General features: G+C 60.0%; 89 protein-coding genes (1 of these 89 running past the window's edge). 51 read left to right on the forward strand and 38 right to left on the reverse strand.

The genetic code is table 11. The features are described from left to right. From HCU66_RS13700 to HCU66_RS13710, 3 genes are all read left to right on the forward strand, one after another. Positions 1–411 (forward strand): carbohydrate porin (locus tag HCU66_RS13700; RefSeq protein ID WP_205888992.1); only part of this gene is annotated, 411 nt, incomplete at its 5' end. A gap of 62 nt (positions 412–473) precedes the next feature. Then, the gene (gene ptsP, locus HCU66_RS13705) at positions 474–3,008 is read left to right on the forward strand and encodes a phosphoenolpyruvate--protein phosphotransferase (protein ID WP_205888993.1); all 2,535 of its coding nucleotides are present in this window, start codon (positions 474–476) and stop codon (positions 3,006–3,008) included. A 2-nt stretch (positions 3,009–3,010) separates the two neighbouring features. Further along, positions 3,011–3,301: a PTS sugar transporter subunit IIB gene (locus HCU66_RS13710; protein ID WP_205888994.1), complete on the forward strand. Its 291-nt coding sequence runs from the start codon at positions 3,011–3,013 to the stop codon at positions 3,299–3,301. Positions 3,302–3,387: 86 nt separating this feature from the next. On the opposite strand, the gene HCU66_RS13715 is transcribed toward HCU66_RS13710, so the two are convergent. Beyond that, positions 3,388–5,013: a glucan biosynthesis protein D gene (locus HCU66_RS13715; RefSeq protein WP_205888995.1), complete on the reverse strand. Its 1,626-nt coding sequence runs from the start codon at positions 5,011–5,013 to the stop codon at positions 3,388–3,390. Between the two features lie 410 nt (positions 5,014–5,423). Between HCU66_RS13715 and HCU66_RS13720 the strand changes: the two genes are divergently transcribed. Further along, positions 5,424–5,609 carry a hypothetical protein gene (locus tag HCU66_RS13720; RefSeq protein WP_205888996.1) on the forward strand — a complete coding sequence of 62 codons (186 nt, stop codon included), beginning with the start codon at positions 5,424–5,426 and terminating at the stop codon, positions 5,607–5,609. A gap of 139 nt (positions 5,610–5,748) precedes the next feature. Next, the gene (locus HCU66_RS13725) at positions 5,749–5,922 is read left to right on the forward strand and encodes a hypothetical protein (protein WP_205888997.1); all 174 of its coding nucleotides are present in this window, start codon (positions 5,749–5,751) and stop codon (positions 5,920–5,922) included. A gap of 103 nt (positions 5,923–6,025) precedes the next feature. Here the strand turns inward: HCU66_RS13725 and HCU66_RS13730 are convergent, their stop codons facing one another. The 5 genes from HCU66_RS13730 to ydcS all read right to left on the reverse strand — a co-directional run bounded on the left by HCU66_RS13730 (position 6,026) and on the right by ydcS (position 11,700). Then, positions 6,026–7,450 (reverse strand): gamma-aminobutyraldehyde dehydrogenase, encoded by a 1,425-nt coding sequence (locus HCU66_RS13730; protein WP_205888998.1) that lies wholly within the window; start codon positions 7,448–7,450, stop codon positions 6,026–6,028. Positions 7,451–7,618: 168 nt separating this feature from the next. After that, positions 7,619–8,443 (reverse strand): ABC transporter permease, encoded by an 825-nt coding sequence (locus tag HCU66_RS13735; protein ID WP_205888999.1) that lies wholly within the window; start codon positions 8,441–8,443, stop codon positions 7,619–7,621. Then, a complete protein-coding gene (locus HCU66_RS13740) occupies positions 8,433–9,380 on the reverse strand; it encodes an ABC transporter permease subunit (RefSeq protein WP_205889000.1) in 948 nt (315 codons plus the stop codon). Before HCU66_RS13740 ends, HCU66_RS13735 begins: the two co-directional genes overlap by 11 nt. A gap of 1 nt (position 9,381) precedes the next feature. Further along, positions 9,382–10,419: an ABC transporter ATP-binding protein gene (locus HCU66_RS13745; RefSeq protein ID WP_205889001.1), complete on the reverse strand. Its 1,038-nt coding sequence runs from the start codon at positions 10,417–10,419 to the stop codon at positions 9,382–9,384. Between the two features lie 129 nt (positions 10,420–10,548). Further along, positions 10,549–11,700 carry a putative ABC transporter substrate-binding protein YdcS gene (ydcS, locus tag HCU66_RS13750; RefSeq protein WP_205889002.1) on the reverse strand — a complete coding sequence of 384 codons (1,152 nt, stop codon included), beginning with the start codon at positions 11,698–11,700 and terminating at the stop codon, positions 10,549–10,551. Positions 11,701–12,015: 315 nt separating this feature from the next. Here ydcS and HCU66_RS13755 point away from each other — a divergent pair, with 315 nt between their 5' ends. The 15 genes from HCU66_RS13755 to HCU66_RS13825 all read left to right on the forward strand — a co-directional run bounded on the left by HCU66_RS13755 (position 12,016) and on the right by HCU66_RS13825 (position 28,532). Continuing rightward, complete coding sequence (locus HCU66_RS13755) at positions 12,016–12,708, forward strand: tellurite resistance TerB family protein (protein ID WP_205889003.1); 693 nt, start codon at positions 12,016–12,018, stop codon at positions 12,706–12,708. Positions 12,709–12,970: 262 nt separating this feature from the next. After that, a complete protein-coding gene (locus HCU66_RS13760; protein WP_205889004.1) occupies positions 12,971–14,593 on the forward strand; it encodes a methyl-accepting chemotaxis protein in 1,623 nt (540 codons plus the stop codon). Further along, positions 14,593–15,129, forward strand: a complete 537-nt coding sequence (locus tag HCU66_RS13765; protein ID WP_205889005.1) for a chemotaxis protein CheW — start codon at positions 14,593–14,595, stop codon at positions 15,127–15,129. The genes HCU66_RS13760 and HCU66_RS13765 overlap by 1 nt, the downstream gene beginning before the upstream one ends. Then, the gene (locus HCU66_RS13770; RefSeq protein WP_205889006.1) at positions 15,126–16,391 is read left to right on the forward strand and encodes a CheR family methyltransferase; all 1,266 of its coding nucleotides are present in this window, start codon (positions 15,126–15,128) and stop codon (positions 16,389–16,391) included. The genes HCU66_RS13765 and HCU66_RS13770 overlap by 4 nt, the downstream gene beginning before the upstream one ends. Continuing rightward, positions 16,388–17,071: a chemotaxis protein CheW gene (locus HCU66_RS13775; protein WP_205889007.1), complete on the forward strand. Its 684-nt coding sequence runs from the start codon at positions 16,388–16,390 to the stop codon at positions 17,069–17,071. Before HCU66_RS13770 ends, HCU66_RS13775 begins: the two co-directional genes overlap by 4 nt. Continuing rightward, the gene (locus tag HCU66_RS13780; protein WP_205889008.1) at positions 17,068–19,353 is read left to right on the forward strand and encodes a hybrid sensor histidine kinase/response regulator; all 2,286 of its coding nucleotides are present in this window, start codon (positions 17,068–17,070) and stop codon (positions 19,351–19,353) included. The genes HCU66_RS13775 and HCU66_RS13780 overlap by 4 nt, the downstream gene beginning before the upstream one ends. After that, positions 19,350–20,360 (forward strand): chemotaxis response regulator protein-glutamate methylesterase, encoded by a 1,011-nt coding sequence (gene cheB / locus HCU66_RS13785; protein ID WP_205889009.1) that lies wholly within the window; start codon positions 19,350–19,352, stop codon positions 20,358–20,360. Before HCU66_RS13780 ends, cheB begins: the two co-directional genes overlap by 4 nt. Before the next feature lie 48 nt (positions 20,361–20,408). After that, the gene (locus tag HCU66_RS13790) at positions 20,409–21,410 is read left to right on the forward strand and encodes a diguanylate cyclase domain-containing protein (RefSeq protein WP_205889010.1); all 1,002 of its coding nucleotides are present in this window, start codon (positions 20,409–20,411) and stop codon (positions 21,408–21,410) included. A gap of 286 nt (positions 21,411–21,696) precedes the next feature. Further along, positions 21,697–22,792 (forward strand): peptide chain release factor 2 gene (prfB, locus tag HCU66_RS13795; protein ID WP_205889011.1). Its coding sequence is split into 2 segments (ribosomal slippage): positions 21,697–21,768 and positions 21,770–22,792, totalling 1,095 coding nucleotides; the frame shifts between segments, so codons are not numbered across the junction. 100 nt (positions 22,793–22,892) lie between these two features. Continuing rightward, positions 22,893–24,395 (forward strand): lysine--tRNA ligase, encoded by a 1,503-nt coding sequence (gene lysS, locus HCU66_RS13800; RefSeq protein ID WP_205889012.1) that lies wholly within the window; start codon positions 22,893–22,895, stop codon positions 24,393–24,395. A gap of 102 nt (positions 24,396–24,497) precedes the next feature. Beyond that, positions 24,498–25,214 carry a TetR/AcrR family transcriptional regulator gene (locus HCU66_RS13805; protein WP_205889013.1) on the forward strand — a complete coding sequence of 239 codons (717 nt, stop codon included), beginning with the start codon at positions 24,498–24,500 and terminating at the stop codon, positions 25,212–25,214. A 78-nt stretch (positions 25,215–25,292) separates the two neighbouring features. Beyond that, positions 25,293–25,847 carry a hypothetical protein gene (locus tag HCU66_RS13810; RefSeq protein WP_205889014.1) on the forward strand — a complete coding sequence of 185 codons (555 nt, stop codon included), beginning with the start codon at positions 25,293–25,295 and terminating at the stop codon, positions 25,845–25,847. A 63-nt stretch (positions 25,848–25,910) separates the two neighbouring features. Beyond that, complete coding sequence (locus tag HCU66_RS13815; RefSeq protein ID WP_205889071.1) at positions 25,911–27,161, forward strand: flavohemoglobin expression-modulating QEGLA motif protein; 1,251 nt, start codon at positions 25,911–25,913, stop codon at positions 27,159–27,161. 130 nt (positions 27,162–27,291) lie between these two features. Further along, positions 27,292–28,206, forward strand: a complete 915-nt coding sequence (locus HCU66_RS13820) for an alpha/beta hydrolase (protein ID WP_205889015.1) — start codon at positions 27,292–27,294, stop codon at positions 28,204–28,206. Continuing rightward, positions 28,203–28,532, forward strand: a complete 330-nt coding sequence (locus tag HCU66_RS13825; protein ID WP_205889016.1) for a PA3694 family proteiin — start codon at positions 28,203–28,205, stop codon at positions 28,530–28,532. The genes HCU66_RS13820 and HCU66_RS13825 overlap by 4 nt, the downstream gene beginning before the upstream one ends. A 69-nt stretch (positions 28,533–28,601) precedes the next feature. On the opposite strand, the gene HCU66_RS13830 is transcribed toward HCU66_RS13825, so the two are convergent. Beyond that, positions 28,602–28,946, reverse strand: coding sequence for a pilin assembly protein (locus HCU66_RS13830; RefSeq protein ID WP_205889017.1), 345 nt, complete (start codon positions 28,944–28,946; stop codon positions 28,602–28,604). A gap of 219 nt (positions 28,947–29,165) precedes the next feature. On the opposite strand from HCU66_RS13830, the gene ppc reads away from it, so the two are divergent. The 6 genes from ppc to HCU66_RS13860 all read left to right on the forward strand — a co-directional run bounded on the left by ppc (position 29,166) and on the right by HCU66_RS13860 (position 35,840). Next, positions 29,166–31,796 carry a phosphoenolpyruvate carboxylase gene (ppc, locus tag HCU66_RS13835; protein WP_205889018.1) on the forward strand — a complete coding sequence of 877 codons (2,631 nt, stop codon included), beginning with the start codon at positions 29,166–29,168 and terminating at the stop codon, positions 31,794–31,796. 300 nt (positions 31,797–32,096) lie between these two features. Beyond that, positions 32,097–32,744 (forward strand): adenylate kinase, encoded by a 648-nt coding sequence (gene adk, locus HCU66_RS13840; protein ID WP_105344930.1) that lies wholly within the window; start codon positions 32,097–32,099, stop codon positions 32,742–32,744. A 94-nt stretch (positions 32,745–32,838) separates the two neighbouring features. Then, complete coding sequence (gene tsaB, locus HCU66_RS13845; protein ID WP_205889019.1) at positions 32,839–33,513, forward strand: tRNA (adenosine(37)-N6)-threonylcarbamoyltransferase complex dimerization subunit type 1 TsaB; 675 nt, start codon at positions 32,839–32,841, stop codon at positions 33,511–33,513. 308 nt (positions 33,514–33,821) lie between these two features. Beyond that, positions 33,822–34,127, forward strand: a complete 306-nt coding sequence (locus HCU66_RS13850; RefSeq protein WP_205889020.1) for a hypothetical protein — start codon at positions 33,822–33,824, stop codon at positions 34,125–34,127. After that, positions 34,127–34,987, forward strand: a complete 861-nt coding sequence (locus HCU66_RS13855; protein WP_205889021.1) for a DUF72 domain-containing protein — start codon at positions 34,127–34,129, stop codon at positions 34,985–34,987. The genes HCU66_RS13850 and HCU66_RS13855 overlap by 1 nt, the downstream gene beginning before the upstream one ends. A gap of 31 nt (positions 34,988–35,018) precedes the next feature. Next, positions 35,019–35,840, forward strand: a complete 822-nt coding sequence (locus HCU66_RS13860) for an isocitrate lyase/PEP mutase family protein (protein WP_205889022.1) — start codon at positions 35,019–35,021, stop codon at positions 35,838–35,840. A 35-nt stretch (positions 35,841–35,875) separates the two neighbouring features. Here the strand turns inward: HCU66_RS13860 and HCU66_RS13865 are convergent, their stop codons facing one another. Beyond that, entirely contained in the window at positions 35,876–36,496 is a 621-nt protein-coding gene (locus HCU66_RS13865; protein ID WP_205889023.1) for an energy transducer TonB, read from the reverse strand. A 93-nt stretch (positions 36,497–36,589) separates the two neighbouring features. Between HCU66_RS13865 and HCU66_RS13870 the strand changes: the two genes are divergently transcribed. Continuing rightward, complete coding sequence (locus HCU66_RS13870; protein ID WP_241015490.1) at positions 36,590–37,372, forward strand: class I SAM-dependent methyltransferase; 783 nt, start codon at positions 36,590–36,592, stop codon at positions 37,370–37,372. Between the two features lie 127 nt (positions 37,373–37,499). Here the strand turns inward: HCU66_RS13870 and HCU66_RS13875 are convergent, their stop codons facing one another. Next, complete coding sequence (locus tag HCU66_RS13875) at positions 37,500–38,144, reverse strand: TetR/AcrR family transcriptional regulator (protein ID WP_205889024.1); 645 nt, start codon at positions 38,142–38,144, stop codon at positions 37,500–37,502. A gap of 93 nt (positions 38,145–38,237) precedes the next feature. Between HCU66_RS13875 and HCU66_RS13880 the strand changes: the two genes are divergently transcribed. Both HCU66_RS13880 and HCU66_RS13885 read left to right on the forward strand, forming a co-directional pair. Then, a complete protein-coding gene (locus tag HCU66_RS13880; RefSeq protein ID WP_205889025.1) occupies positions 38,238–39,338 on the forward strand; it encodes an efflux RND transporter periplasmic adaptor subunit in 1,101 nt (366 codons plus the stop codon). Positions 39,339–39,344: 6 nt separating this feature from the next. Continuing rightward, positions 39,345–42,416, forward strand: coding sequence for an efflux RND transporter permease subunit (locus tag HCU66_RS13885; RefSeq protein WP_205889026.1), 3,072 nt, complete (start codon positions 39,345–39,347; stop codon positions 42,414–42,416). Between the two features lie 79 nt (positions 42,417–42,495). Here the strand turns inward: HCU66_RS13885 and HCU66_RS13890 are convergent, their stop codons facing one another. The 3 genes from HCU66_RS13890 to HCU66_RS13900 form a co-directional block, all read right to left on the reverse strand. Beyond that, positions 42,496–44,904, reverse strand: coding sequence for a glucose/quinate/shikimate family membrane-bound PQQ-dependent dehydrogenase (locus tag HCU66_RS13890; protein ID WP_205889027.1), 2,409 nt, complete (start codon positions 44,902–44,904; stop codon positions 42,496–42,498). A gap of 214 nt (positions 44,905–45,118) precedes the next feature. Next, positions 45,119–46,501: a carbohydrate porin gene (locus HCU66_RS13895; RefSeq protein ID WP_205889028.1), complete on the reverse strand. Its 1,383-nt coding sequence runs from the start codon at positions 46,499–46,501 to the stop codon at positions 45,119–45,121. 246 nt (positions 46,502–46,747) lie between these two features. Further along, positions 46,748–47,953 (reverse strand): benzoate/H(+) symporter BenE family transporter, encoded by a 1,206-nt coding sequence (locus HCU66_RS13900; RefSeq protein ID WP_205889029.1) that lies wholly within the window; start codon positions 47,951–47,953, stop codon positions 46,748–46,750. 349 nt (positions 47,954–48,302) lie between these two features. Here HCU66_RS13900 and HCU66_RS13905 point away from each other — a divergent pair, with 349 nt between their 5' ends. The 3 genes from HCU66_RS13905 to HCU66_RS13915 all read left to right on the forward strand — a co-directional run bounded on the left by HCU66_RS13905 (position 48,303) and on the right by HCU66_RS13915 (position 50,730). Next, on the forward strand, positions 48,303–49,691 hold the full coding sequence (locus HCU66_RS13905) for an aminotransferase-like domain-containing protein (protein WP_205889030.1): 1,389 nt from the start codon (positions 48,303–48,305) through the stop codon (positions 49,689–49,691). 161 nt (positions 49,692–49,852) lie between these two features. Continuing rightward, positions 49,853–50,083 carry a VF530 family protein gene (locus HCU66_RS13910; protein WP_205889031.1) on the forward strand — a complete coding sequence of 77 codons (231 nt, stop codon included), beginning with the start codon at positions 49,853–49,855 and terminating at the stop codon, positions 50,081–50,083. A 2-nt stretch (positions 50,084–50,085) separates the two neighbouring features. Beyond that, on the forward strand, positions 50,086–50,730 hold the full coding sequence (locus HCU66_RS13915) for a Pr6Pr family membrane protein (RefSeq protein WP_205889032.1): 645 nt from the start codon (positions 50,086–50,088) through the stop codon (positions 50,728–50,730). 55 nt (positions 50,731–50,785) lie between these two features. Here HCU66_RS13915 and HCU66_RS13920 read toward each other — a convergent pair whose 3' ends face one another. Together HCU66_RS13920 and HCU66_RS13925 are read right to left on the reverse strand one after the other, a co-directional pair. Then, on the reverse strand, positions 50,786–51,577 hold the full coding sequence (locus HCU66_RS13920) for a siderophore-interacting protein (protein WP_205889033.1): 792 nt from the start codon (positions 51,575–51,577) through the stop codon (positions 50,786–50,788). Next, on the reverse strand, positions 51,574–52,149 hold the full coding sequence (locus HCU66_RS13925) for a PadR family transcriptional regulator (protein WP_205889034.1): 576 nt from the start codon (positions 52,147–52,149) through the stop codon (positions 51,574–51,576). Before HCU66_RS13925 ends, HCU66_RS13920 begins: the two co-directional genes overlap by 4 nt. 473 nt (positions 52,150–52,622) lie before the next feature. On the opposite strand from HCU66_RS13925, the gene HCU66_RS13930 reads away from it, so the two are divergent. From HCU66_RS13930 to HCU66_RS13955, 6 genes are all read left to right on the forward strand, one after another. Next, positions 52,623–53,117, forward strand: coding sequence for a CS1 type fimbrial major subunit (locus tag HCU66_RS13930; RefSeq protein ID WP_205889035.1), 495 nt, complete (start codon positions 52,623–52,625; stop codon positions 53,115–53,117). An 81-nt stretch (positions 53,118–53,198) separates the two neighbouring features. Then, positions 53,199–55,721, forward strand: coding sequence for a TcfC E-set like domain-containing protein (locus HCU66_RS13935; protein ID WP_205889036.1), 2,523 nt, complete (start codon positions 53,199–53,201; stop codon positions 55,719–55,721). 17 nt (positions 55,722–55,738) lie between these two features. Further along, complete coding sequence (locus tag HCU66_RS13940) at positions 55,739–56,998, forward strand: hypothetical protein (protein ID WP_205889037.1); 1,260 nt, start codon at positions 55,739–55,741, stop codon at positions 56,996–56,998. A 46-nt stretch (positions 56,999–57,044) separates the two neighbouring features. Beyond that, positions 57,045–57,785, forward strand: coding sequence for a molecular chaperone (locus tag HCU66_RS13945; RefSeq protein WP_205889038.1), 741 nt, complete (start codon positions 57,045–57,047; stop codon positions 57,783–57,785). Between the two features lie 59 nt (positions 57,786–57,844). Then, a complete protein-coding gene (locus tag HCU66_RS13950) occupies positions 57,845–58,345 on the forward strand; it encodes a CS1 type fimbrial major subunit (RefSeq protein ID WP_205889039.1) in 501 nt (166 codons plus the stop codon). 71 nt (positions 58,346–58,416) lie between these two features. Beyond that, positions 58,417–59,661 (forward strand): hypothetical protein, encoded by a 1,245-nt coding sequence (locus HCU66_RS13955; RefSeq protein WP_241015491.1) that lies wholly within the window; start codon positions 58,417–58,419, stop codon positions 59,659–59,661. A gap of 65 nt (positions 59,662–59,726) precedes the next feature. On the opposite strand, the gene HCU66_RS13960 is transcribed toward HCU66_RS13955, so the two are convergent. From HCU66_RS13960 to HCU66_RS13970, 3 genes are all read right to left on the reverse strand, one after another. Next, positions 59,727–64,778 (reverse strand): NEL-type E3 ubiquitin ligase domain-containing protein, encoded by a 5,052-nt coding sequence (locus HCU66_RS13960; protein ID WP_205889040.1) that lies wholly within the window; start codon positions 64,776–64,778, stop codon positions 59,727–59,729. 150 nt (positions 64,779–64,928) lie between these two features. Continuing rightward, positions 64,929–68,072: a transglycosylase domain-containing protein gene (locus tag HCU66_RS13965; RefSeq protein WP_205889041.1), complete on the reverse strand. Its 3,144-nt coding sequence runs from the start codon at positions 68,070–68,072 to the stop codon at positions 64,929–64,931. 289 nt (positions 68,073–68,361) lie between these two features. Next, a complete protein-coding gene (locus HCU66_RS13970) occupies positions 68,362–68,820 on the reverse strand; it encodes an REP-associated tyrosine transposase (protein ID WP_205889042.1) in 459 nt (152 codons plus the stop codon). Positions 68,821–69,277: 457 nt separating this feature from the next. Between HCU66_RS13970 and HCU66_RS13975 the strand changes: the two genes are divergently transcribed. Genes HCU66_RS13975 through HCU66_RS13985 form a run of 3 tightly spaced genes read left to right on the forward strand, consistent with a single transcriptional unit; the run spans position 69,278 to position 73,282 of the window. Then, complete coding sequence (locus HCU66_RS13975; RefSeq protein WP_205889043.1) at positions 69,278–70,219, forward strand: glycosyltransferase; 942 nt, start codon at positions 69,278–69,280, stop codon at positions 70,217–70,219. Position 70,220: 1 nt separating this feature from the next. Further along, complete coding sequence (locus tag HCU66_RS13980) at positions 70,221–71,729, forward strand: glucosyltransferase domain-containing protein (RefSeq protein WP_205889044.1); 1,509 nt, start codon at positions 70,221–70,223, stop codon at positions 71,727–71,729. Further along, entirely contained in the window at positions 71,726–73,282 is a 1,557-nt protein-coding gene (locus tag HCU66_RS13985; protein ID WP_205889045.1) for a glycosyltransferase family 39 protein, read from the forward strand. The genes HCU66_RS13980 and HCU66_RS13985 overlap by 4 nt, the downstream gene beginning before the upstream one ends. A 140-nt stretch (positions 73,283–73,422) precedes the next feature. Here the strand turns inward: HCU66_RS13985 and HCU66_RS13990 are convergent, their stop codons facing one another. From HCU66_RS13990 to HCU66_RS14010, 5 genes are read right to left on the reverse strand one after another with little or no spacing between them, the layout of a single operon-like run. Next, positions 73,423–74,829 (reverse strand): ATP-binding protein, encoded by a 1,407-nt coding sequence (locus HCU66_RS13990; RefSeq protein WP_205889046.1) that lies wholly within the window; start codon positions 74,827–74,829, stop codon positions 73,423–73,425. Further along, on the reverse strand, positions 74,826–76,634 hold the full coding sequence (locus tag HCU66_RS13995; RefSeq protein WP_205889047.1) for a DAHL domain-containing protein: 1,809 nt from the start codon (positions 76,632–76,634) through the stop codon (positions 74,826–74,828). Before HCU66_RS13995 ends, HCU66_RS13990 begins: the two co-directional genes overlap by 4 nt. Next, the gene (locus tag HCU66_RS14000) at positions 76,631–77,590 is read right to left on the reverse strand and encodes a cytochrome-c peroxidase (protein WP_205889048.1); all 960 of its coding nucleotides are present in this window, start codon (positions 77,588–77,590) and stop codon (positions 76,631–76,633) included. The genes HCU66_RS13995 and HCU66_RS14000 overlap by 4 nt, the downstream gene beginning before the upstream one ends. 44 nt (positions 77,591–77,634) lie before the next feature. Beyond that, on the reverse strand, positions 77,635–79,497 hold the full coding sequence (locus tag HCU66_RS14005; RefSeq protein ID WP_205889049.1) for a putative bifunctional diguanylate cyclase/phosphodiesterase: 1,863 nt from the start codon (positions 79,495–79,497) through the stop codon (positions 77,635–77,637). Then, positions 79,494–81,797, reverse strand: a complete 2,304-nt coding sequence (locus HCU66_RS14010) for an EAL domain-containing protein (RefSeq protein WP_205889050.1) — start codon at positions 81,795–81,797, stop codon at positions 79,494–79,496. Before HCU66_RS14010 ends, HCU66_RS14005 begins: the two co-directional genes overlap by 4 nt. 209 nt (positions 81,798–82,006) lie before the next feature. Here HCU66_RS14010 and nosR point away from each other — a divergent pair, with 209 nt between their 5' ends. The 4 genes from nosR (at position 82,007) to HCU66_RS14030 (ending at position 85,173) form a co-directional block, all read left to right on the forward strand. After that, positions 82,007–83,359: a response regulator c-di-GMP phosphodiesterase, NosR family gene (gene nosR / locus HCU66_RS14015; RefSeq protein WP_205889051.1), complete on the forward strand. Its 1,353-nt coding sequence runs from the start codon at positions 82,007–82,009 to the stop codon at positions 83,357–83,359. Between the two features lie 192 nt (positions 83,360–83,551). Then, positions 83,552–83,986: an NUDIX hydrolase gene (locus tag HCU66_RS14020; protein WP_205889052.1), complete on the forward strand. Its 435-nt coding sequence runs from the start codon at positions 83,552–83,554 to the stop codon at positions 83,984–83,986. 36 nt (positions 83,987–84,022) lie between these two features. Continuing rightward, complete coding sequence (locus tag HCU66_RS14025; protein WP_205889053.1) at positions 84,023–84,661, forward strand: LysE family translocator; 639 nt, start codon at positions 84,023–84,025, stop codon at positions 84,659–84,661. 2 nt (positions 84,662–84,663) lie between these two features. After that, positions 84,664–85,173: a GNAT family N-acetyltransferase gene (locus HCU66_RS14030; RefSeq protein ID WP_205889074.1), complete on the forward strand. Its 510-nt coding sequence runs from the start codon at positions 84,664–84,666 to the stop codon at positions 85,171–85,173. 120 nt (positions 85,174–85,293) lie between these two features. Here the strand turns inward: HCU66_RS14030 and metR are convergent, their stop codons facing one another. Then, positions 85,294–86,211 carry a transcriptional regulator MetR gene (metR, locus tag HCU66_RS14035; RefSeq protein ID WP_007898547.1) on the reverse strand — a complete coding sequence of 306 codons (918 nt, stop codon included), beginning with the start codon at positions 86,209–86,211 and terminating at the stop codon, positions 85,294–85,296. A gap of 120 nt (positions 86,212–86,331) precedes the next feature. Between metR and metE the strand changes: the two genes are divergently transcribed. Then, positions 86,332–88,644, forward strand: a complete 2,313-nt coding sequence (metE, locus tag HCU66_RS14040; RefSeq protein ID WP_205889054.1) for a 5-methyltetrahydropteroyltriglutamate--homocysteine S-methyltransferase — start codon at positions 86,332–86,334, stop codon at positions 88,642–88,644. A gap of 40 nt (positions 88,645–88,684) precedes the next feature. Here the strand turns inward: metE and HCU66_RS14045 are convergent, their stop codons facing one another. Continuing rightward, on the reverse strand, positions 88,685–94,240 hold the full coding sequence (locus tag HCU66_RS14045; protein ID WP_205889055.1) for a dermonecrotic toxin domain-containing protein: 5,556 nt from the start codon (positions 94,238–94,240) through the stop codon (positions 88,685–88,687). 114 nt (positions 94,241–94,354) lie between these two features. Beyond that, positions 94,355–94,816, reverse strand: a complete 462-nt coding sequence (locus tag HCU66_RS14050) for a hypothetical protein (RefSeq protein WP_205889056.1) — start codon at positions 94,814–94,816, stop codon at positions 94,355–94,357. Between the two features lie 223 nt (positions 94,817–95,039). Between HCU66_RS14050 and HCU66_RS14055 the strand changes: the two genes are divergently transcribed. Then, positions 95,040–96,059, forward strand: a complete 1,020-nt coding sequence (locus HCU66_RS14055) for an alpha/beta fold hydrolase (RefSeq protein ID WP_205889057.1) — start codon at positions 95,040–95,042, stop codon at positions 96,057–96,059. 137 nt (positions 96,060–96,196) lie between these two features. On the opposite strand, the gene HCU66_RS14060 is transcribed toward HCU66_RS14055, so the two are convergent. From HCU66_RS14060 to HCU66_RS14110, 11 genes are all read right to left on the reverse strand, one after another. Continuing rightward, positions 96,197–96,526, reverse strand: coding sequence for a GlpM family protein (locus HCU66_RS14060; protein WP_176466865.1), 330 nt, complete (start codon positions 96,524–96,526; stop codon positions 96,197–96,199). A gap of 8 nt (positions 96,527–96,534) precedes the next feature. Next, positions 96,535–97,863 carry a two-component response regulator AauR gene (gene aauR, locus HCU66_RS14065; RefSeq protein ID WP_205889058.1) on the reverse strand — a complete coding sequence of 443 codons (1,329 nt, stop codon included), beginning with the start codon at positions 97,861–97,863 and terminating at the stop codon, positions 96,535–96,537. Further along, complete coding sequence (gene aauS, locus HCU66_RS14070) at positions 97,860–99,761, reverse strand: two-component sensor histidine kinase AauS (RefSeq protein WP_205889059.1); 1,902 nt, start codon at positions 99,759–99,761, stop codon at positions 97,860–97,862. Before aauS ends, aauR begins: the two co-directional genes overlap by 4 nt. 161 nt (positions 99,762–99,922) lie before the next feature. Next, positions 99,923–100,657 (reverse strand): amino acid ABC transporter ATP-binding protein, encoded by a 735-nt coding sequence (locus HCU66_RS14075; RefSeq protein ID WP_205889060.1) that lies wholly within the window; start codon positions 100,655–100,657, stop codon positions 99,923–99,925. Continuing rightward, on the reverse strand, positions 100,654–101,325 hold the full coding sequence (locus HCU66_RS14080) for an amino acid ABC transporter permease (RefSeq protein ID WP_205889061.1): 672 nt from the start codon (positions 101,323–101,325) through the stop codon (positions 100,654–100,656). Before HCU66_RS14080 ends, HCU66_RS14075 begins: the two co-directional genes overlap by 4 nt. After that, positions 101,325–102,071 carry an amino acid ABC transporter permease gene (locus tag HCU66_RS14085; protein ID WP_205889062.1) on the reverse strand — a complete coding sequence of 249 codons (747 nt, stop codon included), beginning with the start codon at positions 102,069–102,071 and terminating at the stop codon, positions 101,325–101,327. The genes HCU66_RS14080 and HCU66_RS14085 overlap by 1 nt, the downstream gene beginning before the upstream one ends. Before the next feature lie 191 nt (positions 102,072–102,262). Then, positions 102,263–103,177, reverse strand: coding sequence for a glutamate/aspartate ABC transporter substrate-binding protein (locus tag HCU66_RS14090; protein WP_205889063.1), 915 nt, complete (start codon positions 103,175–103,177; stop codon positions 102,263–102,265). A 430-nt stretch (positions 103,178–103,607) separates the two neighbouring features. Further along, complete coding sequence (gene glpD, locus HCU66_RS14095; protein ID WP_205889064.1) at positions 103,608–105,146, reverse strand: glycerol-3-phosphate dehydrogenase; 1,539 nt, start codon at positions 105,144–105,146, stop codon at positions 103,608–103,610. A 267-nt stretch (positions 105,147–105,413) separates the two neighbouring features. Next, positions 105,414–106,169: a DeoR/GlpR family transcriptional regulator gene (locus HCU66_RS14100; RefSeq protein WP_095632280.1), complete on the reverse strand. Its 756-nt coding sequence runs from the start codon at positions 106,167–106,169 to the stop codon at positions 105,414–105,416. A 95-nt stretch (positions 106,170–106,264) separates the two neighbouring features. Continuing rightward, positions 106,265–107,770, reverse strand: a complete 1,506-nt coding sequence (gene glpK / locus HCU66_RS14105; RefSeq protein WP_205889065.1) for a glycerol kinase GlpK — start codon at positions 107,768–107,770, stop codon at positions 106,265–106,267. A gap of 76 nt (positions 107,771–107,846) precedes the next feature. Continuing rightward, a complete protein-coding gene (locus tag HCU66_RS14110) occupies positions 107,847–108,698 on the reverse strand; it encodes an MIP/aquaporin family protein (RefSeq protein WP_205889075.1) in 852 nt (283 codons plus the stop codon). Positions 108,699–109,067: 369 nt separating this feature from the next. On the opposite strand from HCU66_RS14110, the gene ybaK reads away from it, so the two are divergent. After that, a complete protein-coding gene (gene ybaK, locus HCU66_RS14115) occupies positions 109,068–109,538 on the forward strand; it encodes a Cys-tRNA(Pro) deacylase (protein WP_205889066.1) in 471 nt (156 codons plus the stop codon). A gap of 104 nt (positions 109,539–109,642) precedes the next feature. Beyond that, the gene (locus tag HCU66_RS14120) at positions 109,643–110,425 is read left to right on the forward strand and encodes a PhzF family phenazine biosynthesis protein (RefSeq protein ID WP_205889067.1); all 783 of its coding nucleotides are present in this window, start codon (positions 109,643–109,645) and stop codon (positions 110,423–110,425) included. Between the two features lie 109 nt (positions 110,426–110,534). On the opposite strand, the gene HCU66_RS14125 is transcribed toward HCU66_RS14120, so the two are convergent. Beyond that, a complete protein-coding gene (locus HCU66_RS14125) occupies positions 110,535–111,644 on the reverse strand; it encodes an ABC transporter ATP-binding protein (protein WP_205889068.1) in 1,110 nt (369 codons plus the stop codon). Then, the gene (gene argF, locus HCU66_RS14130; RefSeq protein ID WP_205889069.1) at positions 111,641–112,561 is read right to left on the reverse strand and encodes an ornithine carbamoyltransferase; all 921 of its coding nucleotides are present in this window, start codon (positions 112,559–112,561) and stop codon (positions 111,641–111,643) included. Before argF ends, HCU66_RS14125 begins: the two co-directional genes overlap by 4 nt. Before the next feature lie 397 nt (positions 112,562–112,958). Between argF and HCU66_RS14135 the strand changes: the two genes are divergently transcribed. Then, positions 112,959–113,237 (forward strand): hypothetical protein, encoded by a 279-nt coding sequence (locus HCU66_RS14135; RefSeq protein WP_007938924.1) that lies wholly within the window; start codon positions 112,959–112,961, stop codon positions 113,235–113,237. Positions 113,238–113,372: 135 nt separating this feature from the next. After that, positions 113,373–115,343, forward strand: partial view of a molybdopterin oxidoreductase family protein gene (locus HCU66_RS14140; RefSeq protein WP_205889070.1) — the 5' portion only. It continues 138 nt past the right edge of the window; only the first 1,971 of its 2,109 coding nucleotides appear in the window; its start codon is at positions 113,373–113,375; the stop codon falls past the right edge of the window.

The raw sequence follows: 115,343 nt of genomic DNA on the forward strand, positions 1-115,343 counted from the left end.
GACTGGCAAGTGACGCCGCGTTTCGGCGGGCAAGTCGAAGCGGTCTACCAGAAAGACATTCGTCCGGACGGTTCCGACCAGAACTGGATTTCCCTCGGGATTCGCCCGGCCTATGCGATCACCGAGCAGTTCAAACTGGTGACCGAGCTGGGTCACGATCAGGTTGAAGCCACGGGCGGGACGCGCAAGCTGAGCAAGTTCACCTTCGCCCCGACCTGGTCGCCCAAGGGCCCGGAATTCTGGGCGCGCCCCGAGGTGCGTCTGTATTACACCTATGCCAGCTGGAACGAGGCGGCCAAACGGGCGGCCAATGAACTGGCGGCGGGTTCGGCGTTGTCCGACACCGGCGCCTTCGGCACGGCGCGACACGGTTCGAACGTCGGATTGCAGGTCGAGTATTGGTGGAAATAAGCGATGCTGTCGGGGCCTCGCGCTCCATCGGCTCTTCAAAGAACAAAACAGCAGGTGACGTCATGGCCACACCCCAACAATTGCAACTGCTGGCACCCTTGTCCGGCGTGCTGATGCCGCTGGACCAGGTGCCCGATCAGGTGTTTTCCAGTCGCGTGATCGGCGACGGTCTGTGCATCGATCCGACTTCGCCCATCTTGTGCGCGCCGCTGGCCGGAGTGATCAGCAATGTGCAGGCCAGTGGGCATGCCGTCAGCATCACCGACGATAACGGCGTGCAGGTGTTGATGCACATCGGTCTCGACACCGTGAACCTGGCCGGCAAGGGCTTCACCCGGTTGGTGGAGGAAGGTCAGCGGGTTGAGGTAGGGCAGGCGCTGATCGAGTTCGATGCCGATTACATTGCCTTGAACGCCCGCAGTTTGTTGACCTTGATGCTGGTGGTCAGCGGTGAGCCGTTCACCTGGCTGACGCCTGAAACGGGCGTCGTGGAAAGTGGTCAGCCGCTGTTGAGTCTGAGTTCAGCTGAAGGGGTGGCCGATGAGCGAATGCTGGAGGAGGACGAGGCGCTGTTCTCCAGACCGGTGACGCTGCCCAATGTCAACGGCTTGCATGCCCGTCCTGCGGCGGTGTTTGCCCAAGCCGCGAAAGGCTTTTCGGCGAGTATTTGCCTGCATAAACAGCAGGACAGCGCGAACGCCAAATCCCTGGTGGCGATCATGGCCTTGCAGACCGCTCACGGCGACATCGTGCAAGTCAGCGCGGCGGGTGCGGATGCCGAAGTGGCGATCAAGACCCTGGCCGAGTTGCTGGCCACCGGTTGTGGGGAAGCCGTAACGATGACGGCGGAGGTTGAGACGGTTGCGGCTGATGATTCATCGCTGAAGGTGTTACGTGGCGTCTGTGCCTCGGCGGGGTCGGCGTTTGGTCAGGTGGTGCAGATTGCGCAGCAGACCCTAGAAGTCATTGAATCCGGTCGGGGCGTGCAAGTTGAGCGCGAGCTCCTGTCCCGGGCGTTGGCTACAGCGGTTCTAGATCTGCAGCAGTTGCGTGACCAGGCCACGGGTGACGCCCAGGCAGATATCTTCAAGGCGCATCAGGAACTGCTCGAAGACCCCAGCCTGCTGGATCAGTCCCTGGCGTTGATCGATGCAGGCAAAAGCGCCGCTTTCGCCTGGCGTGCGGCCACCGAGTCGACCGCAGCCTTGTTCAAAAGCCTGGGTAATGCCTTGCTGGCCGAACGGGCCGCGGACCTGGCCGACGTGGGTCAACGGGTGCTCAAGCTGATTCTCGGCGTCGAGGATCATGCGTTGGAGTTGCCGGAAGGGGCAATTCTGATTGCCGAGCAACTGACCCCCTCGCAAACGGCAGGCCTGGACACGCGCAAGGTGCTGGGGTTTGCCACGGTTGGCGGCGGTGCCACCAGCCATGTGGCGATTCTTGCGCGAGCTTTCGGTTTGCCGGCGATCTGCGGTTTGCCGGTTCAGGTGCTGGCGCTGGCCAATGGCACCCGGGTTCTACTCGATGCCGACAAGGGCGAGTTGCAGCTGGATCCAGAACTGGCCGTCATTGAGCAGTTGCAAGCCAACCGTCAGCGACAAAAGAAGCGCCAGCAGTACGAGCTGGCCAATGCAGGGCTGGCGGCCTGTACCCGCGATGGGCATCACGTAGAAATCACCGCCAATATCGCTTCGCTGGCCGAAGCCGAACAGGCCATGGCGCTGGGCGGCGAGGGCGTCGGTCTGTTGCGTTCGGAGTTTCTTTATCTGGATCGCAACCACGCGCCGAGCCATGACGAGCAGGCCCGCATCTACAGTGCCATTGCCCGCGCCCTGGGGCCGGCGCGCAATCTGGTGGTGCGCACGCTGGATGTCGGCGGTGACAAACCGTTGGCCTACGTGCCGATGGATCGCGAAACCAACCCGTTCCTGGGCATGCGCGGAATTCGTTTGTGCCTGGAGCGTCCGCAGCTGTTGCGCGATCAGTTCAAGGCGATTTTGAGCAGCGCCGGGCTGGCCCGTTTGCACATCATGTTGCCGATGGTCACGCAGCTGTCGGAGTTGCGGCTGGCCCGTCAGCTGCTTGAAGAAGAGGCGCTGGCAGCAGGGCTTACGGAATTGCCGAAGCTGGGGATCATGATCGAAGTGCCGGCCGCGGCGCTGATGGCGGATCTGTTTGCGCCCGAGGTGGATTTCTTCTCCATCGGCACCAACGACCTGACCCAATACACCCTGGCCATGGACCGCGATCACCCAAGGCTGGCGAGTCAGGCCGACAGTTTTCATCCGTCGGTGCTGCGCTTGATCGCCGGTACCGTGAAAGCCGCTCATGCCCATGGCAAATGGGTTGGCGTGTGTGGCGCCCTGGCTTCGGAAAACCTGGCGGTGCCGCTGTTGCTGGGGCTCGGCGTGGATGAGCTGTCGGTCAGCGTGCCGCTGATTCCGGCGATCAAGGCGGCGGTTCGCGAAGTCGACCTGCTGGACTGTCAGGCCATCGCCCAGCAAGTACTGGGGCTGGAAAACGCCGAGCAGGTGCGCGAGGCATTGCGCCTGCACCACGAGGCCACGGTCGATACTTCACTGGTTCTGGAGAACTGAACATGTTCGAGAAAATTCAGCGGGCGTTCTGGAAAGCGTTGACCCCGGATCTGGTGGTGGATGAGCCGAAAGCGGTGATTCAGCCTGTTTCGGGTTTGGCCGCGAATGTTGTGGCCGCACTGGGCGGTGTGGATAACCTCAAGTCGCATCAGCCCGTGGCGCTGACCCGGATGCGGGTGGAGTTGCGGGATGTGATGCGGATGGATCGCCAGGCGTTGACGGCGGCGGGGGTACCAGGAGTCATGATGCTGGAGGGTGGGGTGGTTCACCTGATCACCGGTCTGCAGCCATAACCGGAGCTTTGTGATGAGGGGGCTTGTCGGACCGCCTCATCGCCCTGTTGAGTCGCGCCGGGGCCATTTCAGACCCCAGCCAACTCTCAGGTGTATTTGCGCTTCTCCGGCGCCGGCGGGAAATACTGGTACAACCAGGTTTCGCTCAACGTGCGGTCATTGGTACGAATGAACAACCGCAGCTCCACCGGCGCCACGCTGTCATTGGTCGGGTACCAGTCGAAGGTGATTCGGTAGCCTTTGATGTCATCGAGCACCAGCACATTGAAGTCCTTCACCTGGCCGTTCGAGCAGGTCACCACCGGTTCGATCCCCGCGCCTTCGGGCAAGCGGTCCAGACCGCCACCGGTGAAGTCCACGGCAAAGCGGCGTGCCCATACTTCTGGGTAATGTTCGCCCGGCGCCCAGCCTTCGATGAAACCGCCCATGCCCGAACGGGTCGCGTTGACCCGTGCCAACGGTGTGCTCACTGGTGGCAGTGCGCTCCAGTACAGCTTGTAGCCGTAGTTCAAGGAATCTCCGGCCGCGACCGGTTTTTTCGGCGTCCAGAACGCGACGATGTTATCCAGGGTTTCGCCGGTCGTAGGAATTTCCAGCAAATCGATGGAGCCTTCGCCCCATGCGGTCGTAGGTTCTACCCACAGGCTTGGGCGCTTGCTGTACCAGTCGACGGTGTCCTGATAACTGGCGAATTCATGGTCGGTCTGCACCAGGCCGAAGCCTTTCGGATCGGTGTCGGCGAAGGCATTGAATTGCAGGGTGGCCGGGTTGTTCAGCGGGCGGCAGATCCACTCGCCATTGCCGCGCCACATGGCAAGGCGATCGGAGTCGTGGAGTTGCGGGTGAATGGTGTCGCACATGCGCCGTTCATGGGTGCCGCAGCTGAACATGCTGGTCATCGGTGCGATGCCCAGTTGCTCGATGGCGGTGCGGGCATTGACGTGGGCGTCGACCTCCATCACCACGCGTTCGGCCTGGCAATCGATGTCAAAACGGTAGGCCCCGGTGGCGCTCGGTGAATCGAGCAGGGCGTACACCACGAAACGGGTGCTGTCCTTGGCCGGTGTCTCGAACCAGAATTTGGTGAAGTCCGGGAATTCTTCGCGCTTCTTGGCGTAGGTGTCGATCGCCAGGCCGCGGGCCGATAAACCGTACTGACCGGTGGCATCGACCGCACGGAAATAACTGGCGCCGAGGAACGACAACACATCGTGCTTATCCAGCTCCGGGGCCTTGAACAGCTTGAACCCGGAGAACCCCAGATCGCCCTTGAGCTGCTGAGTGTCGACGGTGGTTTTTTCATAGTTGAACAGCGAAGGCCGGAAATGTACCTCGCGCGCCAGTCGCGTCTTGGGGTCGACGCTGTACATGCGCACCGGCTGCTTGAAACCCATGCCGACGTGGAAAAACTGCACGTCCAGCTGACCTTTCAGATCCTTCCACAGCGAGTGATTGCCGTCGTAGCGGATCGCGTTGAAGTTCTGCGGCGTCATGGTCGCCAGCGTCGGCGGCAGCACCTGTTTGGTGTCCTGATACGGCTTGCCGGCGAGCTGTTTGGCCTGGCTCTTGAGCGCGTCGAAGTCGAACGCCTGGGCGTCGCCATCGGCAGCGCCGCTGCCGGCCCAAGCGTTGGCGGCCAACAGGCCGGTGGCCGAGAGACCGGTGTAAGCCGCGATGGCCATGGAGGCTTTGAGCAAATTTCTGCGGTGCATAAGTACAACCTGTCGTGAACAATCCCGCGCCGTTCCTGGCACGTGCTGGATCAGAAATAACGGTTCGGACATGCCTTGGCCAAACGCAACGGACTTTAAAGAGATGGCAATTAGCTTAAACCGTTCGGTTGCAGAGCAAAAATGATTGATGGCACCGCGACAGCGCGGCAATGAAACAAGACATGTCAGGTTACGTTTCCCACAGTGCTTTCTGATTTATAGGGCATATCTGCTTTTTTCGACTAATTACTCTAAAAACCGCTTTTCAGCACCGATTTAATTTCTATTCTATGGGCATGACCGGTTTCGGCCCTTCAGGCCGGTGGGTTCAGCGAACACAAGGTGGCCGCTGGAAGTGATAGGGCGATGCGGTTTTGAAGTTTTCTCTGACGTATAGAAGGACATCGTCCATGTCGAAAGTACAAGGCATCACCCAGATGTTAGGAATCTTCCCGTGCCTGGCTACAGGGCGGCGAAGGCGTCGGCTCAGTTCGGAGGAATTGAAGTTGGTGGAGCGCTATCGCGAGTTGTCGGAGAGCGACCGGATTGCGATGCGCTATCTGGTGGATGCGATGCGGAGTGTGTCGCGGTTTTGAGGTGTTAAGGGATTCGGCCGTGACGCCGGTGCCGCGGTCGAATTCTTCAGCAAATAGAAACTCGTTCATGATGAGCAGCGGTTGTGCTTTGCACGCTGTTCCATGTGCTATTTCATCGAGCAACGTTCAGGAAATTATTATGTCGACAATCAAGAGCAATGAAGGCCAGGACACGATTCCCGAGCCAATTCGTAAGAAAAAAGACAAGGTCGGCAGAACCGGCGCTCCTGATCAGTTCGATGCCGCACGGGGTAAAGCAGATATCAAATGGCGTACCGACGATTTGATGGCATTGCTGCGAGGTGAAGGCTGATGATGTTGGTCGACATGAATGTCGATCTAACACCATCAACCCTGCCCACAGAAGAGATGTGGGCAGGGTTGATTTCGGAGCGAGGCTTACTCGCGAAGCATTTTTAATGCTTGAACATCACATGCCGCACAACCGTGTAATCCTCCAGCCCATACATGGACATGTCCTTCCCATACCCGGACAGTTTCTGACCGCCATGCGGCATTTCGCTGACCAGCATGAAGTGGGTGTTCACCCAGGTGCAGCCGTACTGCAGACGTGCAGACAGGCGGTGGGCGCGGCCGACGTCGGCGGTCCAGACCGACGATGCCAGGCCGTAGTCTGAATCGTTGGCCCAGGCCAGCGCCTGCGCTTCATCGGTGAATTTGGTGACTGATACCACTGGCCCGAATACTTCGCGGCGTACGATCTCGTCGTTCTGTTGCGCGTCGGCCAGCACCGTCGGTTCAAAGAAGAAGCCATCGCCTTCCACGGCCTTGCCGCCGGTGATCAAACGAATGTGCGGTTGCGCCACGGCACGTTCGACCAGCCCGGTCACGCGGTCGCGATGTTGCGCGCTGATCAACGGGCCCAGTTCCGTCGATGGGTCATCCTGCAAGCCGTATTTGAGGCTGCTGACCGCGGCGCCGAGCTTCTCGACGAAGGTGTCGTAGATGCCGGCCTGGGCGTAGATGCGGCAGGCGGCGGTGCAGTCCTGGCCGGCGTTGTAGAAACCGAAGGTGCGAATGCCTTCCACGGCGGCGTCGATGTCGGCGTCGTCGAAGATGATCACCGGCGCCTTGCCGCCCAGTTCCATGTGCATGCGTTTGACGTTGCCGGCGGTGCTGGAAATGATGTTCGAGCCGGTAGCGATGGATCCGGTCAGCGACACCATGCGCACTTTCGGGTGAGTGACCAGTGGGGTGCCGACCGTAGGACCTCGGCCGTACACCAGGTTAAGCACGCCCGCCGGGAAGATGTCCGACGCCAGTTCTGCCAGGCGCAAGGCAGTCAGCGGGGTTTGTTCCGATGGCTTGAGCACCACGGTGTTACCGGCGGCCAGGGCCGGGGCGATTTTCCAGGCGAGCATCATCAGCGGGTAGTTCCACGGCGCGATGGAGGCAATCACGCCCACCGGGTCGCGGCGGATCATCGAGGTATGGCCGGGCAAGTATTCACCGCCCAACGCACCGCTCAGGCAACGGCTGGCGCCGGCGAAGAAACGGAACACGTCGGCAATTGCCGGGATCTCGTCGTTCAGCGCGGCGTTGTAGGGTTTGCCACAGTTGTCCGACTCCAGTTTGGCCAGCTCTTGGCCATGGGCTTCGATGATGTCGGCAAGTTTGAGCAGCAGCAGCGAGCGTTCTTTCGGCGTGGTTTGCGACCAGGCTTCGAAGGCACTGTCGGCGGCCCGCACGGCAGCGTCGACTTGGGCTTCGCTGGCTTCGTTGATTTCTACCAGCACACGACCGAGGGCCGGGTTGAACACGGCTTGGGGAGGGCCTTCACCGTTGACGAGTTGGCCATTGATCAAGAGTTTGGTTTGCATGGTTTTGTCCTCCGAAGTTGTTGTTTTCTGTCGGAATCGAATCCTGTAGGAGCGGGCTTGCCCGCGAAAACGGTGTGTCAGCCAACATCAATGTTGATGTGATGGCCTATTCGCGGGCAAACCCGTTCCTACAGGATCCGGTTTCCACATTGGGAAATAGGTTGTCAGTTATTTTCCGCCGCTACCGGCCACACTCTCGCCACCACGGGTCAGGTAATACGCGCCGAGAATCGGCAGCATGGTCACCATCATCACCAGCATCGCCACGACGTTGGTCACTGGCACGTCCCGTGGGCGGCTGAGCTGGTTGAGCAGCCACAACGGCAAGGTGCGTTCGTGGCCGGCGGTGAAGGTGGTGACGATGATTTCATCGAACGACAGCGCAAACGCCAGCATGCCGCCGGCCAGCAACGCCGAGCCGAGGTTCGGCAGAACGATGTAACGGAAGGTCTGCCAGCCGTCAGCGCCGAGGTCCATCGAGGCTTCGATCAAGCTGTAGGAAGTACGGCGCAACCGGGCGATGACGTTGTTGTAGACGATCACCACACAGAAAGTCGCATGACCGATGACGATGGTGAGCACTCCCGGCTCGATCCCCAGGGTCTTGAAGGTCGCCAGCAGCGCAATCCCGGTGATGATCCCCGGCAATGCAATCGGCAGAATCAACATCAGCGAGATGCCTTGCTTGCCGAAAAAGTCCCGCCGGTACAACGCCGCCGAGGCGAGGGTGCCGAGGATCAGCGCAATCAGCGTGGCGATGGCGGCGATCTGCAGCGACAGCTTGATCGCCTCCAGTACGTCGGGCCGGGCGAACGCCACGCCGATCCACTTCAGGGTGAAGCCCTTGGGCGGAAAGCTGAACGCCGCGTCTTCAGTGTTGAAGGCGTAGAGCAAGATGATCAGGATCGGGAAATGCAAGAACAGCAACCCACCCCAGGCTGCGATGCGCAGGCCCAGGGATGCCCGGTCTTGAGAGGAAGAGTCAGAGCGCATCGAAGGCCCCCAGGCGTTTGACGATGGACAGGTAAATGGCGATCAATATGATCGGCACCAGGGTGAAGGCTGCCGCCATCGGCATGTTGCCAATCGCCCCTTGCTGGGCGTAGACCATGCTGCCGATGAAGTAACCCGGCGGGCCCACCAGTTGTGGCACGATGAAGTCGCCCAGAGTCAGGGAAAACGTGAAGATCGAACCGGCCGCGATCCCCGGAATCGACAGCGGCAGAATCACTTGCATGAAGGTCTGACGCGGCTTGGCGCCGAGGTCTGCCGAGGCTTGCAGCAAAGAGGGCGGCAGGCGTTCCAGCGAGGCCTGGATCGGCAGAATCATGAACGGCAGCCAGATATAGACGAACACCATGAACCGCCCCAGGTGCGAGGTCGACAAAGTACTGCCGCCCACTCCCGGCATCCCGAGCACGAATTGCAACACCGGCCCCAGATTCAGATACTGAACAAACCACTGGGCCACGCCGCCCTTGGCCAGCAGCAAGGTCCAGGCGTAGGCCTTGACGATGTAACTGGCCCACATCGGCATCATCACCGCGATATAGAAAAACGCCTTGGTGTTGCCACTGGTGTAGCGCGCCATGTAGTAGGCGATCGGGAACGCCACCACGGCACTGGCGAGTGACACGACGATGGCCATGCTCAGGGTGCGCAGGATGATGTCGAAGTTCGACGGCTGGAACAGCGCTGCGAAGTTCGCCAGGGTCAGGTCGGGGGTGACCGCCATGGTGAAGTCATCGAAGGTGTAGAAGCCTTGCCACAGCAAAGTCAACAGCGAGCCGAGGTAGATCGCGCCAAACCACAGCAACGGCGGCACCAGCAGCAGTGACAGGTACAGGTTCGGCCGCCGGTACAGCAGGTTGGAAAACCGGCGCACCGGCGAGCTGCTGATCGGAGTTTGAGGACTCGCCACGCTGTTCACCTCACATCCCATTCACAATATTGTCGTGCAGCGCAATCATCGCTTCACGCGCCCAACGAGCGCTGATGCGTTGCCCGGTCTGGTGTTGCGCGCTGGCGTCCAGCCACTGGACGTTGGCCTGGCTGATGTTCAGGGTCTGGCCGTTTTCCAGTTTCAGTTCATAGCGCGTGGCGCTGCCCTGGTACTGGATGTCGTGCAGCAGGCCGGTGACTTCGATTTCATGGCTGGCCAGCGGGCCTTCGGCGAAACGCACGTGTTCGGGGCGGATCGAAAACGGCTGTGGATTGCCGCTCAACTGCCGCGCCAGATCGCCGCGAATCACGTTGGAGGTGCCGACGAATTCGGCGACGAAAGTGGTTGCCGGTTTCATGTACAGGGTGCGCGGCGTGTCGACCTGTTCGATGCGGCCCTTGTTGAACACGGCCACGCGGTCGGACATCGACAACGCTTCGGTCTGGTCGTGAGTGACGAAAATGAAGGTGATGCCGAGCTGGCGTTGCAGTTTCTTCAACTCGCCTTGCATTTGTTCGCGCAGTTTCAGGTCCAGTGCCCCAAGCGGTTCGTCAAGCAACAACACGCGAGGACGGTTGACCAACGCGCGGGCCAGGGCCACGCGCTGGCGTTGGCCGCCCGAGAGTTGCACCGGCTTGCGCTCGCCGTAGCCGTTGAGGGCGACCATGTCGAGGGCTTCTTCGGCGCGTTTGTGCCGTTCGCTCTTGCCGACGCCTTTGACTTTCAAACCGTAGGCGACGTTGTCGAGTACGTTCATGTGCGGGAACAGCGCGTAATCCTGGAACACGGTGTTCACGTCACGCTGATACGGCGGCAGCCCGGCGGCCTCCAAGCCATGAATGCGGATGGAGCCGGTGCTCGGCTGTTCGAAACCGGCGATCAGGCGCAGGCAGGTGGTTTTGCCCGAGCCGGAAGGGCCCAGCAGGGAAAAGAACTCGCCGTCCTGGATGTCGATGGAAACCCGGTCAACGGCCTTCACCTCGCCGAACTGACGGGAAACGTTGGTGAACTGGACTGCAAGCGTCATGGGTGTGGTGCTCCAAAAAAGCGGGGGCCATCACAGCGGCCCCTGCCTGGACTTCTGAAATCTTCAGTGATGATCGTTCCCACGCTCCGCGTGGGAATGCAGCCCGTGACGCTCTGCGTCACCTCTGCATTAGCGGCCCCCCATAATCGCGATGTAATCCTGGGTCCAACGGCTATAAGGCACAAACTTGCCCCCCTCAGCCTGCGGGGTTTTCCAGAAGGCGATCTTGTCGAACTGTTCGAAGCCGTTGGTCTTGCAACCCTCGGCCCCCAGCAATTCACTTGCCTTGCACGCCGCCGGGACCGCCGGCAGCGAGCCGAACCAGGCGGACACATCGCCCTGGACTTTCGGCGTCAGCGACCAGTCCATCCACTTGTAAGCACAGTTCGGGTGCTTGGCTTCGGCGTGCAACATGGTGGTGTCGGCCCACCCGGTGGCGCCTTCTTTGGGGATGGTTGAGGCGACGGGCTGTTTTTCGTTCATCAGGCCGTTGACTTGATACGGCCAGGAACTGGAAGCCACCACGCCTTCGTTCTTGAAGTCACTCATCTGCACGGTGGTGTCGTGCCAGTAGCGGTGGATCAATTTTTGTTGACCGCGCAGCAGATCGAGCACGGCCTTGTACTGTTTTTCGTCGAGCAGGTAAGGGTCCTTGATGCCCAGTTCCGGCTTGACGGTTTTCAGGTACAGCGCCGCGTCCGCGATGTAGATCGGGCCGTCATACGCCTGCACGCGGCCCTTGTTGGATTTGCCATCGGGCAGCTTCTGCTCTTCGAGTATCACGCCCCAACTGGTTGGCGGCTGTTTGAACACGTTGGTGTTGTACATGAGCACGTTCGGCCCCCATTGGTACGGGGTGCCGTAGGTCTGCTTGTCGACCACGTACCACGGCGCATCCTTCAGGCGCGGGTCGAGATTCTTCCAGTTGGGGATCAGTGCGGTGTTGATCGGCTGTACCCGTTTGCCGGCGATCAGGCGCAGGGAGGCATCGCCGGACGCCGTTACCAGGTCGTAACCGCCCTTGGCCATCAGGCTGACCATTTCATCGGAGGTGCCGGCCGTCTTGACGTTGACCTTGCAGCCGGTTTCCTTCTCGAAACCGCTGACCCAGTCGTAGGCCTTATCGGTTTCGCCCCGTTCGATGTAGCCGGGCCAGGCGACGATATCCAGCTGACCTTCGCCGGCGCCGACGGCTTTCAGCGGCTCGGCGGCCTGCAGGCTGGCGCTGGCCAGCAGTGCTGTGGTGATTGCACTGAGCAGTGCGGTCTTGTGTTCGAACATGGGGTTTCCCTCTTCTTTAATTAGGGTCGGGACAGCGTTGAACGGGGTGATGCGCCGTAAGTGGCTTGTTATTAGCGTAGTGCGCTTTGTGGGAGGTTGACTGGGGCTTGGCTGTATTGTGGATTTATCCAGCCTAGTGCCCGGTTTCGCAGTCGACAAATCTTCAAGGCGGCATTCGATGAAATAGATCGTGTGGATGTGTTTGCGCAAAATGAGCAACATCTGGAAGCACTCTCGCGAAGACGCGAGGGGCACTTTCGATCCAGGCTGGTGGCGTTAATGATCCGGTTAACCCGAATTCGTGGAGGCAGCAAAATGAACACCCGTGGATTGCTCGATCAGTTACTCAAATCCGGTCAGGATCTGTTGCAGAACAAGGCCGGTGGCGTCCCGAACAAAGGGGCCAGCGGCAGTTCAGGCGGCCTCGGCAGCCTGATATCGGGGGCGGGCGGCGGTGCGCTGGCGGCTGGCGCCATGGGCCTGCTGCTGGGCAGCAAGAAGGCGCGCAACGTCGGCGGCAAGGTCGCAATCTACGGCGGCCTCGCGGCATTGGGTGTTATTGCCTACAAGGCCTATGGCAACTGGCAGGCTCAGCAGGGCACAGCACCGAAGACGGAACCGCAAACCCTCGATCGCTTGCCAGCGGCCCAGGTCGAGCAACACAGCCAGGCGATACTCAAGGCGCTGGTGGCTGCCGCCAAGGCCGATGGTCATGTCGATGAGCGCGAGCGCCAATTGATCGAAGGCGAGTTCAGCAAACTCGACAACGATCAGGAACTGCAGCACTGGCTGCACGCCGAACTCAACAAACCCCTGGACCCGACCGACGTCGCCCGCGCCGCCAGCACGCCGGAAATGGCGGCTGAAATGTACATCGCCAGTGTGATGCTGGTGGATGAGGAGAATTTCATGGAGAAGTCCTATCTCGATGAGCTGGCAAGACAGTTGAAACTGGAGCCGGGGTTGACGGTGGAGTTGGAGAAACAGGTGCGGCAGGCTTCGGTGTAGGTCTTTAGATCGCTTTCGCGGGCAAGCCTTGCTCCTACAGTGAATTGTCGAACACACCATTGTTGTTCAACGCTGACCCGTAGGAGCGAGGCTTGCCCGCGAAGGCGTCTTCAGCCACACCGCATAACCCAATAATCAATCCATAGGAACTGTGGCAGGGGGTTCCTCAGGAACACCGCGTTATCGTTCTTCGCAAGCAAGCCCGCTCCCACAAGCCCTCGGCTATACTCCCCCGCAATTTGACCCGCTCCGAGGACTGACTGTGAAGAACTGGACGTTGCGCCAACGCATTTTGGCGAGCTTTGCGGTAATTATCGCGATCATGCTGTTGATGGTCGTGGTGGCTTTTTCTCGGCTGATGAAGATCGAAGCCAGCGAAGAAAGGGTCCGCACCGATGCGGTTCCCGGGGTGTATTTCAGTTCGATGATGCGTGGCGCCTGGGTCGACAGTTATAACCTGACCCAGCAGATTGTCGGTCTTTCGGGAAATCGCCCACTGACTGCCGCCGACCAGGTCATGTACAAGAGCTTCGAAGAACGCTTGAACGAGCAAATGACCCAATACCGCAAGACCATTTTCCTGGCGGACGATCAGGCCATCTTCGACGAGTTCGAAGCGCGTCATCAGACCTTCAATCAAGAACTGACGAACGTCCTCGATCTCTACCAGCGCAAGGAATACGAGCAAGCGCGTCTTGCTCTGGAGCAAAAGCTCACACCCGCCTGGGTCAACGGGCGCAAGCAGTTGAATAGCCTCATCGAGCGTAATCATGATGTGGCTGAAAAAGCCACGCTGGCCATCGGTGACGCGGTGACGGCCGCCAAAATCAGCATGGGTGTCTCTTTGCTGGTGGCAATCATCGTCGCCGGCCTCTGCGGTCTGCTGTTGATGCGCGCGATCATGGCGCCGATGAATCGCATCGTGGATATCCTCGAAGTCATGCGCACCGGCGATCTCAGCAGTCGCCTGAATCTGGATCGCAAGGACGAGTTCGGCGCGGTGGAAACCGGCTTCAACGACATGATGACCGAACTCACCTCGCTGGTGTCCCAGGCCCAGCGCTCCTCGGTGCAGGTCACCACGTCGGTCACGGAAATCGCCGCGACCTCCAAGCAGCAACAGGCCACCGCCACCGAAACCGCGGCCACCACCACCGAAATCGGCGCCACCTCGCGGGAAATTGCCGCCACCTCGCGAGACCTGGTGCGCACCATGACCGAAGTCTCCACCGCCGCCGATCAGGCATCAGTGCTGGCCGGTTCCGGTCAACAAGGCCTGGCGCGCATGGAAGACACCATGCACTCGGTGATGGGCGCGGCGGATCTGGTCAACGCCAAACTGGCGATCCTCAACGAGAAGGCCGGCAACATCAATCAGGTGGTGGTGACCATCGTCAAAGTTGCCGACCAGACCAACCTGTTGTCCCTGAACGCCGCCATCGAAGCCGAAAAGGCCGGCGAATATGGTCGCGGATTTGCCGTGGTCGCCACCGAAGTGCGGCGTCTGGCGGACCAGACCGCCGTGGCCACCTACGACATCGAGCAGATGGTGCGCGAGATCCAGTCGGCGGTGTCGGCGGGGGTCATGGGCATGGACAAGTTCTCCGAGGAAGTGCGCCGCGGCATGTCCGAGGTGCAGCAGGTGGGCGAGCAGTTGTCGCAGATCATTCATCAGGTTCAGGCGCTGGCGCCGCGGGTGTTGATGGTCAACGAAGGCATGCAGGCCCAGGCCACCGGCGCCGAGCAGATCAACCATGCGCTGGTGCAGTTGGGCGATGCCAGCAGCCAGACGGTCGAGTCCCTGCGCCAGGCCAGTTTCGCCATCGACGAACTGAGCCAGGTGGCCGTGGGGCTGCGTGGCGGTGTTTCGCGATTCAAAGTCTGATGAGCGAACTTACAGCCAAGCGCGGCGCGGCGATGCTGGCGAAGCAGTCGTTGTTTCTGGTGTTCCGCATCGGCAACGAGCGCTACGCCTTGCAGGCCATCGAGGTGGCCGAAATGCTGCCACTTCTGCCGTTGAAACCCATTCCCCGTGCGCCGGACTGGGTGGCGGGTGTGTTCGGCTGGCGTGGCGCGGTGGTGCCGGTGATCGACCTCAGTGCCCTGACGTTCGGTCAACCGGCCCAGGTGCGCACCAGCACGCGGCTGGCGCTGGTGCACTATCGGCCGGATGCGGCGACGCCTGCGCAATTGCTCGGGTTGATTCTGGAGCAGGCCACCGACACGTTGCGTTGCAATCCGGCGGACTTTCAGCCTTATGGCCTGGACAATCGCCAGGCGCCGTACCTCGGCCCGGTGCGCGAAGATGCCCAGGGTTTGCTGCAATGGGTACGGGTTGCCGATTTGCTGGACGCACAGGTTCGCGCCTTGTTATTTCCCTCGCCGCCGCTGGACCTGGCGCAGTTTGAGGAGCAGGGATGAGCAACGATCAGCGGTTTTTCGATTTCCTCAAGGAACGTATCGGCCTGGATGTGGGCTCGGTCGGCCCGGCGATCATCGAACGCGCGGTGCGCCAGCGCATCACGGCGGCTCGGGCGCTGACGGCCGATGACTACTGGCACACCTTGCTGGGCTCACGCGACGAACAACAGGCGCTGATCGAAGCGGTCATCGTCCCCGAAACCTGGTTTTTCCGGTACCCGGAATCCTTCGTCACGCTGGCGAAGCTGGCGGCCAAGCGGCTGGCGGCGATCAATAACATGCGCGCCCTGCGGATCCTCAGTTTGCCGTGTTCCACCGGCGAAGAACCGTACTCCATCGCCATGGCCCTGCTCGATGCCGGGCTGGCGCCGCACCAGTTCAAGGTCGACGGCATGGATGTCAGCCCGCTGTCGGTGGAAAAGGCCAGGCTCGCGCTGTATGGCAGGAATTCGTTTCGCGGCCAGGACATCGAGTTTCGCGATCGGCATTTCACAACGGAAAACGACAACTATCGCCTCAGCGGGCGCGTGCTTGAGCAGGTGCGTTTGCAGGTCGGCAATCTGCTGGATCCGGCATTACTGGTCAACGAACCGCCCTATGACTTCGTGTTCTGTCGCAACCTGCTGATCTATTTCGACCAGCCGACCCAGCAGCAAGTGTTCGAAGTGCTCAAGCGTCTGACCCACGTCGACGGCGTGCTGTTTATCGGCCCGGCGGAGGGCAGTCTGCTGGGCCGTTTCGGCATGCGTTCGATTGGTATCGCGCAGTCGTTTGCCTTCAGTCGTCAAAGTGCGCCCGAGCCGCTGGCGTCCTTCGCGCCGATGCCGTTGCCGGTACAGCAGCCGGTGCGCAGCGTGACTCCGCCGCCGGTGCGCAGTCGGCCTTTCGCGACAGTCGTGCCGATGTCTCAAACTCCCAAAGCTACCCCTTCGGACGCCGCCACGCTGCTGGCGAACATCGCCGCGCTGGCCAACGAAGGCAAAAGTGCCGAGGCCCGCGCCGCGTGCGAAAGCTATTTGCGCAGTCACGAGCCAGTGGCCCAGGTGTTCTATTGGCTGGGGCTGCTCAGCGATGTCGCCGGCAGCGCACTGGAGGCCCAGGGTTTTTATCGCAAGGCGTTGTACCTCGAACCGCAACACCCCGACGCGTTGATGCACCTGGCCGCCTTGCTGCAGTCCCAGGGCGACACGGCGGGCGCCAGACGATTGCAGGCCCGCGCCGCCCGCAGCGAGCGCGCCGCAGACAGTGAGCGTAAACGATGAACGCCTCTGACACCTTGAGCGTTACCCATGAAGATGCCCAGGCCATCGACGACTGCTGGAACCGTATCGGCATCCACGGCGACCAGTCCTGTCCACTGCTGAGCGAACACATTCATTGTCGCAATTGCGCGGTGTATTCGGCCGCCGCCACCCGCTTGCTCGACCGCTACGCCTTGCAACAGGAAGATCGCGAGCACGTGTCCACGGGGGGCGAGAGCGAGGTGAAAACCCGCTCGCTGCTGATGTTTCGCCTCGGCGAAGAATGGCTGGGCCTGGCCACCCGCAGCCTGGTCGAAGTGGCGCCGCTGCAAGCGATTCACTCCTTGCCGCACCAGCGCTCCCGGGCGTTGCTCGGCGTGGCGAATGTGCGCGGTGCCTTGGTGGCGTGCCTGTCGCTGGTGGAGCTGTTGGGGCTCGACGGCACCGGTGGCGTGGCGTCCGGCGCGCGAGTGATGCCGCGGATGCTGATCATCGCCGCCCATGGTGGGCCGGTGGTGGTGCCGGTGGACGAAGTGGACGGGATTCACGCCATCGATCAGCGCATTCTCGATGCCGCGTCCCAGTCCGGCACCCAGACCAGCGCCAAATACACCCGTGGCGTCTTGCAATTCAACGGTCGCAGCCTGCGTTGGCTGGATGAAGAACAGCTGTTGTCCGCCGTGACCCGGAGCCTCACATGACCCCCGAGCAAATGCGTGATGCCTCCTTGCTGGAACTGTTCAGCCTGGAAGCCGAGGCCCAGACTCTGGTGCTGAGCGCCGGCCTGCTGGCGCTCGAGCGCGATCCGACCCAGGCCGATTACCTTGAGTCGTGCATGCGCGCGGCTCACTCGCTCAAGGGCGCGGCGCGGATTGTCGGGGTCGATGCCGGGGTCAGGGTCGCCCATGTGATGGAAGATTACCTGGTCAGCGCCCAGGAAGGGCGCCTGTACCTGCGGCCCGAACACATTGATGCGCTGTTGCAAGGCACCGATCTGCTGACGCGGATTGCGACGCCGGACAACGCTCCGCCGCCTGCAGATATTGACGCTTACGTCGTCTTGATGGGACGGCTGCTTGAACACATGGCAGCAGCCCCCATGGCGCCGCCGATGGCAGAGCTTCAGCTCGAACCGCTAACGCCCAAGGTCGAGCCGCCCGTGCCGGTCGCCACCGAAGCTCCCCAGGCAGAGCCCGCCGAGCCAGAGCCCAAAACCAAACGCACCACCGAAAGTGGCGAGCGCGTATTGCGCGTCACGGCCGAGCGCTTGAACAGCCTGCTCGACTTGTCGAGTAAATCACTGGTGGAAACCCAGCGGCTCAAGCCGCACCTAGCCACCATGCAGCGCCTCAAACGCATGCAGAGCAATGGCCTGCGGGCGCTGGAAAATCTCAACGTCCACCTCAAGGACCATCCCTTGAGCCTCGAAGCCCGGGAAGCCTTGGGCGATGCCCGCCGATTGTTGGCCGAGTCCCAGCAATTGCTGGTGGAAAAAAACGCCGAACTGGACGAGTTCGCCTGGCACGCCAGCCAGCGTGCGCAGGTGCTGTACGACACGGCGCTGGCCTGTCGCATGCGGCCGTTCGCCGATGTGCTGAGCGGGCAAGTGCGCATGGTCCGAGACCTTGGCCGCAACCTGGGCAAACAGGTGCGGCTGGAGATCGAGGGCGAAACGACTCAAGTCGACCGCGACGTACTGGAAAAGCTCGAAGCGCCGCTGACGCACCTGCTGCGCAATGCGGTGGATCACGGCATCGAAACCCCGGAACAACGGAGGTTGGCGGGCAAGCCTGAGGAAGGCCTGATCCGTTTGCGAGCGTCCCATCAGGCCGGTCTGCTGGTGCTGGAACTGAGCGATGACGGCAACGGCGTCGACCTGGAAAAGCTGCGCCATAACATCGTCGAGCGGCAGTTATCCCCAGTCGAAACCGCCGCCCAGTTGAGCGAAGAGGAGCTGCTGACGTTCCTGTTCCTGCCGGGCTTCAGTCTGCGTGACACGGTCACTGAAGTGTCCGGGCGTGGCGTGGGGCTGGATGCGGTTCAGCACATGGTCCGTCAGTTGCGTGGTGCCGTGGCGCTGGAGCAAACGGCGGGCGAGGGCAGTCGTTTCCATCTCGAAGTGCCGCTGACATTGTCGGTGGTGCGCAGCCTGGTGGTGGAGGTTGGTGACGAGGCGTATGCCTTCCCGCTGGCGCACATCGAGCGCATGTGCGACCTGGCGCCGGAGGACATCGTTCAGGTCGAAGGCCGGCAACACTTCTGGCACGAAGGCCGGCATGTCGGGCTGGTCGCCGCCAGCCAGCTATTGCATCGCCCGGCGAGCCAGAACAGCGCGCAGACCCTCAAAGTCGTGGTGATCCGCGAGCGCGAGGCGATCTACGGGGTGGCGGTCGAGCGGTTTATCGGCGAGCGAACGCTGGTGGTGCTGCCGCTGGACGAGCGCCTGGGCAAGGTGCAGGACATTTCCGCCGGAGCCTTGCTCGATGACGGTTCGGTAGTGCTGATCGTCGACGTCGAAGACATGCTGCGGTCGGTGGACAAACTGCTCAATACCGGGCGTCTGGAGCGCATTGCCCGACACGCCAACCAGGCTGTCGAAGCAGCGCGCAAACGGATTCTGGTGGTGGACGACTCGCTGACCGTGCGTGAGTTGCAGCGCAAGCTGCTGCTCAATCGCGGCTATGACGTCGCCGTGGCGGTGGACGGTATGGATGGCTGGAATGCCCTGCGTTCGGAGGATTTCGATCTGCTGATCACCGACATCGACATGCCGCGCATGGACGGCATCGAGCTGGTGTCTTTATTGCGTCGCGACAATCGCCTGCAATCGCTGCCAGTGATGGTGGTGTCCTACAAGGACCGCGAAGAAGACCGTCGCCGTGGACTGGACGCCGGCGCCGACTATTATCTGGCCAAGGCCAGTTTTCATGATGACGCCTTGCTGGATGCAGTCGTTGAGCTCATTGGAGGGGCGCGGACATGAAAATCGCCATCGTCAACGACATGCCCATGGCGATAGAGGCCTTGCGCCGCGCTCTGGCGTTCGAACCGGCGCACGAGGTGGTCTGGGTCGCCGGCAACGGGGTCGAGGCGGTGCAACGTTGCGCCGAATACACCCCGGACCTGATCCTGATGGATTTGATCATGCCGTTGATGGACGGCGTGGAGGCGACCCGGCGGATCATGGCCGAAACGCCGTGCGCGATCGTCATCGTCACCGTCGACCGCCAGCAGAACGTGCACCGGGTGTTCGAAGCCATGGGCCACGGTGCACTGGATGTGGTCGATACGCCCGCGCTGGGTGCCGGCAATCCTCAGGAAGCCGCCGCTCCGCTGCTGCGCAAGATCATGAACATCGGTTGGTTGATTGGCGACAAGGGCAATCGAGAGCGATCGGCACCGAGCCCGCACCGCCACTCGGCCTCGCGCCAGCACCTGGTGGCCATCGGTTCATCCGCGGGCGGGCCGGCGGCGCTGGAAGTGCTGCTCAAGGGCCTGCCACGGGATTTTCCGGCAGCCATCGTACTGGTCCAGCATGTGGATCAGGTATTCGCCGCCGGCATGGCCGAATGGCTCGCCAGCGCCAGCGGCCTGGACGTGCGCCTGGCCCAGGAAGGCGAACCGCCGCAAAGCGGCACGGTCCTGCTGGCCGGTACCAACCATCATATTCGCCTGCTGAAAAACGGCACGCTGGCCTACACCGCCGAACCGGTCAACGAGGTCTATCGGCCTTCGATCGATGTGTTTTTCGAGAGCGTGGCCAGTTACTGGAGCGGTGACGCCGTGGGCGTTCTGCTAACCGGTATGGGGCGTGACGGCGCCCAGGGGCTTAAACTCATGCGCCAACAGGGCTACCTGACCATCGCTCAGGACCAGAACAGCAGTGCCGTATACGGAATGCCCAAAGCGGCCGCCGCCATCGACGCGGCCATGGAAATCCGTCCACTGGACAAGATAGCGCCACGATTGCTGGAGATTTTCCAAAAATGACTATCATTAGCAGCAATCGTGGCCCAAGCAGTACTCAGGTGACCGCACATGAATGAATTACAGCTCGACGACTTCAAAACCGACGAAAACGCCGCCATGGTGTTGCTGGTGGACGATCAGGCGATGATCGGCGAAGCGGTGCGCCGTGGTCTGTCGAGCGAAGACAACATCGACTTCCATTTCTGCGCCGACCCGCACCAGGCCATCGCCCACGCGGTGCGCATCAAGCCGACGGTGATCCTGCAGGACCTGGTCATGCCCGGCCTCGACGGCCTGAGCCTGGTGCGCGAATACCGTAATCATCCGGCGACCAAGGATATTCCGATCATTGTCCTGTCGACCAAGGAAGATCCGCTGATCAAGAGCGCGGCGTTTGCCGCCGGGGCCAACGATTACCTGGTCAAACTGCCGGACAACATCGAACTGGTGGCGCGCATCCGTTATCACTCGCGTTCCTACATGACCCTGCTGCAGCGTGACGCGGCGTACCGCGCGCTGCGGGTCAGCCAGCAGCAGTTGCTCGACACCAACCTGGTGCTGCAACGCTTGATGAACTCCGACGGCCTGACCGGGCTGTCGAACCGCCGGCATTTCGACGAATACCTGGAACTGGAATGGCGACGCTCGCTGCGTGACCAGACGCAACTGTCGCTGTTGATGATCGATGTCGACTACTTCAAGTCCTTCAATGACAGCTTTGGCCACCTTGAAGGCGATGAAGCCCTGCGCAAAGTCGCCACGGCGATTCGCGACGCCAGCGCCAGGCCCTCGGACCTGCCGGCCCGTTACGGCGGCGAAGAGTTCGTCCTGGTCTTGCCCAACACCTCGCCGATCGGTGCGCGGCTGGTGGCGGAAAAACTGCGCCAGACCGTGGCCGGGTTGAAGATCCCGCACATTTTCCCGACCGAAGGTTCGTGCCTGACCATCAGCATCGGCCTGTCGACCATGACCCCGCAGCCGGGCAGCGATTGCCGGCAATTGATCTCGGCGGCGGACAAGGGGCTGTACCTGGCGAAGAACAATGGGCGTAATCAGGTGGGGATTGAGTAAGGCTTTGACCGTAGCGCTGTAGCAGCTGCCGAGCCCGCGAGGCTGCGTTCGGCCGCGCAGCGGTCGTAAAATCAGGCAACGCGGTCATTCAGGCAAACCGCGTACACAGGATTGGCGAGGACTGCGTCCTCGAACGCAGCCTCGCGGGCTCGGCAGCTGCTACGGGCCACCAGCGTTATTATTCCGTAAACCATTCGCCGCTAAAGCCGCCAGGCGGGCTGCCGTGACAGCGTGATTACGTTATACTCGCCGGCTTTCAAAAGTTCGCCAACGAGTGCTGCCCGCCATGGAAATCAACCCGATCCTTAACAGTATCAAGGACCTGTCCGAGCGCTCCGAAACTATTCGGGGGTATCTTTGACTACGATCAAAAGCATGAGCGTCTGACTGAAGTCAATCGCGAGCTTGAAGATCCGAGTGTCTGGAACAACCCTGAGTACGCTCAGAACCTGGGTCGCGAGCGTTCGCAGCTGGCCCAGATCGTGGAAACCCTCGATGAAATGTCCAGCGGTCTGGCCGATGCCAAGGACCTGCTGTTGATGTCTGCCGAGGAAGAAGACCAGGCCGCCGTCGACGACGTGGCCCTTGAGGTGGAGCGCCTGCGCGAAGCCCTCGAGAAGCTTGAATTCCGTCGCATGTTCAGCGGTGAGATGGATCAGAACAACGCCTACCTGGACATCCAGGCCGGCTCCGGCGGTACCGAAGCCCAGGACTGGGCCAACATCCTGCTGCGCATGTACCTGCGCTGGGCGGACAAACGCGGTTTCGACGCGACCATCATGGAACTGTCGGCCGGTGAAGTCGCCGGTATCAAAGGCGCGACCGTGCACATCAAGGGTGAATACGCTTTTGGCTGGCTGCGTACCGAAATCGGCGTGCACCGTCTGGTGCGCAAGAGCCCGTTCGACTCCGGCAACCGTCGCCACACCTCGTTCTCGGCCGTGTTCGTGTCGCCGGAAATCGATGACAACATCGAAATCGACATCAACCCGTCGGACCTGCGCATCGACACCTACCGCTCCTCCGGTGCCGGTGGTCAGCACGTAAACACCACCGATTCGGCCGTACGGATTACCCACGTACCGACCAACACCGTGGTCAGCTGCCAGAACGAACGCTCCCAGCACGCCAACAAAGACACCGCGATGAAAATGTTGCGGGCGCGCTTGTACGAGCAGGAAGTGCAGAAACGCAATGCCGCTTCCCAGGCTCTGGAAGACACCAAGTCGGACATCGGCTGGGGTCACCAGATCCGTTCGTACGTACTCGATGCCTCGCGGATCAAGGATCTGCGCACCAACATCGAACGCAGCGACTGCGACAAGGTGCTCGACGGCGACATCGACGAATACCTGGTGGCCAGCCTGAAACAAGGGCTTTAAGGCCCGCACTACAAGGTCACCGCGATCTTGTAGGAGCGAGGCTTGCCCGCGAACCCCGGCGAATGCCGGGGGCAACGAACCTGATGGAATATTTAAAGACATGAGCGACCTACAACTCGACCCGCAAGCCCTGCAACAGGAAGAAAACTCCCTGATCGCCCTGCGCAAGGAAAAGCTTGCTGCCGAGCGCGCCAAGGGCCAGGCCTTCCCCAACGACTTCCGCCGCGACGCTTACTGCGAAGACTTGCAGAAGCAGTACGCGGACAAGACCAAGGAAGAGCTGGCAGAGGCTGCGATCCCGGTCAAGGTTGCCGGTCGTCTCATGCTCAACCGTGGCTCGTTCATGGTGATCCAGGACATGTCCGGGCGCATCCAGGTTTACGTCAACCGTAAAACCCTGTCCGAAGAAACCCTGGCCGCGGTGAAAACCTGGGACCTGGGCGACATCATTGCCGCCGAAGGCACCCTGGCCCGTTCCGGCAAGGGCGACCTGTACGTTGAAATGACCAACGTGCGCCTGCTGACCAAATCCCTGCGCCCGCTGCCGGACAAGCACCACGGCCTGTCCGACACCGAGCAGCGTTACCGCCAGCGCTACGTCGACCTGATCGTCAATGACGACGTGCGCCAGACCTTCCGCGTGCGTTCGCAAGTGATTGCGCACATCCGCAGCTTCCTGATGAAGCGTGACTTCCTGGAAGTGGAAACGCCGATGCTGCAAACCATTCCGGGTGGCGCGGCGGCCAAGCCGTTCGAAACTCACCACAACGCGCTGGACATGCAGATGTTTCTGCGTATCGCGCCGGAGCTGTACCTCAAGCGTTTGGTTGTCGGCGGCTTCGAGAAAGTCTTCGAAATCAACCGCAACTTCCGTAACGAAGGCGTTTCGACCCGGCACAACCCCGAGTTCACCATGCTCGAGTTCTACCAGGCCCACGCTGACTACGAAGACAACATGGACCTGACCGAGGAACTGTTCCGCGAGCTGGCGCAGCTGGTTCTGGGCAGCACCGACGTGCCTTACGGCGACAAGGTGTTCCACTTCGGCGAACCGTTCGTGCGTCTGTCGGTGTTCGACTCGATCCTCAAGTACAACCCGGACCTGACGGCCGATGACCTGAACGACATCGACAAGGCCCGCGCCATCGCCAAGAAAGCCGGCGCCAAGGTGCTGGGCTTCGAAGGTCTGGGCAAGCTGCAGGTGATGATTTTCGAAGAACTGGTCGAGCACAAGCTGGAACAGCCGCACTTCATCACCCAGTACCCGTTCGAAGTGTCGCCGCTGGCCCGTCGTAACGACGAGAACCCGAACGTCACCGACCGTTTCGAGCTGTTCATCGGTGGCCGCGAAATCGCCAACGCCTACTCCGAGTTGAACGACGCGGAAGACCAGGCCGAGCGTTTCATGGCGCAGGTGGCCGACAAGGACGCCGGTGATGACGAAGCCATGCACTACGACGCCGATTTCGTTCGCGCGCTGGAGTACGGCATGCCGCCGACCGCCGGCGAAGGGATCGGCATCGATCGCCTGGTGATGTTGCTGACCAACTCACCGTCGATCCGCGACGTGATCCTGTTCCCGCACATGCGTCCGCAAGCGTAAGTGTTTCAACTAAAAAGCCGCCGATAACAGGCGGCTTTTTATTGCCTGTCTGGTACAAACGTATCAATTGGTTACTTTTGACGTTAGAGAGGAATACCTGTCGTGAATCGTGCAATTGCTCAAGAAGGTGCAGCGGATATCGCCACTGCGGTCGCTGAAAGTGTTCAGTACCAGGGCCGCAAGGCCAGCCGACAGGGCAGCGAACAGCGTCGACAGGACATTCTCGACGCGGCGATGCGCATTGTCGTGCGCGATGGCGTGCGGGCCGTGCGTCACCGTGCGGTGGCCGCCGAGGCCTGTGTGCCGCTGTCGGCCACCACCTACTATTTCAAGGACATCGATGACCTGCTCACCGATACCTTTGCGCAATACGTGGAGCGCAGCGCGGCGTATATGGCCAAGCTGTGGGTCAACAACGAAGGCTTATTGCGTGAGATGGTGATCAGTGGCGACGGCAGCCCTGAGTCGCGCTCGCAACTGGCGGACGATATTGCGCGGCTGATGACGGACTATGTTCACCGGCAATTGGTCAACCGTCGCGAACACTTGATGGCCGAGCAGGCGTTCCGTCAGGAAGCGCTGTTGAACCCGCGTCTGGCGGAGTTGGTGCGCTCCCATCAGCAGATTCTCTTGCAGGGGACTTGCCAGCTTTTCCAGGTATTGGGTTCCCGAGAGCCACAGCAGGATGCCAAAGTGTTGACGGCTATTATCGGACGGATGGAATATCAGGGCCTGCTCAACGACGCCGAGCCTGCTGGCGAAGAGGAAATGCTCGGCATCCTGACCCGCTACATGCACTTGGTACTGGCGTCGGTGTAGCAACTGATCGTAACTGATCGTTCCCACGCAGATCGTGGGAACGATCATGAGGCGAAGAGTGTTCATAGGGAGTGTTGAATGAAAGCCTGGCGTGTCGTTGTGATCGCCTTGTCGTTCCTGCTGCTCAGTGGCTGCCTGGTGACCTTCAAGGAGCCGCTGCCCGCCAGCGAGCCCGCGCCCAAGGGATTGCTCGGCAACTGGACCAGCACCAACGCCTGGGGCGAGCCGATGAACCTGGAACTGACACGCATCGGCGACAACCGCTATCAGGCGGTCAGCTACTTCAAGGCCAAACCCCATGAGCGCGAAGCCTATCCCTTCACGGTGTCGCGCCACGGCAATCGCTGGTACCTGTCGGCGAAGGTGCCGGCGCAGTTCGGCGGGAACTTCACCATCGCCGGTTTCGAGCTCAACGATAAGCACGAACTGGTGGTCTACAACCTCGACCTCGAGCAGATCAAACAGGCCATGGGGCAAGAAGCCCTCAGTGGCGAAGGCTTCCAGACCGACGACGGCGACGGAATGTTGATCAACAACAGCCTGGATCAGGTGTTCGCCTACCTCGACGACCCGGCCAATTCCGATGTCTTCGTTGAAGCGGTGCGCTATCAGCGCCTGGCCAAAACCAAATAAACCCAGCACGTAACGGTTTTACTACAGGAGTTTCGGGTGGACGAATACCAGCAGACGATACGCATGCTGTCCGATCGCATTGTGCTGGCGCAGACGCCGATTCGCGTTCTGGATGCGGTCAAGTGGGATGACAGCATTCGCAAAGGGTTCCTCAAAGGCAAGGGCAAGGAAATGCCGGCCGTGGACCGCGACTACTACCTCAATCGACCGCTGGCGTTCGACTCCAGCAAAGTGAAGCTGGAATTCCAGAACATCGAGCGCGACATCACCCGCCAACTCGGCCAGTTCAACCCGGTCGGGCAGATCATGCGTCGTATGTGCAAGGAATACCGCATGGTGATCCGCATGCTCGAAGCCCGTGGCACCGAGGATTTCGGGCTGATTTCCCAAGAGTTGTACGGCGCGGCGTCCGATGCGTTTCACGCCGGCGACCCAACCTTGGCTGATCTGGGGCTGATGCTCTCCGATTACCTGAACAACATCGCCGGCCGTGGCGACCTCAAGGACGAACCCAAAGTCCTTACCGCCAAGGAAGCCGTCGACCTGCTGCAACATCGGTTGAACAAGGTGTTTGGCGAAAACGAGGAAACCATTCGGGTGTTCGAGTCCGACGGGATCGTCGCCGATGCGGCGGCCGGCGCCGATTACATCAAGATCCGCACCGACGCGATGTTCAACAACCGCGACGTGCGTGCGCTGGAAGTCCATGAAGGGCTGGTGCATGTGGGCACCACGCTCAACGGCCTGAATCAGCCGATCTGCACCTTCCTGTCCAAGGGCCCGCCGTCGTCCACCGTGACTCAGGAAGGGCTGGCGATCCTGATGGAAATCATCACGTTCGCCTCCTACCCAAGCCGCCTGCGCAAACTGACCAACCGCACCCGCGCCATTCACATGGTGGAGGAGGGCGCGGACTTCTTGCAGATCTTCGAGTTCTTCCGGGAGCAAGGCTTTGAAATGGCCGAGAGCTACGGCAACGCCAGTCGCGTGTTCCGCGGCTCGGTGCCCACCGGTCTGCCATTTACCAAAGACTTGTCCTACCTCAAGGGCTTCATCATGATTTACAACTACATTCAGTTGGCCGTGCGCAAAGGCAAGCTGGAGCAGATACCGCTGTTGTTTTGCGGCAAGACCACGCTGGAAGACATGCGGACCTTGCGCCAATTGGTGGACGAAGGCCTGGTGGTGCCGCCCAAGTACCTGCCCGAGCAATTCCGCGACATGAATGCGCTGTCGGCGTGGATGTGCTTCTCCAACTTCCTCAACCACCTGAGCCTGGACCGGATCGAGGCGGATTACTCCAACATCCTTTGATTCAGATCGTTCCCACGTTCTGCGTGGGAATGCCGCCATGGACGCTCCGCGTCCACGGTGACGCAGAGCGTCAGGGTATGCATTCCCACGCGGAGCATGGGAACGATCACTCACATTGAGGCTTCACCGGATGAGAATCCTCGCCATCATCTGCCTGCTCCTGACCCTCGGCGGTTGCGGCTCTTTGCTGTTCTACCCCGAGCCCGGCCAGCCGTTCACTCCGGCAAAAGCCAAACTCGACTATCGCGACGTCATCCTGACCACTGCCGACGGCCTCAAGCTGCATGGCTGGTGGCTGCCGGCCAAACAAGGCGTCGAAGTCAAAGGCACGGTGCTGCATCTGCACGGCAACGGCGGCAATCTGGCGTGGCATCTGGGCGCGACCTGGTGGTTGCCGGAGCAGGGCTATCAGGTGTTGCTGGTGGACTATCGCGGGTACGGGTTGTCCGAAGGCAAACCGGCGTTGCCGGCGATTTATCAGGACATCGACGCCGCCTTCAAATGGCTCGATCAGGCGCCGCAGGTCAAGGGCAAGCCGCTGATCCTCCTCGGCCAGAGCCTTGGCGGTTCGATGGCCGTGCATTACCTGGCTCAGCATCCCGAGCGCCAGCGGCAACTCAAGGCGTTCGTGCTCGATGGCGTGCCGGCCAGTTACCGCGATGTCGGGCGTTTCGCCCTGAGTACATCCTGGATGACCTGGCCGTTCCAGGTGCCGTTGTCCTGGCTGGTGCCGGACGGCGACAGTGCGATCCATTCCATGACCCGGCTCAACGGCGTACCGAAACTGATCTATCACAGTATCGATGATCCGCTGGTGCCCCTTTCCAACGGCATCCGCCTGTATCAAGCTGCGCCGCCGCCGCGGGTGCTGCAATTGACCCGGGGCGGTCATGTGCAAACCTTTGCCGACCCGGTCTGGCGAAAAGTCATGCTGCGCTATCTTGAAGATCCGCAGCATTTCAACGGCCTGCGCCGCCTGGCTGAGGTCCCGAATTACCCCGCACCCCCGAATTCTGAAGATGAACCACCAGAGAGTCCGCAATGAGTGAAGAACGTAACGCCATCCCGCTGATCATCACCGGTATTTGCAGCATCCTCGGCACCGTCGGTGCCTTGTGGTGGTACGGCTACCTGCACTTCGCCAAACCCGAGGATGCGCTGCTGCTCAGCGACTTCACCATGCTCAAGACCGTGCCGGGCGAAGACTACAAAGTCTCTCTGGAACCGGCCGCGCAAGTGGCCCAGTGCATCGATGGCGTGCTGGTGATGTTTGACACCGAACAGAAAGGCCTGACCGGCGTACTGGTCAACAACAAGAAAAAAGCCGTGCGCTGCATGGGCCAGGAAACCCCGCAAAAACTCGAACAATAAACATCCCGTAGGACGGCATAGAAAATGCCTCGCCTGATCCACTCAGGCGGGGCTTTAATGACGTGGCAATCAGTGTTTTTGCTTGTCGTTATCGGCCGCCAAATCATGCAAATGACGACGGGACAAGGCGAGAAAACGCGGGGTCGGGCCGATGTCTTCGTACAGCGGATCGCCTTCTTCGTCGGTGGCGACCACCGTTGGCCCTTTCACATACGGAAAGCTCGCTTCGAGCTCTTCCAGAGCGGCGCCGATCAATTCTCCGAGCAGTTCTTCAGGGTGCCGTTTGGGGTACATGTCGATAATCGCCGCCAGCCGTGCGGCGGCTTCCACGTCCAGACGAATCGTGTAGCCGGAGTCGGTCAGGCGACCCTTGGCGTTTTCTTCCCAGTGCTTGGCGAGTTCGCGGATTTTCATAATGACCTCATTGCGCACCTGCTCGTGGCAGGCCGGGTGAGTGTCCGGCGGTGGCCGGTGTAAGCCGTTGTACGGCTTGAAGTTGAGATTAGCTGCAACGTTTGGGGTTTGCAGTCCCCCCCTTCGTTTACTTGTAAGAACCGCTTTACAACGGCACTCTCTATTCAAAGCCTCTTATACCAAAGCATAGCCGCCCGGATTTTCGCTGGAGAACTGCTGATGACTGATATAGATGCACGCTTGCGCGAGGACGTTCACCTGTTGGGTGAACTGTTGGGCAATACCATTGGCGAGCAGTATGGAGACGGCTTTATCGACAAGATCGAGCAAATCCGCAAAGGCGCCAAGGCCGACCGTCGCGGTTCGATGGATGCCGAACTCAGCGCCAGCCTCAACCAGTTGAGCGAAGACGAATTGCTGCCGGTGGCGCGGGCGTTCAACCAGTTCCTCAACCTGGCCAATATCGCCGAGCAATATCAGTTGATTCACCGCCGCGAAGAGTCGCAACCCGCGCCATTCGAGGCCCGGGTGTTGCCGGAGCTGCTCGCTCGCCTGCTGACGGCGGGCCATGACGCCGAATCCCTGGCCCGGCAATTGAGCCGAGTGGAAATTGAGCTGGTGTTGACGGCGCACCCCACCGAAGTGGCGCGCCGCACACTGATCCAGAAGTACGATGCGATCGCCGCGCAACTGGCCGCTCAGGATCATCGCGACCTGACGACTGCCGAGCGCGAGCAGATCAAGACGAAGCTGCAGCGGCTAATCGCCGAAGCCTGGCACACCGAAGAAATTCGCCGCACCCGCCCGACGCCGGTGGACGAAGCCAAATGGGGCTTTGCGGTGATCGAGCATTCACTGTGGCAGGCGATTCCCAACTATTTGCGCAAGGCCGATCAAGCCCTGCATGCCGCCACCGGCCTGCACCTGCCATTGGAGGCCGCACCGATTCGCTTTGCCTCGTGGATGGGCGGCGACCGCGACGGCAACCCCAACGTCACCGCCGCCGTGACCCGCGAAGTGCTGCTGCTGGCGCGCTGGATGGCCGCCGATTTGTACGTGCGCGATGTCGATCACCTCGCCGCCGAGCTGTCGATGCAGCAGGCCAGCGACGCCCTCAAAGCCAAGGCTGGCGACAGCGCCGAGCCTTACCGCGCGGTACTCAAACAATTGCGCGAACGCCTGCGCGCGACCCGTAACTGGGCCCACGCCTCCCTGACGGCAACCACGCCGGCGTCCGCCGATGTGCTGCAAAACAACCGCGACCTGCTGGACCCGCTGGAGCTGTGCTACCACTCGCTGCATGAATGCGGCATGGGCGTCATCGCCGACGGCCCGCTGCTCGATTGTCTGCGTCGCGCGGTGACGTTCGGGCTGTTTCTGGTGCGCCTGGATGTGCGACAGGACTCCTCGCGCCACACCGCGGCCATGACCGAAATCACCGATTACCTCGGTCTTGGCCGTTATGAAGACTGGAGCGAAGAGGAGCGCATCGCCTTTCTGATGCGTGAACTGAGCAATCGCCGGCCGTTGCTGCCGGCCTACTTCAAGCCGTCTGCCGACACCGCCGAAGTATTGGCGACGTGTCGGGAAATCGCCGCGGCACCGGGGGCTTCCCTCGGTTCTTATGTGATTTCCATGGCTGGTGCCGCTTCCGACGTGCTGGCCGTGCAATTGCTGCTCAAAGAGTCCGGTGTGTTGCGACCGATGCGCGTGGTACCGCTGTTCGAAACCCTCGCCGACCTCGACAACGCGGGCCCGGTGATCGAAAAACTGTTGCTGCTGCCGGGCTATCGCTCGCGCCTGCAAGGGCCACAGGAAGTGATGATCGGCTATTCCGACTCGGCCAAGGACGCCGGCACCACGGCGGCGGCCTGGGCGCAGTATCGGGCGCAGGAGCGCCTGGTGGATATTTGCCGGGAGCAGCAAGTGGAACTGCTGTTGTTCCATGGTCGCGGCGGCACCGTGGGCCGTGGCGGCGGTCCGGCGCACGCGGCGATTCTGTCGCAGCCGCCAGGGTCGGTGGCGGGGCGATTCCGCACCACCGAGCAGGGGGAAATGATTCGTTTCAAATTCGGCCTGCCGGACATCGCCGAGCAGAACCTCAATCTGTACCTGGCGGCGGTGCTGGAAGCGACCTTGCTGCCGCCACCACCGCCTGAGCCTGCCTGGCGCCATCTGATGGACGAACTGGCCGCCGACGGCGTCAAGGCTTACCGCGCCGTGGTGCGGGAAAATCCGCAGTTTGTCGAGTATTTCCGCCAGTCCACCCCGGAGCAGGAGTTGGGGCGTTTGCCGTTGGGCAGCCGCCCGGCCAAGCGCCGCGCCGGCGGGATCGAAAGTCTGCGCGCCATTCCGTGGATCTTCGGCTGGACCCAGACGCGCCTGATGCTGCCGGCCTGGCTCGGCTGGGAAACGGCGCTGAGCAAGGCGCTGGAGCGCGGCGAAGGCGTGTTGCTGGGGCAGATGCGCGAGCAATGGCCGTTCTTCCGTACCCGCATCGACATGCTGGAAATGGTGCTGGCCAAGGCCGACGCCGATATCGCCCAGTCTTACGATGAGCGTCTGGTCGAGCCGGATCTGCTCCCTTTGGGTGCGCATTTACGCGACCTATTGTCGCAGGCCTGTTCGGTAGTCCTGGGGTTGACCGGTCAGTCGCAGCTACTGGCACATAGCCCAGATACCCTTGAATTCATCCGCCTGCGCAACACCTACCTCGACCCGCTGCATCTGTTGCAGGCCGAGCTGTTGGCCCGTTCGCGGCAACAGGACGAAGCCCAGGGCAGCCCGGTAGAACAGGCATTGCTGGTGTCTGTGGCGGGGATTGCCGCCGGTTTGCGAAATACCGGCTAAGGTTTTCGTCGTGGGGAACAGGCACCCGGCGCGAGCGTCGGGTGCCTGCCGGCGAGCGGTCGAAAAGGTCTGTCACGCGACAGTTAATGATGGGGTTGCGACTTGGGGTACCCCTTCGCAGGGGCTCGTCAGGCGCAGGTTTCTCCGACTTTCGGCGGCTTGTGTGGGCAGGGACGGCTGTGTATCTTGATCAGCCTTTGGCCGTTTGGGCGGTCACGACCCTTTTTTTGAGATTGGCCCCACGGGGCGAATCCACTGTTTTGTTTGAGTTTCTAAATAAAAAATTGAGGAGCACATCTAATGCGCGTCATTCTGCTGGGAGCTCCCGGGGCCGGTAAAGGTACTCAGGCTAAGTTCATCACCGAAAAATTCGGCATTCCGCAAATCTCTACCGGCGACATGCTGCGTGCTGCTGTCAAAGCCGGCACCGAGCTGGGCGTCAAAGCCAAGAGCATCATGGATGCCGGCGGTCTGGTCTCCGACGACCTGATCATCGCCCTGGTCAAGGACCGTATCGCGCAGCCTGACTGTGCCAAGGGTTTTCTGTTCGACGGTTTCCCGCGCACCATTCCGCAAGCTGAAGCGCTGGTAGAGGCTGGCGTGGAACTGGACAACGTGGTCGAAATCGCCGTCGATGACGAAGAAATCGTTCAGCGTATCGCCGGTCGTCGCGTTCACGAGGCCAGCGGCCGCGTGTACCACACCGTCTACAACCCGCCGAAAATCGCTGGCAAAGACGACATCACCGGCGAAGAGCTGGTGCAGCGCAAGGACGACACCGAAGAAACCGTGCGTCATCGCCTGTCGGTCTACCACTCCCAGACCAAACCACTGGTGGAGTTCTACCAGGGCCTGGCCGCTGACAAGGGCAAGCCGAAATATAGCCATATCCCAGGTGTTGGCTCGGTAGAAGCGATTACCGGCAAGGTGCTTGAAGCACTGAGCTGAAAAGTCTGATCGGCTTCCTCTTCTACGGCCCGCTTGCGGGCCGTAGTTGTTTATACTGGCGCACTTTTTCTGACCTCTTGTTACGGAAACATCGATGAGCACCTTGCTGGCCCTGGACACCGCGACCGAAGCTTGCTCCGTTGCCTTGCTGCATGACGGCAAAGTCACGAGCCATTACGAGGTGATCCCGCGCCTGCATGCGCAGAAGCTGCTGCCGATGATTCAGCAACTGCTGGCCGATGCCGGGACCACCCTGCAAGCGGTCGATGCCATTGCGTTCGGTCGTGGACCGGGCGCGTTCACCGGTGTGCGAATCGCCATCGGCGTGGTACAGGGCCTGGCGTTTGCGCTGGACCGTCCAGTGTTGCCGGTCTCCAATCTCGCCGTACTCGCCCAGCGGGCCTATCGCGAACACGGCGCCAGCCAGGTCGCGGCGGCCATCGATGCGCGCATGGATGAAGTGTATTGGGGTTGCTACCGCGAAACGGCGGGGGAGATGCGACTGGTGGGCAACGAAGCGGTATTGCCACCCGAAGCCGCCGCGTTGCCGGCCGATGCCAGCGGCGAATGGTTCGGCGCGGGCACCGGTTGGGGGTATGCCGAGCGCATTGCCGTCAGCTTGAGCGGGCAGGACGCGGGCATGCTGCCCCACGCCGAAGACCTGCTGACCCTGGCGCGTTTCGCCTGGGAACGCGGTGAAGCGATCATGGCCGATGAAGCGCAGCCGGTGTATCTGCGCGATAAAGTGGCGACGCCGAAAGCGCGTTGATCCCGGTTGTCCTTGTGCCAACAGGGCCTTCTGTGGCGAGGGGGCTTGCCCCCGTTGGGTCGCGAAGCGGCCCCAAAAACAACCACCACATTCCCCCTGATGCACCGCATCGGCTGACTTGCGACTGCTTCGCAGCCGAACGGGGGCAAGCCCCCTCGCCACAATCAGCATTTCAGCTCCAGCCAATCATCAGTTTTATCCGCCGCTTTTAAACCTTTTCCATTTTCTGTGTTCTAGTTATCACTCGGCGGTTTGCGAAGTGGCCTGAGCGCCACTAAACTGCCATCACTGATACCGAGCATACACTTATGCGTATAGACGGCGTTTCCTCTCAGTCCTACCCGATCAAGCGCAAGCCCCGCAAAGGCCATGTGTCTGAGGACGCCTGCGTCGATATCGACGGCGAGCTGGAATTCCCTACCGAAGAGCAATTGGCCGCCCGTGCTGCCAAAGCCTGCGCGCAACGCCTGAGCAATCTCCCCGCGCGTCAACAAGACATGATTTATCACCGCGCCATGAGCAAAAGCGTGGCGATGGCACTGGCCAGTTACCTGAGTACCGCCACTTTTGTCGATTGGGATGCGGATGTACTGGGTCTCGACCTGTACATCTGATGCGGCTGCCTTATTACCTCGGCTGCCCGTCCTGGAGCGAAAACGCCTGGCGTGACTACTTGTATCCACAGGACGCCAGGCCCACCGAGTTTCTTGATCTTTATTCTCAAGTGTTCAACGCCGTGGAAGGCAATACGACCTTCTACGCGAGCCCGGCTGCCGCCACCGTGCAGCGCTGGGCCGAGACCATGCCCGCACACTTTCGCTTCACTGCCAAGTTTCCCGGCGACATCAGCCACAGTGGCGACCTGCGCGAACAACTGACCGCCGTCGAGACCTTCCTGCAATTGCTCAGCCCTCTGGGTGAACGGGTTTCACCTCTCTGGCTGCAATTGTCCAAAAGCTTCACCCCGCAACGACTGTCGGAGCTGGCCGGTTTTATCGACGCCGTGGACCGGCCCTTGGCGGTCGAAGTGCGGCATGACGAGTTCTTTGCCAAGGGCGATGCCGAGCGAATGCTCAATCGTCTGCTGCTGGATCGTGGCGTCGAGCGCATCTGCCTCGATCCGCGCGCGCTGTTCAGCTGCACCTCGACCGACCCTTCGGTACTCCACGCCCAATCGAAAAAGCCCAGGGTGCCGCCTCGCCCCGCGGCGTTCACTCAGTTTCCGCAGGTGCGTTTCATTGGCCATCCGGACCTGGAAGCCAACGATCCGTTCCTGGTGCCGTGGGTCGAGAAAATCGCGGTCTGGATCGAAGAGGGTCGCACGCCCTATATCTTCCTGCACACCGCCGATAACCTGCTGGCGGCAAGACTGGCACAACGTTTTCACGCCAAACTGATGCTGCGTTTGCCTGGCCTGCCACCGCTGCCTGAGCTATACAGAGAACCCGCCGCCGAGCAACTTGGCTTGCTCTGAAGCGGGTTTTCCCTTTTTCAGGAGTCTGCCAATGGATGCGCAAACCCTTCGAGCCCAGGCGTTCAAAGCACTGCACGAACGCGAGGGCGTATTTGTCATTCCCAACCCGTGGGACGCCGGCTCGGCGAAAATGCTCGCCAGCCTTGGCTTCGAGGCACTGGCGACCACCAGCGCCGGTTATGCCTTTTCCCAGGGGCGTCCCGACGGTGGGTTGACGCTCGACGATACCTTGGCGAACGTTCGGGCGATTGTCGCGGCAACCGATCTGCCTGTCGCGGTCGATCTGGAAAACGGTTTCGCTGACGATCCCGCCGAGTGCGCACACAGCATTTTGCGCGCAGCTCAAGCGGGTGCCGTTGGTGGTTCGATCGAAGATGCCACAGGGCGTGAAGACGGTCCGATCTACTGTTTCGAACATGCCGTCGCGCGCATCGAAGCGGCCGTCGCAGCGGCTCGCAGCTTGCCTTTTCCCTTTGTGCTGACGGCCCGTGCCGAGAACTATCTGCATGGCAATCCGGACCTCGACGATACCATTCGCCGTTTACAGGCCTTCGCCGAGGCGGGGGCCGATGTGCTTTACGCGCCAGGCTTGCGCAGTGCTGAAGAGGTCTTGGCGGTGGTCCGCGCCGTGGCGCCGAAACCGGTCAATGTACTGATGTCCGGCGGGCTTAAACTGACGGTCGAGCAGTTGAGTGAAATGGGCGTCAAACGCATCAGCGTCGGTTCGGCCCTGGCCCTGGCGGCGTATGGCGAATTCTTCCGTGCCGCCGAGGAAATCCAGCAGCACGGGACCTTCGGCTTCACTTCCCGGTCGATGCCGTTCCAGAAGGCCAATCAATTGTTCAAAGGCTGACGAGGTCGGGCCGTGGTGGCTGGGCCGCTGAGAGGTTATGCGGCGATGCGCAGGTTTTGCAGCACGATCGGGCGCGCCCAGCCGTTATCGAAGTCGAGTTGTTTCTGTTGTTCCACCAGTTCTTGCGGTGAGAACGGCGGAAACGGCTTGTCCAGCAGGTCGAGTTCGAACTCGGCGATCGGCAAGTGCAGCGGACGCGGTTGCGGTGCGGTGCCAAGGGCTGGCAGCGGTTGACCGGCGGTGAGCACGATCGGGCGAACCCAGCCGCTTTCGAAGTCTTGTTGTTTCTGTTGCGCGACGATTTCTTCCGGCGGGAACGGCGGGAACGGTTTGTCGGCCAGGTCCATTTCGAACTCGGCAATCGGCAGGAACAGTGGTTCCGGCGGGCGGACTACGGTTTCTTTCACATCACATTCGCGCTGGGAAACGATGTGCGCCAACAGCTCACTGCCGACGGTCGGTTCGACCGGGCTGTCGAGATCGACCGGCGGAAAGTTGAGAGACGCTGGCACCACATCGCCCGACTGATCGGCCAGGGCCTGGGCAAAAAAATCCTGCCACAGGTGACTGACGCCACTCAGTGCTTGGGAATTTCGCAGGCCAAAATCGCCGTGGGGCGAGATGTAACCTATCGATGTGCGTTCAATGCCTGACATTTCTCTCGGTCGACGCTCAGCTCTGGCAAAATGCTCGATAGTTGGGTTATCGGCCGTTTTTGCCGATCATTAATTTTTTGAGCGTGTTTTCCCATGATTGAGCAACCTGCGGCCTGCCGCATCCATGTCGAGGCCTTGGGCGCGACTTTCCAGCCACAGGCCGAGCAATGGGCCGAGCGCCTGGGGTTGCCGTTGCAGGTGGAGGATGGCGAGTTCGCCTTGCAGGTGGGCGAGCAGGGGTTGCAGTTGCAACAGCTGGGGCCGGACGCACCGGGGCCGGTGCGGGTGGACTTCGTCGAGGGTGGCGCGGCCCATCGTCGGTTGTACGGTGGCGGCAGCGGTCAGATGATCGCCAAGGCGGTCGGTATCGCCCAGGGCGTGCGCCCGCGGGTGCTGGACGCCACGGCGGGGTTGGGCAAGGACGCGTTCGTGCTGGCCAGCCTGGGCTGCGAGATGAGCCTGATTGAGCGTCAGCCTTTGATCGGCGCCTTGCTTGAAGATGGCCTGGCGCGCGGCGCGGAAGACTTCGACGTGGCGCCGATCGTGGCGCGGATGCATTTGCTCAAGGGCAATTCGATCGAGGTGATGCGCAACTGGGAAGGCGAGCCGCCGCAGGTGATCTACCTCGACCCGATGTTTCCCCATCGCGAGAAAACCGCATTGGTGAAGAAGGAAATGCGCCTGTTCCGACCGCTGGTCGGCGATGACCCGGATGCCCCGGCCCTGCTCGAAGCGGCGTTGGCCCTGGCCAGTCACCGGGTAGTGGTCAAGCGCCCGCGCAAGGCGCCGTGCATTGACGGGCCCAAGCCGAGCCACGCGCTGGATGGCAAATCCAGCCGGTATGACATTTATCCGAAGAAGGCGTTGAAGCCTTGAGTCGAGACTGATCGTTCCCACGCTCTGCGTGGGAATGCCTCAATGGACGCTCTGCGTCCGCTTCTGGGACGCTCTGCGTCCCGGGCTGCATTTCCACGCAGAGCGTGGGAACGATCATCACTATCTATCAGGCCGACTCTGGCCGATAAGCCCGCATAAACAACTCCACCACTTCCCGCACATGGGCTTCGGCCGCATCCCCGGTCACCGGTTCGCCGCAGCCATACAGCAAGCGGAAATTCCCCGCGCCCTTGAGCAGGCAGAAGAAATGTTCGGCGGCATTGCGTGGTTTATCGATGCTCAACACGCCGCTCTGATCGATCTTGCCCAGCAACCGCTCCATGCCGTGCAACATGCGTTCCGGCCCGGCCTCGAAGAAGATCTGCGAGAGTTTCGGGTCCTGGCTGCCCAGGGTCATCATCAGCCGGTGCAGGTTCACCGATTCGTCACTGTTGATCAGTTGATGAAAGCCACGCGCAATGTTCAGCAGCACGGTTTCCACCGCAATGCCGTCCGGCAATTCAAAAAACAGTGGTGGCAGTTGTTCCTCGCATTTGGCCACCACGGCGGCGGAGAACAACGTCTCCTTGTCGGTGAAATGGCTGTAGACCGTCAGCTTCGACACACCGGCCTCAGTTGCCACGGCATCCATGCTGGTACTGGCGTAGCCCTTACTCAGAAACAGAATTTTCGCCGCGTTGAGGATAGCCTGGCGTTTGGCCAGATCCTTGGGGCGGCCCGGACCGCTGGGAGTTGAAAGATTGTCAGACATTTTTCGCTTTAATACTGGACTGGTGAGTTTGCTATTAATAACATACTGGTCAGTATAAATATTCCAAGCACCATTAGCGAAAGGTCGTTCACCATGTTCCGCCATGCCTTGTCCCTCGCGTTGCCGGTCAGTCTGGCTTTTTTATTGTCTGCGTGTGGCCACGAAGAGGCGCCTCAAGTCACCGTCCGCCCGGCCATGGTCGTGCAGCCAGAGCCTTCGGCCCAGGCAATGGAAAGTTATCCCGGTGAAGTTCGCGCGCGCTATGAGCCGGACCTGGCCTTTCGCATCGGCGGCAAAGTCAGCCGACGACTGGTCGAAGAGGGGCAACGGGTCAAGGCCGATCAGCCTCTGGCGGAACTCGATCCGCAGGACGTGCGTCTGCAACTGGAAGCCACCCGTGCCCAGGTCGCGGCTGCCGAAGCCAATCTGAACCTGGTGCGCGCCGAGCGTGATCGCTACAAGACCCTGATGGAACGGCAGATGGTCAGCCGTTCACAGTACGACAACGCGGAAAACCTCTACCGCTCCGGTGAGGCCCGCCTCAAGCAAATCAAAGCCGAATTCAACGTCTCGACCAATCAGGCCAGTTACGCGGTGCTGCGCGCGCCACAGGATGGCGTGGTGGCCAAGCGTGCGGTTGAGGTCGGGCAAGTGGTGGCGGCCGGGCAAATCGTATTTACCCTCGCCACCGATGGCGAGCGTGAAGTGTTGATCAGCCTGCCGGAACAGAGCTTCGGCCGCTTCAAGGTCGGGCAGCCGGTCTCGGTGGAACTCTGGACCCAGCCCGATCAACGTTTCCCCGGGCGCATCCGCGAGTTGTCGCCGGCCGCTGATCCGAAATCCCGCACCTTCGCCGCCCGTATCGCGTTTACCGCCGGCAAGGTTCCCGCCGAACTCGGCCAGAGTGCCCGGGTGTTCATCCAGACCGCCGAAGTGGTGCCGTTGTCGGTACCGCTGTCGGCGCTCACCGCAGAAAACGGTGCCACTTACGTATGGGTGGTGGGCGCCAACAACACCTTGAAAAAAGCCCCGGTGCGGGTCGGTGCATTCAGCGAGAAAACCGTGCCGGTGCTCGAAGGCCTGAACGCCAGCGACTGGGTGGTGGCCGCCGGTGTGCATGTGCTTCACGACGGGCAACAAGTGCGCCCGGTGGATCGCTCCAACCGCGTGGTCAATCTGGCGCACAAGGAGTAATCCCCGATGGGTTTCAATCTTTCCGAATGGGCGCTGCGTAACCGCCAGATCGTCCTGTTCCTGATGCTCTTGCTGGCCGTCGTCGGTGCGTTGTCTTACACCAAGCTCGGCCAAAGCGAAGACCCGCCGTTCACCTTCAAGGCCATGGTGATTCGCACCAACTGGCCGGGAGCCACGGCCGAGGAAGTGTCGCGCCAGGTCACCGAGCGTATCGAAAAAAAACTGATGGAAACCGGCGAGTACGAACGGATCACCTCGTTCTCCCGCCCGGGCGAGTCCCAGGTGACATTCATGGCTCGGGACTCCATGCACTCGGTGGAAATCCCGGAGCTCTGGTATCAGGTCCGGAAAAAAATCAGCGACATCCGCCATACCCTGCCACCGGGCATTCAGGGGCCGTTTTTCAACGATGAATTCGGCACCACCTTCGGCAACATCTACGCCCTGACCGGTGACGGATTTGATTACGCGGTGCTCAAGGATTACGCCGACCGCATCCAGATTCAGCTGCAACGGGTCAAGGATGTGGGCAAGGTCGACCTGCTCGGGCTGCAGGACGAGAAGATCTGGATCGAACTCTCCAACGTCAAACTGGCTACCCTCGGCTTGCCGTTGGCGGTGGTGCAGCAGGCCCTTGAAGAACAGAACGCGATGTCCACCGCAGGTTTCTTCGAAACCACCAGCGAGCGTTTGCAGCTACGGGTCTCGGGGAATTTTCAGACGGTCGACGAGATCAAGAACTTCCCGATCCGCGTCGCTGATCGCACATTCCGCATTGGTGATGTGGCGAACGTTCGTCGCGGTTTCAACGATCCACCGGCGCCGCGCATGCGTTTCATGGCTGAAGACGCCATCGGTCTGGCCGTGGCCATGAAGGAAGGCGGCGATATTCTGATACTGGGCAAGGCGCTGGAAATCGAGTTCGCCCGGATCCAGGAAAACCTTCCGGCCGGCATGCAGTTGCGCAAAGTGTCCGATCAACCCGCCGCGGTGAAAACCGGTGTTGGCGAGTTCGTTCAGGTGCTGGTGGAGGCCCTGGCGATTGTGTTGCTGGTGAGCTTCTTCTCCCTCGGCGTGCGCACCGGCATGGTGGTGGCGCTGGCGATTCCGCTGGTGTTGGCGATGACCTTCGCCTGCATGTATTACTTAGGGATAGGCCTGCACAAGATTTCCCTCGGCGCGCTGGTGCTGGCGCTGGGCCTGCTGGTGGACGACGCGATCATCGCCGTGGAAATGATGGCGATCAAAATGGAGCAGGGCTTCGACCGGGTGAAGGCTGCCAGCTATGCCTGGACCAGCACCGCGTTCCCGATGCTCACCGGTACGCTGATCACCGCGGCCGGCTTCCTGCCGATTGCCACCGCGCAATCGGGCACCGGCGAATACACCCGCTCGATCTTCCAGGTAGTGACCATCGCGCTGCTGGCGTCGTGGGTGGCTGCTGTGGTCTTTGTGCCTTATCTGGGGGAAAAACTCCTGCCGGACCTGGCGAAAATTCACGCCGCCAAACACGGCACCGGCGACGGCCAACCCGACCCTTATGGCACACCGTTCTATCTGCGTGTCAGACGGCTGGTGGAGTGGTGCGTGCGTCGGCGCAAAACGGTGATCGTCCTGACCATCGTGATGTTCGTCGCCTCCGTGGTGCTGTTCCGTTTCGTGCCGCAGCAGTTCTTCCCGGCTTCGGGGCGGCTGGAGTTGATGGTCGATCTGAAACTGGCCGAAGGGGCGTCTTTGAGCAACACCGCCGAAGAGGTCAAACGCCTCGAAGGCCTGCTCAAGGATCACGCCGGGATCGACAACTACGTGGCGTATGTTGGCACCGGTTCGCCGCGGTTCTACCTGCCGCTGGATCAACAATTGCCTGCAGCGAGCTTCGCGCAGTTTGTCGTCCTGGCCAAAACCATCGAAGACCGCGAAACCCTGCGCACCTGGCTGATCGAAACCCTCAACGAACAATTCCCGGCCCTGCGCTCGCGGGTCACGCGGCTGGAGAATGGCCCGCCGGTTGGTTATCCGGTGCAGTTCCGGGTCACCGGTGAACACATTGCGGACGTCCGCGCCCTGGCGCGTAAAGTCGCGGCCAAGGTTCGCGAGAACCCACACGTGGCCAACGTGCATCTGGACTGGGAAGAACCGAGCAAAGTCGTGTACCTGAACGTCGATCAGGACCGTGCGCGGGCACTGGGCGTGAGCACGGCGAACCTCTCGGGTTTCCTGCGAAGCTCGCTGACCGGTGCCAGTGTCAGCCAGTACCGCGAAGACAACGAATTGATCGAGATCCTGCTGCGCGGCACGGTGCATGAGCGTACCGAACTGGCGTTGCTGCCGAGCCTGGCCGTGCCGACTGATAACAATCGCAGCGTGGCCCTGTCGCAGATCGCAACGCTGGAATACGGCTTTGAAGAAGGCATTATCTGGCACCGTAACCGCCTGCCCAACGTGACGGTTCGCGCCGACATCTACGGCAAGGAACAGCCGGCGACACTGGTGCAGCAAATCATGCCGACCCTCGATCCGATCCGCGCTGAACTGCCGGACGGCTACCTGCTGGACGTCGGCGGTACCGTGGAAGACTCGGCCCGTGGGCAGAACTCGGTGAAGGCCGGGGTGCCGTTGTTCATCGTGGTGGTGCTGACGTTGCTGATGCTGCAACTGCGCAGTTTCTCACGCACGGTGATGGTGTTTCTGACGGCGCCACTGGGATTGATCGGCGTGACGCTGTTCCTGATGGTGTTCCGTCAGCCGTTCGGCTTCGTCGCCATGCTCGGGACCATCGCGTTGTCCGGGATGATCATGCGTAACTCGGTGATTCTGGTGGATCAGATCGAGCAGGACATCGCTGCCGGGCTCAAGCCTTGGCAGGCGATCATCGAGGCGACGGTGCGACGTTTCCGGCCGATTGTGTTGACCGCGCTGGCGGCCGTGCTGGCGATGATTCCATTGTCGCGCAGTGTGTTTTTCGGGCCGATGGCGGTGGCGATCATGGGCGGGCTGATTGTGGCGACGGCGTTGACGCTGCTGTTCTTGCCGGCGTTGTATGCGGCGTGGTTCCGGGTGAAAAAAGACCCCGCCTGACTTGTCGGCCTGAAACACTCGAGCACAAAAAAGGCGACTCCCTCACAGGAGTCGCCTTTGTCTTAACCGCCGCTACCGCTTATTCCGACAGTTTGTACGCAATCACATAGTCACCTTGCTTGGTGCCCAGCGAGCCATGACCGCCGGCAACGACGAGCACGTATTGCTTGCCGTCTTTACCGGTGTAGGTCATCGGCGTGGTTTGCGCGCCGGCTGGCAGGCGGCCTTCCCACAGCTGTTTGCCGTTTTTCACGTCGTAGGCGCGCAGGTACTGGTCGAGGGTGCCGCTCAGGAAGGCTACGCCACCGGCGGTGGTGAAGGTGCCGCCCAGGCTGGGAACGCCCATGCTCAGGGGAATCGGAACCGGCGAGCTGTCGCGCACGGTGCCGTTCTTGTGCATCCAGATGGTTTTGTTGGTGGTCAAATCGACCGCCGCCACGTAGCCCCAGGCCGGCGCCTGGCACGGCAGGCCCATTGGCGACAGCAGCGCTTCAAGGATCACCCCGTATGGCGCGCCTTTGTTGGGCTGCACGCCTTCGGTTTCGCTCACCCTTGGGCCTTGTTTGGCGATCTCGGCGGCCGGGATCAGTTTCGATTTGAACGCCATGTAGCTCGGGTTCACGAAAGCAATCTGACGCACCGGGTCAACCGACATACCGCCCCAGTCGAACACGCCGAAGTTACCCGGATAAACGATCGAGCCTTGCAGCGACGGCGGCGTGAACATGCCGTCGTAACGCAGGGATTTGAAGTCGATCCGGCACAGCATCTGATCGAACGGGGTCACGCCCCACATGTCGCGTTCCTTGAGGGTCGGCGGCACGAAGTTCAGGTCGGACATCGGCTGGGTCGGCGACGTGTAATCGCCTTCCACTGCGCCTTGCGGCACCGGAATTTCCTTGATCGGCACAATCGGTTTGCCGTTGCTGCGGTCCAGCACGTAGATGCTGCCTTGCTTGGTGGACGCGAGCACCGCCGGTTTCACACCGTCCGCGGTTTTCAGGTCCATCAGGGTTGGCTGGCCACCCACGTCCATGTCCCACAGGTCATGGTGGGTGAACTGGAAGTGCCAGCGCACCTTACCGGTGGCGATGTCCAGCGCAGTCAGGCCGGCGGCGTGCAGTTCCGATTCCGGGGTGCGGAAGCCACCGAACTGGTCAGGCGTCTGGTTGCCCATCGGCAGGTAGATCATGCCGAGTTTTTCGTCGACGCTGAAGATGGACCACATGTTCGGCGAGTTGCGGGTGTAGACCTTGCCTTCGGCAATCGGCGTGGTGTCGTCCGGGTTGCCGCTGTCCCAGTTCCACACCAGTTTGCCGGTGTGCACGTCGAACGCGCGGATCACGCCACTTGGTTCGTCGGTGGAGACGTTGTCGGTGACGTGACCGCCAATCACCACCAGGTCTTTGGTGACCGCCGGTGGCGAAGTGGAGTAGTAACCGCCAGCCGTGAAGCCGCCGATGTTGGCGGTCAGGTCGACCTGGCCTCCGTTGCCGAAGTCTTCGCACATTTTGCCGGTGTCGGCGTTCAGGGCGATCAGGCGGGTGTCGGCGGTCGGCAGGAAGATCCGGCGAGGGCAGACGCTGGTCACTGGCGCATTGGCAGTGCCGGTCGGGCTCTGCTCGGACGCGTAGGCGGCGTCATCGTGATAGGTCACGCCACGGCAGGTCATGTGCGCCCAACCCTTGAAGTTCGCCGCATTCTGCGTGGAGAGCTTCGGATCGAAACGCCAGAGTTCCTTGCCGGTGTCCGGGTCCAGCGCAATCACCTGGCTGTGCGGCGTGCAGACATAGAGCATGCCGTTGGCTTTGAGCGGGGTGTTTTCGGCGGTGGTTTCACCCGGGTCGTTCGGCCCCGGCAGGTCGCCGGTGCGGTAGGTCCACGCAGGAACCAGTTTGCTGACGTTCTGCGGCGTGATTTGCGCCAGTGGCGAGTAACGATCGCCATGGGCGCTGCGGCCGTAGGAGTTCCAGTCGCCATCGGGCATGGCCGGGGCGGTGTTGCTCATGCCAGGTACGGCGTCACGATCCAGTTCGCCTTTGATTTCACCGGGGTTGGTGAACAGGCTGGCCAGCGCGGCGATACCGGTGATGACCACGGCAGCGCTCAGCACACCGGTACCGACCGGGTTGAAGTCTCCGCGACGCAACGGGCGACGAAACCATGGCAGCAGCATGACGATGCCGAGGGTAAAGAGCAGCGCCAGACGTGGCACCAGTTGCCACCAGTCCAGACCGACTTCCCACAGTGCCCAGACGGTACTGGCGAACAGCACCACCGCGTAAACGCTCAGCGCTACGTAGCGGTCGGCCAGCAGCAACCCCCCGGCCACCATCAGGCCGATACCGGCCAGCAGGTAATACAGCGAGCCGCCGAGCATGCTCAGCTTGATTCCCCCGGCCAGCAAGGCCAAGCCCATTAGCAGAAGCACGATACCGAGCAGGCTCGGCAGCAGACGGCTTCGACTCAAAGCACCATCAGTGCTCATAGTGTGGTTCTCCGTGACGTTTCAAGTAGTCCCGCGCAGTAGTCACTGTAGATGACGATCCGGCGTGGGCATGGTTCATATAAAAAACGGTTTGACGCCGCATTCCCTGTAGGAGCGGGCTTGCCCGCGAAGACGTCGGTACAGTCAACATTGATGTCGCCTGACACACCGCTTTCGCGGGCAAACCCGCTCCTACAGGGATTTGTGGTGATTCTTAGAACGACGACTGGATCTTGATCCCGCCAATCAACGCGTCGTCGACCTTGTCCACGCCACCGGGGTGGCGGATGTATTGCAGGTTCGGGCGCACGGTCAGCCAGTTGGCGACGTGCACGCCGTAATAGAGCTCGCTGCTGTATTCGGTGTCTTGCGGGGGCAGGAACGACGGGTCGTCGAAATCCTGAACGGCGCGAGCCTGATTGGTCGCCTCGGCGTTTTTGCGGTAGGCCGGGTTGACGTGGACACGGGCCAGGGCGAAGCCGATATCGTCTTTGGCGCGGGCATCGAACAGGCCTTTGTAGACGACGCCGGCCTGGACATAGTTGTCGATGGCGTTGGTCTTCTTGTCATGCATCGTGGCGTTGGCGAACACACTCAGGCCCCGTGAGTGGTCGCTGGCGCGGCTGGTCAGTTGCTGCTGAATACCGAGCCACACGCCATGCTTGCTCGACGCACTGCGGTAGGCCTCGCCGCTCAGGGCCGCCGGTTGGCCGTTGCGATCCTTGTAAACATCAGCGGCCTTGGCATTGCTGTAGTAGTAACCGGCGCGGTATTCACCCGGCAGGTCGTTGAATTTTGGCGACCAGACCAGTTCCACCGGCAGAATCGCGCCCTGAGTGCCGCTGCCGCTGAGCTTGAAGCCGTTGTCGCGATCGAGGTTGGACGGGTTCTGTTCGTAAGCCCCGACTTGCGCGTAAAGCTCCGGCGTCAGGTGATATTTGACGCGCATGGCCCACTGGCTCACTGGCCAGTTGTACCAGATGTCGCCGACCCAGTTCCCGACCTGGGAGCCGCAGAACGCCAGGTTCTGGAAGTCGCAGGGGAAGCTGTTGAAGTCTTCGCCTTCACCAAAGCGTCCGACCTTGATGTCGAGCTTCTGGTCGAAGAATTTCTGTTGATACCACATCTGTGTCAGGCGCCAGGTCTGGCCGCGGCCCCAGACTTCCTGAGCCGACGTGAAACCGCCGACACGCGGGTCGTTGATCCGGTCGTTGCTGATGTTGTTGCCGTTGCGTTCGGTGATGGTCAGCTGAAATTCAGCGTCGTTCCAGCCGAGAATCTTCTGCAAGTCCAGGTGAGTGCCCAAGGCGAACTGGTCGCTGTAGCGCGCGGTGCGGTCATGGTCGTAGCCGCCGTGCAGGTTGCTGCCCATTTCACCGGTGTAATCGACTTTGAAGTCGTAGCCTTTTTCCGAAAGTTCGGTGCGCGTGCCGTTCCAGTCACCGAGCATCCACGGCGAATCGCTATCGAAGGCTGGCGCGGCCTGGGTGCAAGTGGCGAGGCCAAACGCGGTGAACCCACCGATCAGGTTCAGGGCTTTTCGACGGGGCGCACGGAGCAAGACAGCGCTGTCTCGCAAAGTTTGAACATCAGGCATAGAGAAGGAATTCTTGGTCTTTTTTTGAGGGGGTGAACTGAACGCAGCAGGAATGGAGCGGGGGCGGAAGCGTTTCAGCTGGACGGGCGTAAGGATAATGTTCTGTAACACAGAGAGAAAGGGCTTTTGCTGACATGGATCATTTCGGATTTGGTAACAGTAGGCTGCGACCGGTCGCCGCGGTGAAGTGTTGCGCCAAAAAGGCGGACTGAAGTGTCCGCCACGGTTAAATCATCGAGCTTCAAATTAGCGGTCGACCGCTTCTGCAACGGTCGCGGCTTTGCTTTCCCGGGTGTAGGTCAGTACGAAATGTGCCACGAGCCCGAAGATCAGCCCCCAGAATGCCGCGGCCAGCCCCAGGAAACTCATGCCCGAGGCGGTGACCAGGAAGGTGATCAGTGCCGCTTCACGTTGCTTCTCGTCAGCCATGGCGCCGGTCAGCCCGGCGCTGATCGCACCGAACAGGGCCAGGCCGGCGAGGGAGGCGATCAGCTCTTTGGGCAAGGCCGAAAACACCGAGGCCAGGGTCGCGCCGAAGATGCCCATCAGAATGTAGAACACCCCGCAGGCGATCCCGGCCATGTAACGTTTGTCGCGATCCTCATGGGCTTCGCGGCCGGTGCAGATAGCGGCGGTGATGGCCGCCAGGTTTAAACCATGGGAGCCGAATGGCGCCATCAAGATTGATCCGATGGCGGTGACCGAAATGATCGAGCGCGCCGGGGTGTTGTAGCCCGAGGTGCGCAACACCGCCATACCCGGCACGTACTGCCCGGTCAGGGTGACGAGGGCCAGCGGCAGGCCGATATTGATGATCGCGTGCCAGCTCCACTGCGGTGCGATGAAGATCGGTCGGGCGACATCGATGGTGATCGAACCGGTGTTGAGTTCACCGAACGAGGCGGCCACGGCGCAGCCGACAATCAATACCGACAGGATGGCGTAGCGCGGTGAAAAGCGTTTGAACAGCAGGTAGGCCGCGATCATCGACAGCACCATGCCCGGCTGCAGCTTGATCGAGGTGAAGAGTTCGGCGCCGAAACGAAACAGGATGCCGGCGAGCATGGCGGCAGCAATGGCTTTGGGCAGGCGACTCATCAGTTTGTCGAACGCGCCGGACAGGCCGACCACCGCGATAATCACCGAAGCCATCACGTAGGCGCCAATGGCCTGGGGCAGGGAGACCGTGGGCAGCATCGACACCAGCAACGCCGCGCCCGGTGTCGACCATGCCGTAATCACCGGAACCCGCAGGCGCCAGCTCAACAACAGACCGGTAATGCCGCTGCCGATGGAAATGGCCCAGATCCAGGACGACACTTGATCATTGGGCAGGTGCGCCTCCCGGGCCGCCTGAAACACGATGATCAGCGGGCCGGCATAGGAAATGATCACGGCGATGAAGCCTGCAATGATCGCTGACAGGGATAGATCCTTTCTGAGTGTGTCCATGATGTCTCGACTTGGCGTGGCGGGCACGCGGTGATTCAGAATTGAGATTGAGTCGATTGATTCGATTCGAGATGAGTGTATTTTAATGAATTGAGTTGATTCAATAGGTCGGCGCGGTTGTTGCGATATGTTTTTTGTTATGGGGGCGTGCTTAGTCAGCGTTTGTACAAGCAAGCACTTGATTGTTAAGAAAATAATGTGATGAAAAATATTCTGAATGAAAGATGTCTCTCGATTCAATCGCCGTATCAATCGACTCAATTTGCCGATTGAGTCCATTTATTAGTTGCCTAACCTCCCTGTGATATGCTCGGATCTTCATCATTTCTACGATGGGTAATGATCATTCATGTGGGTTCCTCAGCTAAGCGAGTTCAACCAGCCGATGTATTTATCGATTGCCGATGCGTTGGCGCGCGATATCAGCAACGGCGTGTTGAACGAAGGTGATCGTCTGCCGACCCTGCGGGAGCTGGCCACCAAGCTGAATGTCACGCCAGGCACCATTAGCCGTGCCTATAGCGAAGCCCATCGGCGGCGCCTGGTGCAGGGGGAAGTGGGGCGTGGCACGTATGTGCTCAACCAGAAGCAGCTGGAGTTGCCAGCCAGCAACAATGCGGCCCCGCTGAATCTGGGGCAGGCTGAATTATTGGATCTTTCGATCATCAAGCCTTCCAGCGACACCCTGGAATACTGGTTGCGCGGAGCCTTGGTGGGCATGGCCAAGAGCACGGATTTTGCCGATGCCCTCGATTACGCCCCCGATGGCGGTCATCCGGCTCATCGCGAGGCGGGTGCGCAGTGGCTGCGCCATTCATTGCCCGATGCGCAATGGCAGCAAGTGGTGATCACCGCAGGCGCGCAGCATGGTTTGATGGTCGCGATGAGTGCGCTGACCAACGCCGGTGATCTGGTGCTCTGCGAGGCGCTTTGCTACCCCGGCATCATTTCCCTGGCCCACGGTCTGGAACGACGTCTGCGTGGCGTGCCAATGGACGACGAAGGGATCATTCCCGAAGCGCTGCGCGAACTGTGCCAGCGTGAGAAACCGGCCATGCTGGTCTGCGTGGCGACATGCCAGAACCCGACGACCGCGATCATGTCGCAAAAACGCCGGGCGCAGATCGCCGCGTTGGCCGAGGAGTTCGACTTCATCATCCTGGACGATGACATCTACGGTTTTCTGGCCACCGACCCGTCGATCAAACCGCTGTCGGCGTTCGCTCCGGATCGTTCGGTGTACCTGACCAGTCTGTCGAAGGCGGTCATGCCGGCCTTGCGGATTGGCTATCTCTATAGCCCGCCGAAACTGCTGTCGCGCCTGACCTCCATGGTGCGCAGCAGCGTCTGGATGCCTTCGCCGTTGACCGCTCAGTTGGCCAGCAATGTGATCACCGAGGGACTGGATAAAAAGCTGATCCGTATTCAGCGCAACGAAGCCGCCGGGCGGCAGGCGATCGCTCAGGAAATCTTCGCCAATTTCGAGCTCAAGACCCAGCCGTATGCCTACCACGTCTGGTTGACGCTGCCCGAGCCCTGGACCAGCGACGAATTCGCCATGCTGGCCCGTGCCAACGGCGTGCTGGTCCTCAGTGGCACCCAGTTCCAGGCCGAGCGTAACGGGATGACCCGCTGTGTGCGATTGGTGTTGATGTCGCCCACCAGCCAGGACGAATTGCGGTTTGCCCTGACCAAGCTGGCCAGCCTGATCGATTCGGACCCGCGTCGTTACTACTGATCCCAGGCTCTATCTACTGGTGTTTGTCTCTCAGACGATGGCCAACTCGCCTACAGTTAATCCAGCATCTGATGAAGGCCTCTGTCCGGAACCCTTCCACCGGACGAAAGCCTCCGCTAAGGTGCGCGGCTTCCCATTCTTCCATCGCTCAAAGGCCCGGCATGACCGAACACAACCCTGACCCCCTGCACGGCGTGACGCTGGAGCAAATCCTCAACGCCCTGGTTCAACACTACGAATGGTCGGGGCTGGCCGAGCGTATCGATATCCGCTGCTTCAAGAGCGACCCGAGCATCAAGTCGAGCCTGACCTTTTTGCGCAAAACTCCATGGGCGCGGGAGAAGGTCGAACGCCTGTACGTGAAGCTGATGCGCACCAAGCGCCCCGTTTGAGCATGGTCATACCCTCGGCCGCAAGGCGTCGTTTTGTTGCCTTGGCGGCGATTCTGGGTTGGGCGGGACTGAGCATTCAGCTGTACCTGATTCTCTATGCCCGCTGGAGTATCGCGGCCAGTCTGCTAGGCGGGCTGGTGAGTTTTTTCAGCTTTTTCACCGTGCTGACCAACACGCTGGTGGCGGTGGTGCTGACCTGCGAACTGACGTCCCGCGAGTCGGCGGCGCGACGCTGGTTTTTGCAGCCGTGGGTGAGCAGCGCGATTGCGGTGAGCATCGCCGTGGTCGGCGTGGCGTACAGCCTGTTGCTGCGACATCTATGGCATCCCGAAGGCTGGCAATGGCTGGCCGATGAGCTGATGCATGACGTCATGCCGCTGCTGTTTCTGGTTTATTGGTGGTGCTGTGTGCCCAAAGGGACGCTGCGCCTGCGGCACATTGCGTTGTGGGTGATTTATCCGCTGGTGTACTTCGGCTATTCGCTATGGCGTGGGCATCTGCTGGCGGTTTATCCCTATCCGTTCATTGATGTCGACAAACTCGGTTATCCACAGGTGTTCGTGAATGCCGGGGGATTGTTGGCGGGGTTTGTGCTGGTTTCACTGTTGTTGATCGGGTTGGATCGGTGGCACAGGGATCGCAAGTGAAGACTGATTGTGGCGAGGGCGAAAGCTCCCTCGCCACAGAAAGCGTGCACAGCGGTTATTCCTCGTCGCTGTCCTCCAGCCGCCAATAGCCGACGGCTTTCACGAACGGCTCGTTCAGGCCATGCTCATCGAGCAATACCCGGCGGATCTGCCGCGATGCTTTGGTCTCGGTCGCCACCCACGCATACAGATTGCCAGCGGGCACCTTGATTTGCTGCACGGTGGTCAGCAGGTTGTTTCTGCCGCCTTCACGCAGCACCCAGATCACATCGACCTGCGCAGCGCTTTCCAGGCGTTGTTGTTCGGCGCCGTTTTCCACCTCTACGATCACCAGCGCACGGCGATTGGCCGCCAGGCCTTCGAGGCGACGGGCGATGGCCGGCAGGGCGGTTTCGTCGCCAATTAGCAGGTAGCTGTCGAAGATATCCGGCACGATCATCGAGCCCCGTGGCCCGCCGATGTGCAGGAACTGTCCGGGTTTGGCCTGCTCGGCCCAGGTCGAGGCCGGGCCGTCGCCGTGCAGGACGAAGTCGATGTCCAGTTCCAGGGTATTCAGGTCATAACGACGAGGCGTGTAGTCGCGCATCGCCGGCATCGGCCCGTTGTCCTTGCCAGCGCCAAGTACCAGGGTTTCCAGCGCCGCTTGTTGCGCTGCGTTCTGCGGGAACAGCAATTTGACGTGATCATCCGTGCCGAGGCTGACGAAGCCCGCGAGCTCAGGCCCCCCCAGGGTAATCCGGCGCATGCGCGGGGTCAGGTCGACCACCCGCAGCACTTGCAGACGCCGGCGTTTGAGCTCGTGGCTGACGCGGTGAATGGTGTGGGAAGGCACGATAACGTCGGTCATTGGGCGGTCTCCTCGGCAGATTGAACGGCAGGGCCATCGACGATGGCTTTGGCGGTGTTGTTGAGCAGGTCGCGCACCCGCAGGATTTCTTCCGGGCTCCAACGACCGTGATGCATTTGCAAGGCATGACGCAGGTTGTGCACCGCTTCATGGATCTCGGGCGGACGATCCTGGCCGCGCAGCGAACGCTTGCTGACCTCGATGCGCATGCGCACACCGTCCAGCGCAATGGCTTGCTCGCTGAGTGAAAGACGTCCGGCGTCGGTGATGCTGTAGCGTTTTTTTCCGCCCTCCGCGTCGCCCAGGATCATTTCGCTTTCTTCAAGGAAGGTCAGGGTCGGGTAGATCACGCCGGGGCTGGGGCTGTAGGCGCCGTCGAACATGCTTTCGATCTGGCGGATCAGGTCATAGCCGTGGCACGGCTGCTCGGCGATCATGGCCAGCAACAACAACTTCAGATCGCCGGGAGCGAACACCCGTGGGCCGCGGCTGCCGCGTTCGCGACCGGGGCGTTTTTCGAAGCTGTCGCGGCCATCGCCGTGCTCACGGTGGGGGGAATGATGGTCTCTCATTTTTCTGCTCTCTCGTCATGTCTAGATACAACTTAAGATATATCTTTTGGCGTGTGCAAGGATTTTTTCATGATCGCTTTCCTGCGCCGACGAGTGGGGGCAGCCTGAGCGAGGCCATGGCAGGAATAACTGGAAAGTTAAAGCCAATACTCTATTAATAATAGAGTATATGTTCTAGATGTTGCCCGGGAACGCACGTGGCATAGTTAAAATCGCTGTATGGTTTTTTCTCTGAAACTGTATGTAGGGAATAACTTACAGTCGATCTTATGAATATTGAAAATCAGGTTATTTTTCTTTCTGGTCATGAGGATGTTTAACTACGCGCTCATGGGAAGTTGCCTGCTTACTTTCCAGAGTGAACGGTCGATCATGCCCCGGCGTTGAAACTTCAAATCAACACAGCCTTTATCGGCAGGCGTTATTTGAACTTTCAATGTTTCGATCCTTTAAAAGAAAACAGGTACTGACCGATGTTCAAGAAAATTGCAATCGCGACCCCGCTGGCTGTACTGGCTCTGAGTTCTTCCGTGGCGTTCGCCGCCGGTGAAGCCCGTCACTCCATCAGCCTGGTCGCCCATGTGCCGACCAACGGTTTCTATGTGGTGCCGACTGACCCTGACCTGGTCAACAAGGATCAGGACATGAGCTTCAGCCCGATCACCGGCACCATGAAACCCGTGGAAGGTTTCTTCGATGTGCGCAACACCAACGGTTCGGTTCATGGCTACCTGGAAGGCGTGCCGAAACTGGTCGGCGGCTCGAGCGTCATCGATCTTAAAGTCGAGTTCAACAACAAGGTACTGACCCAGACCCCGCAAATGGTCGTTGGCGAAGCCGAGTCCGATGTGAACTACCGTGCACCGCTGCGCATCACCGCCGCTGGCACCAACTTCACCCCGGGCGATTACACCGGCGCGGTCACCATGATGTTCGACGCTGTTCCTCCGGTCGGCGGCGTGCTCTAACCCGTGAAGTAACAAAGCCGGCTGACTGACACGAATGTCTGTCAGCCGGACTTTTTCCGTTCGCAATCAGAGTCCGTGTTCATGTTCCCGATGACCCCTATCGCGGCTGCACTTGCGCTGTTGTTTTGTGTTGGCGCAGTAGCGGCTCCTGCCCCTGCCGGTACGACACCGCGTAGTTTGCTTGCGCAGGCCAAAGGCTTGCCGAAAGACTTCGAGGAGCACTTTTTTGATGTCCCCTTGGCTGTTCGGGTCGAACTCGACCAACAGCCGTTGGGCGAAGCGATGATTGTGTTATCACGCGATGACCGCATCACCCTGCTCGAATTCACCGATACCAGCGAAAACCGTTTCGGCGCCGCCGAGCGGGAAAAATGGGCGAGCTATCTCAAGCCCGGCGTAGCGTTGGGATCCTGCACCAGCCAATGCCCTGAGCAGATGCTGGCGGTGCACTACAACCTGGAAAATTCCCTGGTCTCCATCCTTACCGAGAACGCCGAGCGCGACGCCGAGGCCAAGCGTTTCTACGATCAGCCGGAAAATGGCAGCACCGGCCTTATCGTGCGTAACCAGCTCAACCTCAACGGCGGCCAGGAACAGGATCTGGGCGGGCGTTTCGGCCTGGAAGCCAACGGCAGCCTGGGCAATTGGAGCCAGACCTTCAACATGCAACTGGCGCGTCTCGGTGGCCCGGACGACAAGCTCTATCACGCGGTGTACGAGCTGCATACCCAGCGCGAATTGCAAGGCAGTTTTCTGCGCCTGGGCTATTTCACCCCCACGTCAGAAGGCCTGACCCGTCAGCCGCGCTCATTCGGCACCAGCCCCGATACCACCGTGGGCGTGATGTACGGCAGTTCCGACAGCCTGGCGATCGACCTGCAAAACCCCAGCGTCTACCCGATCTATGTCACCGCCAACCGTCAGGCGTCGGTGGAAATCTATCGCGATGGTCTGCTGATCAACACCCAGTCGGTGCCCGCCGGTTTGCAGACCCTCGATACCCGGCCCTTGCCCGGCGGCATTTATGAAGTGGAAGTGCGCCTGATCGAGGACGGTCAGACGACATCGAGCACCCAGGAGCTGGTCTACAAGCCGAGCAACTGGCGTAACCCCGACGAGCGCTGGCGCTACAACCTGTTTGCCGGACAGGAAACCAAACTGCTCAGCAACTGGGACAAACAGGCCAGCGGCGACGCCACCGCAGGCGCTTCGCTCAATTACCTGTTGCACCCGCGGGTCGTTCTCGGGCTGTCGGCGCGTCAGGTTCGGGAAAAGCTGCAGTACGGCACCTCCATCGACTGGACCCTGGCCAACAGCACCAGTATGTACGCCAACTTTTACCAGACCGAAGACCATGGCACCGGGATCGATCTGCAAGGCCTGTACAACTACGGCGCCGGCAGCCTGGTGATCAGTCACAACCGCAGCTGGCTGGATACCACTAACACCTATGACACCTTGCCCGACGGCACTCGCATTCGTCAGCGCAACGTGTTTACCGGGCAGACCAGCAATTCGTCGCTGGCCCTGAACCACCGCGTCAGCCGCAACAGTTCGCTAAACGCCCGGGTGGCCCACAGCGAGGGCAACGTCGAAGGCGTCGGCGTCGACCTGGGTTGGACCCAGCGCACCATGGTGCTCGGCAGTGACGCCAATTGGCGGCTGTCGCTGTTCGATCGCCCCGGCAGCTTCAGCAGCGGCGATGCGCGCAACCGTGGCGTGGACCTGAGCCTGAACGTGGCGCTCGGCGGCCCGGGGCAGCAGATTTCCGGCAGCATCGGCACGCGTACCGCGCGGGACGGCAGCCGCGACAACAACGCCTCGCTGGGTTACCGCAAAACCCTTGAGGATCACGTGCTGCAAAGCGTGGCGGCGACCGTGATCACCGACACCTACGGAATCGGCTTGAACGGACAGGCTTATTTCAGCACCGATACCGTCAATGGCGATGGTTTCGTCCAGCGCTCGTCCTACAACGGCAATTACACCGGTGGCCTTAACCTCGACAGCACCGTGGCCATCGGCGGGCAGCAGATCGTGATGACCAGCCAGCATCAGGGGCGAGGGGCGGGAATGATCGTGGATGTCGAGTCCGATATCGATGGCATCGCCCTGCGCGCCGACGACTTGAGCGGCGGCAGTGCGGCCTTGCGGCCGGGTCGCAACTTCATTCCCCTCACCGCTTACAAGAACAGTTCTGTGAGCTTCGACTTCGAAGGCAACGATGTGCCGGCGGCCGCCATTGAGCCGGCACGCACCCGCTATCACATGAACAAGGGAGGCGTGGAGTACAGGAAGGTACGGGTGATGAAAACCCTGACCGTGCTCGGCCGCCTGCTCGACCCGCAAGGGCGTCCGCTCAAGGGGCATCACGTCATCAATCACGCCAGCCGTGGAGTGAGTGAAGTGGACGGGTTCTTCTCCATGGAAATGAACGCGGGTTCACCCACCCTGGAAGTTCGCTACGCCGATCAGTTGCTGTGTCAGTTCCGCCTCGATCCGGAACAAGGGCGGGTGGAAAACAATGTGCTGATGATCGGGGATTTGCGTTGCAGCCCGGATACCTTGGCCGACGCGACCATCATTCAGGAGAAGGCAGGTTGATGGAGCATTTATCTTCAATGATCGAACGTACTGTCTCGACCGGGCGGCTACGAAGGCTTGGCCAATGGCTTGCGTTACTGCTGGTGATCACGGTGGTGCCTGCGCATGCGGTCACTCAGGAAATCACGGCGGTGTTCAGGCCTGACCCGGCCAATCCGAACAGCAATAAATTCATCAACACCACCCCGATCAGTGGTTATTGCGCGGACTATCCCGGTGAATGCCAGGCCAATGGAGTGTTCAGCATCAGGCTGCCCATCAACTTTCATTCAGCTTATTCGATCCAGCCCGGTGCTTCCGAGCGCAACGGTGCGATGTTCAGGGTGCCGGCAGGCTGGTCGCCGATCACTGTCACAAACACTGAGACCGGGCAAACGGAAAGGGTCGAGGTCTTTATCTCAGGGATCGGCACCCAATACGTGCTGAGCGACACCGTGCAAAACCTGACGGGGGCGCCGAGTGCCCTTGAAGGACACCGGCAATTGTGGGGTGGGCAGAGTTGGGTGTATGCGCCGCCCCCTTGTTTGTATAGCGGTGTCGGGGCTTATGGCGATAGCACCTACCGCTTTTTCTGGAAAACCCCGGTCCAGGCAGTGTGCAGTAAAAAAGCGTCGTTTTTGATTCCGGGCTTTTCCTACCGCACGCTGGACTTTGCCTATGAAATGCGCACACCCAATCCTTTGGGCATGTCCACCGGGCGGTATATCGGCGCACTGCAATTTAACATTGGTCCGGGCGGCGCTTTCGACATGGGTGATGCCATGATCCCGGATGACTCGATTCTGATCCTGGATTTTGCTCTGGATGTGCAACACATGCTCAAGGTCGAGCTTCCTCCGGGTGGCAACCAGATTGCCTTGCAGCCCGAAGGTGGATGGCAGCGATGGCTGAGCTCGGGGCGTGCGCCGGAGCGATTGTTTCGCGATCAACCGTTTCTAATGACAGCCAGTTCCAGGTTCAAGATGTATCTGGAGTGCGGCCTTGGAACGGCCCAGTGCATTTTAATGAATGATGCAACCACTGACGGCACTCCCTTCAAGGTGAGCGTGAGCTTGCCGAACGGATTGACCGACTCCAATGGAAGGCCTGTAAAGCAGCAGGAACTTTTACCCACGCCGTCGGGTGCCGTCATTTTTCAACCTGGAAGTTACGTCGAACGCAAGCCGGGAGTACTTCATTTTGAAATCAATAAAGCCAATACAGATCGCATATTGAAGGCCCATAAGGGGGTCAGGTATTCCGGTACTGTCGTAGTTATTTGGGATTCGGAAATTTGATCGTATCCCCTGATGAGTCATTGTATTTAAGTTGAGGTTTTTTCAGATGAAGCGACTCGTTCTGCTCTTGGCCGCCTGTTTGCCTTTTCAAAGTGCGCAAGCCGGTCCGAATATCAATATCGGCGTGGTGTATGACTATTTGCCCGGCGATAAAAGTACCTACTTGAAACGGGTGTACAACAGCGGTGACAGCACCGCATTCGTCAAGATCAATGTGCTGGAAATCATCTATAACGCCGACGGCACGTCTTCCGAAGTGCCGGTCAAAGTGCAAGCCGATGCCAGTGCCCGAGACGGTCTGATGGCCAGTCCGGCCCGTCTGATCATTCCGGCCCAGGGCATGCAGGGCACCCGGTTGCTGTTTATGGGCGAACGGGACAAGGAGCGTTATTTCCGGGTGCGTTTCGTGCCGGTGGTGCCGGAAAAGGAAGACGAGTTCGCGGTGTCCAGCGAAGAGCGCGAGGACTACAAAAAGACCCTGACCGCGGGCGTGAACGTGATGGCCGGTTTCGGCACGATTTTCTTCGTGCGGCCCAAGGATGCCCGTTTCGACAGTGTGATCGACGACAGTGCAGGCATTTACAAAGTGCGTAACAACGGCAACACGGTGGTGGTGATCGATGAGTTCAAAAATTGTTCAAAAGCCGTGGAGACCGACTGCGAGCCGACCACTAAACACCACGTCATGGCGGGCAAGTCGTTTGAATTCGAGAAGAAGGCTGGGCGTGAGTACCGATTCATCCTGGTGGAGGGTGACACGAAAAAGAACCTGCGTGTCGCTGGTTGACCGTCAACCCTCGCACGTCTCCATCGCTGTTTTCTCTTGCATGTAACGGGTATCGGAAAATGATCAGACAATGGATCGCTCTGACATCGGCCAGTGGGCTGGCGTTGATGAGCGCCTGGGCATTCGCCGCGCGGGAAGAAATCGAATTCTTCGTTTCGGTGGATATTCCCACTTTGAATTTTTATGTCATACCCAGTGAACCCGACTGGATTCACCGGGAACAAGTGCTGCCCTGGGATGTGAACACTAGAAAGCTTGGCGGTTTACGCAGGACTTTCGACGTCAAACATGACAGCAGTGCTATTGAGGCGCGCCTGGAAAGTTACCCTCATCTGGCCAATGGGCGAGACTCCCGGGAGAACATCAATTTGCTGGTCAGTTTCAATGGCAAGGAGCTCAGCCATCACCCTGTTCCTCAGCAAGTTGTTACTGCAGAAGAGGCAAGGGGCGGCGCTCGGGTGATGCTGGAAATCAAACCCAGAGCCGACAGTACATACTATCCAGGGGATTACTACGGCACCGTCAGTATCATCTTCAATGTCGCGGCCCCAGGGGGGTGAGAGGAAATCCAAAGCGCAAGAAACAAGGTCTTTAGTGCAAGGATGTGAGAATGATTCCAAGGGGTCGGAAATTGAATAAGATCATTAAAAGATGCGCCTTTGCTTATGTGTTCGGTGGGATTTTTTCTTTGTCAGCGCAAGCGATAACCCAGGAGATCCGCGCCAGTTTCGTCCCTGATCCTGCCAATCCGCAAAACAATCAATTTATCAACAAGACCCCGCAGAGCGGTCATTGCGCCACTTTCGCGGATGATTGCAAGCCCTACAATCTGTCCGGCCTGAGACTTCCCCTGCGCTTTTCGGCAAGCCATGCCATCGAGCCCGGCGCGCCCGAACGCGCCGGGGCGACGCTCAAGGCGCCGGCCCAGTGGCGTAGCCTGACCGTGTCGAACGTCGTAACAGGCGAAGCACATACGGTGGAGATAAGGATTGGAGGCATCGGATCTCTATATGTCCTGAGCGACACGGCAGTGAATCTGACGGGAGCTTCGAATGATCTGGAAGGGCACACTTGGCTGTGGAACGGCGGTTCATGGGGAGGGGGCGCGCCCAACCCCTGTCAGCAAAGCTCACATGCGAGCCATTCTCCAGACAGTTATAGGTTTTTCTGGAGAACACCGCTCGAATCAGCCTGCAGCAAACAAGCCGCGTTCCTGATTCCGTGGATGTCCTACGACTATCTGGATGTGGGCTATGAACTGCGCACCCCCAATCCACTGGCCATGTCGGCGGGAATTTACACCGGCGAGTTTAGGTATGCCGTTGGCCCGGGCGGCGATTTCGACATGGGCGACAACCTGCTGCCGGATAATTCCAGCCTGACCTTCAGGTTCGTTCTGGATGTCCAGCACATGCTCAAGGTCGACCTTCCGCCCGGGGGCCACAAAATCGAATTGGTGCCGCAAGGGGGTTGGCAAGCCTGGCTGCAGGAAGGACGCCGGCCCGCCCGATTGTTCCGGGATCAGACCTTCAACATTTCAACGTCTTCAAAATTCAAGATGTTCTTTCAGTGCGAACATGCCGGTATCGGTGCCTGTGCGTTGCGCGATACCGAAAGCGGCTCGACGTTTCCCCAGGTCTACATGAGCGTCAGCCTGCCCCACGGCATCACCGATAACACAGGCCAACCGGTCAAACGCAGGCCTCTGACGGACAATGCGCAAGGCACGGTCTTTCAACCGGGGCATTTCCTGGAGCGGGCGGCGGGCACGCTGCACTTCGAAATACCGGCGTTCTATCTTGAGCAGATGTTGCAGCCCGGCCAGGCCAGGCGGTATGCCGGCAACGTCACCGTGATCTGGGATTCGGAAGTGTAGGTCCGGTCACCGCTGTGCCCTGAAGGCAATCGATACATTGCCTTCAGGGCGCCAGTCGAGTGAGGTCAGATCCCCGCCCGAACCATGGCCTCGCGTGTCAGCGTTCTGCGCAGCTCCTTCTCCTGATCACCGATGTCCTCCACCCAGCGAGAATAGGTTTCCTCGCTCATCTTCTGTTCTGTGAACACCTCTTGCTCAGGTATCGACAGTTTGCGCGCCAGCTCACTGAGTGCATGCCTGCGCAAATCCCGTTGCTGCGGCGGCAAGTGTGCCGATTCAATCCAGTCGTGCTGGGCAGCCTGCAAATCGATCAGCAGGCCGTCCTTCGCCTGATGAGCGCGGGTGTTGGCGACGAGTTCTCCCGGCCAGGTTTCGCGCAAATATTGCTCCCAGAACGGTTGCTCGATCATCTGGTTGACCAGCCCGTCGCCGGCCTCTTGGTTGATGATCTTGTCGTAGGCCTCGGTGATGGTCTCGTCGTCGACGCCGGCGACTGGACGAAATTTCATGGCTTCGGACTGCCAGGGCAATTCCAGGCGTTTGGCCAGCCCCGTTTCGTAGGCCAAGTGAACCTCGACCTCGTCGGGATTGCCTTCGCGAGCCTTGATGTCGGCTCGGGCGATTTCGCTCACTTGCCCAAGACGTGCCGCGCCTTTGGCCAGCGTCACCAGTTTGCGCTCAATCTCGGCGCGGTGGGTCGAGAACGAGCGGGCCTCCGATGCCAGGACCCTGATGCCCATGTTGTTGAATAGCTGGGCACTGGCGTCCTCGCAGCCTTCGGGATCGGTCGACATGAGGAACAGGTCTTCGCGCAGTTGGGTGTCGATGTCCATGGCAGCGATCATCCGCCACACACGGTCGGACAATTGATTGCGCGTTTCTCCTCCCAGCCTGTAGTCGGCGGAACGGGTCAGGTCTTGCAACACCCTGAAGAACCCGTCGGAGTTGGGCTCGCTGGCGACCGCGTGCCACGCCTCGCCCTGATAAGTGCCTATTCCCGCTGTTTCGTCACTCCCGAAGCTGTCATTGAAGATCGGCCACTGCTCGAGCAAGTTTTCGGCGACAGTTGAATAGGTCTGGTACTTCGGTAAACCCGCTGACGATCTGTACTGGTCGTAAGTGAGTAGGGCAGTGGATGAAAACCTGCGCGTTTCGACACGAGTGCGAGCGATGAGCCGCGCTTCATCGGAGCCGAGTGGCACCTGCGGTATTTTTTTGATCGGATTTGCCCACAGGTCGAGAAAAAATCCCCGGGGCCGGGGCTTGGCGAACAGCCCCGCGGGCCACGCATCGATGCCCGCGTCGTGCAGGCTCAATACCTTGAGCCTCGGCATACGTTCGACGTTCGGCGCAAGGCCCAAAGGATTCTTATCCAGCCTGAGGGTTTCCAGGCGTGTCAGGTTACGCAGTTGCTCCACGGTGGCAGGCGTCAACCGAATCTGATTGTCGTTCAGGCGCAGGGTCTCAAGCAGCCGCATCTGGCCGACGCTGTCGGGTAGGGCAGCCAATCCGCAGCTTCTGGCGCTGAATTGACGAATATGATGAAAGTCCTTCAACAGACCATTCGAAGCCGGGTTGAACCTTGAACCATCCAGACTCAAGGTCGTGACCTGTTCAAGCCAGGGTTTGAGATCGGCCGGCATTTCCCCCCACCAACGCTCAAGGTCATGGGACAGGAACTCTTTGGACAGATCCAGCGCATAACCGTTTTCCAGACTTGCGCAGCGCTCGCCGAACACTTCGGACTTGCGTTCGAAACACTCCAGCAGCCGGTCGGCAATGAAGCGTCCTCCCTTACGCTGGTACTCCCAATAGGCCCGAGGCAGGTTGGTATCGGGGCTATCGCCATCCCAGCTACTCAGATAGCGTTGCCGCCATTGTTCAAGTGTTTGCTTCAGCGTTTTGAGTTCGCGTTCAAGCCGATCGATTTCCAGGTGGGGATCGCCGCTGCGATGCAACGACCGGCTGAAGGCCGCGACTTCAGTGTCATTGAAATGCGGATAGAGGTTCTGGACTTTCTCTTCCACGGTTCGAGCGCCCTTGGACAGCCACCCTCCGCGCAGCAGCAATTCGGTTTCCGGCGGCACGACCGGGCGAATCGGGGGCCGCGCGAGTAAGATCCTGCGCTCGGCAGGCGCCTGGGTTTTGGCCATCACCCATTGCCTGAACATTTCCCCTTGCCCGGCGCGGTAGCCCAGGGCAGCTCGCTTGTCTGCGGGCAGGGCCAGCAGGATGGCGTCATACAAGTCTCCGGCCTCCTGCAGTTTATTGTTGGTGCCATCGCGCACTTCATAGCGGCCATGTTCATCCCTGATCAGCACTCGCTGAGTGGCGGCCTCTGCGCTGCCTACGCTGCAGCGTAGCGGGCCGTCATAGGTGCCATCGCGCACATCGATGCGTAAACCGGCCAAGGTGTCGGTATGAAATTTCAGGGTGTTGAGGGTCAGACGCTCGGTGTCGGGCACCAGCAGTGCCGGCTCATGCAAGCCTTCAGCCGCGCGCGCAGCGCTGATCTCAAAGGCGCTTTCCCGGGCCTGGTCTTTCAGGCGCAAGGGGAGGCGTCGTTCTTCGAGCATGATGTGCTGTTCGTCGGGCGTCGCCCTCGTCAGCAGGGTTTCAGCGACCCTCGAAGGCAGTTGCGGATATTGCCGCTGCAGCAGCTGAACCCGGGCATCGTCGTTGTGATCCTTGAGCCGGTACTGGTAGTTGAAGATATCGGGTGTGCGCGTCTCCACGGCATCCGCCAATTGATCGCGCAAGACCTGTGCCCGCCGGCCTTTCGGATACTCGTTGCCGAGCAAAGCCTTCATGTCGGCATCGTCCAGGAAGTTCACCAGCCGTTCCGGGAGTTTGCCGGCCATCATGTCCGAGAGGCTGATGGCAAGCGTCTGTGCGTCCGGGGCCTGGGGATTGCCATACTTGCGAAAGCTACCGCTCATGTCGCCGTTAAAGACCTTCAGGGCTTTGTCGGCGGGCCAGCCGGGCATGTCCGGTACCATCCGCTCAAACCAGTAGGACGCCGGATCCAGCGGCTGTCCGGTGCGAATCAGCTGGCTGACATTTTTCGCCTCGTCCCAGGTTTTGAAGCGTGTGAGGGTATCGGCCAGCAACGGTGGTGGCGCGGCGTTTTCGACGTATATCCTGCGCAGCGCATTGTCCGATGTCCCGCTTATGACGCGCAGGTTTTCCAGTTCCGGGGTGGTATAGCCGTCTACGCAATGGCCCAGGCGTCGCATCAAGGTCGGGCCTTCCCAGTCGTGCGGTTTTTCTCCTTCGTAAGTCCAGGCCCCTTGGCCGTTGTGACGCAGCTGCGGCGAATAGGCCTGCGGTCGGGAGGGATGCTGAATGCGATGGCGGCCGCTGTCGCGATCGTATTTCACCTCGTAGTGTTTGCCGTCGAGGGGCAGAACGGTTTTGCCGGCATGTTGATGCAGGCCCAAAGCGTCGGGTTTCGAGGTGCTCGGCAGCGCCAGTTCCGCTTGCTCGTAAGGCTTGAGGTCAGGGTTCCACAAGCGGGTTTTGCCGTCGAACGACTGCACCGGTTTCATGCCTTCGACCCAGGGCGAAAGCTTGAGACGAAATTGCGTGCCGATCGCGCTACCGGCACCGAATGCGGCGAGTTGAATCACATCGGTCACGACGCCGAGCATGTGTTCTGCCATATCGGCCCAATGCTCTTGGGCGAGATCCACCACGCCTTCGACCACTTCGGTGGTCAGTTGATAGGCGGTATAGGCCAGCATCAGCTCACCCAGTCCCGGAACGAACGGCGTGAGTATCAGCAACGCCGCATTGAAGATGTCCGAAGCGATCTTCTTGAAATTCTCCCACCAGGCCCAGCGCGCATTGCTGTCCGCGTCGGCGGTAGATACCGCGATGACGCGGGCGTCATTGAGGATTTTGTTCAGCTGTTGCTGGTAGAGCCAGGTCCACAGTGGCTGTGTGATCGGCGGAGCGCTGAATTGCAGCCGCGGATTGTCCACCGGGGTTTCCCGCCATGACGGACGCGGATCTGTCGCCTCCTTTGGGTACCATTTGACGTAGGTCAGGCGTTGTTCGAGCCCGGCGAAAAAATGACCGCGCTGTTCATGATCGACGAACTGGCTGAAGAACTGACGGTAGGTGATGCCGGTAGACGGCAGCGTGTGGTTTTCCCGCAACTGACGGCTCAGTTCCTTCATGAATTGGAGGGTGGAAGGGTATTCCTTGAGCGGGTGTTCGGGATCATGGGGCACGTAGGCAATCATTTTTTGTGAGCGCTGCGCTGAACCCGGATCCGGTCTGATGATCAGGATGCTTGTGAGGGTGAGATCCATCAGGCCCAGATCGCAGGCCAGCATGGGCTGGTCGTCAAGCTTCAGATCCGGGCGGCCATCGAGCAACTCGATGATCAGCTTATGAGCTCTGCGACTGATGTCTTTTTTCATCAACGCCATGTGCGCCGCCACTTTGAGCGCGGCTTGCTGACTTTGTTGAACCCGCGTTTTCAGATAGGTCTCGGCCACCGGTTCTTTGTTGAGCAAAAGGGTTTCCAGGTGGGCCTTGTACTGTGAGCCGAGGTCCAGTTCCCGGCACAGCGCCTGAAACTGGCTGACACTTATCTTTTTGTCGATCGGCGAAATATCGAACAGCTCTCGGGCGGGATCGGTTTTGTTAATGAAGGCGGAATTTGTTTCAAATGTTTCGTTGTATGCAAAGTTATGCAATGCGGCATCCAGTAACGAAACTGTTCTTGTCAAGTGTCCAGTAACTACATGAATGGTATGCCACGGAGTGTCTTTGGGGGTGTATAGCCTTAGATAAGTGTTTTTGACGTCCACATCGATGTTGTATTGCTCGCGTAGCTTTGACTTGAGCAAGGGTTCGGCAAATGAATAAACGTCTTCCAAACGTCCTAATAATTTGTCGATTTTGTTCTGTGCGCCCCAGGCTTTTTTATTGGCGGAGGCGAGGCGATCTTGATGGGGTTGCGGGGCTTCGGTCATCCACGACTCACGATGCAGGCGAGTGTTTCTTAATGCGTCGCTTCGGTGCAATGGCATACCGGTAAAAACGGAATCAATACGCGATTTAATTAAGTCGTAATGTTGCCCTTTGTATTTGGTTGTTGCAGTCATTATTAAAGCCTTGAATAAAGTCAGGAACCATCAGCCTAACGTTCAAAGCTGAAAATAATAGTTTAAATGCCTGTTGTTGAATGGCTGCGCATATAGGTAATTCATTGAATATTGCAATGCGTAAAATAAATAATTACCGCCCCGCACGCTTCAATAGTGTTTACCTGTTGGTGTATCCAGGATGGCCAGCCGTGCAACTTCAGCCGGTCGACATTGCGAATCACTGCCCGGTTGCAGATAAGGCATCAGGATCGGCGCCATGCCCTTGAGCACTTGCACCGGCAGAGCCGACGTGAACTTGAAGTTCTCCGCCGTGCGCCCCGGAACGAATGCCGTGAGCGTGCCGAAATGGCGATCGCCAATGTAAAACACGAAGGTCGCCGTGCGGTTGATCGACTTGGAGCTGAGGATCCGTCCACCGGAACCGATCGCCTCGATACGGTTGTCGCCAGTACCGGTTTTGCCGCCCATGGCCAGCGGCGTGCCGTCGGCCAGTTTGAAACTGCCGGAAACACGTTTGGCGGTCCCGGCGTCCACCACTTGCGACAGCGCTTCGCGCATGGCGGTTGCCACCTCCGAAGGCATCACGCGTTTGCCGACCATCGGATTATTGATCAGTCGAGTTTCATAGGGGGTGTCGACCGCAAATTGCAGGCTGTCGATGCGCAGCGTCGGCAGGCGGACACCATCGTTGAGAATGGTGCCGATCAGTTCCGCCAGCGCTGCCGGGCGGTCGCCGGAACTGCCGATGGCGGTGGCCAGTGACGGCACCAGGTGATCGAACGGATAGCCGACTTTCTGCCAGCGTTGGTGAATGTCCAGGAATGCCTCGATCTCCAGCATGGTGCGGATGCGGCTGTCGCGGGCACCCTTGTGTCGGCTTTTGAACAGCCAGCTGTAAACTTCCTGGCGTTCGAACTGGCTGGCTTTGACGATCTGGCTGAACTTGGCATCGGGGTTGTTCAGCAAGTAGCCGATCAACCACAGATCCAGCGGGTGAACCTTGGCGATAAAGCCCTGATCCGGCAAGTCATAGCTGCCTGGACCATAACTCAGGTACAGCCGTTCGAGGCGTTCGTCGGTGAGTTTTTCCGTGAGCTTGGCGCCTTTGAGGTGCGAGCGCACGAAGGTGTTGAAGCTCTCCTGATCGGCCTGGGGGAATAGATATCGATGCACGGCGGATATGCGAATCGGTGTCGGGTGCATGCTGTCGAGGAAGGTCTCGAGCCGCGTTTTGGTGTCTTTGTTCTGGTACTTTTTCCAGAACCGCAGCAGGAACGCGGTGCCTTCGCGGTCGGCGAACTGGGCCAGGTATTCCTGACGCCGCGGGTCGCGGTCGTCCTTGAGCAATTCGGCGCTGCTGTTGGGGCCCGCGTAAGTGCTGTAGCGCACCAGGTCACGCATCAGCCGGATGAACGGCAGGTTGATCGACTCACGAATGGCATCGCGCAGGGTCGGCAGGCGGCCGTTGTCTTCCTTGCGGAAGTTAACGAACGTGTGCAGTCCGCCACCGGTGAAAAACGCCTCGCCGGGGCTGGCGGAATATTTGCGATCCAGTGCGGCACCGAGCATTTTCGGCAGGCTGCGGTCGGTGTTCTGAATCATGTAATCGACGGCCCAGCGGCTCAGGTGGTCCGGGTCGGCGACTTCGGTTTTCTTCAGTTCGGCAACGGTCATGGTGGCGTAGCGATCGTGCAGTTCGGCCATGATCTGCAAGTACGTGGTGAGCACGCGCATTTTTGCGGTGGAGCCCAGTTCCAGTTTGCTGCCTTCATTGATGTCGAACGGCTGGTCGGTGCTGTCGGTCTGCACTCGCACCCGCGAGCCATCGGGGGTCAGTTCGAACAGAGTGAAGCTGTAGCGCACCTGCGTGGTGCTGGTGGGGGTGAGCAGGCGTTCGCCGATCAGGCCGATTTCCGCTGCATAGGCCGGGTCGGCCAGATGCTTGAGGTACGCGGTGGCCTGGGCTTGCAGCTCGCCTTGCAGGGTGCTGGTGGCCGAGAGATCGAGGCGGTCGAGGTCATACAGCGGACGATTGAGCAAACCGCCCAGACGACTGCGCGCGACACTGATGCCTTTATTGGTTTCGATCGGTTGAATGGTGGGCTGTGTCTGCCAGTCGCGATAGGTCACTTTGCTGGCCAGTGCCGCCGCCGCGAGCGGCGCATCGATCACCCCATTTTGTGACAGCAGGCGAATATGGCTGTCGGTCAGACTGGCCAATTCATCACGGCCCTTGGTCAAGTAATGGGAAGGGCGGCGCTGAGCAATCATCAGCGACAGCATTTCACGCAGGGCCAGGCCTTTTTCCGCCAGGCTTTTCTGATCGGTGTCGGTGCTGGCCAGCCGTTCGTTGGCCTTGTTGAAATCAGCGCCATACCACACGCGCAAACCTTCGGCCATGCCATGCACTTCACCGTGGCCCGGTACTGCCGACAACGGAACACTGTTGAGGTAGTCGCGAATCACATTTTGCCGTGCCTGGAGGGTTTGCGGCCCCGCCTGATAGGCCCGCACGCTGGCGGAAATCATCTGCCGGATTTTTTCCGCGCCCGATATCGTCAAGCCATCGGGCGAGTGGCGATATTTCTCCAGCTGCGTCGCCAGCGTACTGCCGCCCGCCGACTGGCCGGGCAGGCCCACCAGCTTGGCCACTTGGGACCACGCCGCCATGCCGAACCGCGGCCAGTCCACGGCGGGGTTGGCCAGGGGCTGACGGGGATCGAGCAGGAAGCGGTTCTCGATGAACAGCAAACTGCTGACCACCACCGGAGGAATCGCTTCGAAACTTGAATAGAGCTGTTGGGGGTACTTGAACTGGTACAGCGGGGCCGCGCGGCAATCGGTGATCGACAACCCGGCCTGGATTTTCTCGGCATAGGGTATGAAAAAGCCCTTGTCGCTGTAGTTCATCAGCGCAGGCGAAAAGCGGGTTTGTGCTTGCACCACGTAATCGCGCTTGATCAGGCGCGGCAGGAACTCATCCAGGGCGCTGTAACCCAGACGCTGATCGAACGGACCGTCGCCAGGGTAGCGAATCGCGTTGCTGGGGCCGGGCTGCAGCTCGTATTTCAGCGAGGCGGCATATTTGCTGATTTCCCGGGCTTGAAATTTGGCGGTGCGCATTTCCTTGGTCGCGGCCAGGCCCAGGACAATCAGGATAATCAGCAGCAGCAACCAGAATGCCCCCCAGCCGTGTCGGGAACGACGGGGTTTCTCAGGTAAAGGCGCTTCATCCACACGGTCAGTCGGAACCACGGTTTCACTCGAATCGGTTTGCCACAAAGCGCCCATAGTCGACTGATCCATTCACGCAGATTGATCGGACTTGTTTGAAGCTTAGACGGTGGTTGGCGTTGGTGAAAAAATTGTGAACAACCAAATATCGAGTACGCACCATGACCTGTGGCGAGGGGGCTGTTGTGGCAATGGGGGCTTGCTGTGGCGAGGGGGCTTGCTGTGGTGAGGGGGCTTGCCCCCGTTGGACTGCGCAGCAGTCCCTAAAAACCAGCAACACTGGATTTTTTACAGGATTCACGACTGCTGCGCAGCCGAACGGGGGCAAGCCCCCTCGCCACAGGGTTCAAAGCCAGCAGGCATCCCACAACGGGTAATCGCCAATTTTTTCCACCAGGCCTGCGCGCAATGGATTGGCAACAATGTAACGAGCGAACGGCAGAAGTTCTTCGCCATCGCGGATTGCTCTGTCGTGATAGCCGGTTTGCCATAGTGGACCACGCCGTCCGGTCATTTTGTTCACTGCCTGAGTGCAGCGTGACTTGGTAGAGCCGACAACATTGCCCAGATTGTTGTCCTGCAGTTGCATCAGCCAATGGAAATGATCGGGCATCACAACCCAGGCGATTGAATCCACAAAACCCGCGTCGTGAGCCCGACGCAGTTCTGCGACGAGCAGACGTCCCAATCGCCAGTCAGAAAATATGGGTTGGCGTTCGTGAATAACTGCGGTGATGAGGTAAGCGCGGCCGTTTTCGGAGGTTCTGCCAAGGCGCAGACGATGGGAGTTTGGTTGAGTAGGCAATCAATTGCTTCCTTGCATAAATAGTCGAGTTGACCCTTTCAGGCTAGAACTCGACTGTCAGAGGTGGGGCCGTAATTACTGAGTGAATATTCTGATTCTTGAGCAGGATTCACTGCGGCGAAGGAGCAGGCTGAGGGGGCTGTTGTGGCAATGGGGCTTCTGTGGCAATGGGGGGCTTGCTGTGGCGAGGGGGCTTGCCCCCGTTGGACTGCGCAGCAGTCCCCAAAAAACCAGCAACACTGGATTTTTTCAGACACATCTCATTTATAGGACTCACGACTGCTGCGCAGCCGAACGGGGGCAAGCCCCCTCGCCACGGGGGGCGTGATATTACCGAATGTCTCAGCTGCTTATAGCGAACGATGTGGCCGTCGGTCTGCCGGACTGTTCGCGCACCAGAACTCCCCCTGATGGCATCTGGCGAGCATCTACACTTCGGTTCTCAGGAGTGTGAAACGTGAAAGTTTCGCTGATCGTCCCGGTATTCAATGAAGAGCAGGCAATCAGTCTGTTCTATCAGGCGGTGCGCCGTGAGTTGAAACTCGATCCTTATGAAGTCGAGATCGTGTTCATCAATGACGGCAGTACCGACCAGACGGCAGAGCAGGCCAAGGCCCTGGCCCAGCTCGATGAACAAGTATTGCTGATCAATTTCTCGCGTAACTTCGGCAAGGAACCGGCGTTGTTTGCCGGCCTGGAATACGCCACCGGCGATGCGGTGATCCCCATGGACGTGGACCTGCAGGATCCGATCAGTGTCATCCCGCGGTTGATTGCCGAGTGGCAGAAGGGCGCCGACGTGGTGCTCGCCAAACGCCGGGACCGTGCCAGCGACAGTTATCTGAAACGCCACAGCGCGGCGATGTTCTACCACTTGCTCAACCGGATTTCCTACACCCGGATCGAAGAAAACGTCGGGGACTTTCGGCTCATGGACCGCAAGGTGGTCAATGTGATTCGCGCGCTCCCCGAGCATCAGTTGTTCATGAAGGGCGTTCTGTCATGGGCCGGTTTCACCACCGTGGTGGTGGAATACGAGCGGGCCCGGCGCGTGGCGGGAAGCAGTAAATTCAATGGTTGGCGGCTGTGGAACCTGGCACTGGAAGGCATTACCTCGTTCAGCACCGTGCCGTTGCGGTTGTGGACTTACATCGGTGGCGGCATTTCGATCTTCGCGGTGCTGTACGCGGTGTACATGGTGCTGGACAAGATTCTCTTCGGCAACAGCGTTCCCGGTTATCCCTCGTTGATGACGGCCATCCTGTTTCTGGGCGGCGTACAACTGATCGGCATCGGCATCCTCGGTGAGTATGTCGGGCGCATTTACATCGAAGCCAAGCATCGGCCCCGTTATGTGATCAAGGACGTTGTTGGCGGCAAAGACCGGGTCGGGCTCTAGCATGGGCAGACTGAGTGACTTCTTTGGCAGTGAACTTGGGTATCGGCGGGTCTGGCTGTTTTTTCTGATCGCGACCCTGGTTTATGTCCTTCCGCTGATCCTCGCCGACTACCCCTACATCGATGACAACTGGCGCACCCTGGCCGCCGGTACGGCTTGGGCGGGGCAGGGGCGGTTGTTCACCGAGCTGTTTTACAACGCGCTGACCTTCAGCGATGGCGCACCGAACATCTTTCCATTGCCGCTGTTGATCGCAGTGCTGGCCATGGCCTTTGCCTTGACCCGCCTGACGTTCCATTACTACCCACAGCCGACGCTGTCTTGCTGCCTGGTGGTGCTGCCGCTCTGGTACAACCCGTTCTTCCTGCAAAACCTGTCGTATCAATACGACGGGCCGGCCATCACCCTGAGTCTGGTGGCGGTGATTTACGCGATCACATTTCGTCATCCCTCGCGCATTCTGCAATGGCTGGTGCCGGCCTTCCTGATTGCGCTGGCGCTGGGGCTCTATCAGGTGAGCCTGAATGTGTTTCTGGGCCTGTGTTGCCTGGAACTGCTCAGGGGCGCGAATGACAAGTGGGCCTGGCGGCAGTGGTACGCGTCGATCGGCTGGAAAATCGCCCAGGCAGGGCTTGGCGGGTTGATCTACAGCGTCACGGCTTATCCGTACACGAATCAGAATCGCACCTTGTTGCTGAACTGGGCGGCGGCGCCCTGGCGGCAACTGGAAATCAACTTCGGCCGCGTGCTGGAAAAAGTCGCGTTGCTGTTTCACGGGGGATTCACCTGGGTGTTCGCCGTGTTGCTGTTGTGTGCCATCGCCGGCTGCGTACGGCTGACCCGAAACGTGGTGACACGCCAGGACACGGCGTTGAGAAAAGTGGTGATAGGCCTGGTGTGTGTGCTGGCCGTGCCGGCCGTGATCTTGCTGGTGTCGGGGGCCGCGCTGTTTTTCCGCGACTTCAATGAAGGCGCCAGAACCTTGATGGGGTTCGCGGTGCTGTTGGTGCTGTTGTTCTATTTGAGCCATCTGGCGCTGGAGCGCATCCATGATCGGCTGACGCTGTTGTTGTTGGTTCCTCTGCTGACCATGCTGTCGCTGTCCTACGCCTATGGTCGTGTGCTGACAATACAGAACACCTTTGCGTCCAGCGCGTTGTTTTCCCTGGGGCATGACATTGCGTCCCATCGGCAACTGCGCGAAGCCAGGCGCATTTATATGTCGGTGAGTTATTCCGATCACTGGCTGGTGGGGGCCGCGGGCTCGTTCAAGCAAATGCCGGTGTTGCATTACCTGCTCAACATCAACTTCTACATGTTGGCGGAAAACCTGCCGAAGGCGGGCATCACCAACGTGGTCGCGGAGAGGGAGCGGCGCAACGCGACCCTGGTGGGTTACCAGGGTTATCCACCGCTGGTGGATAACAGGTTCTACCGCCTCTATCTGCTGGGCGATTACGGTTTCATCGTGATGAAAGAACCTGTCCCGATCACCACGCTTAAGTGGTGAATCCGGTGAGCGCCTCTTCGATTTATCCCAAAAGTTTTTCATCCCTGATTGCCGATGGGGCGGGTCTGCTGGCGGTGCTGGCGATCGCATTGTTCGTGAGGTTTCACGCGATCACCGTGCCGGTCATCTGGTACGACGAGGCCTACAGCATATTGCTGGCCGAGGGTTCGCCTACGTTTATCTGGGCCACGACGGCGCGGGATGTTCATCCGCCGCTTTACTATGCCTTGCTGCATTTCTGGATGTTGCTGTTCGGTAACGGGGTGTTGGCTGCACGGTCCCTGAGTGCCCTGGCCGATGTCGGCACGCTGTTGCTGTGCATTAAATTGATGAGCCTGATGGCCACGCGAAGGGCGACCTGGATAGCAGCATTGTTGTTGGCACTGCTGCCGATATCGGTGCGCTACAGCCAGGAAGTGCGAATGTACACCTTGCTCGGTTTCTGGCTGATGGGCGCGACCGTGGCGCTGGTGTGCTGGGTCAAGGCGCCGGAGCAAAAGCGTTACCCGGTGTTTTACGTGCTGCTGATGACGGCCGCGTTCTATACGCATTACTTCGCCGCGTTGTGTGTGTTGGTGCATTGGCTTTGTTGGTGGCGCGTGCGCACGGTGTCTGTTGGTGCATGGACATTGGCCAACAGCGCCATTGTGTTGTTGTACCTGCCGTGGATACCGCCTCTGATCAATCAATTGCTGCGAATGGACGGGCTCGAGTGGATACCACCGCTCACTTGGCAAACAGTACTGACCTTCGTTTGGCAACTGGTGGTGATGGAGGGTTCGGCCGGTTACTTATGGCGCATGACGCCCTTGGTTTTTATTGTGGTCTGCGCCGCTGCGGTACTGCTCAAGGCTCGCAATGAGCGATTTTTTCGCATCTTGCTGGTGGCTTATTTCTTTGTACCGGTACTGACCGTGTTTCTGGTGTCGCTGATCATTCCGATCTTCAATGCCCGCTACCTGGTGTTCGCCGCCGCCGCGTTGCCCCTTATCGTTGCGCTCGCGCTGGACACATGGAGTCAACACCACGCCGCCCTTTGCGCTGTCGCACTGGCTTTCATGGTGTGGGCAGAAGTCCATGGGCTTTCGGCGGTTTATGCACAAACCGATGAGATGAACGGCACAATCATTCGCAGAGACGCGAGGCTGGACGCCGTGGTGGCGGGGCTCGGCCGCGAAGTCCATCCGGGTGACGAAGTCGTTGTGGATAACCTGTATTGGTACTTGCCGTTCATGTACTACAACTCGATGGGTATTCAGCCGAGGCTATACGTCTTCAAAACACCGACAGGCACCCTTTGGGGAACCGCCGAATACGGTGGTTGGGCGCTTATACCCCGTCATCTGCACTCGATTTTCTTCAACGATTTTTCAGCCCTGAAACTGGATGCCAGAAGGATCTGGTGGGTAACGGGCGTCGCACGTCCTGAACATGACGCCTGGTTTCCCAAACACTGGAAACAGGTGCTGACGCTAAAAGAAGGGGACAGTGAGGCCCGTTTGTTTATCCGGGAGGGTGCGCCCACCGGTGAGGTTGGCGCTGATCCGGATTGACCGATCGTTCCCACGCAGAGCATGACCGATCGTTCCCACGCTCTGCGTGGGAATGCCTCAATGGACGCTCCGCGTCCGCTCTTGGGACGCGGAGCGTCCCGGGCTGCATTCCCACGCAGAGCGTGGGAACGATCAAACCTTTATGCTGTAAGCCTGGATTGGCGCACCGGCAACTCGACCCGAAATGTGGTGCCCACCCCGACCTCGCTACGCACCGAAATATCACCCCGGTGTTTTTTCACGATGCCATAGGACAGGGACAACCCGAGCCCGGTCCCCTGGCCCACCGGTTTGGTGGTGTAGAACGGGTCGAATATTTTCTGCAGGCATTCCGGCTCGATGCCTGATCCGGTGTCCGCCACCTCGATCGACACCGTTTCACCTTCAAGCCCGGTGCGCAGTGTGATGGTGCCCCGTTCCGGCCCCATGGCCTGAGACGCGTTGACGATCAGGTTCATGATCACCTGATTGATCTGCGACGGCAGGCATTCGATGTCGGGCAGGTCCTGATACTCCTTCACCACATCGGCCTTGTACTTGAGTTCATTGGCGACGATGTTCAAGGTCGACTCGATGCCTTGTTGCAGATTGGCCCACTGCCATTCCTGATTGGAGTCGACGCGGGAGAAGTCCTTCAGGTCCTTGACGATCTGCCCGACCCGGTTGATGCCGTCCTTGGACTCCTTGATCAACAGCGGAATGTCTTCGCGCAGGAATTCCAGTTCGACCCGTTCACGCATCTGACCGAGACGTTCGATGACCTCGCTTGAGGTAATGGCAGCCTCCGCCTCCCGATAGGCATCGAGCATGTCTTGCAGTTGTCTGAAATAGCCGTCGAGGGCGCCGAGGTTGGAGGAAATGAAGCCGATGGGGTTATTGATTTCATGGGCGACACCCGCTGCCAGTTGCCCCAGGGAGGCGAGTTTTTCCGCCTGCACCAGTTGGCTTTCCAGTTGTTTGCGCTCGTCGATTTCCCGCTGCAACGCTTCGCTGGCCTGCTTGAACTCGGTTGTGCGCTGCTCCACCAGATGCTCCAGATGGCTCATCTGAATCGACGCCCGCTTGGTCATGTCCCATTTGGTGAGCAGGGTGTTGGCCATCTGCTGGACTTCAATGTTGTCGAACGGTTTTTTCAGAATCAGCAGGCGATCATGGGCCTGCAAGCGGTCCAGCAATTCATCCCACGAATAGTCGGAATAGGCGGTACACACCACCACTTGCAGGCTCGGGTCTTCCCGCCACAGGTGTTCGATGGTCTGTGCACCGTCCCAGCCCTCAGGCATGCGCATGTCGACGAAGGCCAGGGCGTAGGGGCGGTTTTCCTGTAAGGCCTGGATGAGTTTGCCCAAACCTTCCTGACCGCCATAAGCCGAATCCAGCTCGAACAGAAGGTGGGTGGATTTCACTTCACTGCCGAACAGCGCGGCCTCCATTTCGTCCAGTTCTGCATGATGTGCGGATGTTGGGGTGAGGATCTTGCGAAAATCATCATGGATGGACGGTGTGTCGTCGATCAGCAGAATGCGTCGGTTCGAAAGCTCGCTCATGCTTCCTCCATCACGGGTTTCAACGGAATCTGCAGGGTGAACAGCGCGCCTTTGCCCGGCCCGTCACTGTGAACGGTGAGGTGGCCGTTCATCTCGATCGCGGCCAGGGCGCAGCTGTGCAGGCCGAAGCCGTGACCATCCTTGCGGGTGGTGAAACCGTGGGCAAAGATCCGCGTCATGTTCTGCGGCGCAATGCCTTCACCGTCATCCTTGACGCTGATCTGCAGGATCGTGCCGTCGACGACTTTTACCCCAAGGGTGATTTGCCGCGTGCGGTTGCTGGGGTCGGCCATGGCGTATTTGGCATTGCTGATCAGGTTGATCAGGATCAGCAGCAAGCGGTGCTTGTCGCCCATCACTTGCGGCACCTCGCCGTACTCCTTGACCACCGTGACATGATGCCGGGTCAGGGCGCCAGCGTTCATGCGCAGGGCATCTTCGAGCAATTGGCTGATGTACAGCGGCTCCATCAGGCTGTTGGCCCCCGCATAGGACTGCTGGGTGGCGACGATGTCTTTGATGTGATCCACGCTTTTGCTCAATTGCGCGAGTTCATCGGTCATGTCTTGCTGCTCGAGGGCAATCGCCTCCACCAGCTGATTCAAATAGCCAGGCAGCAGTTTTCCTTTGTCGTTCTGGGTCAGAAAGGTGCCCAGGTCGCTTTGATGTTCGTTGATCAGCTGCATCGCCTTGCCCAATCCCTGGGCCTTGCTGCTGCGCAGCCGGCGGGTGACCAGGTCGGCCGAGATGTTCACGCTGTTGAGCACGTTGCCGACGTTGTGCAACACGTTGGTGGCGATTTCGGCCATCCCGGCCTGACGCGCGGTGTCGAGCAATTCGCTCTGGGCATTCTTGAGTTCGCGGGTGCGTTCTTCGACCCGTCGCTCGAGGACGTCATTGGCGGTTTGCAACTCCTTGTTGACCCGGTTGATCTCCGCGAAGCTGCGCATCAGGCGAATCGCCAGGTACACCAGCACCAGTACCAACAGCGTCGAAAACACCAGCATGTAGAAGTGGTAGCGCTGGTCGATGGCATCGGTTTGCTGCTGGTCCTTGTTCAGCAGGCCGGTAATGTCGTCGAGTCGTTCGGCCACCGGAATGGCTTCGATGTCTTCCAGTAATCGATTGACCACCGGTTGCTCACGCAGGATCAGAGTGACGTGGTTACTCAAAATATCGATCGGGCTGTGGAACTGCTCCGGCAATCGTTGCTTGTTAACCCCCAGATTGTTCAGCCCCAGCAGAATATCCGCCGCTTTATCGTCGGAGGTGACCTGGGCGAATTCCAGGCTGCTGAGCAGCAAGTCGTAAGTGTCGGTGGCGATGTTCTGCAGTTGCAGCTTGTCTTCATCCGGCAATTGGGCGAGCGGTTGCTGGATGTCGTCTTCGGCAGTCGGCAGAAACGCCAGTGAGTTGCGCAGCACCGCGTTGTGGGATTTGAACTGTTCCACCAGCCTGGTTTTTTCCTGGATGGCGGCGTGGTATGCATCATGGCTGGCATGCCAGATGGGGTCGTTGCGGCCGTGATTGGACTCCATGGTCTCGAACAGCTCCCACAGGCGTGTCATCTCGCTCAGCGGTGCCACCAGCGGATCGTAGTTATGACTGATGGCGATCCTGGCCTTGAGAATCTCGGTTTCCCATTGCGCGTTCAACTGTTTGATCCGGCCGATCAAATCCCGGGATTCGGTGTAGGTCGATGCCTCGTTCGAGTTGGACTTGAGATACAGGAACAACAGCATCGAGGCCAGCAGCAAAGCCACGCCACTGAGCAACGCCAGATTGCGACGGTGGTGCGTTTTCATAAAGGTTTGCCTCCCCACTCACCGGTCAGGGTCTTGAGGAATTTTATGATCAAGGCCTTATCCTCATCAGAGGGCACGCGACCGAGCTGGAACTTGAACATCACATCCACCGCTTCTTCGAGGTTTTTTGCCGAGCCGTCGTGAAAATACGGCGCGGTCACGGCGACGTTGCGCAGGCTCGGCACCTTGAACACGTTGCGGTCCTCTTCAGCCTTGGTGACCAGATAGCGGCCCAGATCGGCTTCGGTGGGGTTGCCCCGGACCTGGAAGTAATCGCCCATGACCCCGAATTTCTGGAACATGTTGCCGCCGATGTTCACTCCCTGATGGCATGCGATGCAGCCATAGCCCTTGAAGCGTTGGTAGCCGTACTTTTCTTCGATCGTGAGAATATCGGTATTGCCCAGCAGGTATTGGTCGAAGCGCGAGTTGGCGCTGATCAGTGTGCGTTCGTAGGTGGCCAGGGCCTTTTGCACATTGTTCATGGTCACGCCGTCGGGATAGGCCTTGGCGAAAGCGCTTTTGTAAGCCGGATCAGCGGCCAGTATCTGAACGACATGCTCCCAATGACTGCCCATTTCACTGGGGCTCTGCACCACTTCGTGGGCCTGTGCTTCCAGGGTGTCGGCCCGGCCATTCCAGAATTGCCGGAAGTTCAGGCTCGCGTTGAACACGCTCGGGGTATTGATCGTCAAGGGATCGCCTTTGAAGCCAATGGACAACGCTTTGTCGTCGGCACCACCGCTTTCCAGACGATGGCAACTGGCGCAGGACAGGCTGTTGTTGACCGACAGCCGTGGTTCGTTGAACAACCGGCGACCGAGTTCGACTTGCAAGGGATTCTGCTCGGGCACCGCGGGCAAGGGTTTGAGCGGTTCGTCCAACGGTGCGCCACTGGCTATCAGACAACAGCCGAACAGAGGTGCAAGGAGCAAGTAGTAGAAGGAGCGCGACATCTTATGATTCCTTGGCGCAGGGCCTGTGTGTCGTTGCACATCGTTCAGAAGGTGGGCTTTACGGATCTCAGGTATTGCACGAAGGCGTCCGGCGCCACGGCTTTGCTGAAGTAGTAACCCTGGCCTTCCTCGCACTGGAGGGCCTTGAGAAAATTCAGTTGTTCGAGGGTTTCCACCCCTTCGGCAATGACCGTCAGATTGAGGCTCTTGCCCAGGCTGATGATGGCGCCGACCAGGGCTGCGTCATTGCTGTCACAGCCCAGACCCCGAATGAATGACTGGTCGATTTTCAGTACATCGATGGGAAACCGTTGCAAGTAACTCAGGCTGGAATAGCCGGTGCCGAAGTCATCGATGGCCAGCCGTACCCCCAAAGCCTTGAGCCGATTCAGCGCGACCATCGTGGCCTCGACGTTCTGCATCAATACGCCTTCGGTGATTTCCAGCTCCAGCAAGGCGGGGTCCATATTGGTTTGCTGGAGTATCTGTTCGATGCCTTCGACAAAATCCCGCTGGCGGAAATCGATGGCCGACACGTTCACCGACATGCTCAGATCCGGCAGGCCATTCGCCTGCCAGGCACGGGCTTGTCGACAGGCTTGGGCCAGCACCCATTTGCTCAAGGGCACGATCAGGCCGCTGTCTTCGGCCACACCAATGAAGTCTGTCGGGTAGATACAGCCATGCCCCGGTTTTTGCCAGCGGATCAACGCCTCGGCGCCGACCACTTTGCCGCTGCCCAGGTCAAGTTTCGGTTGGTAATGCAGGACAAATTCGTCTCGCTCCAGCGCCAGGCGAATACCCGACTCGATGGTTTGCTGTTCCCGGGCGCGCTGGTTCATCTCATCGATGAAAAAACTGAAATCGTTGGGGCCGCTTTCCTTGACGTTGCGCATCGCGGTTTCGGCCTTCTTGATCAGGGCGATGGCATCGAAACCGTCATCGGGGTAGATGCTGATGCCCAGGCTGGCGGTCACGCTCAGGTCGTGGCCGGCAATGTGTTGAGGCGCGCGTATGGCGTTCAAGAGTTTTTCGGCGATGCCCTGGGTCTGTTGCGGGTGATGGATGTCCGCCAGGACCACCACAAATTCATCGGAGCCGTAGCGAAACACCGAGTCGGAGGCGCGCACGCAGGCCATCAGGCTTTGCCCGACACGTTTGAGCATCTCGTCACCGGTCGGGTGACCCAACGCATTGTTGATACGCTTGAAGCGATCGAGTCCCAGAAACATCACGGCCAGTTGTTTGTCATGACGCCTGGACAGGGCGAGGGACTGGTTCAGCCGGTCACCCAGCAAAGTGCTGTTGGGCAACTCGGTCAACACGTCGTACTGCAACAGATGAGACACCTTGAGCAGCTCGTGGACCCGGGCTTCGATGGTTTGCTCCAGGGTCTGTACTTTCACTGCCGCGTCTTGTGCCATCTGCCACTTCCAGGTCAGGGCGCTGGCCATCTGGCGGATTTCCAGACTGTCGAAGGGTTTTTTCAACACCAGCAACTGATCACCGAACTCCAGTCGCTCGGCCATGGCTTCCCAGGTGTAATCGGAGAAGGCCGTGCACAGTGCGATTTGCAGGTGAGGATCGACCTTCCAGAGCCGTTCGATGGTTTCCAGCCCGTCCCAGCCCGGGGGCATGCGCATGTCGGTGAACGCCATGGCGTAAGGGCGACCTTGTGCCTGGGCACGCTTGACCAGTTTGAGCGCCTCCTGGCCCTGATAAGCGGAGTCGAGCTGGAATACCGGCCGAGCCGGTCGCTGGGTGCCGAACAGCGCGGTTTCAGTGTCGGCGAGGGTGTGTTCATCCTCGGTGTCGGCGCCGAGAATCTTGCGAAAGTCCTCATGGATCGAGGGCGTGTCGTCGATGATCAGGATGCGCCGGTTGGCCTGGACGAATGATGTCTTCATTCCTTGTCCTCCGTGGCACGCCTGGAATCGCCCGAAGTCGCTCCGGGATCGTGCGTGTGCACGATGCTCCCGGCCTTCAACAGTTCGGCGGCCTGCTGGCTGCTGACCGCTTTGCTGAAGTAGTAGCCCTGGGCATTCATCGGTGAGCCGGTGGCGATCAGCGAACGGCGTTGCTCCTGGGTTTCGACGCCTTCGGCGATGATGCCGATCCCGACGTCGCGGGCGAAATTGATGATGGCCCGCAAGGTGGTGGCACTGGCTGCGTCGCGGGTGGCGTTATCGATGAACGCCTGAGCGAGTTTCAGGTGATTGACCTGGTAAGTCTTGAGGTAGTCGAACGAAGAGTATTCGGTGCCGAAGTCATCGATGGCGATCTTCACCCCCAACTCACGCAGGCGCGGCAGGATATCGTTGTGCGTCCACTTGGTCTGGGCCAGGGTCGCTTCGGTCACGTCGAAACGCAGGTCCCACGGGCACAGTTCCCAGCGTGCGGTGGTGCGCAACACGTCGTAGATCAGCTCGGGACCACTCTTGAGCTGGGCCAGGGACAGTTTTATCGCCACCACCGGTGGCGCCATGCCTTCGTCGCGCCACTGGCGCATTTGCCGACACGCACGCTCCAGCACCCAGTGGCCGAGGGCGACGATGGCGCCGGTTTTTTCCGCAGCGGGCAGAAACGCCGGGGCTTCCAGCAACCCGCGCTGAGGGTGGTTCCAGCTGACCTGCGCTTCCATGCCGAGGATCTTGCCACTGCTCAAGTCCACTTCTGGCCAGTAATGCAGTTCGAGTTCGTCGCGTTCGATGGCTTTTTTCAGGTCGGTGGCGATGGTCATGCGCTCGACCACTTCCTGATTGATTTCCTCGGAATGGAAGTGGTACTGGTTGCGGCCCTTTTCCTTGGAGCGATACAGCGCCATGTCGGCCTGGGTCAACAGGCTGTCGGCGCTGAAGCTGCGCTCGGTGTAGCTGCTGATGCCGATGCTGACCGAGACCCGCACATCATTGCCGGCCAGGGAGTAGGGCAGCACCAGTGCGTCGCGGACCTTGGCGGCCAGGGCCGCCGATTGGGTCGGATCGCCGACGTCCAGTTGCAGGATCGCGAACTCGTCGCCGCCGAGACGGGCGACCACGTCGTTTTCCCGTACGCAGGTTTTGATGCGGCGGGCGACTTCCTGCAACAACAGGTCGCCCACCGGATGGCCCAGTGTGTCGTTGATCCGTTTGAAGTGATCCAGGTCCAGGTAAAACATGGCGAACGGGGTGGCCCCGCGCCGGGCGGCGGCGAATGCCTGGTGCAGCCGTTCGATCAGCGTTGCGCGGTTGGCCAGGCCGGTCAGCCCGTCGGTGCGGGCCAGCAGAGCGATCTTTTCCTCGGCCAGTTTGCGTTCGGTGATGTCGATGATGATGCCTTCGACTTCCAACAACCGGCCTTCATCGTCGCGCACCGGGATATAGCGGTTTTCGACCCAGCGCCAGTCACCGTCGCCGGTGCGCATCCGGAACTCGATGGACGCGCCGGCCGCATGGCGATCCAGCACCCGGGCCATGGCGGTGTCGACTTTCGCTTGATCGTCGGGATGGATCAGTTCCTGCGCCCAGTTGGACGAAGCCACCAGGGTTGCCGCGACGTGCCCGTATTTGGTGATGTTGTGGGAGATGTACATCAACGGAAACGACGGTTCGCCCCGCAGCCGATACAGAATGGTCGGGCTGTTCTGCACGATGATGTTGGCGTCGGACAGCTCCCGGGTACGTTCCTCGACCGCTTGCTCCAGCAGGGACATCTTCAGTGCCGCGTCTTCGGTCATTTGCCACTTGGCGGTCAAGGCGCTGGCCATCTGGCGGATCTCGATGGCATCGAAGGGTTTTTTCAGGATCAGCAAGCGATCGCCCAGTTCCAGGCGCTCGTCGATGTCTTCCCAGGAATAGTCGGAATAGGCGGTGCAGAGCGCCACTTGCAGCTTGGGATCGACCTGCCACAAGCGTTCGATGGTTTCCAGGCCGTCCCAGCCCGGTGGCATGCGCATGTCGATGAAGGCCATCGCGTAGGGCGAGTCATTCGCCAGCGCAGTCTCGACCTTGTCCAGCGCCTCACGGCCCTGAAACGCGGATTCGATGACGAAACCTTGCGACGATGCCGTCACTGCGGTGCCGAACAGGGCGTTTTCGGCGCTGGCCAGGCTGTCGTCCATGATCGATGACGGTCTGAGAATCTTGGCGAAATCCTCGTGGATCGACGCGGTGTCATCGACGATGAGAATCCGGCGGTTAGCTCGCGCAAGCAGGGTACTCACGGGCATGCGTCTGTACCGACAGCAGTTTGGTGCGATGGGCTCATAGAGGGTATCCCTTCCCTGATCGCTGGACGGAGCGGGCATCGTTTTGGATCCGAGTGACCTGAGCATAGTCGCCAGGCCAGAAATTCGCCCGGTGGACTGAAACGAATCATTTCCGGGGTCGCTCTGAAAATCATCTAGCCTGTAGGTTAGGTTTCACTTGAGGTATCGCCATGGAAGAGCAGCTCCCCACCACAGTGAAACCCACCTTGCTGCTGGTCGACGACGAGGAGTCGATACTCAACAGCCTGCGCCGCCTGCTGCGCGGCCAGCCCTACGAGGTACTGCTGGCCACCAGTGGAGCCCAGGCCCTGGAGATCATGGCGCAGCGGCCGGTCGATCTGGTGATGAGTGACGCGCGCATGCCCAATATGGACGGCGCCACGCTGCTGGCCCACGTCCGTCAGCGTTACCCTGACACCCTCCGGATCATGCTGACCGGTTATGCCGATCCGTCAGCCATTATCAAAGCCATCAATGAAGGGCAGATTCATCGTTACATCAGCAAGCCCTGGCACGATGAGGAAATGTTGCTGACGTTGCGACAATCACTGGCCTATCAATGTTCCGAGCGTGAACGCTTGCGGCTGGTGCAAGAGACGTGGGATCAGAACGAGCAATTGAAGCTGCTCAACGCCTGCCTGGAAAAACATGTCGCGGCCCGTACCAGCGAGCTGCAACAGACCGCCGACATGCTCGACCTGGCCTACGAAGAACTCAAACGCAGCTATGTCACCGGCACGGAAGTGTTTTCGTTGCTGGCCAACCTGCGCCTGCCGCCCGCCAAGCAGACCAACCGGCAGATCATCGAGCTGGTGCGGGTGTACAGCAAACGTCATGCCCTGGACGAAGGCACCCGTCGTGATCTGACCATGGCGGCGGCGCTGTACAACATCGGCAAGTTGAGCTGGACCGACAGCATGATGAGTACCCCTTCGGATCTGCTGCATCACAATGATCGCGAGCGCTATCGGGGTTATCCAAAGCAAAGTGAATCGCTGCTGATGACCCTCGATCCGATGAAGGATGCCGCCCGGCTGATCCTGCACCACCAGGAGCGTTGGGACGGCAGCGGTTTTCCTGATCGGCTCAAGGGCGAGGCGATTCCGTTCGGTTCGCGGTTGCTGAAACTGGCGGTGGATTTCATTGAGTTGCAGCGCGGGCTGATCCTCGAACGGCAGATGAACAGCGACGAGGCGCTGGTGTATATCCGTCAGTACACCGGTCGCCTGTACGATCCGGAACTGGTGGAGGATTTCATTCAAGTCTGCGCGGCGTACCTCAGTGATGTGACGCTGGCCGATCCCACGGTCAAAGTGCTGACCACCCGGGATCTGGCGGCGGGCATGATTCTGGCGCGCAACCTCAATGCCGACAACGGCATGCTGCTACTCAATGCCGGCAAGGTATTGAATGGGCCGCTGGTGGAGAAACTGATCGCTTTCGAGGCGATGGAAGGTGCCAGGTACAGCGTTTTTGTGAAGGTGCCGGAGGAGATAGCGATTCTCGAGACGGATCCCCTGTAGGAGCCGGCTTGCCGGCGAAGGCGTGCTCATGGGCACAGCAGGGCTCAAGGCCGCCTTCGCTGGCAAGCCAGCTCCAGAATCACCAGATCGTGGAAAACGCCGCCATAGTGATCGGCAGGTGTTTTTTCGACGTGACGCAGAACCGGCGCTCATGTGATCCTTGCTGCTTTTACCCAAGGCCAATCCTGATCCATGTCGCTTTCATCCGCCGCTTCGCCCCGCATCATTCGCATTGCCGCTGCCCTGCTGATCGGTCCCGACGGTCGCACCCTGCTGGTGCGCAAGCGTGGCACCCAGGCGTTCATGCAGCCGGGAGGCAAAATCGAGGCCCATGAGCAACCGGTCCACGCCCTCGCCCGTGAGCTGGAAGAGGAACTGGGGCTGGTCATCGATCCGGCGCACGCCACTTACCTGGGGCCATTCTCGGCGCCGGCCGCCAACGAGCCGGGCTTTGTCGTACAGGCCGAACTCTTTCAGCTGACCATCGATTCGCACGTATCCCCGGCGGCGGAAATCGAAGAGGTGCGCTGGATCGACCCGGCCACCGACGGTGAGCTCACGCTGGCGCCATTGACACGGGACCTGATCTTGCCGTTTTATCGAGCTTCACTGGTCGAAACCGCCTGATCGTCCAGGCGCTCTGATTTCAAGGACAGGATGCCCATGATCCCTCTTCAAGACTTGCTGATTTTCGCCGCCGCGGCGCTGCTGATGGTACTCACGCCCGGGCCGAACATGATCTACCTGATCTCTCGTTCCATCTGCCAGGGGCGCAAGGCCGGGGTGACTTCGTTGCTGGGCGTGGTCGCGGGATTTCTAGTGCACCTGTTCGCTGCCGCGGCGGGTTTGACCGCGGTGTTCATGGCTGTGCCGGTGGCCTACGAAGTGCTGAAGTGGGCCGGTGCGTTGTACCTGCTGTGGCTGGCCTGGCAGGCGGTCAAGCCCGGTGCGCGTTCGCCGTTCGAGGCGCAGCAGTTGCCGGCCGATTCGTCGCGCAAATTGATCACGATGGGTTTTCTGACCAGCGCGCTGAACCCGAAGATCGCAGTGTTTTACCTGTCGGTGTTTCCGCAGTTCATTACCCCTGAGCACGGTTCGGTGTTCAGCCAGAGCATCATCCTCGGCCTGACCCAGATCAGCGTGAGTTTCAGCGTCAACCTGCTGATCGCGCTGTTCGCCGCGGGCATCGCGTCCTGGTTCGTCAACAACCCGAACTGGCTGGCAATGCAGCGTTATTTCATGGGTTTCGTGCTGTCCGGGTTGGCGGTACGGTTGATGTTTGAGCAGCGGCGAGCGGCTTGAACATGTGGATTCAGCGGCTTGATGCCAGTCATGCCCTGGATTATCGGGCGCTGATGCTCGAAGCCTACGACTCGCATCCCCAGGCGTTCACTTCCAGCGTGCGTGAGCGCGCCGCGATGCCGCTGGGGTGGTGGGAATCGCGCCTGACCAGCAAGCTGGACCGGGTGCTCGGTGCGTTCGAGGAAGGGAAACTGGCAGGCATCGTCGGCCTGGCCTTCGAGTCCCGGGAAAAGGCCCGGCACAAGGCGACGCTGTTTGGCCTGTACGTGACCGGCAAAGTGCGACAGCGTGGGCTCGGCTATCAACTGGTACAGGCCGCGTTGGCCGAAGCGCAGGCCCATGGGGGCTTGAGGCTGATCCAGCTGACCGTCACCGCCGGCAACGAAGCGGCATTCAGGCTATATCAGCGCTGCGGCTTCGTACAGTTTGGCCTGGAACCGTTGGCGGTGCGGGTCGGCGAAGACTACTTCGACAAGATCCACATGTGGCGCGAGATTACCGCTGAGCCTTGATCGTTCCCACGCTCTGCGTGGGAACGCAGCCCGGGACGCTCCGCGTCCCTCCAGAGCCGAACGCGGAGCGTCCATTAAGGCATTCCCACGCAGAGCGTGGGAACGATCAAGTCGGTCGTGCTATCGGACGGCACTAACCCCATCCAGCGTCGAAAACGACGTGTCCTTGGCCGTCAGCAAAAAATCGCGCATGTACGGTGCATCGAGCATGTCGGCGCGAATCCCGGCATACAACGTCGCGAACAAGCCTTTCTCCCCCAGTCGCTTGGCCTTCACATAACCCCGTGAACTGTATTCATGCAGCGCCCAATGGGGCATGCCGCACACGCCGCGACCGCTGGCCACCAGTTGCATCATCATCACCGTCAGTTCCGAGGTGCGTACCTGGGCCGGTTCGATGTCGGCCGGTTCCAGGAAGCGGGTGAAGATGTCCAGCCGATCGCGCTCCACCGGGTAGGTGATCAAGGTTTCCGTGAGCAGGTCTTCGGGCACGATGTACGGTTTGCTCGCCAAGCGGTGCTGGTTAGCCACCGCGAGCATGGCTTCGTAGGTGAACAACGGCACGTACGTGATCCCGACCAGTTCCAGCGGATCGGAAGTCACCACCAGGTCCAGGTCGCCTCGGGCCAGCGCCGGCAACGGGGCGAAGGAGAAACCCGAGGCCAGGTCCAGTTCGACTTCCGGCCAGGCATCGCGGAACTGGTCGATGGTCGGCATCAGCCACTGAAAGCAGCTGTGGCACTCGATCGCCATGTGCAAACGCCCCGCCGTGCCACCGGCCAGTCGTGCAATGTCACGCTCGGCGCCGCGCAGCAGCGGCAGGGTGGCGTCGGCCAGTTGCAGCAGGCGCAGACCGGCACTGGTGAAGCGCACCGGTTTGGTCTTGCGCACGAACAGCGGCATGCCCATGCGTTCTTCCAGCTCCTTGAACTGATGGGACAGCGCCGACTGGGTCAGGTGCAGGCGGTCGGCTGCATCCACCAGGCTGTCGGCTTCGCGCAGGGCGTGCAGGGTTTTCAGGTGACGGATTTCAAGCACCGGGGGCTCCATGAGGAAAACTTGTGATCAACACGAAAAGGTTGAGTTTGTCTCATGTTGGGTGGGCTGTCGACAATAGCACCATGTTTTATAGCATCTTCTATAGAGAGAATTTTCACCATGGCATTGGCCCACACCCTAGGTTTCCCGCGCATCGGCGCTGACCGCGAACTGAAAAAAGCCCTCGAAGCCTACTGGAAGGGCGACCTCGATCAGGACGCTCTGAAAAGCGTCGGTCGCCAATTGCGCGCCACCCACTGGCAATTGCAGAAAGATGCAGGCATCGACCTGCTGCCCGTGGGCGACTTCGCCTGGTACGACCAGGTGCTGACTCATTCGCTGACCTTCGGCGTGATCCCCGAGCGTTTCGACAGCGCCAAGGATGAACGCGGTCTGCCGACCCTCGACACCCTGTTCGCCATGGCCCGTGGTGCGACGGCTGCTTGCTGCGGTGGCGAACATGCCCAGGCGCAATACGCCCAGGAATTGACCAAGTGGTTCGACACCAACTATCACTACCTGGTCCCGGAATTCACTGCAGACCAACAGTTCAAGCTGAGCTGGGAACAGCTGTTCGATGAAGTCGAAGAAGCCAAAGCGCTGGGGCATAACGTCAAACCGGTGATCATCGGCCCGCTGACTTACCTGTGGCTGGGCAAGGTCAAAGGCAACGACTTCGACAAGCTGGATTTGCTGGAGCGCCTGCTGCCGATCTACGGCGAAATCCTCGGTCGCCTCGCCGCTCAAGGCGTGGAGTGGGTGCAGATCGACGAACCGATCCTGACTCTCGACCTGCCACAAACCTGGAAAAACGCTTTCGAACGCGCTTACCACATCCTCCAATACTCGCCGTTGAAAAAACTCGTGGCGACCTACTTCAGTGGCCTGGAAGACAACCTCGGCCTGGCGGTCGGCCTGCCTGTACAAGGTTTGCACATCGACGCGGTGCGCTCGCCGGATCAGCTTGGCCAGGTTTTGGATCGACTGCCGACTTACAAGATTCTCTCGGTGGGCCTGGTCAATGGCCGCAACGTCTGGCGTTGCGAACTGGAACAAGCCCTGGCCCAACTGCAATTTGCCCAGGAACGCTTTGGCGATAACTTGTGGGTCAGCAGTTCCTGTTCGTTGCTGCACAGCCCGGTGGACCTGGAGCGTGAGGACAAACTCGACCCGGAACTGAAAAGCTGGCTGGCGTTTGCCGTGCAGAAGTGCGGCGAAATTGCCGTGCTGCGTGATGCCCTCAATGATCCGCAGGCGCCCAAGGTGCAAGCCGCTCTGGCTGAAAGTCGTGCGATTCAGGCCAGCCGCGCCCGGTCGCCGCGTATCCACAAGGCAGAGGTTCAGGCCCGAATCAACGCCATTAGCGCGGCGGACAGCCAACGCCATTCGCCATTTGCCAAGCGCATCGAGCAACAACGGGCGCGGCTGCAACTGCCAGCGTTCCCGACTACCACCATCGGCTCGTTCCCGCAGACCGCTTCCATCCGGTTGGCTCGCCAGGCCTTCAAGCAAGGCAAGCTGTCGGCCAACGATTACGCTGACGCCATGCACAGCGAAATCCGCCACGCCGTGCAAATCCAGGAGCGCCTGGGGCTGGACGTGCTGGTGCACGGTGAAGCCGAGCGCAACGACATGGTCGAATACTTCGCCGAACAGCTTGAGGGGTATGCCTTCACCCGGTTCGGCTGGGTGCAGAGCTACGGCTCGCGTTGCGTCAAACCGGCGATCATTTATGGCGACCTCAGCCGTCCGACGCCGATGACAGTCGACTGGATCACCTATGCCCAGAGCCTGACCGACAAGGTCATGAAAGGCATGCTCACCGGTCCCGTGACCATGCTGATGTGGTCGTTCCCGCGCGAAGACGTCTCGCGCAAAATCCAGGCGCAGCAGTTGGCGTTGGCCCTGCGAGACGAAGTGGTGGACCTGGAAAACGCCGGCATCAAGATCGTGCAGATCGACGAAGCCGCGTTCCGTGAAGGGCTGCCGCTGCGCCGGGCGCAATGGCAGGAATACCTCGACTGGGCGGTGGAGGCGTTCCGCCTGAGTGCATCGGGCGTGCGCGACGAAACCCAGATCCATACCCACATGTGCTACAGCGAATTCAATGACGTGATCCAGTCCATCGCCGCCATGGACGCCGATGTGATCACCCTCGAAACCTCGCGCTCGGACATGGAACTGCTGGAAGCCTTCGAGGCGTTCGACTACCCGAACGACATTGGTCCGGGCGTCTATGACATTCACTCGCCACGGGTGCCGGATACGACCGAGATGGTCAAGTTGATGAGCAAAGCCGTGAAGCGCATTCCGGCCGAGCGGTTGTGGGTCAATCCCGATTGCGGGTTGAAGACCCGGGGCTGGCCGGAGACTGAAGCGGCGTTGGTGAACATGGTGGCAGCGGCGCGGCAGTTGCGCAGTCAGTTGGCCTGATGCCAGAAAAAGGAGCGGTCGCGACCGCTCCTTTTTGGCGTCAGAGGTTTTCGAAGTGCGGGAGCGCGGTCGATCTTTTGCCGATATCGGCATAAGGCAGTTCGGCGTTATCCGCGTGAGTCAGGAACCGGTGCTCCGGCAACTTCAAATGAGCTTTCTCGAATTCGCCGAAAACAGGCTTGGCCTTGGAATAGTGGAAATGGGCGTACCACAGCACCTTGGGGGGTGTTTGTGACAGGTTCCGGATCTCATATTCCTGCATATAGTCGGTCCGACCGTCTCGGCGTTTGCCAAGGGTTTTGATCGGGCTGGTTCTGCGGATATCCACGGCATTCTGGTCGAGTAGATCCTCGAGCATTGCATCCGTAGGCTTTTGGGTTGCCAACGACTGCCGAGTTCGCATTTGCCGTCCAGTGCCTCTGAGTTCTGCGGCCTTCTCGCGCAGTTGCCGAATGAGCGTGTTCTGCGCGTCCATCGCTTCGATGCGCAGGGCGCGGCGGGTCAGTTCATCGGCCTGGCTGACCATCATGTGTTCCAGATCAATCGGGAGCATGTCTTGCTCGGCGTAGGATTTTACTTTGCCGAGATAGGCCGGTTGGTCAGCCAGTTGTTTGTGCGCATCGGCCACTAACGCAGCAAGGCTCATTTGAGGCGGTGTCGCTGCCGTGTCCCGCGGATTCAACAGACGGAATTTACCGTTGCTGGCTTGCTCCCAGACTTCCTCGTGTCCACCCTTGCCGGTCATGACGTATTGGCGCTTTTGCGTTGTCGCTTCCCAGCGCTCGACCCCGATCAGCAATTGGTCGTCGTCCGTGGTGAACACTTTTTTGGTGACCCCCCCGGCAGGCCTGACCTGGGCAGGCGACTGTTCGTTGATGCCCTTGCGAGCCCGTTCGGCCATTCTCTCGAGTCCAGTCGTCAATGGCTCGACCGCATCCATATGAAAGTGCTGTGGGTAGCTGGTGGTCCAGACCCTCAACTCACGACGCCATTGCGTGTAAGTATCGATGCAGTCCTGGAGGATTTGGTTGCGTTGAGCCCTGGTGGCACTGACTTCCGGCAGACTGTATTGGATGAACAGTGACCGGTCGACCCGGCTTCTGATAGTGCCCACCTGGCCCTGGAGATAGAACCAGGACAAATCGTTGCGGGTTTCATAGCGTGTCACTATTTCCAGCAAGTGCCCCGTTCTTAAGTAAAGGAGATTGGCCTCGCTGAGCTTTGCGTTCAGCTTGGCGACTTCCGGGGTCAGTTGGGCTTTGTATGAGCTGTTGGCGATGCGCTGGTACCAGTCATTGAGTTCGCGCATGAGGGCGTCGATCGCGTCGAGTTCTTTGATCAGCTCCAGCCGCACCGTTCTGATGTCCTTCAGCACCCGCAGTCGCTCGGAAAACGCTGTTGCAGGGATCGCGTCCAGCGCTACCGTCAGCGCATCGATACGATCCATCAGCGGATTGGCCCGATGATTGGCAAGGAACACCCGCTGTTTGTACCTGTCCGTCAGCAATGCGGCGTTTTTGTTTTGGTAGTCCAGAAGCTTGCTTTTTTTGTTGCCGTGGGTCAGTGGATGCAGATCTGTCAGCGTCTGGTAATGCCGGCGTGCCAACGCGATATCGGCAATGCATGACAAATCGGCCGCCAATATCAGCGCCGTCCCCCGCTGATCGGCCGGTTTGTTGTTGTAAGTGGTCAATATCGCGTTGGTGCGCTCCAGCTGTGCATCCATTTGCAAGGCGATGTCGTCGGCGGCTTCGGTCAATGCGTGATGACGACGAAAAGCATGGTCGACCCACCAGCGCGGCAGTCGTTGGCGCAAGGCCTGTGGCCATAGCGGATCGAGTGTATCGGCCAGATGCCCGAGCAGATTGCCGCCGCCCAGGCCAGCACCTTCGAAGGTCGTGCCATAAACACCGAAGTAAGTGTCCCAATGACCTGTTTCATCCAGGGCGATCGGCTGTTTGTAGGTTTTTCGGGCATTACCGTACAAGCGCCAGCTGCGTGAATCCTTGCTGAGTTCCACTTGAAAGATACGTCCCTGGCGCACGATGAAGTCGCCATCGGCATGTCGGTAGACATTACGGTAGATGCCATGGGAGCCGGGCTGCAGCCCGGACAGCGAAATCGGTTGTTCGTAGTCGTAACCGGCGAAGCGTGCGGCCACATGTCGAGCCTGACGCAAGGAGGGTCTCTGCAAGGCTGCGGCACGGGTGGTCAACCCGCGCAGTTGCCGAGTGCGCGTCAGTGCGCGGGCAGCGGATGGTGCAGAGCCTGCCGCTCCCCCCGGAATCAAGTCGATGGCCGCGTCGATCAAACACAGCAATACCGTTTTGAGCTCCGCGACTCCGTCGCCTACGTCGCCGCGCAAGAAGGCCGCTGCCGCCTGATTCGCCGCCGTCCAGGCATCGTAGAGGGCAATGGCGGTCCCGACGAAGGGCATCATCCCCAGGGCCATTTTGATGTAGTTGAACGCACGCGGACCCTCCAGCGCATACCGTTCCAGGTACAGCGCAGAATTGGAGCGTGAGGTGTCACGGTGGGCGGCAATCAAGCGCCCCATATGAGCATCAAGCAGGTGGGCGGCCAACGACGTGGTGGCCGGCCAGGGCGTGCCGACTTCGATCAGGGCATCGAAATTTTTGAGCACGGCCTTATTGATGCGGCTTTCATGGGCCCGCACATCACCGTGTAGAGCCCGGCTTGAGAGATAGCGGATCATCGAGTCCTGCTGGCACAAATTGAACAGCGCCTTGCGCGCCGCTTCCAGGTTGTCGTATCGGCGCAGGAACCGGCCATCGGGGCTGTCGGGCAGATAGAGCAGGGTACCCCCACTGACCTGTTCTTCGATGAAGGTCACCCCAGACAAGGTGGACGGACCTTCGCCGGGTGTGTCCTTGCCTCCCGCGTTCAGGCGGGCCGGCAGAATGACGATGCGCTTGCCGTTGACGCGCCATGCGGCAGGGGCGCTGGCATCGATAGCGATGTTGAGGGTCTGCTGTTCATCGTCGCTGATCTGTTTTTGCAGCCGCGCGCATTCACCCTGCAACTTGAGCATCAGGCGCCAGGGCTCGACCAGGCATTCACGGCGATGCTCTCTCACGAACACCGGTTCGGTGGCCGCCCCCTTGAAGGTGTCGAGAATCAGTTGTTCATAGGCTTTGGGCAGATCCAGTTGCGGCAGGATTTTGCGCAGGTAGGTCAGGGTGATGCCGTTCAGCAGACGAATGCGTTCCTTGTCATCGGCGGCAGCGACTTGCAGCCGCATGAAGACCAACCGTTGGGACAGGGAATCCTGTTGCACCGACTGAACGTTGTCGATATTGAGCTGGGCCAGGTCTTCGAGTGAGAGGGTGCTGCGCTTGGCACCGGGCACCATGACCGTGGTTGGCACCGGCGCGGAGGGCCCCGAGGAATACTGCGTTCCCCATGTGACAGCGTCGGGTAGACTCAGCTGCACGTCGAAATGGCCCTTGATCGAGAAGTCCTTGCGCAGGCGTGCGTGCAAGTGTTTACGGGTGAAGTCGTTACGGGGTTCCAGGGCCACCGTCATCAGCTCGTGACTGCGTTGCATCGCCGGGATGTAAGCCTCGATCAGGCGCTTGAGGCCGGTACGTTCAGCGTCGGTCAGTTGGCTCAGCCAGTCCGGCAGATGGGAGGCGAGGGTGCCGCTGCGGTCTTGCTCCAGCAGATAGGCGAAGGCCAGGCTCCTGGCCGCGTGCACGGGGACCTGCAAAGTGGCGAGGGCGCGTTTGCGCAACGCTTGCAGTTGCTCGGCACGCTGCGTGGCATCGGCCGGTTCGGTGTGACGTTGGCGGATGGCGCTGGCCTGGTCTTCGAAATCGCTGGTCAGTTGGTCCAAACCATACCGGAGCGCATCGCCGGTGATTTTTGTCAGATGCACCGTCAACCCGGCGGCCTGATCGATCTTGAACATCTGGCGCTCAAGCTCGCGTCGGTTGGCGAACCGTTGCAGCCCGCCGCCGCTGCCAGGCCAATAAAGCAACAGACTGTGCGGCGCGTCGGCATTGGCGAGCGCATCCGCATGGGTGACGACCAATACGCCGTTGAGTTCCTGGGTGTTGACCGTGGTTTTGTCGCCCTTCTTTTCGGTCATCGACAGGGTCAGGCTGGCGGCCACTGCGTCTGGGCCAGGGGTATCGGGCGTGTCCAGCAGGGCCTTGAGCAGGCGACACTCCTCGTCACTCAGTTGTTTGAGGGCCATTTGCAAGGCCGCCTCGGCGTGCAGTCCTGCTTTGTGGGCGCCATGCAGGGTGGTGAACTCGCGCTGGAACGTCACGAGATCCAGCGTGCGCGACCGACTCAGCAAGGCAGAGGCGGCCTCGTCGGCGGCTTGTTCGGCGGCTTCCAATGCGTTGAGCGAGTCCTTGAACGGTTGCAGGCCGGTGCCATCACCCACTTCTTTAATCAGTGATTCAAGCGCATCGCGCTGTTGCTTCACCGCAGCCTGGCGCAAGGGCCAGGGGATGTCGGCATACAGGCTGCCGAACAGTGGCTGTTCATCTTGGGCATCGGCGGTTTCCAGCCTGGGCGGTGCGGCGAGCACGCTGACGTTGCCGGGTTGTCGATCGAGCCGGTCGACCTGAACGAGAGATTGCGCACCGTGCTCCGCCAAACCGGGTTTGCCCAGAGATCCATTGCGCAAGGCGTTGATTTGAGCCTGTTGATGCGTCCCCACCAGATCGCTGGCGCCCACGACCATGGGATCGGCTTGCGCGGTGTACTCAAAGCGCAGGTTTTCGCCGGGCAGGCCGTTCGGGACGAGGGCTTGTCGCGACAGCCAGGCCTCCATGTCGCTGCGTTGCTTGAATAGCTGGATCGCGACGGGTTGGCTGGGCAGATACAGCCATTGGCTGGCGTCATCTGTCGTGGTGATGACCCACGCTCCGATCAGTTTCACTCTGCAATGGTTGCTCAACACCAGGGCCAGTTTCTCGGTGCGGATGGGGTGCTTGTCCAGCGTTCCGGCGGCCGGGTCGATAATCACCTGCAGTGGTTTGAGCTGGTCTGCTGTCAGGGCTCTTTGAGAGATCGCCACTTGGGCGGCCGCCTCGAAGTGATCGCGGTAAAGCTCGATGGCGCGTTGTTGGCGCGACACCGCAGTGCCGGGGGCGCGCGCGTCCCAAAACGTTCGCCAGCGCTCGCTGTGCGAGCGTTCCGGGTCGAGCGTCTTGAGTCGTTCGAGCATGTGCAGCGGTGTCAGGGTTGACAGGGCGTGATCCTGCTTCAGACCGATGACTCGACAGCGCTGATCCAGCGTCGTTTCCAGTGTCGGATGCTGCATGACGAAGGCGCAGGCATCGGTAAAGCTGACGAAATGCTCCGGATGCTGATCCGTGGCGGTGAAAAGCAAACCGGCCTGTTGTCCGTCCAGATCCAGTTTTTGTTCAAGCAGTTGATCAAAGGTGTCGCGCAATCGCGGGCAGTCGCCAACAAGTTCGCACAAGCCCTGGTTGCTGGCACGCCAGCGAGCCGAGGCCTGGAGAAACAGGCTTTCATCGGCGGCATCCGGCAGGGAGGATACGGTCGGTATTACGACCGGCGCAGGGATGGGAAGAGCGGGGAGGAGTCTATCGGTCATAGAATCTGGCTCGGTGAGGGAGTGGTGGATCCACTCCTTGAACGAGCCATTGAAGGAAATTTGCCGGAGGCGATGGCGTTACATAGTTATAGCGTCGCGCAATGACGGTGGCGTTCAAACAAAGTTCACCTCGTCCAGATACACCGGCCCTTTGTTCGCAAAAGGATCGGACGGTATCGAAAAGCGTATTTCGACCTCCTCCACTCCAGGTAACAATTCGCCGCTGTAAGTGATCGTATTTGAGGAGGGGGTGATCCCTGCCGTGCTGAAGTCATGTTGAACCGGTACACCGCTGGCATCGAATCCCGTGACAATAAACAGCACGAAAGCGTGGGTCAGCGGGTCGGGTGGTCCTTGGTGTTCGATGGATTGCGGGGCGATGGCAGTGAAACTCAAGGTGAATGTTCCGGGCTTGGCTTTGATTCGGGTAAACAATAATTGGCCGGTGCTCCTGCCACCCACCAGTCGCGCTTTGTAACTGCCATTGAAGAAAACTACGGTGGCCGGTGTGTTGAAAGCTTGCACCGTCCAACCAGTGAAATCGCCGGTTTCAAAATTACCGTTGGGTATGGGCATTCAGGTGTCCTTGTGCTCGAGGTGAGCGTGTAATCAAATCCCTTGATGGATGCCTTGCCTACTGTCAGATCTGACAGTAACGATAGACGGTCGACTATTCGGCAGGCCTGTCGCAATGACCATTCGGCAATCTTCATCAAACTGTCACGTAACTGTGGCAGCGCGCTTGAACAAACTTCATCAGACTCGCGCTCTACTGGAGTTCTGCGTTTCGGTGTTTTTCATGCGTGTACTTTTTCTGTTGGCCGCGTTGTTGTTTGGCCTGCCGTCGTTGGCGGCGTCTCGTTGCGATGTCAATGTTCCGACCGAACACGTCGATCTGGCGCAGGTGAGCCTGGCGTACCAGAGCATTGGCCGTCCCTCGGATCCGGCATTGTTGCTGGTGATGGGCCTGGGCGGGCAGTTGATTCATTGGCCCGATGAGGTGGTGGTCGCGCTGTGTCAGCAAGGCTTTCGGGTGATCCGCTATGACAATCGCGATGTCGGTCTGTCAACGTGGCGGCAAGCGCCGGCCGAGGCCAACCTGACTTTTGAGGTGCTGCGCTACAAACTGGGTTTGTCGGTGGCGGCGCCCTACAGCCTGACCGACATGGCCGACGATGCGCTTGGGCTGATGGATGCCTTGCACGTCGAGCAATTTCACGTGCTGGGCGCCAGCATGGGCGGGATGATCGCCCAGCATCTGGCGGCCATGGCGCCGCAGCGTGTCGAGAGCCTGACGTTGTTGATGACCAGTTCGGGGGCCGAAGGTTTGCCGGCGCCGAGTGCGGCGCTGGTGCAGTTACTGTCGCGACGCGGCGCGCCGAATCGCGCAGTGGCGCTGGAGCAACAGGCCGATTTGCTGGCGGCACTGGGCAGCCCGGTGGTCAGCGATGACCGGCAGGCGCTGCTGCAACAGGCGGCGCAATCCTATGACCGTGCGTTCAACCCCGAGGGCGTGAAGCGCCAGATCATGGCGATCCTCGCCGAACCCAGCCGCGTGGCGCTGCTCAACCAGTTGCGAGTGCCGACGCTGGTGGTTCACGGCACCGCCGATCCATTGTTGCCGGTGATGCACGGCGTGCACCTGGCGGCGCATATCCGTGGCAGTCAATTGAAGCTGATTCCGGGGTTGGCCCATCGTTTTCAGGAGGCGTTCAAGGCGCCGTTGCTGGCGGCGGTGTTGCCGTACTTGCGCGATCATCGTGAAGACACCTCGCATTGGGCGCAGATCGATCCGGTGGCTGAACACAATCTGCTGTAACACCTCGATCCAGTGTCGATCGTTCCCACGCTCTGCGTGGGAACGCCTCTAGGGACGCTCCGCGTCCAGTGACGCGGAGCGTCACGGGCTGCATTCCCACGCAGAGCGTGGGAACGATCGGTTACAGAAGATCGCGGTTAGCCGTGCAGGCGAACCCAAACACTGACCAGCACGGTCGCTGCCATCAACCACGCCACCGCCGCCACGGCCAGAGAAGCCTCCAGCCGCATCCGGTCGACCATCACATACAAGGTCGCCAGGTAAACGAAGTACGGAATGATCGACCACATGCCAAACACGATGGTGGTCTTCAGATCGTCCAGCGAACGCCCCTTGCCGACGATGTAGTGAGCGATCAGCGCAAAGGTCGGAAACAGCGGCACCAGGCCTGCGATGTAATAGTTTTTGGTCTTGGCCAGCATGGCGAGAATCACCACCACCGCCGCGCCCAGGGTGGCTTTGAAAATCAGGTCCATCAGTGGCTCAGCCCGTACTTCTTCACTTTGTCGAACAGCGTGGTCTTGGCCATCCCCAGTTCCTGGCTGGCCAGGGTCAGGTTGCCGCCGCTGCGTTGCAAGGCGTCGCTGAGCAGGTTGCGTTCGAAGGCTTCCACCGCTTCGGCGAAGGCCAGGCCCTGGTTGCTGCCGCTAGGGCCGGATTTTTTGAACGCCGGCAAGCCGAGGGCGAAGCGTTCGGCGACGTTGCGCAATTCGCGCACGTTGCCCGGCCAGTCGTGGCTCATCAGGGTCGACAAGGTCTGGTTGTCCAGTTCCGGCGCGGTGCGGTCGAAGCGCAGGGATGACTGCTGCAAAAAATGCTCGAACAATTGCAGGATGTCTTCGCGGCGTTCGCGCAGTGGCGGTAGTTCCAGAGTGACCACGTTCAGGCGGTAATACAGGTCGCTGCGAAACTCGCCGGCCTTGCTCGACTCATCCAGATCGGACTTGGTTGCGGCGATCACCCGGCAATCCACCGCGACGCTCTGGTTCGAACCGAGGCGTTCGAGGGTGCGTTCCTGCAATACCCGCAGCAGTTTGATCTGCAACGGCAGCGGCATGCTTTCCACTTCGTCGAGGAATAGCGTGCCGCCATCGGCGTGTTCGATCTTGCCGATCCGCCGCTTGCCGGCACCGGTGAAGGCGTTGGCTTCGTGGCCGAAGATTTCGCTTTCGAACAGGTTCTCCGGCAGGCCACCGCAGTTCAGCGCGACGAACTGTTTGCTGTGCCGGCGGCTGAAGTCGTGCAGGCAGCGGGCAACCAGTTCCTTGCCGGTGCCGGTTTCGCCTTCGATCAATACGTTGGCCGAGGTGTCGGCGACGTTGGCGATCAGTTCCCGCAGGTTCTGCATGGCCGGCGAGCGACCGATGATCCGGCCTTCGAGGGAATCGCGCTCGAACAGTTGTCGACGCAGCGACGAGACTTCCCGCGCCAGGCTGCGTTGTTCCAGCGCGCGGCGGGCGACGTCCACCAGACGTTCGGGGGAGAAGGGTTTCTCCATGAAATCGTAGGCGCCTTTCTGCATCGCGCCGACGGCCATGGAGATGTCGCCGTGGCCGGTAATCAGCACCACCGGCAGGCTGCGATCGCGGGCCTTGAGCCGGGTCAGCAGTTCCAGGCCATCGATGCCCGGCAGGCGGATGTCACTGATGACGATGCCGGCGAAGTTGTCGCCGACCCGCTCCAGCGCTTCTTCGGCGCTGCCCACGCCGATGCAGGGAATGTCTTCCAGGGTCAGCGCCTGTTGGCAACCGAGCAGCACATGGGGGTCGTCTTCGACGATCAGCACACTAAGGTCGTTGTTCATATTGGCTCGGCGGGAGTGGGGCTTACCAACGGTAAACTGAGGACGAAGGTGGTACCACCGCTGGCCGGGTGTTCGACACCCAGATGCCCGCCCGTGGCGGCGGCCAGACTCGCCGACAGGGTCAGGCCGAGGCCCAGGCCCTGTTCGCCGGGCTTGGTGGTGAAGAACGGTTCGAACAGGTGCTTGCGCGCTTCGGCATCGATGCCGTGGCCGTTGTCGCGCACCCGCAGGCGATACTTGCCGTCGAATTCCTCGCCTTCGAGCCACAGCGTCGGCAGGGGCTGCGACTGCATGGCGTCGAGCGCGTTGCCGATCAGGTTGACCAGGATCTGCTCCAGGCGGGTCTGGTCGATCTGCACCTGCACGTCGGCGAAATCACGCTGCAATTGCAGGTGCGCGCTTTCCATCCGACTGCCCAGCAGTTGCAGGGCGGCGTCCACGGCATTGCCGAGGCTGGCCTGGCCCTTGTCATCGCCGCGCCGGGCGAAGGAACGCAGGCTGGCGGTAATCCGGCCCATGCGGTCGATCAGTTCATTGATGGTCTTGAGGTTGGTGCTGGCCACATCCAGCTGACCGCGTTCCAGAAAACGCACAGTGTTGCCGGACAAGGTCCGCAAGGCTGCCAGCGGTTGGTTCAATTCGTGGGCAATGCTGGTGGACATCTGGCCGATGGCGGCCAGTTTACCGGCCTGGACCAGTTCATCCTGGGCGCGGCGCAAGGTTTCTTCAGCCTGCCGGCGCTCACGAATCTGTCCCTTGAGCCGTTCGTTGCTGGCGCGCAGGTCGGTGGTGCGTTCGGTAATCCGACGCTCCAGTTGATTGTTGGCTTCCTGCAAGGCTTCCCGCGCCGCCAGGCGGGTGGCGATCACCTTGCGCCGCTCGTTCCAGGCGATCAGCAGAAACGCCACCAGGGCAAACGCCACCGCCACCAGAATCCCCTGATTGACCGCTTCACGCCGCAGGTCTTGCAGGGGCGTGAGCAGGGTGAAATTCCATGGCGTATCGCTCAGCGGTCGGGTTTGTGACAGGTAGCTGATGTTCTCTTCATCGGACACCAGTTCGCTGTTGGCGGGGAAGGTCAGTTTTTCCTCGCCTTCGGCCAGTTTTTCCCGCGCCAGCGGTTGCAGTTCATTCAGTGGAAACCAGTAGTACTGGAGGCTGCGAGCCAGGCGTTCCTTGGTGTCGTCGCTCAACGGCAGCACCGACTTGAGCCGCCGCGCCGGATCGCTGGAGAGAATGATGATGCCGTTCTCGTCGCTGACGAAGGCTTCCAGGCGCGCGCGCTGCCAGCGTTCTTCCATGGCTTCGAGGCGAACCTTGACCACTGCGACACCGATGATCTTGCCGTGTTCTTCCAGGCCATGAGCCAGGTAATAGCCGGGTTCGCCGCTGGTGCTGCCGATGCCGTAGAAACGTCCCGGCTGACCGCGCACGGCGTTCTGGAAGTAGGCGCGGAAGGACAGGTCTTCGCCCAGATAGCTGTCGACATCGCGCCAGTTGCTGGTAGCCAGTACGCGGCCGGTGGTGTCCATCACATAAATGGCCCGACTGCGGCTGCGCCGGTTCAGGCCTTCGAGGTATTCGTTGACCGTCTGCCGGTATTCCGGCGACGGGTCGGCCAACAGCCTGGAAACACTCGATTCGAGTTCAAGGAGGCTGGGCAGGTAGGTGTATTTGCTGATCTCGCTCTCGACGGCGCGGGCGTGCAGTTCCAGCTGACGCTGGCCGTTCTCGCTGAGGCTGCGAATGCCGTAGTGTTCACTGACCCAGAAGCCGATGTAACCCAATCCGATCATCAGGGCGATGATCAGTGGCGGCAGGAACAGATGGCGAATCAAACGGGGTTTCACGGCGAGTGATGGCGGCGCGGCGCGATAGAGGGTGGAGTCGCATTTCATCACAGATGCCTTGGGTCAACCACAACACAATATCCATATTCCCACGGACCCTGTGGGAGCTGGCTTGCCTGCGATAGCGGACTGCCAGTCGACATCATCGTTGACTGGCAGGCCCTCATCGCGGGCAAGCCCGCTCCCAAAGGGGAGCGGTGTCTTCCTTCTTAGTGCTGCAGAATCTTCTCGAGGAAATGCTGCGCACGTTCGGAGCGGGCGTTGATGTCGCCGAAGAACTCTTCTTTCTTGCAGTCTTCGATGATCTTGCCCTGGTCCATGAAAATCACCCGGTCCGCGACCTTGCGGGCGAAGCCCATTTCGTGGGTCACGCACATCATGGTCATGCCTTCGTGGGCCAGTTGCACCATCACGTCGAGCACTTCGTTGACCATTTCCGGGTCCAGTGCCGAGGTCGGTTCGTCGAACAGCATGACGATCGGGTCCATCGCCAGCGCACGGGCAATCGCCACACGCTGTTGCTGACCACCGGAAAGCTGGCCCGGGTGCTTATGCGCATGGGCAGACAGCCCGACGCGCTCAAGCAGTTGCAGGCCTTTCTTGGTGGCTTCTTCCTTGCTGCGGCCCAACACCTTGATCTGCGCGATGGTCAGGTTTTCGGTGATGGTCAGGTGCGGGAACAGTTCGAAATGCTGGAACACCATGCCCACCCGCGAACGCAGTTTCGGCAGGTTGGTCTTCGGGTCGGCGAGGGAGGTGCCGTCGACCACGATGTCACCTTTCTGGAACGGTTCCAGGGCGTTGACGCACTTGATCAGGGTGGATTTGCCGGAGCCGGACGGCCCGCACACCACGATCACTTCGCCTTTTTTGACCTCGGTGCTGCAATCAGTCAGTACCTGGAAGTCCCCATACCACTTGTTGACGTTCTTGATAGAGATCATACGGCGAACCTTTTTTGCAGACGCTTGACCAGCTGCGAGGCGGCAAAGCTGATGATGAAGTACGTGAGACCTGCGAAGATCAGGAACTCATTGGAGCGGCCGATGATGTCGCCACTGGCACGCGAGGCATTGAGGAAGTCCACCAGACCGACCGCGTAGACCAGCGAGGTGTCCTGAAACAGGATGATGCTCTGTTGCAACAGCAGCGGGGTCATCTTGCGGAACGCTTGCGGCAGGATGATCAACCGCATCATCTGGCCATACGTCATGCCCAGGGCCTGGGCAGCGCCCATCTGGCCCTTGGGAATCGACTGCACGCCGGCCCGGACGATTTCGCAGAAGTACGCCGCTTCGAACATCATGAACGCCACGATGCACGAGGCGAACGCGCCGATCGGGGTGTCTTCGCCGGTGATCCAGCGCAGCACGAACGGCACCGCCAGGTAGAACCAGGTGATGACCAGCAGCAGCGGGATCGAGCGGAAGTAGTTAACGTAGGCGCCGGCAATGTTCGACAGCAGTTTGCTGTGGGACAGACGCATCAGCGCCAGGACCGTGCCGAGGATGATCCCGCCGCTCACGCCCAGGGCCATCAGCTTGAGGGTCATGACCATGCCGTTCCACAAGCCCGGCAGGGACGGAATGATGCCCGAGAAGTCGAATTCCATCATTTACCCCCTACGGAAATCAGGCCCGGTACGGCGACTTTCTTCTCGACCGCGCGCATCAGCAGCATCAGGCTCATGTTCAGGGTGAAGTAGATCAGCGTTGCCAGGGTGAAGGCTTCGAACAGGTTGGCGGAGAACTCGGCGGTCTGTTTGGTCTGCGCGAGCAGCTCCATCAGGCCGATCAGCGACGCGACGGAGGAGTTCTTGAACACGTTCAGGAATTCCGAGGTCAGCGGCGGAATGATGATCCGGTAAGCCTGGGGCAGCAGCACGTTCCAGTAGATCTGCGGCAGGTTGAAACCCATGGCGCGAGCAGCGGACTCCTGGCCGCGGGGCAACGCCTGGATACCGGTGCGCACTTGTTCGCAAACCCGAGCGGTGGTGAACAGGCCCAGGCACACAACGACGCTGAGGAACGCCGAGGTGGTCGGGTTGAGGTCCTGTTTGTACCACTCTTGCAGGTCCGCAGGCAGCAGATCGGGCACCAGGAAGTACCAGATGAACAGCTGAACCAGCAGCGGCACGTTACGGAAGAGCTCGACGTAGCAGGTCGCGATGCCCGATACGATACGATTTGGCACCGTACGCATGACGCCCAGAATCGAGCCCAGTATCAGGGCGATGATCCAGGCGGCGACGGCGATGGCGATGGTCCAGCCCAAGCCGGAGAGGAACCAGTCGAAATAGATTTCGCTGCCCACGCCGGTGGACTTGAAGAACACGCCCCAGTCCCAGTTGTAATTCATTAGGGTCTCCCCTCGGATTCGATCGATGTACAAGTGCCCGCCTGGGGAAGTTCCGTTCCCGCCCAACCATGAGTCGGGCACACGCGAACGGCTCGACAGCCACCGGTTCGAGTGTTTCCAGAAATGCCAGCAGGGAGTGACAACCCCCTGAAAGGGCAAAGGCCTTTTCAGGGGATAAGGTTAGTCAGAAATCAGGATTTCTTTTCGTCAGCCGCTTTGTCGGTCGGATTGGCGATCAGGGTCTTGAGCTCGTCGCTCATCGGGAAGTTCAGGTTCAGGCCTTTTGGCGGGATTGGCTGCATGAACCATTTTTCGTAGATCTTGTTGATCTCGCCCGACGCATAGGTCGCCTTGATGGCGTCGTCCACTGCCTTCTTGAACGGTGCGTCGCCCTTGCGGACCATGCAACCGTAGATTTCGAAGGATTGTGGTGTACCGGTAACTTCCCAATCACTCGCCTTTTTGGCCTTGGCTGCTTCGCCGGCCAGCAGGGCGTCATCCATCATGAACGCAACGGCACGACCGGTTTCCAGCATCTGGAAGGACTCGCCATGGTCTTTGGCGGAGATGACGTTCATGCCCATCTGCTTGTCGGCGTTCATCGACTTGAGGATGCGCTCGGACGTGGTACCGGCGGTGGTCACGACGTTCTTGCCAGCCAGGTCCGGGAAATCCTTGTACTTGGAGTCTTTCTTGGATAGCAGACGGGTGCCGATTTCGAAGATACCGACGGAGAAATCAACCTGTTGCTGACGCTCGACGTTGTTGGTGGTGGAGCCGCACTCGACGTCCACTGTGCCGTTCTGCACCAGCGGGATACGGGTTTGCGAGGTCACCAGGTTGTATTTGACCTGGAGGTCGGGCATGTCCAGGTCTTTCTTGATGGCTTCGACGATTTTCAGCTGGATATCGTGGGAGTAGCCAACCGGTTTGCCGGAAGCGTCCGCGATGTAGGAAAACGGAATGGACGCGTCACGATGCCCGAGGGTGATGGTGCCGGACTCTTTGATCTTCTTCAGTGTGCCGGTGAGTTCGGCGGCGAAAACTGGCGTGCTAATCAGAGCGGCAGCAATGGCTGCGCCCAGGATATGGGGAACGATGCGCATCAAATTTTCCTCGACATTGTTTTTTTTATGGAGCCAGTTCAACGGCCTTTTTTGCTGCTTCGAATGCGTGACGGCGCCTGAAGGGGGCGCCCAACCAACATTCGTCCGAGAGTGTAGAGCATGACTCGTGCCAGGCTAGGCGATATAGTTCAAGTGATTGATTTATAAGGTTATTAAGTATTTTTGGCGCATTTTTTCACGATCAGTAATCCGGTTATCCGAATCGACCGACAGGTCGCGTTCGGAAAACCGAATGAATGACTCCCTCAACCTGTAGGAGCGAGGCTTGCCCGCGAATGGATCACCGCGGTCTGCCTGGAGCACCGCGTTATCGTTCTTCGCGGGCAAGCCTCGCTCCTACAGTTTTGCGGGTTATGAAAAAGCCCCTGAATCGTGAGATTCAGGGGCTTTGCTTCAACCGGATTGCCGATCAGGCCGCTTCGATCTTGCTGCGGTTCTGTTCGACCTTGTTCAGGTAGTCCTTGAGCTTTTGCTGTTCCGCCGGGGTGGTGAACAGTCCAAGCTTGCTGCGGCGCCACAGGATGTCATCAGCGGTGGTCGCCCATTCTTCGCTGCACAGGTAATCGACTTCGCGGGTGTAAAGTCCGCCGCCGATGTGTTCGCCCAGGTCTCTGAGGTTTTCCACGCCTTCGAGCATGCGCCAGGTGCGGCTACCGTAGGTGGTGGCCCAGCGACGGGCGATTTCGGTGGGCAGCCAGTCGAACTGGTCGCGGATGCGCGAGCTCAAGGCCTGTGGAGTGGTCATGCCTTCGCCGCCGGGCAGGGTGGCGCTGGCGGTCCAGCTTGGCTTGATGTGCGTGAAGTACGGTGCCAGTTGCGCCAGCGCCGATTCGGCCAGTTTACGGTAGGTCGTCAGTTTGCCGCCGAACACCGACAGCAGCGGCGCTTCCTCGGCGCTGCCGGACAATGCCAGGGTGTAGTCGCGGGTGACGGCCGACGGGTTGTCGGATTCGTCGTTACACAACGGACGAACGCCGGAATAGCTGTGCAGGATATCGTCGCGGCTGAGTTGCTTCTTGAAGTGGGTGTTGACCACTTTGAGCAGGTAATCGGTTTCGCCTTCGGTGATTTTCACTTTCGCCGGGTCACCGGTGTATTCGCGGTCGGTGGTGCCGATCAGGGTGAAGTGGTTCAGGTACGGGATGGTGAACACGATGCGCTGATCTTCGTTTTGCAGAATGTGCGCGTGTTCGCCTTCGTACAATTTCGGCACGATCAGGTGGCTGCCCTGGATCAGGCGGATGCCGTACGGCGATTCCATCTTCAGGTCGTCACGGATGAACTGGGCGACCCATGGGCCGGCTGCGTTTACCAGTGCCTTGGCGCGGATCGAAAACAGGCTGCCATCGGCGCGCTCCAGGTGCAGGTCCCACAGGCCTTTGGTGCGACGGGCACTGACGCAGCGGGTTTGCGTATGAATGTGGGCGCCTTTTTCACGGGCGGCCATGGCGTTCAGCACAACGAGGCGCGCGTCATCGACCCAGCAATCGGAGTATTCGAAGCCTTTGGTGATTTCGCTTTTCAGTGCGCTGTCCGGGCCGAACTTCAGGCTTTTCGAGCCTTCGAGTTTTTCCCGCTTGCCGAGGTGGTCATAAAGGAACAGGCCGGCGCGGATCATCCAGGCCGGACGCAGGTGTGGGCGGTGCGGCAGCACGAAGCGCATCTGTTTGACGATATGCGGCGCCTTGGCCAGCAACACTTCGCGCTCGGCCAGGGCTTCGCGTACCAGGCGGAATTCATAATGTTCGAGGTAACGCAGGCCACCGTGGATCAACTTGCTGCTGGCCGACGAGGTGTGGCTGGCCAGGTCATCTTTTTCGCAAAGGAATACTGAGAGACCGCGACCGGCAGCATCCGCTGCGATCCCCACGCCATTGATCCCACCACCGATGACGGCGATATCGTAGACCTCGGCGAGAGGGGGCGTAGGCAAGGTAGAAGTGGGCATCGGCTGGCCTCGGGCTTTTTTAGTTTCTATATTTGAATTCGAACATTAATGTTCATTTGCGAAAATATTAGCCCATAAAGACGCGCGCAGCCAGTGAGCCTCGATTGAAAATACTGATCGAAGGGCCGTTAAAGGAAAATTTACGAACATTTAGATGCGCGGTTAGGGCGCAAGCGAGGACGACGCCAATCCTTGTAGGAGCCAGGCTTGCCGGCGAAGGCGTACTTAAGGCCGCTTTCGCCGGCAAGCCTGGCTCCTACAGGTCGTTTAAACGACCTCGAGTCGGATCTTGTGCTGGCTCAACAACTGCGCCAGGGCTGGCGAAGGTGGCTGATCGGTGACCAGGCAATCGATCAGGCTGATCGGCCCCAGGCGAATCATGGCGTTGCGCCCGAATTTGCTGGAGTCGGCCGCGAGAATCACCTGTCGGGCATTGGCGATGATCGCCTGGGACACCCGCACTTCCTGGTAATCGAAATCCAGCAGGCTGCCGTCTTCATCGATGCCGCTGATGCCGACCAGGGCGAAGTCGACCTTGAACTGGTTAATGAAGTCGACGCTGGCCTGACCGACCACGCCACCGTCACGCCGTACGTTGCCACCGGTCAGCAGGACGTCGAAGTCGTCCTTGGCGCTGAGCATCGAGGCCACATGCAGGTTGTTGGTGATGATCTTCAGATGGTTGTGGTTGAGCAGCGCCCGAGCGATGGATTCGGTGGTGGTGCCGATGTTGATGAACAGCGAGGCGTGATCGGGAATCTGTGCGGCAATGGCTTCGCCGATACGCTGCTTCTCATCGCGCATCTGATCGGCGCGCATGGCGTAGGCGGTGTTTTCGACGCTCGAATCATAAGCTGCGCCGCCGTGGTAACGACGCAGCAGGTTCACTTCCGCCAATTGATTGATATCGCGGCGGATGGTTTGCGGTGTAACGACGAACAGCTGAGCCATTTCCTCGATGCTGACATAGCCGCGTTCGCGGACCAGTTCGAGGATTTGCTGCTGACGGGGAGGCAGATTCATGGGGCTTCCTTTGGGCTGCCGTGCAAAATTTGCCCATGATGCCGCAGGAATCCGCTCCCTACCAGTTACAACCGGATACGAGTCCCGGCCTTGGCTTATTCAACGCCTTCGTGCGGTTCCCAATCGCGAGTGCGGCTGACGGCTTTTTTCCAGCCGGCGTAGAGTTTTTCCTTCGCGGTTTCATCCAGCGTCGGTTCGAATTCGCGCTCGATCACGGCCTTGCCGCGCAACTCGTCCAGGCTGCCCCAGAAGCCGCAGGCCAGACCCGCCAGGTAAGCGGCGCCCAGTGCGGTGGTTTCGCGCATTTTCGGACGCTCGACCTGAGTGCCGAGAATGTCGGCCTGGAACTGCATCAGGAAGTTGTTCGCCACCGCGCCGCCGTCCACGCGCAGGGCCTTCAGGCGCTCGCCGGAGTCCTGCTGCATGGCGTCCAGAACATCGCGGGTCTGGTAGGCAATCGACTCAAGCGCCGCACGAATGATGTGATCCACGCGCACGCCGCGAGTCAGGCCGAACAGCGCGCCACGGGCGTACGGGTCCCAGTACGGAGCACCCAGACCGGTGAAGGCCGGCACCAGATACACGCCGTTGCTGTCCTTGACCTTGTTGGCGAAGTATTCGGTGTCGTGGGCATCGTTGATGATCTTCAGTTCGTCACGCAACCACTGCACGGTGGAGCCACCGTTGAACACCGCGCCTTCCAGCGCATAGGCCACTTCGCCGCGCGGGCCGCAAGCAATGGTGGTGAGCATGCCGTGTTTGGACTTCACGGCTTTGTCGCCGGTGTTCATCAACAGGAAGCAGCCGGTGCCGTAGGTGTTTTTCGCCTGGCCTGGCTCGACGCACATCTGGCCGAACAGGGCCGCCTGCTGGTCACCGGCGATACCGCCGATGGCAATGCCGCTTTTGGTATGGCCGTAGATTTCGGACGACGATTTAACTTCCGGCAGCATCTCGCGCGGGATGTCGAGAATCTCCAGCATCTTCGCGTCCCACTCCAGCGTGTGGATGTTGAAGAGCATGGTGCGCGAGGCGTTGGTGTAATCGGTGACGTGTACCTTGCCGCCGGTAAATTTCCAGATCAGCCAACTGTCGACTGTACCGAACAGCAGTTCACCCTTGCGCGCCCGCTCACGGCTGCCTTCGACGTTGTCGAGGATCCACTTGAGCTTGGTGCCGGAGAAGTACGGGTCGGTGACCAGGCCCGTGGTGTCGCTGATGTATTGCTCGTGGCCATCGCGTTTGAGTTGCTGGCAGATTTCGGTGCTGCGGCGGCACTGCCAGACAATCGCGTTGTAGATCGGGCGGCCGGTGGTCTTGTCCCAGACCACGGTGGTTTCGCGCTGGTTGGTGATACCGATGGCCGCGACCTGGTCGTGATGCAGGCCGGCTTGCGCCAGGGCCTCGACCATCACGGCGCTTTGGGTGGCGAAGATTTCCATCGGGTCATGTTCGACCCAGCCGGCTTGCGGGTAATGCTGTGCGAATTCACGCTGGGCGGTGCAGACCACATTCGCGTCGCGGTCGAAAATGATCGCGCGGGAGCTGGTCGTACCCTGATCGAGGGCAATGATGTAGTTCTTATTCTGAATGTCGGTCATGTCGATTGCCTTGGACGAAATAAGGAAGTGAAGTCAGGCGCGGGACCAAAATGGGCAGGATCACGCGCCAACGGTTTCAAGACGTTCTTGGTTTGCCGTCAATGGCCAGTGCTGTGTCCTTTGTAGCAGGTAAGGCGCTGGGCAGATGACGGGCAATCAGCCCGCGATAAGCTGCAGCACCGAGGCAGGCACCGACAATCGGCGCAAAAACCGGAATCAGGAAGTACGGGATATCGCGTCCGCCAGTGAAGGAAATTTCACCCCAGCCTGCGAAGAAAGTCATCAGTTTAGGACCGAAGTCGCGGGCCGGGTTCATTGCGAAACCGGTCAGCGGGCCCATCGAGCTGCCGATCACGGCGATCAGCAAGCCGATCAACAGAGGTGCCATCGGCCCCCTGGGCAGGCCATTGTTGTCGTCGGTCAGCGACATGATCACGCCCATCAGGATGGCGGTGATGATCACTTCAACCAGAAAGGCCTGGGCCGTGGACAGGGCAGGGTTGGCAAAGGTGGAGAACACCGAGGCCAATTCAAGGCTTGCCTCGGTGCCACGAACCATTTGGTGAGTTTGTTCGAAATCGAAGAATAAGTTGCTGTACAGCGTGTAAACCAGCAGTGCCCCGCAGAAGGCGCCGGCCACTTGGGAGAATATATAGACGGGCAGTTTGCGCTTATCGAAGTCAGCGAAAATGCTCAGCGCAATACTCACCGCAGGGTTGAGGTGCGCGCCGGAAACGCCGGCGGTGAGGTAGATCGCCATGCTGACGCCAACCCCCCAGATGATGCTGATTTCCCACAGCCCGAAGCTGGCACCCGCTACCTTGAGCGCGGCAACGCAGCCGGTACCGAAAAAAATCAGCAGTGCAGTACCCAGAAACTCGGCCATGCATTGGCTCGAGAGCGACGGTTGTTGTAAAGCAGTTGTCATTGAAAACCTCGTTTTTGTTGTTGTCTGGCGCTTTTCCATCCTGGTCAAAGCGCGATTTTCACCGAGGTAGGATCCCCATCCTGTGCTCGGCTTACTGCCAGGTGCTACGGTGAGATGAGCGTGGTGTATTCAGATTCGAAAAAATATAGACAAGAAACGCTGATGTCAAAGGTCGAAAGTGAACTGTCAGTCACATTTAAACTATTAGTTCTATGAATGATCACATCGTTCATCTGGCGAGACGCGCGTGGGCGAACGACCGAAAGCCCGGCCAGGCCTTTGAAATAGCGCCGCAATAGAGCCTTTTATCGATCAATGACCTAGAATCCTGCGCAGTATTTTTCTTCTGCCGCCAAGTCTGGAGCTGCCATGACCCCCGCATTGGATTTGTTGAAAAAAGTTCGTGCCGAACATCGCGTGCACAGTTATGAACATGATCCGAAGGCAGCGTCCTATGGTCTGGAGGCTGCGGAAAAACTGGGCCTGGATCCCGCGCAGGTGTTCAAGACGTTGCTGGCAGCCAGCGAGAAGGGGGAGTTGTTGGTGGCGGTGGTACCGGTCGTCGGAAGTCTGGACTTGAAGGCGCTGGCCCAGGCGGCCGGGGTGAAAAAAGTCGAAATGGCCGATCCGGCGGCTGCGCAGCGTTCGACGGGGTATCTGTTGGGCGGCATCAGTCCGCTCGGGCAGAAAAAGCGCCTGCGTACTTTTATCGATCATTCGGCCCAGCCTTTTTCCAGCATTTTCGTCAGCGCCGGACGGCGCGGTCTGGAGGTCGAACTGGCGCCCGCCGTACTGGCCGAGCACACCCAGGCGAAATTCGCCGAGATCGGTCGCGTCTGATGGGAAGGCAGGCTGGCGCTGTATGGTGAAAATTGATTCGTTCTGTCACTGGTGAAGCATTGTCCACAGCTCCATGCTCGGCGACCTGGAAAAAGGAAAAGTTCATGGAGCTTGAGTTTCATCAGGTCGATGCGTTCAGTGATCGGCCGTTCAGTGGCAACCCGGCAATGGTGTACCGGCTCGAGAGCTGGCTCGACGATGAGTTGATGCAAAAAATCGCCGCCGAACACAACCTCGCCGAAACCGCATTTGTGGTGCGTGAGGGTTCGGTCTGGCACATTCGCTGGTTTACTCCGACCACTGAAGTCCCGTTATGCGGTCATGCGACCCTGGCCAGCGCCTATGTGCTGTTTGAACGCTATAAAGAGCCGGCCGAACGATTGGACTTCATCTGCAAGTCCGGCCCGCTGAGTGTCAGCCGCGAGGGCGAGCGCTTATGGCTGGATTTTCCGGCAATCGTGCCGTCGGAGGTGGACAGGCCCCTGGATATCGAGCGCGTCTTGGGGGTGAAGGCGGTCGATGTGCTGGGTTCGAACGAATTGTTCGTGGTGCTGGAGTCCGAGCAAGCGGTGCTCGATTGTCAGCCGGACATGGTTGCGCTGGCGAAACTGCCATGGCTGGGCGCCATCGTGACAGCCAGGGGCAACAAGCATGACTTTGTGTCGCGCTACTTTGCCCCGGCGATTGGCATCAACGAAGACCCGGTGACCGGTTCAACCCATTGCCTCCTGATCCCGTACTGGTCGAAACGCTTGAGCAAGTCGAGTCTGACGGCTTATCAGTGTTCGGCGCGGGGCGGGGAGTTGTTTTGTCAGCTGGAAGGGGATCGGGTGAGTATCGGCGGGAATGCGACATTGGTTGCGAGCGGCAAACTATTGCTCGGATGATTTTTTGTAGGCGCGAGGCTTGCCCGCGAAGGCGTAGTGTCAGTCGACATCATCATTGACTGACATGACGCCTTCGCGGGCAAGCCTCGCTCCTACACAGATTCAGGCTTCAGCTAGCGGTGCTGTGGCGCCGAACACCGGACTCGACCGGCGGAATCTGCGCCGCTGTGCTACCGGACGCCTGGAACAGCACCAGGTGTTCCGCCGCCACCCGGATGCCTACTTCGGCACCGACCAGATGATCGGCATGACTCGGGAAAATCGACTCCAGCTGTGCGCCCGTAGGCAACTGCAGGCGGTACAGGGTTGATGCCCCCTGGAAGCTCTTGCCGACGATCTGCGCCTTCAATGGGCTGGCTGGCGCGTAGACGATATCGTCCGGACGCAGCAACACATCCACTGCTCCCCCGATCGGCCACGTGTAGGCACGATTGCCGCGCAATTCGCCCAACTCGGTCTGCACCGACTCCGGGCTGCTCAACTGACCGCGAATGAAGTAACCCTGGCCAATGAAGCTGGCCACGAATGGCGTCAGCGGTTCGTGATAGAGGTTGTAGGGCGTATCCCACTGTTCCAGCCGACCTTCCTTGAAAACGCCGACATGGTCGCTGACCGCGAAGGCTTCTTCCTGATCGTGGGTCACCAGAATCGCACTGGTGCCGCGAGCCTTGAGAATATCGCGCACTTCATGACTGAGCTTGCGTCGCAGCTCGCCGTCGAGGTTGGAGAACGGTTCGTCGAGCAACAACAGTTGCGGTTCCGGCGCCAGGGCGCGGGCCAATGCGACACGCTGCTGCTGGCCGCCGGACAGCTCATGGGGGAAACGCTTGCCGAGGCTTTTCAGGTTGACCAGTTCCAGCAATTCTTCGGTGACGCGATCCTTTTGCGGGTGCTTGCGGATCCCGAAGGCGATGTTTTCGGCCACGCTCAAATGCGGAAACAACGCGTAATCCTGGAACACCATGCCGATCCGGCGTTTCTCCGGGGCGAGGGTGAAGCCGGCGCTGGAGATGGTCTCGCCCGCCAGCTGGATTTCACCTTCGTGCACCGGTTCGAAACCGGCAATCGCCCGCAAGGTGGTGGTTTTGCCGCAGCCCGAAGACCCCAGCAGGCAACCGATATCGCCGGCATTCAAATGCAGGTTGAGGTTCTGCACAACCCGCTGGTTTTGATAACCACAGGCCAGGTTGCGCAGGTTCAGCAGTAATGGCGGGCTCATGCGTGGTGGTACGAAGGTGGGACGAGAAATTCGAGCAAGGCCTTTTGCGCGTGAAGACGGTTTTCGGCTTGATCCCAGGCCACCGAGCGCGGATCGTCGAGCAGGTCGAGGCTGATTTCCTCGCCACGGTGGGCCGGCAGGCAATGCATGAACAGCACGTCCGGCGCGGCCAGATCGAGCAGCGCCCGGTTGACCTGGAACGGTGCGAACAGCTTCAGGCGCTTGGCGGTTTCCTCTTCCTGGCCCATGGAGGTCCAGACGTCGGTGCTTACCAGATGCGCGCCGCGTACGGCTTCCTGCGGATCGCGGACGATGCTCACACGATCGCCGGCCTTGGCCACGAATTCAGGGTTGGGTTCGTAACCTTCCGGGCAGGCGATGCGCAACTGGAAGTCGAACTGGATCGCCGCTTCTATATAGCTGTTGCACATGTTGTTGCCGTCGCCGATCCAGGCCACGGTCTTGCCTTGAATCGAGCCGCGGTGTTCGAGGAAGGTTTGCATGTCGGCCAGCAACTGGCACGGGTGCAGGTCATCGGACAGGCCGTTGATCACCGGCACGCGGGAGTTGGCGGCGAATTCGGTCAGGGTGCTATGGGCAAAGGTCCGGATCATCACCGCATCGAGCATGCTCGACATGACGATGGCGCAATCGCCGATCGGCTCGCCACGGCCCAGTTGGGTGTCGCGTGGCGACAGAAAGATCGCCTGGCCACCGAGCTGGATCATGCCGGCTTCGAACGAAATACGGGTACGGGTCGAGGATTTCTCGAAAATCATCCCCAGGACGCGGTTTTTCAAAGGCTCGAACAGTACGCCGCGGTTACGCAGGTCCTTGAGCTCAACGCCTCGACGGATCACGCTGACCAACTCTTCGGGCGTGCAATCCATCAGGGAGAGAAAGTGCCTTGCGCTCATCATTGACTACCTTTTTGCAACAGACCGCAGATACTCAAAGCCTTGTTTAACTGAAAAACGGGCGAGACCTGCGGCGTAAGCCGCACGGGGCGACGAAATAGGGGAAGGCGCGATATTGACATTAAATGTCGCGTTTTTCCAATAGGCTACGGTGTGTAGGGGATTTCAGAGGGGCTACGGGGTGACCGCGGTAGCGCTTTTGAAGCCTGTGTCCTGACAGCCGCTGACCATTTGTACACTGGGCCCGCCGGGGTTGGCAATCCAGCGGGGCGCGGGCGACCTGTTGGCGGTCGTTTTTCGACCTGTCATTCAAGCTGGCAATGTGTCTGGTCCGAAACATTTGCTAATGCAAAGTGCTGGGTTATAACTACTCAACGGTGACGCAGGAAAATCAGGAATGGAATCGAAAGAACAGCTGTTAATGGAGCTACTCGGCCTTACGGCACGCTCTCTGACCCACCTCACGGCTTCCATGACCTCGATGTCTTTCGAGTTGATGCGCAGTGAGGACGAAGTCACGAAGGCGGCTGGCCGGCGCATGATCGACCGCATGGCCACCATCAGCGCCGGGCTCGACGAGCATTGGCGGCTGATCGGCGAACTCACCGGCGTGCATGTCGCCCACGAGCAGATCGAAACCATCGAGGAAATCCAGCTGCAGGCACCGCCGAACTGACCCTCTTGCTGACATCCGCTGGCCTGATAGTCACCGATTCACGAGACGAACGTCGCTGGCGCGCTGGCGAGCCGCGCGCCATAGTTTTGTTCCCGCGGCCGACATTGCCCGCCCAGAACAAAACAGAGACTGGCCATGACCAAGACTCTCCATCACCGTGCGTGCCACCTGTGTGAAGCCATCTGCGGCCTGACCATCGAAACCACCGAGATCGAAGGCAGCGGCGTGCAGATCACCTCGATCAAGGGTGACCCTCAAGATACCTTCAGCCGCGGGCATATCTGCCCCAAAGCGGTTGCCCTGCAAGACATTCAGAACGATCCGGATCGCCTGCGTCAGCCGATGCAGCGGGTGGGCAGTGAATGGCAGCCCATCGAATGGGAAGACGCCTTTATTCTTATCGCTGAGCGTCTGGCGGCCATTCAGAAACGTCACGGGCAGAACGCGGTGGCGGTCTATCAGGGCAACCCCAGCGTGCACAACTACGGGCTGATGACCCACAGCAATTACTTCCTCGGCCTGTTGAAAACCCGCAACCGGTTTTCCGCGACGTCGGTCGACCAGTTGCCCCATCACCTGACCAGTCATTTGATGTACGGCCACGGCTTGCTGTTGCCGATCCCGGACATCGATCACACCGATTTCATGCTGATCCTAGGCGGCAATCCATTGGCCTCCAACGGCAGCATCATGACCGTGCCGGATGTAGAGAAGCGCCTCAAGGCGATTCAGGCCCGGGGCGGCAAAGTGGTGGTGGTTGACCCGCGTCGCAGCGAAACGGCGGCGATTGCCGATCAGCATCTGTTCGTGCGCCCCGGTGGCGACGCGGCGCTGTTGTTCGGGCTGCTCAATACCTTGTTCGCTGAAGGTTTGGTCCGCGACAGTCATTTGCCGGTCGATGGCCTGAATGAGGTGCGTGAGGCGATCGCAGGTTTCACCGCCGAGGCCATGAGCCCGTTGTGCGCGGTGCCGGCCGAACAGATTCGCCAACTGGCCCGGGATTTCGCCGCCGCGCCGACAGCGGTCTGCTACGGCCGCATGGGCGTGTCGACCCAGGCTTTCGGCACCCTGTGCCATTGGTTGGTGCAATTGATCAATCTGGTCACCGGCAACCTGGACCGGGTCGGCGGTGCGTTGTGCACCGAGCCGGCGGTGGACCTGGTGGCGTCCACTTCGGGCGGGCATTTCAATCTTTGGCAAAGTCGCGTGTCCGGGCGTCCCGAATACGGCGGCGAGTTGCCGGTGTCGGCGCTGGCCGAAGAGATGCTCACCGAAGGGGAGGGGCAGGTTCGTGCGCTGATCACCGTGGCGGGTAATCCGGTGCTGTCCACGCCCAATGGCCGACAGCTGGAGCAAGCGCTGGACGGACTGGAGTTCATGGTCAGCGTCGACCTGTATATCAATGAAACCACGCGTTATGCCGACCTGATCCTGCCGTCGACGTCGGCACTGGAAAATGACCATTACGACACCACCTTCAACATGTTCGCGGTGCGCAACGTCACCCGTTTCAATCGAGCGATTCTCGCCAAGCCCGAAGGCGCGCTGCATGACTGGGAGATCTTCGTGGGGCTGGCCAAGGCCTTTGCAGCGAAGACCGGCAAGGAACTGAAACCGACCATCGCGCCGGCGCAGATGATCGACCGAGGGCTGCGAATGGGCCTGTATGGCGATGCTTCAGAGCATAAGTTGTCGCTGGCGACTTTGTTCGATCACCCTCACGGTATCGATCTCGGCGCGCTCAAACCCAACCTGGCGCCACGCCTGAAGACGGCCAATCAGCGAGTCCAGGCAGCGCCGGTCGAGATCCTCGCCGACCTGGCTCGCTTCGCGACGCTGCAAGCACCGGCCGCCGATGAGTTGCTGATGATCGGCCGCCGCCATGTGCGCAGCAACAACTCATGGATGCACAATTATCACCGTCTGGTGAAGGGCAAGCCGCGCCATCAATTGCTGATGCACCCGGACGACCTGGCCAGCCGCTGGCTCAGTGATGGCCAGCGGGTACGTGTCAGTTCACGGGTCGGCGTGATCGAGGTTGAAGTGGTCGCCAGCCTGGATATGATGAAAGGTGTGGTCAGCCTGCCTCACGGTTGGGGCCATGCG

Source organism: Pseudomonas frederiksbergensis (assembly GCF_017114915.1).
Lineage (GTDB): Bacteria > Pseudomonadota > Gammaproteobacteria > Pseudomonadales > Pseudomonadaceae > Aquipseudomonas > Aquipseudomonas frederiksbergensis_I.

Coding starts and splice junctions, on each gene's coding strand:
- HCU66_RS13765 (WP_205889005.1), top strand. CDS start 14,593: ATGAGCGAACTTACAGCCAAGCGCGGCGCGGCGATGCTGGCGAAGCAG.
- HCU66_RS13855 (WP_205889021.1), top strand. CDS start 34,127: ATGCGGCTGCCTTATTACCTCGGCTGCCCGTCCTGGAGCGAAAACGCC.
- adk (WP_105344930.1), top strand. CDS start 32,097: ATGCGCGTCATTCTGCTGGGAGCTCCCGGGGCCGGTAAAGGTACTCAG.
- HCU66_RS14020 (WP_205889052.1), top strand. CDS start 83,552: ATGTCGCTTTCATCCGCCGCTTCGCCCCGCATCATTCGCATTGCCGCT.
- ybaK (WP_205889066.1), top strand. CDS start 109,068: ATGACCCCCGCATTGGATTTGTTGAAAAAAGTTCGTGCCGAACATCGC.
- HCU66_RS13930 (WP_205889035.1), top strand. CDS start 52,623: ATGTTCAAGAAAATTGCAATCGCGACCCCGCTGGCTGTACTGGCTCTG.
- HCU66_RS13745 (WP_205889001.1), bottom strand. CDS start 10,419: ATGACGCTTGCAGTCCAGTTCACCAACGTTTCCCGTCAGTTCGGCGAG.
- HCU66_RS14010 (WP_205889050.1), bottom strand. CDS start 81,797: ATGCCCGTGAGTACCCTGCTTGCGCGAGCTAACCGCCGGATTCTCATC.
- HCU66_RS13950 (WP_205889039.1), top strand. CDS start 57,845: ATGATCAGACAATGGATCGCTCTGACATCGGCCAGTGGGCTGGCGTTG.
- HCU66_RS13725 (WP_205888997.1), top strand. CDS start 5,749: ATGTCGACAATCAAGAGCAATGAAGGCCAGGACACGATTCCCGAGCCA.
- HCU66_RS13980 (WP_205889044.1), top strand. CDS start 70,221: ATGGGCAGACTGAGTGACTTCTTTGGCAGTGAACTTGGGTATCGGCGG.
- aauR (WP_205889058.1), bottom strand. CDS start 97,863: ATGAACAACGACCTTAGTGTGCTGATCGTCGAAGACGACCCCCATGTG.
- HCU66_RS13770 (WP_205889006.1), top strand. CDS start 15,126: ATGAGCAACGATCAGCGGTTTTTCGATTTCCTCAAGGAACGTATCGGC.
- HCU66_RS14110 (WP_205889075.1), bottom strand. CDS start 108,698: ATGACAACTGCTTTACAACAACCGTCGCTCTCGAGCCAATGCATGGCC.
- HCU66_RS13815 (WP_205889071.1), top strand. CDS start 25,911: ATGCTGTCCGATCGCATTGTGCTGGCGCAGACGCCGATTCGCGTTCTG.
- HCU66_RS14080 (WP_205889061.1), bottom strand. CDS start 101,325: ATGGAATTCGACTTCTCGGGCATCATTCCGTCCCTGCCGGGCTTGTGG.
- cheB (WP_205889009.1), top strand. CDS start 19,350: ATGAAAATCGCCATCGTCAACGACATGCCCATGGCGATAGAGGCCTTG.
- HCU66_RS13890 (WP_205889027.1), bottom strand. CDS start 44,904: ATGAGCACTGATGGTGCTTTGAGTCGAAGCCGTCTGCTGCCGAGCCTG.
- HCU66_RS13990 (WP_205889046.1), bottom strand. CDS start 74,829: ATGAGCGAGCTTTCGAACCGACGCATTCTGCTGATCGACGACACACCG.
- HCU66_RS13850 (WP_205889020.1), top strand. CDS start 33,822: ATGCGTATAGACGGCGTTTCCTCTCAGTCCTACCCGATCAAGCGCAAG.
- metE (WP_205889054.1), top strand. CDS start 86,332: ATGGCATTGGCCCACACCCTAGGTTTCCCGCGCATCGGCGCTGACCGC.
- HCU66_RS14135 (WP_007938924.1), top strand. CDS start 112,959: ATGGAATCGAAAGAACAGCTGTTAATGGAGCTACTCGGCCTTACGGCA.
- HCU66_RS13920 (WP_205889033.1), bottom strand. CDS start 51,577: ATGACCGACGTTATCGTGCCTTCCCACACCATTCACCGCGTCAGCCAC.
- HCU66_RS13830 (WP_205889017.1), bottom strand. CDS start 28,946: ATGAAAATCCGCGAACTCGCCAAGCACTGGGAAGAAAACGCCAAGGGT.
- HCU66_RS13810 (WP_205889014.1), top strand. CDS start 25,293: ATGAAAGCCTGGCGTGTCGTTGTGATCGCCTTGTCGTTCCTGCTGCTC.
- HCU66_RS13875 (WP_205889024.1), bottom strand. CDS start 38,144: ATGTCTGACAATCTTTCAACTCCCAGCGGTCCGGGCCGCCCCAAGGAT.
- HCU66_RS14000 (WP_205889048.1), bottom strand. CDS start 77,590: ATGTCGCGCTCCTTCTACTACTTGCTCCTTGCACCTCTGTTCGGCTGT.
- argF (WP_205889069.1), bottom strand. CDS start 112,561: ATGAGCGCAAGGCACTTTCTCTCCCTGATGGATTGCACGCCCGAAGAG.
- nosR (WP_205889051.1), top strand. CDS start 82,007: ATGGAAGAGCAGCTCCCCACCACAGTGAAACCCACCTTGCTGCTGGTC.
- HCU66_RS13860 (WP_205889022.1), top strand. CDS start 35,019: ATGGATGCGCAAACCCTTCGAGCCCAGGCGTTCAAAGCACTGCACGAA.
- HCU66_RS13820 (WP_205889015.1), top strand. CDS start 27,292: ATGAGAATCCTCGCCATCATCTGCCTGCTCCTGACCCTCGGCGGTTGC.
- HCU66_RS13730 (WP_205888998.1), bottom strand. CDS start 7,450: ATGCAAACCAAACTCTTGATCAATGGCCAACTCGTCAACGGTGAAGGC.
- HCU66_RS13945 (WP_205889038.1), top strand. CDS start 57,045: ATGAAGCGACTCGTTCTGCTCTTGGCCGCCTGTTTGCCTTTTCAAAGT.
- HCU66_RS13960 (WP_205889040.1), bottom strand. CDS start 64,778: ATGACTGCAACAACCAAATACAAAGGGCAACATTACGACTTAATTAAA.
- HCU66_RS13710 (WP_205888994.1), top strand. CDS start 3,011: ATGTTCGAGAAAATTCAGCGGGCGTTCTGGAAAGCGTTGACCCCGGAT.
- HCU66_RS13790 (WP_205889010.1), top strand. CDS start 20,409: ATGAATGAATTACAGCTCGACGACTTCAAAACCGACGAAAACGCCGCC.
- HCU66_RS13885 (WP_205889026.1), top strand. CDS start 39,345: ATGGGTTTCAATCTTTCCGAATGGGCGCTGCGTAACCGCCAGATCGTC.
- ppc (WP_205889018.1), top strand. CDS start 29,166: ATGACTGATATAGATGCACGCTTGCGCGAGGACGTTCACCTGTTGGGT.
- HCU66_RS13965 (WP_205889041.1), bottom strand. CDS start 68,072: ATGGGCGCTTTGTGGCAAACCGATTCGAGTGAAACCGTGGTTCCGACT.
- HCU66_RS14045 (WP_205889055.1), bottom strand. CDS start 94,240: ATGACCGATAGACTCCTCCCCGCTCTTCCCATCCCTGCGCCGGTCGTA.
- HCU66_RS13825 (WP_205889016.1), top strand. CDS start 28,203: ATGAGTGAAGAACGTAACGCCATCCCGCTGATCATCACCGGTATTTGC.
- HCU66_RS13895 (WP_205889028.1), bottom strand. CDS start 46,501: ATGCCTGATGTTCAAACTTTGCGAGACAGCGCTGTCTTGCTCCGTGCG.
- ptsP (WP_205888993.1), top strand. CDS start 474: ATGGCCACACCCCAACAATTGCAACTGCTGGCACCCTTGTCCGGCGTG.
- HCU66_RS13900 (WP_205889029.1), bottom strand. CDS start 47,953: ATGGACACACTCAGAAAGGATCTATCCCTGTCAGCGATCATTGCAGGC.
- HCU66_RS14005 (WP_205889049.1), bottom strand. CDS start 79,497: ATGAAGACATCATTCGTCCAGGCCAACCGGCGCATCCTGATCATCGAC.
- HCU66_RS13925 (WP_205889034.1), bottom strand. CDS start 52,149: ATGAGAGACCATCATTCCCCCCACCGTGAGCACGGCGATGGCCGCGAC.
- HCU66_RS13995 (WP_205889047.1), bottom strand. CDS start 76,634: ATGAAAACGCACCACCGTCGCAATCTGGCGTTGCTCAGTGGCGTGGCT.
- HCU66_RS14100 (WP_095632280.1), bottom strand. CDS start 106,169: ATGAATCTGCCTCCCCGTCAGCAGCAAATCCTCGAACTGGTCCGCGAA.
- HCU66_RS14030 (WP_205889074.1), top strand. CDS start 84,664: ATGTGGATTCAGCGGCTTGATGCCAGTCATGCCCTGGATTATCGGGCG.
- HCU66_RS13780 (WP_205889008.1), top strand. CDS start 17,068: ATGACCCCCGAGCAAATGCGTGATGCCTCCTTGCTGGAACTGTTCAGC.
- glpK (WP_205889065.1), bottom strand. CDS start 107,770: ATGACCGACATTCAGAATAAGAACTACATCATTGCCCTCGATCAGGGT.
- HCU66_RS13870 (WP_241015490.1), top strand. CDS start 36,590: ATGATTGAGCAACCTGCGGCCTGCCGCATCCATGTCGAGGCCTTGGGC.
- HCU66_RS13715 (WP_205888995.1), bottom strand. CDS start 5,013: ATGCACCGCAGAAATTTGCTCAAAGCCTCCATGGCCATCGCGGCTTAC.
- HCU66_RS14120 (WP_205889067.1), top strand. CDS start 109,643: ATGGAGCTTGAGTTTCATCAGGTCGATGCGTTCAGTGATCGGCCGTTC.
- HCU66_RS13880 (WP_205889025.1), top strand. CDS start 38,238: ATGTTCCGCCATGCCTTGTCCCTCGCGTTGCCGGTCAGTCTGGCTTTT.
- HCU66_RS13905 (WP_205889030.1), top strand. CDS start 48,303: ATGTGGGTTCCTCAGCTAAGCGAGTTCAACCAGCCGATGTATTTATCG.
- HCU66_RS13775 (WP_205889007.1), top strand. CDS start 16,388: ATGAACGCCTCTGACACCTTGAGCGTTACCCATGAAGATGCCCAGGCC.
- glpD (WP_205889064.1), bottom strand. CDS start 105,146: ATGCCCACTTCTACCTTGCCTACGCCCCCTCTCGCCGAGGTCTACGAT.
- HCU66_RS13865 (WP_205889023.1), bottom strand. CDS start 36,496: ATGTCAGGCATTGAACGCACATCGATAGGTTACATCTCGCCCCACGGC.
- HCU66_RS14025 (WP_205889053.1), top strand. CDS start 84,023: ATGATCCCTCTTCAAGACTTGCTGATTTTCGCCGCCGCGGCGCTGCTG.
- HCU66_RS14090 (WP_205889063.1), bottom strand. CDS start 103,177: ATGCGCATCGTTCCCCATATCCTGGGCGCAGCCATTGCTGCCGCTCTG.
- HCU66_RS13755 (WP_205889003.1), top strand. CDS start 12,016: ATGAACACCCGTGGATTGCTCGATCAGTTACTCAAATCCGGTCAGGAT.
- HCU66_RS13735 (WP_205888999.1), bottom strand. CDS start 8,443: ATGCGCTCTGACTCTTCCTCTCAAGACCGGGCATCCCTGGGCCTGCGC.
- HCU66_RS13915 (WP_205889032.1), top strand. CDS start 50,086: ATGGTCATACCCTCGGCCGCAAGGCGTCGTTTTGTTGCCTTGGCGGCG.
- HCU66_RS13910 (WP_205889031.1), top strand. CDS start 49,853: ATGACCGAACACAACCCTGACCCCCTGCACGGCGTGACGCTGGAGCAA.
- aauS (WP_205889059.1), bottom strand. CDS start 99,761: ATGAAATGCGACTCCACCCTCTATCGCGCCGCGCCGCCATCACTCGCC.
- lysS (WP_205889012.1), top strand. CDS start 22,893: ATGAGCGACCTACAACTCGACCCGCAAGCCCTGCAACAGGAAGAAAAC.
- HCU66_RS14125 (WP_205889068.1), bottom strand. CDS start 111,644: ATGAGCCCGCCATTACTGCTGAACCTGCGCAACCTGGCCTGTGGTTAT.
- HCU66_RS14050 (WP_205889056.1), bottom strand. CDS start 94,816: ATGCCCATACCCAACGGTAATTTTGAAACCGGCGATTTCACTGGTTGG.
- tsaB (WP_205889019.1), top strand. CDS start 32,839: ATGAGCACCTTGCTGGCCCTGGACACCGCGACCGAAGCTTGCTCCGTT.
- ydcS (WP_205889002.1), bottom strand. CDS start 11,700: ATGTTCGAACACAAGACCGCACTGCTCAGTGCAATCACCACAGCACTG.
- HCU66_RS13720 (WP_205888996.1), top strand. CDS start 5,424: ATGTCGAAAGTACAAGGCATCACCCAGATGTTAGGAATCTTCCCGTGC.
- HCU66_RS14055 (WP_205889057.1), top strand. CDS start 95,040: ATGCGTGTACTTTTTCTGTTGGCCGCGTTGTTGTTTGGCCTGCCGTCG.
- HCU66_RS14075 (WP_205889060.1), bottom strand. CDS start 100,657: ATGATCTCTATCAAGAACGTCAACAAGTGGTATGGGGACTTCCAGGTA.
- HCU66_RS14085 (WP_205889062.1), bottom strand. CDS start 102,071: ATGAATTACAACTGGGACTGGGGCGTGTTCTTCAAGTCCACCGGCGTG.
- HCU66_RS13940 (WP_205889037.1), top strand. CDS start 55,739: ATGATCGAACGTACTGTCTCGACCGGGCGGCTACGAAGGCTTGGCCAA.
- HCU66_RS13935 (WP_205889036.1), top strand. CDS start 53,199: ATGTTCCCGATGACCCCTATCGCGGCTGCACTTGCGCTGTTGTTTTGT.